The sequence below is a fragment of the Streptomyces kronopolitis genome, assembly GCF_050953795.1.
Classification (GTDB): domain Bacteria; phylum Actinomycetota; class Actinomycetes; order Streptomycetales; family Streptomycetaceae; genus Streptomyces; species Streptomyces kronopolitis_A.
Genome location: NZ_CP191850.1, coordinates 7632913 through 7748255 on the forward strand (window position 1 = coordinate 7632913; position 115343 = coordinate 7748255).

Sequence of the window (115343 nt, forward strand, 5' to 3'; positions counted from 1 at the left end):
TGCCGTCGTGGCCGGATCCGCCGTCAACCAGGACGGCGCATCCAACGGTCTGACGGCGCCCAACGGCCCCTCCCAGCAGCGGGTCATCCGGCAGGCACTCGCCAGCGCCGGCCTGACCCCCTCGGACGTGGACGCGGTCGAGGCACACGGCACGGGAACGGCCCTCGGTGACCCCATCGAGGCGCAGGCCCTGCTCGCCACCTACGGCCAGGACCGGGACGAGGACCGGCCGCTGTGGCTGGGCTCGGTCAAGTCGAACATCGGCCACACCCAGGCGGCCGCGGGCGTCGCCGGTGTCATCAAAATGGTGCTGGCACTCCAGCACGGCACGCTCCCGCGCACCCTGCACGTGGACGCGCCCACACCCCACGTGGACTGGTCGGAAGGCAACGTACGGCTGCTCACGGAGCCGGTCGCCTGGCCGCTCGACGCCGAGACGAGGGGCGGTGTCTGCCGGGCGGGCGTCTCCTCGTTCGGCATCAGCGGCACCAACGCCCATGTGGTCCTGGAAAGCGCCCCCGAACCGCCGGCCGTCACGGAGGCCCCCCGGGCCGCCGCGCCGGAACGCCCGGCCCTCACCCCCCTGGTGCTCTCGGCACGCACCGAAGCCGCCCTCCGCGCACAGGCGGCTCGCCTGCGCACGGCCTACGAGGACAACCCCGCACCGGACCTGGCGGACCTGGGCTTCTCCCTCGCCACGACCCGCTCCCTGCGCTTCGACCACCGCGCCGTGGTCCTGGCGGACGACCCGGCATCGGCGGTCCACCGCCTCACCGCACTCGCCGACGACCACCGGACCCCCGGCCCCGGAGTCATCCGTGGCGCCCGGGCAGAGGGCCCACTGGCCCTGCTGTTCACGGGCCAGGGCGCCCAGCGGCTCGGAATGGGCCGCGAACTGTACGCATCCTTCCCGGTGTTCGCCGATGCCTTCGACGCGGTGTGCGCGCACTTCGAGGGCGAATGGGAGTCGTCGCTTCGGGATGTGGTGTTCGGCGACGAGGCCGAACTGCTGAATCGGACGGGTTTCACCCAGCCGGCGTTGTTCGCCGTCGAGGTGGCGCTGTTCCGGTTGGTGGAGTCGTTCGGTGTGCGGCCGGACTTCCTGGTGGGGCACTCCATCGGTGAGTTGGTGGCCGCGCATGTGGCGGGGGTGTTGTCGCTGGCGGATGCGTGTCGTCTGGTGGCGGCGCGTGGTCGGTTGATGGGGGCGTTGCCGGCGGGTGGGGCGATGGTGTCGCTTCAGGCGTCGGAGGGTGAGGTGGTGCCGCTGCTGGAGGGGCTTGAGCAGCGGGTGAGCATCGCTGCGGTGAATGGTCCGCGGTCGGTGGTGGTGTCGGGTGAGGAGTCGGCGGTTGCCGAGATCGCCGGGCGCTTTGAGTCCGAGGGGCGGAAGGTGAAGCGGCTCCAGGTCAGCCATGCCTTCCATTCGCCGTTGATGGAGCCGATGCTGGAGGAGTTCCGGGCGGTCGCGGAGGGCGTGTCGTTCGCTGAGCCGCGTCTTCCGGTGGTCTCGAATGTGACCGGTGAGTTGGCCACGGCGGAGCAGCTGACGTCGCCCGACTACTGGGTGCGGCACGTACGGGACGCCGTCCGATTCGCTGACGGGGTGCGGTGGCTGGAGCAGCAGGGCGTGTCCCGGTTCCTGGAGATCGGGCCGGACGGCACCCTGACCGCCATGGCGCAGCTCTGCCTCTCGGCACCTGATCTGCTGCTCCCCGTCCTGCGCAAGGACCGCCCCGAGACGGAAGCCCTGCTGACCGCTGTCTCGCAGGCGTTCGTGCTCGGCACGGACGTGGACTGGGCTACGTGCTTCCCCGCCGCTCGGCGAGTGGATCTGCCCACGTACGCGTTCCAGCGCGAGCGCTACTGGCCGACGCCCGCACCTGCCGCCGACCCGACGGAGGGCTGGCGCTACCGGGTGGAGTGGAAGCCGCTGGTGGCGCCTTCTGGCGCGGTTCCTGCTGGTCGTTGGCTTGTGGTGGTGGCTCCGGGTGAGGTGTGGTCCGAGGCTGTGGTGGCGGGGCTCGCCGGGTGTGGTGTGACGGTTGAGCGGGTGGAGTGTGTCGCGGGGGAGGCGGATCGGGGCTCGCTGGCCGAGCGGGTGCGTGAGGTGGCCGGTGACGAGCCGGTCGCCGGGGTGCTGGTGGTAGGTGCGGCGGACACCGTGGGTACCGCGGTGCTCGTGCAGGCGTTGGGTGATGCGGGTGCCGCTGGGCGCGTGTGGGTGGTGACGCGGGGGGCTGTCGCCGTCGATGAGTCGGATGGTGGCCCGGATCCGGTGCAGGCGGCGGTCTGGGGCCTGGGCCGGGTGGCGGCGCTGGAGCTGCCGGACCGTTGGGGCGGTCTGGTGGATCTTCCGGAAGCCGTGGACCGTGGGGTCCTTGACCGGCTGGTCGGGGTTCTCGCGTCCGGTGGCGAGGATCAGGTGGCGGTGCGGGTGTCGGGGGTGTTCGGGCGGCGGCTGGTGCATGCGCCGGCTCCTGTCGCGGACGCTGCTGGTGGTTGGGAGCCGCGGGGGACGGTGTTGATCACGGGTGGTACGGGTGCGCTGGGTGGGCGTGTGGCGCGCTGGGTGGCTGAGCGTGGTGCGGAGCATGTGGTGTTGACCAGTCGCCGTGGTGTGGAGGCTCCTGGTGCGGTGGAGCTGGAGGCGGAGTTGTCCGGTCTCGGGGTGCGGGTGACGGTGGCGGCCTGCGATGTGGCCGATCGGGGCGCGGTGGAGGAGCTGCTGTCGGGTTGTTCGGTGGATGCTGTGGTGCATGCGGCGGGTGTGGTGGATTCCGTGCCTCTGAGCGATGCGGGTGCGGAGCATTTCGCGCAGGTGATGGGTGCGAAGGTGTCCGGTGCCGTGGTGTTGGACGAGGTGCTGGGTGACCGGGAGCTGGATGCCTTCGTGGTGTTCTCGTCGATTGCCGGTGTGTGGGGGAGTGGCGGCCAGTCTGCGTATGCGGCGGGTAATGCTTTCGTTGAGGGTGTGGTGGAGGCGCGTCGTGCGCGGGGCGTTGTTGGTTGTTCGGTGGCGTGGGGTCCGTGGTCCGGTGGTGGGATGGCCGGTGTGGAGGGTGCGGAGGAGCATCTGCTGCGGCGTGGGCTGAGGGCGTTGGATCCGGCTCTTGCGGTGTCGGCTTTGGAGTCGGCTGTCGGTGCGGGTGAGGGTTCGGTGGTTGTGGCGGATGTGGAGTGGGAGCGGTTTGCTCCGGCGTTCACGAGTGGCCGTCCGAGTCCGTTGCTGGAGGACCTGCCGGAGGTGCGGGCGGCGTTGGGTGCCGGTGGCGAGACTTCGGGCGCCGGTGTGGTGCGGGAGCGGTTGTCCGGGCTGTCGGTGGTGGAGCGGGAGCGGGCGCTGCTGGAGCTGGTGCGTACGCACGCCGCAGCGGTCCTCGGCTACCACAAGCCCGCTGACCTCGAAACCGGCGTCACCTTCCGGGACCTGGGCTTCGACTCGCTCACCGCGGTCGAGCTGCGCAACGGCCTGAACGTCGAGACCGGCCTTCGGCTCCCCGCCACTCTGGTCTTCGACTACCCGACGCCGAGCGACCTGGCAGGTTTCCTGGACGCTGAGTTGTTCGGGGCCGGGACGGACCTGGCGGCCGGTCTGCCGGTGCCGGCGTCCACCTCGGAGGACCCGGTGGTCATCGTCGGGATGAGCTGCCGCCTTCCCGGTGGCGTGGCCAGCCCCGAGGACCTGTGGCGGCTGGTGGCCGGGGCCGAGGACGCGATCTCCGGCTTCCCGACGGACCGTGGCTGGGACCTCGATTCCCTCTTCGGGAACGACGCCGACGAGGAAGGCGCGAGCCGCACGCGGGCGGGCGGATTCCTGCGCGACGCCGCACAGTTCGATCCGGCGTTCTTCGGTATCAGCCCCCGTGAAGCGGTCGCGATCGACCCGCAGCAGCGGCTGCTGCTGGAGACCTCCTGGGAAGCCCTCGAACGCTCCGGCGTCAGCCCCACATCGGTCAAGGGCAGCCGCACCGGTGTATTCGTCGGTGCCAGCGCTTCGGGCTACGGGGCAGGGCTGCGGGAGGCTCCGGAAGGACTCGGCGGCCACCTGCTCACCGGAAGCTCGGGCGCCGTCGTGTCGGGCCGGGTCTCGTATGCGCTGGGCCTGGAGGGGCCGGCGGTCACGGTGGACACGGCGTGTTCCTCGTCGTTGGTCGCCCTGCACCTGGCCGTGCAGTCGCTGCGCTCGGGTGAGTGCGACCTCGCCCTTGCCGGTGGTGTGACGGTCATGGGCAACCCCGGAGCCTTCGTCGAGTTCAGCCTCCAGGGCGGCCTTGCCGCCGACGGTCGGTGCAAGGCGTTCTCGGACGCCGCGGACGGCACCGGCTGGGCTGAGGGCGCGGGTGTGCTGGTCGTGGAGCGGCTGTCGGACGCTCGGCGTCATGGGCATCGGGTGCTGGCCGTGGTGGCGGGTTCTGCGGTGAATCAGGACGGTGCGTCGAATGGTCTGACGGCGCCGAACGGTCCCTCGCAGCAGCGGGTGATCCGCCAGGCGCTGGCCGGTGCGGGGCTCTCGCCGTCGGATGTCGACGTGGTCGAGGCGCATGGCACGGGTACGTCTCTGGGTGACCCGATCGAGGCCCAGGCGCTGCTGGCGACGTACGGTCAGGAGCGGGACGCGGACCGGCCGTTGTGGCTGGGTTCGGTGAAGTCGAACATCGGGCACACGCAGGCGGCCGCGGGTGCGGCCGGTGTCATCAAGATGGTGCTGGCGCTCCAGCACCGCGTCCTTCCGCAGACCCTCCATGCCGCTGAGCCTTCCTCGCACGTGGACTGGTCGGCGGGCAATGTGCGGCTGCTGACCGAAGCCGTCGGATGGCCGGAGAGCGGCCGTCCGGGGCGGGCGGCGGTCTCCGCCTTCGGTGTCAGTGGGACCAACGCGCATGTGGTGATCGAGCAGGCTCCGGCGGAGGAGGGTTCGGAAGCCGGGCCTTGGAATGTGCTCGGTGACGTGGTGCCGTGGGTGGTCTCGGCCCGGAGCCGGGAGGGGCTGCGGGCACAGGCACAGCGGTTGCTGGCGCATGTGGAGGCCCGGCCCGAACTCGCCGCGCCGGAGGTGGGGTTCGCCCTCGCCACGACACGTTCGGCGTTCGAGCACCGGGCCGTCGTCCTCGGCACCGAGCGCGCCGAACTCCTTGCCGGTCTCACCGCCGTGGCAGAGGGAACCGCCGCGGTCAACGCCGTAACGGGTGCGGTGGACACCGGAGGCCGGCTGGCGCTGCTCTTCACCGGGCAGGGTGCGCAGCGGCTCGGGATGGGCCGGGAGCTGTATGACGCGTTCCCCGTCTTCGCCGATGCCTTCGACGAGGTATGTGCGCGCTTCGACGGTGAGCTGGCGACTCCGCTGCGGGATGTGGTGTTCGGGGAGGACGCGGAGGCACTGAATCAAACCGCTTTCACTCAGCCGGCGTTGTTCGCCGTCGAGGTGGCGTTGTTCCGGTTGGTGGAGTCGTTCGGTGTCCGGCCGGACTATCTGGTGGGTCATTCCATCGGTGAGTTGGTGGCCGCGCACATTGCCGGTGTGCTGTCGCTGGAGGACGCGTGTCGTCTGGTGGCGGCCCGTGGTCGTCTGATGCAGGCCCTGCCGGCCGGCGGTGCGATGGTCGCGTTGCAGGCCACCGAGGATGAGGTGCTGCCGCTGCTGGACGGCCAGGAGCAGCGGGTGAGCATCGCCGCGGTGAATGGTCCGCGGTCGGTTGTGGTCTCCGGCGAGGAGTCCGGGGTGGCGGCCATCGCCGATCGCTTCGAGTGCGAGGGTCGGAAGGTGAAGCGGCTCCAGGTCAGTCATGCTTTCCATTCGCCGCTGATGGAGCCGATGCTCGACGAGTTCCGTCGCGTCGCCGAAAGCGTGTCGTACGCCGAGCCGCGCATCCCGGTGGTCTCGAACGTCACCGGAATGCTTGCCGCGCCGCAGGAGCTGACGTCCCCCGCCTACTGGGTGCGGCACGTCCGTGAGGCGGTCCGCTTCGCGGACGGGATCGGTTGGCTGGCGGAGCACGAGGTCACCCGGTTCCTGGAGATCGGACCGGACGGCACCCTCACCGCCATGGCGCAGGGCTGCCTCGACAGTGACGCGGACGCGGACCGGGTCCTCATCCCCACCCTGCGCGGCGACGACCGCGGTGAGATATCCGCACTCCTGACCGCCGCCGGACGCGCCTTCGCCCACGGCACCCCCATCAACTGGCCGGCCCTCTTCCCGACCACCACCATCGAGGGCAGCACCCCCACCCCGATCGACCTCCCCACCTACGCCTTCCAGCACCAGCCCTACTGGCTTGAGGTTCCGGCCGGCTCCGCGGATGCCTCGTCGATCGGTCTTGCCGCTGCCGGGCACCCGCTTCTCGGGGCGACGGTGTCCCTGGCCGGTGGCCATGAGGTGGTGCTGACCGGGCGGCTGTCGCCGCGTACGCAGCCGTGGCTCGCCGAGCACCGTATTGCCGGCGCGATCGTCGTCCCGAGCACCGCGCTCCTGGAGCTGGCAGTGCGTGCGGGGGACGAGGTCGGTTGCTCCCACATCAGGGAACTCGCCCTCGAGGCGCCGCTGGTGCTCGCCGAGGACGGTGCGGTGCAGTTGCAGCTCCGCATCGAGGACCCGGACGCCTCCGGGGACCGGGCGCTCGGTGTGTACGCGCGTCCCGAGGCGGCCTCGGCCGATGCGCCGTGGACGCGGCATGCGAGCGGTGTGCTGGCGGAGAGCGGATCGTCGGAGGCCTTCGACTTCGCCGCGTGGCCGCCGGCCGGCGCGGAGCCCGTGGACATCGATGACCTGTACGACGGTTTGACGGCGGCCGGGTTCGACTACGGTTCGACCTTCCGCGGTGTGCGGGCCGTGTGGCAGGGGGCCGACGGTGTCTACGCGGAGGCCGAGCTGCCGGAATCCGCCGCGGCCGCGGAATTCGCCCTCCATCCCGCGCTGTTGGACGCGGCACTGCATCCGCTCGGCCTCGGTCTGCTGGACGGTGTGGCGACGGAGGCCGTGCTCTTCGCCTGGAGCGGCGCCTCGCTACAGGCGACCGGCGCGACCGCGCTGCGGATCCGGCTGGCCCGTCGCGGGCCCGACGAGGTATCGCTCCAGGCCGCCGACGGCACCGGGCAGCCTGTGCTCGCGGTCGAGTCGATGCTGATGCGCAAGACCGGTGAACTGCGGGACGACCGGACGCCCTCGCTGCCGCCTTCGCTGCTGCGTGTCGACTGGGCACCGATCGCCGTGGAAGCGACCGGGGAGTCGGACGGCGACGACAGCGCGGCGGCGGATGCCGATGTGCCGCGGCTGACGGTAGTGGGGAGCGACCCGCTCGGCCTGGCCGGGACACTGGGCACGCGCGCTGCCGAAGCCTTGGAGACAGCGGCCGACACCACGACGGCCGCGACGACCGGCACCGTGCTCGTGACCGGTGTCGCCACACTCGCCGAGGCGCGTACCGTCCTCGGTGCCTTCGGCGAACGGCTGGGGCAGGAGTCGGCGCCGGCCCGCCTGGCGTTCGTCACCCGAGGCGCCCTCGCCCTCGGTGACGAGGCACCGGACGCGGCGGCCGCCGCCCTCTGGGAAGAGCTTCGCGTCGTCCAGGCCGACCACCCGGGCCGGATCGTGCTGGTGGACGTTGATGACGACCGCGACTCGCACCGCGTGCTGCCGGCCGCGCTCGCCACGGACGAGTCCGAGCTTGCCGTCCGCGGAGGTGAGGTGTCGGCCGCGCGCCTGGTCCGCTGCGCATCGAGCACCGCCACCGCCCTGGACCTGGAGTCCGGAGGAACGGTCCTGGTCACCGGCCCGTTCGCCGAACAGGTCGCCGCCGCCCTCGAAGCCCAGGGAGATGTCCGGACCGTCGTCCACCCGGACCAGGACACGGCCCTCGACGAGGCTCTCGACGAGGACGGTGCCGGAAGCCAGGAGGCAACGGCGGCAGCGGACACCGGTCAGGACCCCCACAACCTGCAGTCAGCCATCGCCGCGGTCCGAGCGACCGGGCGCCCGCTCAGCGCCCTCGTGCACACCGCCGACCTCGACCGGAGCCGCGATGTCGACACGGCTCGCACGCTCGATGAGCTGACCCGCCGCACCGGCGCGGACGGTGCTCCGCCCGCGCTCATCCTCCTCGGCATCGGCGGCCCGGCCGGCGCACCGTCGGGCGGGCAGCTGGCCGCGCTCGCGCGTCGCCGGGCCGGCGCCGGCCTGCCGGTCCTGGCGCTGCTCCCGCCGTCCGCCGCCGAGACGCCGGGGCTGTCCCCGGTGTCGGTGGAGGAGACCGCGGCGCTGCTGGGCGCCGCCCGGGCCACCGGACGGACGGTGCTGCGTCCCGCACGGGTGGACCGTGCCGCACTCCGCGGTTCCTCGGCCCCACTCCCGCCCCTCCTCAGCGCGCTGGCGCAGGGCTCCGGGCGACGGATCGCCACACGTGAACAGGCCACCGCGGCCTCCGGGCTGGCGCGCCGACTCGCGGGGAAGAGCGCGACCGAACGCGGCCGTGCGCTGCTCACCGTCGTCCGTACCCAGGTCGCGCACGTCCTCGGCTACGCCGGACCGGACGAGGTGGAGCCCTCCCGGAGCTTCACCGACCTCGGATTCACCTCCCTCACCGCCGTCGAGCTGCGCAACCAGCTCAGGGCGGCGACGGGGATGGCGCTGCCCGCCACGCTCGTCTTCGACTACCCGACCCCGGTGGCCCTCGCCCGCTACCTCGACGAGGAACTCACGGGTGAGACGGGCGACTTGGTGCCTGCGGCGTCCGCGGCGCCCGTCGACAACGACCCGATCGTCATCGTCGGGATGAGCTGCCGCTACCCGGGCGGTATCCGTACGCCCGAGGAGCTGTGGGAGCTGGTCGCGGCGGGTGGCGACGGGATCTCCCCGTTCCCCGCCGACCGGGGCTGGGACCTCGCCGGCCTCTACCACCCGGACCCGGACCACCCGGGCACCTGCTACACCCGCGAAGGCGGCTTCCTGCACGACGCCAGCCACTTCGACCCGGGCTTCTTCGGCATCAGCCCCCGTGAGGCGCTGTCGATGGACCCGCAGCAGCGCCTTCTCCTCGAAGCGTCGTGGGAGGCCCTGGAGCGCTCCGGAATCGACCCCGCGGCCGCCCGCGGCACCCTCACCGGCGTCTTCGCGGGCGTCACCTACCAGGACTACATCGGCATCCTCAGCGGCGCGCAGGAGAGCTTCGAGGGCTACGTCGGCACCGGGAACTCGCCCAGCGTGCTGTCCGGACGGATCGCCTACACCCTCGGTCTCGAAGGGCCGGCGGTCAGCGTCGACACCGCCTGCTCCTCGTCCCTGGTCGCCCTGCACCTGGCCGTCCAGTCGCTCCGTCAGGGCGAGTGTGATCTCGCGCTCGCGGGCGGTGTGACGGTGATGTCCACCCCCGGTTCGCTCATCGAGTTCAGCCGGCAGCGGGCGCTCGCCGAGGACGGCCGCTGCAAGCCGTTCTCGGCCGACGCCGACGGCGCGAGCTGGGCCGAGGGCGTGGGCATGGTGGCCGTCGAGCGGCTGTCCGACGCGCGGCGCAACGGGCATCCCGTCCTGGCCGTCATTCGCGGCAGCGCCCTCAACCAGGACGGCGCCTCCAACGGCCTGACCGCCCCCAACGGCCCCTCCCAGCAGCGCGTCATCCGCCGGGCACTGGCCGCCGGCGGCCTCAGCCCCCGGCAGGTCGACGCCGTCGAGGCGCACGGCACCGGAACCACCCTCGGCGACCCGATCGAGGCCCAGGCCCTGATCGCGGCCTACGGACAGGACCGCGACGAGGACCGGCCGCTGTGGCTCGGCTCGCTGAAGTCGAACATCGGCCACAGCCAGGCCGCCGCCGGCGTGGGCGGCGTCATCAAGATGGTGATGGCGCTGCGCAACGGTCTGCTGCCCCGGACGCTGCACGCCGAGGAGCCCAGCCCGCACGTCGACTGGACGGCAGGTCATGTACGGCTGCTCAACGAGGCCGTCACCTGGCCGGACGCGGACGAGCCGCGCCGGGCCGGCGTCTCCTCGTTCGGGATGAGCGGCACCAACGCCCACATCATCGTCGAGGAGGCACCCCGGCAGCAGGATCGGCCGGCCACCCCGGCGGTGTCCGCCCTGCCCGTCGTGCCGGTGCCCCTGTCGGCGCGCAGCGCGGAGGCGCTGCGCGACCAGGCCGCACGGCTGCGCTCCCAACTGCTCGCCGGGCCCGCCGCGTGCGACCTGCCCGGCCTCGGCTTCTCGCTCGCCACGACCCGCTCCGCCTTCGAGCACCGGGCCGTGCTCGTCGCGGCCGACCGGGACGACCTCGACCGCGGCCTGCGCGAGATCGCCGAGGGCGCGATGGTCTCCGACGTGCCCCGCGGTCTCGCCCGTGACGGCAGTGCCCGCCCCGTCCTGGTCTTCCCCGGCCAGGGCAGCCAGTGGGCCGGGATGGCACGCGAACTGCTCGACACGGCACCGGTGTTCGCCGACCGACTCGCCGCCTGCGAACGCGCCCTCGACCCCTTCGTCGACTGGTCGCTGACGGCCGTTCTGCGCGGCGACGCCGACGCGGCCGACCTCGAACGGGTCGACGTCATCCAGCCCGCGCTGTGGGCCGTCATGGTCTCGCTCGCCGAACTCTGGCGCTCCTACGGAGTCGAGCCCGACGCCGTCGTCGGCCACAGCCAGGGAGAGATCGCCGCCGCCTGCGTCGCCGGGGCGCTGACCCTGGACGACGGGGCGCGGGTGGTGGCCCTGCGCAGCCGGGCACTGACCGCCGTCACGGGAAGCGGCGGCATGATGTCCGTCCAGCTGCCCGCCGAAGCGGTCCGCGAGCGCATCGCACCGTGGGGCGAGCGGCTGTCCGTCGCCGCCGTGAACGGCCCCGCCTCCGTCGTGGTCTCCGGTGCCGCGGACGCCCTCGACGAGCTGTACGCCGCACTGACCGCGGACGGGGTGCGGGCCCGCAAGGTGTCCGTCGACTACGGCTCCCACTCGGCGCAGGTCGAGCCGGTACGGGAGCGGGTCCTCGACGCCCTCGACGGCATCCGCCCGGCCGAGGCCGCCATCCCGTTCTTCTCCACCGTCACCGGCCAGTGGCAGGACACCATCGGCCTCGACCCCGACTACTGGTACACCAACCTGCGGCAGACCGTCCGCTTCGAGGACGCCATCCACGGCCTGGTGGCCGCCGGACACCGGGCCTTCATCGAGGTCAGCCCGCACCCCGTGCTGACCGGCGGGATCCGCGACTGCGTGGACGCGCTCGGCACGGACGCCGCCGTGCTCGGCACCCTGCGCCGGGACGCGGGCGGCCTCGGCCGGCTGCTGACCTCCCTCGCCGAAGCCCATGCCCAGGGCGTGGAGGTCGACTGGACCGCGGTCTTCGCCGGCACCGGCGCCTCCCGTGTCGACCTGCCGACCTACGCCTTCCAGCGCGCGCGGTACTGGCCCCAGGCCCGTGAACTGGCCGCGGCGGACAACGCGGACGGGCCGGTGTCCGACGCCGTCGAGGCGAAGTTCTGGGAGAGCGTGGAGAAGGAAGACCTCCAGGCGCTGACCGACACGCTCCACCTGGACGGCAACCAGCCGCTGAGCGCCGTACTGCCCGCGCTCTCCTCGTGGCGCAGGAACAGCCGCGAGAAGTCCACCGTCGACAGCTGGCGCTACAATGTGCGCTGGTCCCCGCTCGCCGAGCGCACCGCCGCGGTCCTGCACGGCAGCTGGCTGCTTGTCGCGCCCGCCTCGCAGGGCGCCGCCGGCCGGGTCGCCGCCGTACAGGACGCCCTCACCGCACACGGAGCCCGGGTACGGCTCGTCGGCCTGACGCCCGAGGACGGCGGCAGCCGCGAACGGACCGCCGCACGGCTGCGCGAGGAACTCGGGGACGACGACCTCACCGGAGTCCTCTCGCTCCTCCCGCTCGACGAGCAGCCCCACCCCGGCCACCCGGCCGTGCCTCTCGGGCTGTCCGCGACCCTGTCCCTGGTCCAGGCGCTCGGCGACCTCGGCATCGGCGCCCCCCTGTGGTGCGGGACCCGCGGCGCGGTCGCCATCGGCCGCTCCGAGTCCGTCACCCACGCCCACCAGGCCCTGGTCTGGGGCATGGGCCGGGTCGCCGCGCTGGAGCACTCCGACCGCTGGGGCGGCCTGATCGACCTGCCCGAGACGCTCGACAAGCGGGCCGCCGACCGCCTCTGCGCCCTGCTCGCCGACCCGGACGGCGAGGACCAGATCGCCCTGCGCGGCTCCGGCGCCTACGGCCGCCGACTGGCCCGCGCCCCGCTGGCCGGCACCCCGCCCCAGCGCACCTGGCGGCCCCGCGGCACCGTCCTCGTCACCGGCGGCACCGGCGCCGTCGGCGGTCACATCGCCCGCTGGCTGGCCCGCGAAGGCGCCGAGCACCTGCTGCTCACCAGCCGCCGCGGAGCCGACGCCCCGGGCGCGGCCGAGCTCGAAGCCGAACTCACCGCGCTCGGCTCCCGCGTCACCTTCGCCGCCTGCGACGTCGCCGACCGCGACGCGCTGCGCGACCTGTTGGCGGCCGTCCCCGAGCAGTACCCGCTCGACGCGGTCATGCACGTCGCGGGCACCCTCGACGACGGTGTGATCGACTCCCTCGACCCCGGCCGCATGGACACCGTGCTGCGTGCCAAGGTCACCGCGGCGCTCAACCTCCACGAGCTGACCCGCGACCGGGACCTTTCCGCCTTCGTGCTCTTCTCCTCCACCTCCGGCACCATCAGCGGCCCGGGCCTGGGCAACTACGCCCCCGGTAACGCCTTCCTCGACGCGCTCGCCGACCGGCGGCGCGCCGAGGGGCTCCCCGCCACCGCCGTCGCCTGGGGCCACTGGTCCGGAGACGGCATGGGCGAGGGCGCCGTCGGCGACCGGCTCCGGCGCTATGGCGTCTACGACATGCAGCCCGAACTGGCCTGCGGCGCGCTCCGGCAGGCTCTCGACCACGACGAGGCCTACGTCTCCGTCACCGACCTCGGCTGGGACAAGTTCACCCCCGCCTTCACCGCCTCCCGGCCCAGCGCACTGCTGCGCGACCTCCCGGACGCCCAGCGCGTCCTGGAGACGGCACAGGAGAGCGACGACACCGGATCCGACGCCGCCAAGCTGCTCCAGCACCTCGCCGGCCTCGCCGGAGCCGAGCGCGCCGCCATGGTCCTGGACGTCGTCCGCAGCTATGTCGCCACCGTGCTCGGCTACGCCGGACCCTCCGCCGTCGACCCCGAACGGGCCTTCAGCGACCTCGGGTTCGACTCGCTCAGCGCCGTCGAACTGCGCAACGGCATGAACGGCATCACCGGACTGCGGCTGCCCGCGACCCTCGTCTTCGACTACCCCACCTGCGCGGTACTCGCCGACTTCCTGCTCACCGAACTGTCCGACACGGCCGCCCAGGACGGGCCCGTGTCGGCCCCGGCCGCCGTGACGGCTGGGCAGGTGGAGCACGACGAACCGGTGGTGATTGTGGGGATGAGTTGTCGGTTCCCGGGTGGGGTGGGGTCGCCGGAGGAGTTGTGGGGGTTGTTGGTTGAGGGTGGGGATGGTGTGGTGCCGTTCCCGGTGGATCGTGGGTGGGATGTTGAGGGTTTGTTTGACCCTGAGCCGGGTGTGCCGGGGAAGGTGTCGACGCGTGCGGGTGGGTTTTTGCCGGGGGTTGATGGTTTTGATCCTGGGTTTTTCGGGATTTCGCCGCGTGAGGCGGTGGCGATGGATCCGCAGCAGCGTTTGTTGTTGGAGGCGTCGTGGGAGGCGTTTGAGCGGGCGGGGATTGTTCCTGGTGTGTTGAGGGGTTCTCGTACGGGGGTGTTTGCGGGGACGAATGGTCAGGATTACACGGGGTTGTTGGTGGCGTCGGGTGAGGAGGATTTGGGGGGTTATATCGGTACGGGTAATGCGGCGAGTGTGGTGTCGGGGCGGTTGTCGTACACGTTTGGGCTTGAGGGTCCTGCGGTGACGGTGGATACGGCGTGTTCGGCGTCGTTGGTGGCGTTGCATTTGGCGGTGCAGTCGTTGCGTGCGGGTGAGTGTGATGTGGCGTTGGCGGGTGGTGTGACGGTGATGTCGACGCCGGGGTTGTTTGTGGATTTCAGTCGGCAGCGTGGGTTGGCTGCTGATGGTCGGTGTAAGGCGTTTTCGGATGCTGCGGATGGTGCGGGGTTTTCCGAGGGTGTGGGTGTGTTGGTGGTGGAGCGGTTGTCGGATGCGCGGCGTCTTGGGCATCGGGTGTTGGCTGTGGTGGCGGGTTCTGCGGTGAATCAGGATGGTGCGTCGAATGGTTTGACGGCGCCGAATGGTCCGTCGCAGCAGCGGGTGATCAGGCAGGCGTTGGCCGGTGCGGGGCTGTCGCCGTCGGATGTGGATGTGGTTGAGGCGCATGGGACGGGTACGTCGCTGGGTGATCCGATCGAGGCGCAGGCGCTGCTGGCGACCTACGGTCAGGACCGGAGCGGGGAGCAGCCGTTGTGGCTTGGTTCGGTGAAGTCGAACATCGGGCACACGCAGGCGGCTGCGGGTGTGGCGGGTGTGATCAAGATGGTGTTGGCGCTCCAGCACGGTGTGCTGCCGCGGACGCTGCACGTCGATGAGCCGTCCTCGCACGTGGATTGGTCGGCGGGCGATGTGCGGCTGCTGACGGAGTCGGTGCAGTGGCCCGAGACGGGCCGCCCGCGTCGGGCGGGTGTGTCGTCGTTCGGCATCAGCGGCACCAACGCCCACACGATCCTGGAGGAGGCTCCGCCCGAGGAAGCCGCCCCGGTCGAGGAGATCGACCCCGCGGACGAGGGACGGTCGGTAGCTCCGACCTCTCCCGCCCCCTGGGCGATCACCGGTAAGACCAGGGGCGCCCTCCGAGGGCAGGCCGCCCGGCTGCTCGCGCACCTGGAGGCCTTCCCGGCCCTGCGCACCGCCGACGTGGGACTGTCGCTGGCCACCACCCGGTCGGTCATGGAGCACCGCGCCGTCGTCCTCGGCACGGACCGCGGCGAGCTGCTCCGCGGCCTGGCCGCCGTGGCGGCCGACGAAGCCGCGCCGAACGCCGTCACCGGCACCGCAAAGGCGGACGGCCGGCTGGCACTGCTGTTCACGGGCCAGGGCGCACAACGTCTCGGAATGGGGCGCGAGTTGTACGACGCGTTCCCGGCCTTCGCGAACGCCTTTGACTCCGTCTGCGCCCACTTCGACAGCGAAATGGCGTCCCCGCTGCGGGGCGTGGTCTTCGGTGACGAGGCGGAGGGGACAGACGACTGGGATGCGGAAACGCTGAACCGGACCGGATTCACCCAGCCGGCGTTGTTTGCCATCGAGGTGGCGCTGTTCCGGCTGGTGGAGTCGTTCGGCGTGCGGCCGGACTATCTGGTGGGACATTCCATCGGAGAATTGGCTGCCGCACACGTGGCCGGAGTGCTGTCGCTCAAGGACGCCTGCCGTCTGGTCGCGGCCCGCGGCCGGCTGATGCAGGCCTTGCCCGCGGGCGGCGCGATGGTCGCGCTTCAGGCCGCCGAAGACGAGGTATTGCCGCTGCTGACCGGCCAGGAGCAGCGGGTGAGTATCGCCGCGGTCAACGGTCCCAAGTCGACCGTGATCGCCGGTGCGGAATCCGCGGTGGCGGAGATCGCCGGGCATTTCGAGTCCGAGGGCCGGAAGGTGAAGCGGCTCCAGGTGAGTCACGCCTTCCATTCCCCGCTGATGGAGCCGATGCTCGACGAATTCCGTACCGTCGCGGAAAGCGTGACGTACGAGGAGCCCCGTATCCCGGTCGTCTCGAATGTCACCGGCGAACTCGCCACGGCCGAAGAGCTGACCTCCCCCGATTACTGGGTGCGGCACGTGCGCGGTGCCGTCCGGTTCGCCGACGGAGTCCGGTGGCTGGCGGAGCACGAGGTCACCCGGTTCCTGGAGATCGGACCGGACGGCACGCTGACCGCCATGGCGCAGGGCTGCCTCGACGGCGACGCCGACGCGGACCACCTCCTCGTCCCCGCCCTGCGCAAGGACCGCCCGGAGGCGACCGGACTGCTCACCGCGCTCGCCCAGGTGTTCACCGCCGGGACGCCGCTGACCTGGGAGGCCGCCTTCACCGACGGCGACGCCCGGCGCATCGGGCTGCCGACCTACGCGTTCCAGCGGCACCGCTACTGGCCCAAGCCGCCCGTCCTGCCGACCGGCGACCTCAGCTCGGCCGGACTCGGCTCGGCGGACCACCCGCTGCTCGGCGCGGCCGTCGCGGTGGCCGGCTCGGACGCGTTCCTCTTCACCGGGCGGCTGTCGCTGCACACCCACCCGTGGCTCGGCGACCACGCGGTGACCGGGACCGTGCTGTTCCCCGGCACCGGCTTCCTCGAACTGGCCGTCCGTGCCGCCGACGAGGTGGGCTGCGACCGCGTGGACGAATTCACCATCGCCGCGCCGCTGGTCCTGCCCGAGCGCGGCGCGGTGCAGCTCCAGCTCGCGGTGGAGCCGCCGGACGAGTCCGGGCGGCGGACGCTGAACCTGTACTCGCGGCCGGAGGACGAGCTGACCGAGCAGCCGTGGGTGCTCAACGCCAGCGGCGTGGTGTCCACCGGAGCGGCCGCGGACCAGGGCGAGCAGTACGACTTCACGGTCTGGCCGCCGCGCGACGCGGAGGCCACCTCGGTCGACGACTTCTACGGCCGCTTCGCCGAGGCCGGCTTCGCCTACGGCCCCGTCTTCCGCGGGCTGCAGGCCGTCTGGCAGCGCGGTGACGAGATCTTCGCCGAGGTCGGACTGCCGGCCGAGCACGAGGGGCTGGCCGGCGCGTTCGGGCTGCATCCCGCGCTGCTCGACTCCGCGCTGCACGCGATGATGTTCGTGTCCATGGAGGATGTCGGCCGCGGCCGGCTGCCCTTCTCCTGGAACGGCGTCTCCCTGAAGGCCGCCGGCGCCGGCGCCCTGCGTGTCCGTCTGGTGCAGTCCGGACCCGAGGCGGTCTCCCTCGAACTGGCCGACCCGGCAGGAGGCGCGGTCGCCTCCATCGAGTCCTTGATACTCCGCCAGGTCTCAGGTGAGCAGGTCAGTGGCGGGGCAACCCACCACGACGCGCTGTTCCAGGTGGACTGGAACACCGTGCCGCTGCCCACCGCGCCCTCCGACGACGAGCAGTGGGCGGTCGTCGGGGACATGGCGCTGGCCGTGGCCCTGGACGGCACCGGCGTACGGGCGGAGGCAACGGACAGCCTGAGCGAGCTGGCCGACGAGGTGCCGCCCGTGGTACTCGTCAGCGCCACCAGGACGGACGACCCCTCCGACGCGGCCGCCGGGGCGCACACCGCCGCCCACGACGCCCTCGCGCTGCTCCAGACGTGGCTGGCCGACGACCGCTTCGCCGCCTCCCGGCTGGTCATCCTCACGCACGGCGCCGTGAGCACCTCGGACGCCGACCACCCCGACCCGGCGCAGGCCGCCGTCTGGGGCCTGGTGCGGGCCGCCGGGGTGGAGAACCCGGGCCGCTTCACGCTCCTCGACCTCGACGGCACCGCGGCCTCCACCGCGGCCGTGCCCGGCGCCCTCGCGAGCGGAGAGCCCGAGGCCGCCGTACGGGCGGGCGCGCTGCACGTACCGCGCCTGGCCCGGGTCGCCTCCACGGAGGCGCTGCGCCGGCCCGACACGGACGGAAACGGGGACGCCTGGCGGCTCGACATCGCCGACAAGGGCACCCTGGACAATCTGCTCCTGGCCGCATGCCCGGACGCGGCAGCCGAGTTGGAGCCCGGACAGGTCCGCATCGGGGTGCGTGCGGGCGGCGTCAACTTCCGCGATGTGCTCAACGCGCTGGGGATGTACCCCGGTGAGGCCGGCGCGCTCGGCAGTGAGGGCGCCGGGGTGGTGCTGGAGGTCGGTCCCGGAGTCACGGACCTGCAACCGGGCGACCGGGTGATGGGCATGTTCTTCGGCGCCTTCGGGCCCCTCGCGGTGGCCGACCGCCGACTGCTGGCCCGCATCCCCGAGGGCTGGTCGTTCGCACAGGCCGCCTCCGTTCCCGTCGTGTTCCTGACGGCGTACTACGCGCTGGTGGAACTCGGCGAGGTGCAGGCGGGCGAGTCGGTGCTGGTGCACTCCGCCGCGGGTGGTGTGGGGATGGCCGCCGTGCAGCTGGCCCGGCACCTGGGCGCCGAGGTGTTCGGCACCGCGAGCCCCGGCAAGTGGGGGACGCTGCGGGCCTCGGGTCTGGACGAGGCGCACATCGCGTCCTCTCGGGAGCTGGACTTCGAGCACTCCTTCCTCGCCGAGACCGGTGGCCGGGGTGTCGACCTGGTACTCGACTCCCTGGCACGGGAGTTCGTCGACGCCTCGCTGCGGCTGCTGCCGCGCGGCGGCCGGTTCCTGGAGATGGGCAAGACCGATGTCCGGGACCCGCGGGAGGTCGCGGCCGACCACGAGGGCGTGCGCTACCGGGCGTTCGACCTCTGGGAAGCCGGTCCCGACAGGATCGGGGAGATGCTGACGGCGCTCCTCGACCTCTTCGAGAAGGGCGCCCTGCAGCCCCTGCCGGTGACCGCCTGGGACGTACGCCGAGCGCCGGACGCCTTCCGGCACCTCAGCCAGGCCCGGCACATCGGCAAGGTCGTCCTGACCGTGCCGGCCCCCCTCGACCCGCAGGGCACGGCCCTGGTGACCGGAGGCACCGGCGGGCTGGGCGCGCTGGTGGCCCGGCACCTGGTGACCGAGCACGGCATCCGCCACCTCCTGCTGGCCAGCCGGCGCGGCGCGCAGGCGCCCGGCGTCGACGCACTGCGCGACGAACTCGCCGCCCTCGGCGCCGAGGTCACCGTCGCCGCCTGCGACAGCGCCGACCGCGAGGCCCTGCGCGAGCTGCTGGACTCCGTGCCCGCACAGCACCCGCTCACCGCGGTCGTGCACACGGCCGGCGTCCTCGACGACGGCATCCTGTCCTCGCTGACACCACAGCGCCTGGACACCGTGCTCGCGCCGAAGGTCGACGCGGTCAGCAACCTGCACGAGCTGACCCGGCACGAGGACCTGGCGGCGTTCGTCGTCTTCTCCTCGGTGGCGGGCACGTTCGGCAGCGCCGGACAGGCCAACTACGCGGCCGCGAACGCCTTCGTGGACGCGCTGGCCTGCCGGCGCGGCGGACTGGGGCTCCCCGCACAGTCGCTGGCGTGGGGCGCCTGGGCGCCCGGCGTCGGCATGACGGGCGAACTCAGCGAAGCCGACCTCCAGCGCATGGCCCGCGGCGGCATGCGCGCGCTCACCCCGGAACAGGGGCTCGGCCTGCTCGACACCGCACGGGACCTGGCCCGGCCCCTGCTGCTCCCGATGAACCTCGACACGGCGCCGCTGCGCGCCCACCCCGAGGCCGTACCGCCGCTGCTGCGCGGCCTGGTCCGGGCACCCGCCCGCCGCCAGACCGCGACCGCCGCCGCGGCGAAGGGAGCCGAAGCGGCGCAGGATCTCGCGGCACGACTGGCCGCACTGCCGCCGGCCAACCGCGAGCAGTATCTGCTCGACCTGGTCTGCACCCAGGTGGCGCTCGTCCTCGGACACGGATCCGCCGAGGACATCGAGCCCGACCAGGCCTTCAAGGAACTGGGCTTCGACTCGCTGACGGCGGTGGAACTCCGCAACCACCTCAACGCGGCGACGCAGCTCAGGCTGCCCGCCACCCTCGTCTTCGACTACCCGACACCCCTCGTCCTGGTCCGCCATGTCCTGGACGAGATCGACCTGCCCGAGGTCTCGGGTGCGCAGCCGATCCTCGGCGAGCTCACCCGGCTGGAGGCGGCGCTGGCCGGGGCCACGCTCGGAGACGGGGAACGGGCCGAGATCGCCGGCCGGCTGCGGGCACTGGCCGCGCACTGGCAGGGCGACAACAAGCAGGAGCAAGGCGCGGATCCGTACGCGGAAACCGATGAGGACGACGGCGAACTGGCATCGGCATCGACCGCCGGCGAACTGTTCGACCTCATCGACAAGGAACTGGGAACGTCGTGACCGGACGCGGGGAACCGCTCGGCTCTGTTCGAGGATGTGACGTTGGTGGCTGCTGACGACGAGAAGTACATGGAGTACCTGAAGCGGGTGACGACCGAGCTTCGGCAGACCCGTCGCCAGCTTCGCGAAGCCGAGGGCAGAGACCAGGAGCCCATCGCCATCGTCGCGATGAGCTGCCGCTACCCCGGCAGCGTGCGTACTCCGGAAGACCTGTGGCAGCTGGTCGCCGAAGGCGGGGACGCCGTCTCCGACTTCCCGGTCGACCGGGGCTGGGACGTCGACGCGGCCTACGACCCCGACCCGGACAAGCCGGGCTCGATCTATGTGCGCGAAGGCGGCTTCCTCCACGACGCGGGGTACTTCGACCCGGCGTTCTTCGGGATGAGCCCGCGGGAGGCACTGGCCACCGACCCCCAGCAGCGACTGCTGCTCGAAGTGGCCTGGGAGGCCTTCGAGCGCGCGGGCATCGACCCCACGTCGGTGCGCGGCTCGAACGGCGGCGTGTTCGTCGGCGCCGCCACCTCCGGGTACGGCGTCGGCGTCGCCGACCTCCCCGAAGGCGTCCAGGGCCTGCTCCTCGCCGGAAACGCCACCTCCGTGGCCTCCGGCCGGATCGCCTACACCCTCGGCCTCGAAGGCCCCGCCGTCACGGTCGACACGGCCTGCTCCTCCTCGCTGGTCGCCCTGCACTGGGCGTGCCACGCCCTGCGCCGTGGTGAATGCGATCTGGCGCTGGCCGGCGGTGTCGCCGTGATGTGCACCCCCGCGATGTTCTTCGAGTTCAGCCGGCAGCGCGGCCTGGCCGCCGACGGCCGCTGCAAGCCGTTCTCCGACGACGCGGACGGCACCGGCTGGTCGGAGGGCGCCGGCATGCTGCTCGTCGAGCGGCTCTCCGACGCCCGGAAGAACGGCCACCCGGTGCTGGCCGTCGTCCGGGGCACGGCCATCAACTCCGACGGCGCCTCCAACGGCCTGACCGCTCCCAACGGCCCCTCCCAGCAGCGGGTGATCCGCTCCGCGCTGTCCCGGGCGGGACTCGCACCGAGCGACGTCGACGCCGTAGACGCCCACGGCACGGGGACCTCGCTGGGCGACCCCATCGAGGCACAGGCCCTGCTCGCCACCTACGGCAGGGACCGCGCCGACCACGGACCGCTCCAGCTCGGTTCGCTCAAGTCCAACATCGGCCACACCCAGTCGGCCGCCGGCGTCGGCAGCGTCATCAAGATGGTCATGGCGATGCACCACGGGTCGCTGCCCAAGTCCCTCCACATCTCCGAGCCGTCCCGCCACATCGAGTGGTCCGCCGGCGAGGTCGAGGTACTGACCGAGGCGAAGCCCTGGCAGCACGAGGGGCGCCCGCGCCGCGCCGGCGTCTCCTCCTTCGGCATCAGCGGCACCAACGCCCACGCCATCCTGGAAGAGGCCCCGGAGGACGAGGAGGCCCCGGCACCTGACACCGACGGCGAGCCCGCCCGCACACTGCCTCTCGTCCCCTGGGTGGTCTCCGCCCGCAGCGCGGCCGCTCTTCGCGCACAGGCCGCACAACTGCTGACGCGGGTCAAGCAGGACGAGCTGGGCCTGACCGACGTCGGCCACTCCCTGACCACCAGCCGGACCGCGTTCGAACACCGCGCCGTGGTACTCGCCGGGGATCGGACTGCGGCCCTGCGCGGCCTGGAGGAACTGGCCACCACGGGCATCGAGGGACCGAACACCGACGTGGTGGGCGGCCGCACGATGCGCGGCGCCACCGCCTTCCTCTTCACCGGCCAGGGCGCCCAACAGGTCGGAATGGGACGGGAGTTGTATGCCGCGTTCCCGGCCTTCGCCGCGGCCTTCGACGAGACGTGCGCCCTCTTCGACACCCACCTGAAGCGGCCCCTGCGGGACATCGTCTTCGGCGAGGCCCCCGACGCCGACGTCCTCCACCGGACGGCCTTCACCCAGCCCGCGCTCTTCGCCGTGGAAGTGGCCCTCTACCGACTGATCGAGTCCTGGGGCGTCAAGCCGAAGTACCTGGTCGGCCACTCCATCGGCGAGCTGACGGCCGCGCATGTGGCGGGGGTGTTGTCGCTGGCGGATGCGTGCCGTTTGGTGGCGGCGCGTGGTCGGTTGATGGGGGCGTTGCCGGCGGGTGGGGCGATGGTGTCGCTTCAGGCGTCGGAGGGTGAGGTGGTGCCGCTGCTGGAGGGGCTTGAGCAGCGGGTGAGCATCGCTGCGGTGAATGGTCCGCGGTCGGTGGTGGTGTCGGGTGAGGAGTCGGCGGTTGCCGAGATCGCCGGGCGCTTTGAGTCCGAGGGTCGGAAGGTGAAGCGGCTCCAGGTCAGCCACGCTTTCCATTCGCCGTTGATGGAGCCGATGCTGGAGGAGTTCCGGGCGGTCGCGGAGGGCGTGTCGTTCGCTGAGCCGCGTCTTCCGGTGGTCTCGAATGTGACCGGTGAGTTGGCCACGGCGGAGCAGCTGACGTCGCCCGACTACTGGGTGCGGCACGTACGGGACGCCGTCCGATTCGCCGACGGGGTCCGCTGGCTCGCGCAGCACGGCGTGACCCGGCTCCTGGAAGTGGGCCCCGGAGGCACCCTGACCGCCATGGCACAGTCCTGCCTCGCGGACACGGGGGACGACGACACCGAGCGCGTGTACCTCGCCGCCCTGCGGGCGAACCGGCCCGAGACCACCTCGCTCATGTCGGCGATGGCCGGCGCCTTCGCGTCCGGCGCACCGCTCGACTGGTCGGCGTACTTCGCCGGCACCGGGGCGCGGCGGGTGGACCTGCCCACGTACGCGTTCCAGCGCGAGCGCTACTGGCTGGAGTCGACGGGCGCCACACCCGAGTCGCACGAGCAGTCCGCCGTGGACGGCTGGCGCTACCGGGTGGAGTGGAAGCCGCTGGTGGCGCCTTCGGGTGGGGCGCTGGGTGGTCGTTGGCTTGCGGTGGTGGCTCCGGGTGAAGTGTGGTCCGAGGCTGTGGTGGCGGGGCTCGCCGGGTGTGGTGTGACGGTTGAGCGGGTGGAGTGTGTCGCGGGGGAGGTGGACCGGGGCTCGCTGGCCGAGCGGGTGTGTGAGGTGGCCGGCGACGAGCCGGTCGCCGGAGTGCTCGTGGTGGGCTGCGCGGAGGTGGCGCGTAGTGCCGTGGTGGTGCAGGCGCTCGGGGACGCCGGAGTCGGCGGGCGTGTGTGGTGGGTGACGCGGGGGGCTGTCGCGGTGGGCCGGTCGGACGGTGGTCCGGATCCGGCGGGTGCGGCGGTGTGGGGCCTGGGCCGGGTGGCGGCTTTGGAGTTCCCGGACCGTTGGGGCGGTCTGGTCGACCTTCCCGAGACCCTGGACCGTAGGGCTCTTGATCGGCTCGTGGGCATTGTGGCCGATGGTGGCGAGGATCAGGTGGCGGTGCGGGTGTCGGGGGTGTTCGGGCGGCGGCTGGTGCATGCGCCGGCTCCTGTCGCGGACGCTGCTGGTGGTTGGGAGCCGCGGGGGACGGTGTTGATCACGGGTGGTACGGGTGCGCTGGGTGGTCGTGTGGCGCGCTGGGTGGCTGAGCGTGGTGCGGAGCATGTGGTGTTGACCAGTCGCCGTGGTGTGGAGGCTCCTGGTGCGGTGGAGCTGGAGGCGGAGTTGTCCGGTCTCGGGGTGCGGGTGACGGTGGCGGCCTGCGATGTGGCTGATCGGGGCGCGGTGGAGGAGCTGCTGTCGGGTTGTTCGGTGGATGCTGTGGTGCATGCGGCGGGTGTGGTGGATTCCGTGCCTCTGGGTGATGTGGATGCGGAGCATTTCGCGCAGGTGATGGGTGCGAAGGTGTCCGGTGCCGTGGTGTTGGACGAGGTGCTGGGTGACCGGGAGCTGGATGCCTTCGTGGTGTTCTCGTCGATTGCCGGTGTGTGGGGGAGTGGCGGCCAGTCTGCGTATGCGGCGGGGAATGCTTTCGTTGAGGGTGTGGTGGAGGCGCGTCGTGCGCGGGGCGTTGTTGGTTGTTCGGTGGCGTGGGGTCCGTGGTCCGGTGGTGGGATGGCCGGTGTGGAGGGTGCGGAGGAGCATCTGCTGCGGCGTGGGCTGAGGGCGTTGGATCCGGCTCTTGCGGTGTCGGCTTTGGAGTCGGTTGTCGGTGCGGGTGAGGGTTCGGTGGTTGTGGCGGATGTGGAGTGGGAGCGGTTTGCTCCGGCGTTCACGAGTGGCCGTCCGAGTCCGTTGCTGGAGGACCTGCCGGAGGTGCGGGCGGCGTTGGGTGCCGGTGGCGCGACTTCGGGCGCCGGTGTGGTGCGGGAGCGGTTGTCCGGGCTGTCGGTGGTGGAGCGGGAGCGGGCGCTGCTGGAGCTGGTGCGTACGCACGCCGCAGCGGTCCTCGGCTACCACAAGCCGGAGTTGCTCGAAGCACGCTCCGCCTTCCGGGACCTGGGCTTCGACTCGCTGACGGCTGTGGAGCTGCGCGGCCGGTTGAACACCGAAACCGGTCTGCGGCTGCCCGCCACCGTCGTCTTCGACTATCCGTCGCCGGTCGACCTGGCGCGTTTCCTGGGTGAGGAACTGTTCGGCACCGGCGCGGACGCGATCCCCGGTCTGCCGGTGGCGACTTCCGTCTCGGACGACCCGGTGGTCATCGTCGGGATGAGCTGCCGCCTTCCCGGTGGGGTCGTCAGCCCCGAGGACCTGTGGCGGCTGGTGGCCGGGGCCGAGGACGCGGTCACCGAGCTTCCCGATGACCGTGGCTGGGACCTCGATGCCCTCTACGACCCGACTCCGGGCCGGCCCGGGAAGAGCTACTCGCGCCACGGCGGATTCGTCAGCGGGGTCGACCGGTTCGATCCGGCGTTCTTCGGTATCAGCCCCCGTGAAGCGGTCGCGATCGACCCGCAGCAGCGGCTGCTGCTGGAGACCTCCTGGGAGGCGCTGGAGCGTACCGGCATCGATCCGCAGACGCTGCGGGGGAGCCGGGCCGGGGTCTTCGTCGGCTCCAACGGCCAGGACTACCCCGCCCTGCTCCTGAGCACTCGGGAAGGCCAGGACGGCTACCTCGGTACCGGGAACGCGGCAGCTGTGGTGTCGGGCCGGGTCTCGTATGCGCTGGGCCTGGAGGGGCCGGCGGTCACGGTGGACACGGCGTGTTCCTCGTCGTTGGTCGCCCTGCACCTGGCCGTGCAGTCGCTGCGCTCGGGTGAGTGTGACCTGGCGCTGGCCGGTGGTGTGACCGTGATGTCGACGCCGGGTGCGTTCATCGAATTCAGCCAGCAGCGTGGCCTTGCCGCCGATGGCCGGTGCAAGGCGTTCTCGGACGCCGCGGACGGCACCGGCTGGGGCGAGGGCGCGGGTGTGCTGGTCGTGGAGCGGCTGTCGGACGCTCGGCGTCATGGGCATCGGGTGCTGGCCGTGGTGGCGGGTTCTGCGGTGAATCAGGACGGTGCGTCGAATGGTCTGACGGCGCCGAACGGTCCCTCGCAGCAGCGGGTGATCCGCCAGGCGCTGGCCGGTGCGGGGCTCTCGCCGTCGGATGTCGACGTGGTCGAGGCGCATGGCACGGGTACGTCTCTGGGTGACCCGATCGAGGCCCAGGCGCTGCTGGCGACGTACGGCCAGGGACGTGAAGCGGACCGGCCGTTGTGGCTGGGTTCGGTGAAGTCGAACATCGGGCACACGCAGGCGGCCGCGGGCGCGGCCGGTGTCATCAAGATGGTGCTCGCGCTCCGGCACGGCGTGCTGCCGCAGACCCTGCATGCTGACCAGCCGTCGTCGCACGTGGACTGGACGGCGGGCGACGTGCGTCTGCTCACCGAGGCGGTGGCATGGCCGGGGGGAGAGCGGCCGCGTCGGGCCGGCGTCTCGGCATTCGGCGTGAGCGGGACCAATGCGCACGTGGTGATCGAGCAGGCTCCGGCGGAGGAGAGCGCGGAAGCCGGGCGGCCGGTTGGCGATGTGGGTGTGGTGCCGTGGGTGGTCTCGGCGCGGAGCCGGGAGGGGCTGCGGGCACAGGCACAGCGGTTGCTGGCGCATGTGGAGGCCCGGCCCGAACTCGCCGCGCCGGAGGTGGGGTTCGCCCTCGCCACGACGCGTTCGGCGTTCGAGCACCGGGCCGTCGTCCTCGGCACCGAGCGCAATGCGCTGGTGGACGGACTCAGGGCACTGGCGGCCGGGGACGAGGCCGCTTCCGTGGTGAGCGCGCTGGCTGCCCCCGAAGCGCGGCTGGCGCTGCTGTTCACCGGGCAGGGCGCGCAGCGGTTGGGGATGGGGCGTGAGTTGTATGACGCGTTCCCGGTGTTCGCCGATGCCTTCGACGAGGTGTGTGCGCGCTTCGACGGTGAGCTGGCGACTCCGCTGCGGGTTGTGGTGTTCGGGGAGGACGCGGAGGCGCTGAATCAAACCGCTTTCACTCAGCCGGCGTTGTTCGCCGTCGAGGTGGCGTTGTTCCGGTTGGTGGAGTCGTTCGGTGTCCGGCCGGACTATCTGGTGGGTCATTCCATCGGTGAGTTGGTGGCCGCGCACATTGCCGGTGTGCTGTCGCTGGAGGACGCGTGTCGTCTGGTGGCGGCTCGTGGTCGTCTGATGCAGGCCCTGCCGGCCGGTGGTGCGATGGTCGCCGTTCAGGCCACCGAGGATGAGGTGCTGCCGCTGCTGGACGGCCAGGAGCAGCGGGTGAGCATCGCCGCGGTGAACGGTCCGCGGTCGGTTGTGGTCTCCGGCGAGGAGTCCGGGGTGGCGGCCATCGCCGATCGCTTCGAGTGCGAGGGTCGGAAGGTGAAGCGGCTCCAGGTGAGTCATGCTTTCCATTCGCCGCTGATGGAGCCGATGCTCGACGAGTTCCGCACCGTCGCCGAAAGCGTGTCGTACGCCGAGCCCCGTATCCCGGTGGTCTCGAACGTCACCGGCACGCTCGCCAGGCCCCAGGAGTTGACGTCCCCCGCCTACTGGGTGCGGCACGTCCGTGAGGCGGTCCGCTTCGCCGACGGGATCGGTTGGCTGGCGGAGCACGAGGTCACCCGGTTCCTGGAGATCGGACCGGACGGCACCCTCACCGCCATGGCGCAGGGCTGCCTCGACGGAGACACCGACGCGGACCGGGTCCTCATCCCCACCCTGCGCGGCGACGACCGCGGTGAGATATCCGCACTCCTGACCGCCGCCGGACGCGCCTTCGCCCACGGCATCACCATCGACTGGCCGGCCCTCTTCCCGACCACCACCATCGAGGGCAGCACCCCCACCCCGATCGACCTTCCCACCTACGCCTTCCAACACCAGCGCTACTGGCCCCGGTTCACGGGCCTGCCCGCCGGGGATCTCGGGTCCGCCGGGCTGGTGTCCGCCCAGCACCCCTTGCTGGGTGCCGCCGTGTCCCTGGCCGGCAGCGCGGACGGTACGGACGGCTTCGAGGGCGCGTACGGCTCGGCCGAGAGCGACGCCGTGGTGTTCACGGGGCGGGTCTCCGTCACCGCGCAGCCCTGGCTCGCCGAGCACTGCGTCTCGGGCTCGGTCCTGCTGCCCGGTACCGCCTTCCTGGAGCTGGCCGTCCGCGCCGGCGACCAGGTCGGCTGCGCGCAGGTGGAGGAACTGACGCTGCAGGCGCCGCTGGTCCTGCCGGAGCGGGGCGCCGTACAGCTCCAGGTGGCCGTCGGGGCCGCGGACGAGGCCGGGCGCCGGACGCTGAGCGTCTACTCCCGGCCGCAGGACGCGCCGGCCGACCAGCCATGGGTACGCCATGCGGTCGGTGTCCTCGGGACGGACGGCGCGGCCCCCGGGGACGGTCTGTCCCAGTGGCCGCCCGCCGGTGCGGAGCCCGTCTCCGTCGAGGGGCTGTACGAGGGGCTGACGGCGGCGGGATTCGGCTATGGTCCGGTCTTCCGCGGTCTGCGTCAGGTATGGAGCCGTGGTGACGAACTGTTCGCCTCGGTCGAGCTTCCGGAAAGCTCCGTGCCCGAGGCGGCCGGCTTCGGGCTGCACCCGGCATTGCTGGACTCGGTGCTGCACGCCCTCGGACTCGTGGAGTCCGGCCGAACGGACGGGGACCGGACGGGCGAGAGCCGGGGCAGGCTGCCGTTCTCCTGGTCGGGCGCGACGCTGCACGCGTCCGGAGCGTCGGTGCTGCGCGCCCGGCTGACCGTGCGCGGTCCCGACTCGGTCGCACTGGAGCTGGCCGACGCCTCGGGCGGCCCCGTCGCGACGATCGACTCCCTGGTCCTGCGGCCGGTGTCGGCCGACGGCATCGCCCAGGCCAGGGCGGGCGGGCAGGACACCGCGCTGCACACGGTGGACTGGATCCCGCTGCCGGAGCCCGCCACGGCCGGCGCGCCCACCGCGCCCGCGATATCCGTCGACGCGGCTGTCGACGCGAGTGAGGGCGCCGCGGGCCGGCTCGACCTGTCCGCGATCGGCGCGGCCGTGTACCCGGACCTCGCCTCGCTTCCCCAGGACGGCGCGCCGTCCCACGTCCTGCTGCGGCTGGACGCCCCTGTCGGCGACCCGGCCGCCGCCGCACACACCGCGACCCATCGGGCGCTCACGCTGCTCCAGGCGTGGCTGTCCGAGGAGCGGTTCGCCGCGGCCCGGCTGGTCGTCGTCACCCAGGGCGCGGTCACCGTGGACGAACGGCTCCCGGACCCGGCGCTGGCCGCCGTGTGGGGACTCGTCCGGTCCGCGCGTTCGGAGCACCCGGACCGCTTCACCCTGGTCGATCTGGACGGGGCGAGCGAGTCCCTCGCCGCGCTGCCCGCCGCACTGAGCGGGGACGAGCCCGAACTGGCCGTCCGTGCGGGCCGGGTGTACGTCCCCCGGCTCAGCAGGCACGTACGGCCGGATGCGCTGTCGGTGCCCGAGCAGAGCGGGGCGTGGTGCCTGGACATCGCGGAGAAGGGCACGCTGGCGAACCTGCGTCTCGCCGAATCGCCCACGGCACAGGCGGAGTTGGGTACCGGACAGGTGCGGATCGCGGTGCGTGCCGCCGGTCTGAACTTCCGCGATGTGCTGAACGCACTCGGCATGTACCCGGGTGACGCCGTGGCGCTGGGGATCGAGGGCGCCGGTGTGGTCACCGAGGTGGGTCCGGGAGTGACCGGGTTCGCCCCCGGCGACCGGGTCATGGGGTTGTTCACCCAGTCCTTCGGTCCGCGCGCCGTGGCCGATGCGCGGACCCTCGCCCGGATCCCCGGGGGCTGGTCGTTCGCGCAGGCGGCGTCGGTTCCGGTGGTGTTCCTGACGGCCTACTACGCGCTGGTGGACCTGGGGGAGCTGCAGGCGGGCGAGTCGGTGCTGGTGCATGCCGCCGCGGGTGGTGTGGGGATGGCCGCGGTGCAGCTGGCCCGGCACCTGGGCGCGGAGGTGTTCGGCACCGCGAGCCCGGGGAAGTGGGGGACGCTGCGGGCCTCGGGCCTGGACGAGGCGCACATCGCGTCCTCGCGGGAGCTGGACTTCGAGCGGTCGTTCCTGGAGGCGACCGGTGGCCGGGGTGTGGATGTGGTGTTGGACTCCCTGGCGCGGGAGTTCGTTGACGCCTCGCTGCGGCTGCTGCCGCGTGGTGGCCGGTTCCTGGAGATGGGCAAGACCGATATCCGTGACCCGCGGGAGGTCGCGGCCGACCACGAGGGCGTGCGCTACCGGGCCTTCGACCTGTTCGACGCCGGTCCGGAGCGGATCGGGGAGATGCTGACGGCCCTCGTCGCGCTCTTCGAGCAGGGCGTGCTGCGGCCCCTGCCGCTCACCGCGTGGGACGTACGGAAGGCGCCCGAGGCCTTCCGCCACCTCAGCCAGGCCAAGAACGTCGGCAAGGTCGTACTGACCATGCCGGTTCCGCTCGATGCGGAGGGAACGGTCCTGGTCACGGGCGGTACCGGTGGGCTGGGCGCGCTGCTGGCCCGGCATCTGGTGACCGAGCACGGGGTCCGTCATCTGGTGCTGTCCAGCCGCCGGGGGCCGCAGGCTCCGGGCGCCGCCGCGCTGCGCGAGGACCTCGCCGCCCTCGGCGCCGAGGTCACCGTCGCCGCCTGCGACACCGCCGACCGCGAGGCCCTGCGCGAGCTGCTGGACTCCGTGCCCGCACAGCACCCGCTGAGCGCGGTCGTCCACACGGCAGGGGTGCTCGACGACGGCGTGCTGTCCTCGCTGACGCCCGAGCGGCTGGACGCCGTGCTCGTGCCGAAGGCGGACGCGGTGAGCGCACTGCACGAGCTGACCCGGGGCGAGGATCTGGCGGCGTTCGTCGTCTTCTCCTCCGTGGCGGGCACGTTCGGCGGCTCGGGGCAGGGCAACTACGCGGCCGCCAATGCCTTCCTGGACGCGTTCGCCCAGGCCAGGCACGGTGCGGGGCTGCCCGCCACGGCACTCGCCTGGGGCCCGTGGGCGCCCGGCGCGGGAATGACGGGCGAGCTGTCGGAGGCCGATCTGCGGCGCATGGCGCGTGGCGGCATGGTGCCGTTCACGGCCGAGCAGGGCATGGCGGCGTTCGACGCCGCGTTCCGTACCGCCGAAGCGGTGTACGCGCCCGTGCGGCTCGACCAGGCGGCGCTACGGGCACCGCAGTCCGCACCGCCGGCCCTGCTGCGCGGACTGGTGACCGGGTCCGCCCGGCGCTCGGCCGCGTCGGCGGCCGTCGGTGACGCCGCGGAGAGCCTGCGGACCGGGCTGGCCGCGCTGCCGGCCGCCGAGCGGGAACCCGCGGTGCTGGAACTCGTCCGGTCGCAGGCGGCCCTCGTCCTCGGGCATGCCGGACCCGAAGCGGTCGAGCCGGCCCGGGACTTCCGCGGTCTGGGCATCGACTCGCTGACCGCCGTCGAGCTGCGCAACCGGCTGGGCGCCGCGACCGGCCTGCGGCTGCCGGCGACGCTCGTCTTCGACTACCCGTCGCCGACGGCGCTGGCCCGCCATGTGTGCACCGAACTGTTCGGCGACGACCAGGCGGCCGCGACCCCGGTCGCCGTGACGGGGCGGCCGGTGACCGGCGAGGAGCAGCTCGCCGTGGTCGCCATGAGCTGCCGGTTCCCGGGCGGGGCGGGCAGCCCCGAGGAGTTCTGGCGGCTGCTCGCCGACGGCGTGGACGCGCTGTCGCCGCTGCCGGCCGACCGCGGCTGGCAGACCGGTGACGACGCGGCACGCGTCGAGGGCGGATTCCTCTACGACAGTGGCGACTTCGACGCGGACTTCTTCGGCATCTCGCCGCGGGAGGCGGTCACCATGGACCCGCAGCAGCGGCTGCTGCTGGAGATCTCGTGGGAGGCGCTGGAGCGGGCCGGCATCGACCCGGCGACGCTGCGCGGCAGCCGCACCGGGGTGTTCGCGGGCACGAACTACCAGGGCTATGGCTCGGCGGCCCACACGCTGCCCGAGGGCACGGAAGGGCAGCTGCTCACCGGCCACGCCACCAGCGTGACGTCCGGCCGGGTCTCCTACGCCCTCGGTCTCGAAGGTCCCGCCGTCACCGTCGACACGGCCTGTTCGTCGTCGCTGGTGGCGCTGCACCTGGCCGCGCAGGCGCTGCGGCTGGGTGAGTGCGATCTCGCCTTCGCGGGCGGGGTGACCGTGATGGCCACCCCCGGTGCCTTCGTGGAGTTCGGGAGGCAGGGCGGGCTGGCCGGCGACGGGCGGTGCAAGGCGTTCGCCGACGACGCGGACGGCACCGGCTGGGGCGAGGGCGCGGGCATCGTCCTCGTCGAGCGGCTCTCCGACGCGCGGCGCAACGGGCACCCGGTGCTCGCCGTGCTCCGTGGCTCGGCGGTCAACCAGGACGGCGCGTCGAACGGCCTGACCGCCCCCAACGGGCCCTCCCAGCAGCGGGTCATCCGGGCCGCGCTCGCCAACGCCGGGCTCGACGCCCATGAGGTGGACGCGGTCGAGGCGCACGGCACCGGAACGTCGCTGGGCGACCCGATCGAGGCTCAGGCGCTGCTCGCCACCTACGGCCAGGACCGGGCGGCCGACCGGCCGTTGTGGCTGGGCTCGGTGAAGTCCAACATCGGACACACCCAGGCCGCCGCCGGCATCGCCGGCGTGATCAAGATGGTGCTGGCCCTCCGGAAGGGTGTCCTGCCCCGCACGCTGCACGTCAACGAGCCGTCCTCGCACGTCGACTGGTCGGCGGGCGAGGTGCGGCTGCTGACCCGGGCCGTGGAGTGGCCGCGGCACGAACTGCCGCGCCGGGCCGGGGTGTCCTCGTTCGGGATCAGCGGCACCAACGCGCATGTGGTGCTCGAACAGTACGGAGCGGTTGAGGGTGAGCCCGAGGGTGCCACTCCGCTCGACGGCGCCGCGCCCGCCGAGGCGGTGCGGGCCGGGGACGACGGGACCGAGGACCCGGCGGGACCCGTGGTCTGGCCGCTGTCCGCCCGGTCCGGGGCCGCACTCCGTGACCAGGCGAAGCGGCTGCGCGCCCACCTCACCGACCACCCGGACCTGCCGGTGCGCGAGGTGGGGTACTCGCTCGCCACCACCCGGGCCGCCTTCGACCACCGGGCGGCGCTGGTCGCCGGGGACCGGAACGCGTTCCTCAAGGGCCTCGCCGCGCTGGCCCGCGGCGAGGACACGGCCGAGCTGGTGCGCGGCCGCGCGGACACCGGCGGGAAGCTCGCCTTCCTGTTCAGCGGCCAGGGATCCCAGCGCGCCGGTATGGGACGCGAGCTGCACGCGCGCTTCCCCGCCTACGCGGCGGCCTTCGACGAGGCCTGCGCGGAGTTCGACCGGCACCTGGAGAGGCCGCTGCGCGAGATCGTCTTCGCCGACGAGGGCACGCCCGAGGCCGCGCTGCTGGACCGCACGGCCTACACCCAGCCCGCGCTGTTCGCCGTGGAAACCGCGCTGCACGCACTCGTCACCTCGTGGGGCATCCGGCCCGACGTCCTGATCGGCCACTCCATCGGCGAGCTGACCGCCGCACATGTCGCCGGGGTGCTGACCCTGGAGGACGCGTGCCGGCTGGTCGCCGCCCGCGGCCGGCTGATGCAGGCACTGCCGGAAGGCGGCGCCATGATCGCCGTACAGGCCGCCGAGGAGGAGGTCCGGCCGCTGCTGGCGGGCCTGGCCGACCGGGCCGGGATCGCCGCGGTGAACGGACCGACGGCCGTCGTCGTCTCCGGTGCGCAGGACGCGGTCACCGAGATCGCCGCACAGCTGGCCGAGCGCGGGCGAAAGACTAGGCGTTTGCGGGTCAGCCATGCGTTTCACTCTCCACTGATGGACACGATGCTGGCGGAGTTCGGGGAGATCGCGCGGGGCGTGCGCTACGCACCGCCGCGCGTCCCCGTCATCTCCAACCTCACCGGGGAACCGGCGGCCGACGCCGACCTGACCTCGCCCGACTACTGGGTGCGGCACGTCCGCGAGGCCGTCCGCTTCTGCGACGGCGTCCGCCGGCTGGAGACCGACGGGGTACGGACCTACCTGGAACTGGGCCCCGACGGCGCCCTCGCCGCCATGGCGTGGGAGAGCCTGCGCGAGCCCGGCGAGGAGGCCGCCGCACTGCCCGTCCTGCGCCGCGAACGGCCCGAGGCGCGCAGCGCCCTGCTGGCCGCCGCGAGTCTGCACGTCCGCGGTCTCGGCACGGGACCCGCCGCGCTGTACGGCGAGGGGACACGCCGCGTCGAGCTGCCCACCTACGCCTTCCAGCGCCGCCGGTACTGGCTGGAGCCGGCCGGCCCGCAGGCCGGGGACGGGGCGGCACAGTCGCTCGACGACCAGTTCTGGGCCGCCGTGGAGCAGACCGACCCGGGCGAGCTGGCCGAGCGCCTCCACCTGGCGGGCGACGCCCCGCTGCGCGAGGTGCTGCCCGCGCTGTCCTCGTGGCGCCACCAGCAGCGTGAGCGCACCGTCGCCGACGGCTGGGAATACCGGGTCAGCTGGCGGCCGACCGCCGACGCCGCGGCTCCGGTGCTCTCCGGCACCTGGCTGCTCGCCCACCCCGCGGGCCATCGCGACCGCGCCTGGGAGACGGCGCTCACGGCCGGGCTCACCGCCCACGGGGCGGCCGCGGTCGTCCCGGTCGAGGTCGACTGCGCCCGCGCCGAGCGCAAGTCGCTCGCCGACCAACTGGCCACCCTGCTCGGCGAGTCGGGCCCCTTCGACGGGGTGCTGTCCCTGCTGGGCACCGACGAGGAACCGCACCGCGGCCGGCCCGCCACGCCCGGCGGACTCGCCGCGACCATGGCCCTCGTCCAGGCGCTCGACGACCTGGGCACCGGCGCGCCCCTGTGGTGCGCGACCACCGGGGCCGTCGCGGCACGCGAGGGCGAGGCCGTGCCGTCGCCCGTCCAGGCCGCCGTCTGGGGCCTGGGACGCGTCGCCGCGCTGGAGCAGCCGCAGGGCTGGGGCGGTCTGGTCGACCTGCCCGCCGAGCCCGACGAGCGGACCGTTGCGCGGCTGTGCGCGGTCCTGGAAGCCGGTCCGGGCGAGGACCAGGTCGCCGTACGCGGCTCGGGCGTGTTCGCCCGGCGGCTGGTCCGCGCCCGGACCCCTGACACCGCATCCGGCGCCGACGAGCCGTGGGCGTGCACCGGCACCGTGCTGATCACCGGCGGCACCGGCGCGCTCGGCGCACACGTGGCCCGCCGGCTGGCCGACCGGGGCGCCGCGCACCTGATCCTCGCGGGCCGGCGCGGCCCGCAGGCCGAGGGCGCGGCCGAGCTGCGGGCCGAACTCACCGCCCGGGGCACCCGGGTGACGCTCGCCGCCTGCGACGCCGCCGACCGCGACGCGCTCGCGCGGCTGCTGGCCGAACACCCCGTCGACGCGGTGTTCCACGCCGCGGGCGTGCTCGACGACGGGCTGCTCGCCGGACTCGACGGGGACCGCCTGGACGCCGTACTGCGCGCCAAGATGGCGGCCGCCGCGCATCTGCACGAGCTGACCGACGGCCTCACCGCGTTCGTGCTGTTCTCGTCCTTCGCCGGCACGGCGGGGGCAACCGGCCAGGCCAACTACGCCGCCGCCAACGCCTATCTGGACGCCCTCGCCGAACACCGGCACGCCCTGGGCCTGCCCGCCACCTCCGTCGCCTGGGGCCCGTGGGCCGGCGCCGGCATGGCGGCCGGCGGCGGGGGCGACGAGCAGCTGGCCGAGCGTCTCAGCCGCGGTGGCATGGGCACGCTCGACCCGCGGCTCGCGGTCGACGCGCTGGAGCGGGCCCTCACCCGCGGCGACACCACGCTGACCGTCGCCGACGTGGACTGGGCGCGCTTCGTCCCCGGCTTCACCTCGGTGCGGCCCAGCGCGCTCCTCGCCGACCTGCCGGAGGCCCGGCGCGCGGCCCCGGAGCGCGAGTCCGCGGACGGTGACGGGCCGGGCGGTCTGCGGGCGCTGCGCGCCCAGCTGGCCGGACGCAGCGAGACGGACCAGGAACGGGTCCTGGTCACGCTCGTGCGCACCCAGGTGGCCGGCGTCCTCGGGTACGACGCGGTGGACTCGATCGACCCGAAGCGGGCGTTCAGCGAGCTGGGCTTCGACTCGCTCATGGCCGTCGAGCTGCGCAACCGACTCGGTCTGGCCACCGGCACCCAGCTGCCCGCCACGCTGCTGTTCGACCACCCGACCGCCGCGGCCCTCGCCCGCCATCTGCGCACGCAGGTCGCGGCGGGTGACACGGCCGGGGCGCTGCCCGCGTTCGCCGAGCTGGACCGGCTGGAGGACGTGCTCGCCGAGGTGGCGCAGGACGATCCGCAGCGGGCCAGGATCGCCTCCCGCCTCCAGACGCTGCTCGCGAAGTGGAGCGAGCGGGCGGAGGCCGACACGGCGGCGGATGACGGCGCCGGGGTGAGCGACCGGATCAACTCCGCCACCGCGGACGAGATCTTCGACTTCATCGACAACGACCTCGGCATGTCATGACGCGCCGACCGCAGAACCCCCGGAACCGCCACGTGGATGAGGGTGCATGAACGAAGAGAAGCTCCTCGAGTACCTCAAGAAGGTCACCAGCGACCTCCACCAGACCCGCCAGCGCCTCCAGGAAGTGGAGGCCGGGCGCCAGGAACCGGTGGCGATCGTGGCGATGAGCTGCCGTTTTCCCGGTGGGGTGGGTTCGCCGGAGGAGTTCTGGCGGTTGCTGGCGGGTGGGGTGGATGCGATCGGTGAGTGGCCGGCGGACCGTGGTTGGGACGTGGAGGCGCTCTACGACCCCGAGCCGGGGGTCCCGGGGCGCAGCTATACCCGTGCCGGTGGTTTCCTGGACGATGTCGGTGGTTTCGACGCGGGCTTCTTCGGGATTTCGCCGCGGGAGGCGGTGGCGATGGATCCGCAGCAGCGGTTGCTGCTGGAGACGTCGTGGGAGGCGTTCGAGCGGGCCGGCATCGACCCGCAGTCCCTGCGCGGCAGCCGTACCGGCGTCTTCGCCGGCACCAACGGGCAGGACTACACCGCGCTGCTGCTCGGCGCCGCGGAAGGGCTGGAAGGCCACATCGGCACCGGCAACGCCGCCAGCGTGGTGTCCGGCCGGGTCTCCTACGCCCTGGGCCTGGAGGGGCCCGCGGTCACCGTCGACACCGCCTGCTCCTCCTCGCTGGTCGCCCTGCACCTCGCGGCGCAGGCCCTCCGCTCGGGCGAATGCGACCTCGCGCTGGCCGGCGGCGTCACCGTGATGTCCACGCCCGGCCTGTTCCTGGAGTTCAGCCGGCAGCGCGGACTGGCCGCCGACGGCCGCTGCAAGGCCTTCGCGGACGCGGCCGACGGCACCGCCTGGGGCGAGGGCGCGGGCATGCTCCTCGTCGAGCGGCTCTCCGACGCCCGCCGCAACGGGCACCCCGTGCTGGCCGTCCTGCGCGGCTCCGCCGTCAACCAGGACGGCGCCTCGAACGGCCTGACCGCCCCCAACGGCCCCTCCCAGCAGCGCGTCATCTGGCAGGCGCTGTCCGGCGCGGGCCTGGCCACCGCGGACGTCGACATGGTGGAGGCCCACGGCACCGGCACGACCCTCGGCGACCCCATCGAGGCCCAGGCACTGCTGGCGACCTACGGGCAGGACCGGGACGAGCGGCAACCCCTGTGGCTGGGCTCGGTGAAGTCCAACATCGGGCACACCCAGGCCGCGGCCGGCGCGGCCGGCGTCATCAAGGCCGTGCTCGCCCTCCAGGAAGGGCTGATGCCCTCGACCCTGCACCTCGACCAACCGTCGTCACACGTCGACTGGTCGGCGGGGAACGTCGCGCTGCTCGCCGAGGCCACCGCCTGGCCCGACCACGGACGGCCGCGCCGGGCCGCGGTCTCCTCCTTCGGTGTCAGCGGCACCAACGCCCACGTCATCATCGAACAGGCCCCGGACGGGGAGCCGGCCCCCGAGGCCGACGCCGCCCCCGACACCGCCGCCCGCGACCTCGCCTTCCCCCTCTCCGCGCGCACCGCGGAATCGCTGCGCACCCTCGCCGCGCGGCTGCACGAACGACTCTGCGGCCCGACCCCGCCGCCGCTGCCCGACCTCGCCTGGTCGCTGGCCACCACCCGCAGCACGTTCGAGCACCGGGCCACCGTGCTCGCCGCCGACCACGAGGAGCTGCGCCGCGGGCTGGACCTGCTCGCCCGCGACACCCCCGCCGCCGGAGTGGTACGCGGCACGAGCGGCGGGGACGGCCGCACCGCCTTCCTCTTCCCCGGCCAGGGCTCCCAGTGGGCCGGTATGGCCACCGAACTCCTCGACACCGACCCGGAGTTCCGCGCCCGCTTCACCGAATGCGCCCAGGCCGTGGAACGGTTCGCCGACTGGTCCCTCGACGAGGTGCTGCGCGGCGCGCCGGGCGCACCGTCCCTCGAACGCGTGGACGTCGTCCAGCCCGCCCTGTTCGCCGTGATGGTCGCCCTCGCCGGGCTCTGGCGCGCCCGGGGGGTGGAGCCCGACGCCGTCGTGGGACACAGCCAGGGCGAGATCGCCGCGGCCTGCGTCGCCGGGGCGCTGAGCCTGGAGGACGCCGCCCGCGTCGTCGTCCTGCGCAGCCGCGCGCTGACCGCGCTCGCGGGACGCGGCGGCATGATGTCCGTCCTGCTGCCGCTGACCGAGGTGGAGGAGCGCCTCGCCCCCTGGGGCGACGCCATCTCCGTGGCCGCCGTCAACGGCCCCCGCTCCGTCGTCGTCTCCGGCGCGGCCGACGCCCTCGACGAGCTGTTCGCCGCGCTGCAGGCCGACGGCGCCCAGGTCCGTCGGATTCCGGTCGACTACGCGTCCCATTCCGCACAGGTCGAGGAGATCCGCGAGCAACTGCTCGCCGACCTCGCACCGGTGCGCCCGCGCAGCGGCGCCACCCCGTTCTTCTCCACGGTCACCGGCGACTGGATCGACACCGGCCGGCTCGACGCCGAGTACTGGTACCGCAACCTGCGCCGGACCGTCCGCTTCGAACACGCCGTCCGCTCGCTGGCCGAACAGGACTACCGCGCCTACGTCGAGGCCTCCCCGCACCCCGTGGTGACGACCGCCGTGCGCGAGACCCTCGACGCACTCGACCTCACGGACACCGCCGTCGTCGGCACCCTGCGCAAGGGCGAGGGCGGCCCACGGCGGTTCCTCACCTCCCTCGCCGAACTCTCCGTCGCCGGCGGGCCCGTCACCTGGCGCTCCGTCCTCGACCCCGCCGGCACCGGCGCCGCCCGGCCGATCGCCCTGCCGACCTACCCCTTCCAGCGGCGCCGCTACTGGCCCGAGCCCGCCCCCGCACTGCGCGGCGGCCCCGGCGACGCCACCGACGCCCGCTTCTGGGAAGCCGTCGAGAGTGGCGACGCCGACACCCTCGGCGCGGCACTCGCCCTGGACCCGGCCACCCTCGACGCGCTGCTGCCCGCGCTCAACGACTACCGCCGGCGCCACCGCGAGGGTGCCCAGGCCGACTCGTGGCGCTACCGCATCACCTGGAAGCCCGTCCCCGCCGCCACCGCTCCCGCCACCCTCCGCGGCACCTGGCTGCTGCTCACCCCCGGCGACGCCACCCCGGCCGACGACCTGACGGCCGCGCTCGCCGCGGCCGGCGCGCACTCCCTCACCGTGCCCGTGGACGCCGAAGGGGACCGCGACGCACTGGCCGCGACGATCGGGGCGGCCCTGCGCGACCCGGCCGACCCGGACGCGCCGCTGCCCCCGGTCGCCGGAATCGTCTCCCTGCTCGCCCTGGACGAGGACGAACACGGAGCCCACCCCGGCCTGCCGCGCGGCTTCGCCGCCACCGTCGCCCTCGTGCAGGCCCTCGACGATCTCGGCATCGAGGCCCCGCTGTGGTTCGCCACCCGGGGCGCCGTGACCACCGATCCGCTGCGCGGCGTCACCGCACCCCGCCAGGCCCTGGTGTGGGGCTTCGGCCGCGTCGTCGCCCTGGAACAGCCGGAGCGCTGGGGCGGACTGCTCGACCTGCCCGAAACCCTGGACCCGGCCGCGGCCACCGCCGCGGTCCGGGCCCTCGCCGGCCTCGGCGACGAGGACCAGCTGGCGATCCGCCCGCACGGCATCCTCGCCCGGCGGCTGGTCCGCGCCGCCACCGGCGCACTCGACACCACCCGGCGCTGGACACCCCGGGGCACCGTCCTGGTCACCGGCGGCACCGGCGCCCTCGGACGGCACGTGGCCCGCTGGCTCGCCCGCAACGGCGCACCCCATCTGCTGCTCGTCAGCAGGCGCGGCGCCGACACCCCCGGCACTTCCGAACTCGCCGCGGAGCTGGCCGAGTTCGGCACCCGGACCGAGTTCGCCGCCTGCGACATCGCCGACCGGGACGCGCTCGCCGCCCTGCTCGACACCCTCCCCGCCGACCGGCCGCTGACCGCCGTCCTGCACACCGCGGCCGTCCTCGACGACGGGACCATCAACTCCCTCACCCCCGCCCAACTGGCCGGGGTGCTCCGGGTGAAGGCCGGCGGCGCCCGCAACCTCGACGAACTGACCCGGGCACACGACCTGTCGGCCTTCGTGCTGTTCTCCTCCACCGCGGGCACCATCGGCGCACCGGGCCACGCCAACTACGCCCCCGGCAACGCCTACCTCGACGCCCTGGCCCAGCAGCGCCGCGCCGCCGGGCACCGGGCCACCTCCATAGCCTGGGGCCCCTGGGCGGAGGCAGGTATGGCCGAGGGCACCGTGGGCGAGCGACTCCACCGGCACGGCGTCCGCGTCATGGACCCGCAGTCGGCCGTCGCCGCCCTGCAACGCGCCCTCGACCACGACGACACCACCCTGGCCGTCACCGACATCGACTGGGACACCTTCACCCACGCCTACACCACGGCCCGCACCCGGCCCCTGATCGCCGACCTCCCCGACGCGCAGCGGGCCCGCGCCGCCGCCGCACCGGCGACCGAGGAGACCACCGAAGGCCCCGCCCTCGCCCGGCAGCTCGCCGCCTTGGACGAGGCCGAGCAGCGCCAGGCCCTGTCGGAACTCGTCCGCGCCCACATCGCCGCCGTCCTCAACCACAGCGACCCCGACGAGATCGCCCCCCACCGTGCCTTCCGTGAACTGGGCTTCGACTCCCTCATGGCCGTCGAACTCCGCAACGCGCTCAGCACGGCCATCGGCACCCGCCTCCCGGCCACCCTCATCTTCGACCACCCGACCCCGGCGGCCCTGGCCACCCGACTGCGGACCGAACTGCATCTCGACGAGGAGCCCACCCCGGCCGCCCCGGCCCCCGCCCGGGCGGCCACCGCCCACGAGGACGACCCCATCGCCATCGTCGCGATGAGCTGCCGTTTTCCCGGCGGAGTGGCGTCCCCGGAGGAGTTCTGGCGGTTGCTGGCGGGTGGGGTGGATGCGATCGGTGAGTGGCCGGCGGACCGTGGTTGGGACCTGGAGGCGCTCTACGACCCCGAGCCGGGGCTACCCGGCCGCAGCTATACGCGTGCCGGTGGGTTCCTCGACGATGTCGGCGGCTTCGACGCGGGCTTCTTCGGTATCTCGCCGCGGGAGGCGGTGGCGATGGATCCGCAGCAGCGGTTGCTGCTGGAGACGTCGTGGGAGGCGTTCGAGCGGGCCGGCATCGACCCGGTCGCGCTGCGCGGCAGCCGCACCGGCGTCTTCGCCGGCACCAACTACCAGGACTACTCCTCCCGTTCCCTCGCCCCCGCACCGGACGCCGAGGCCCACCTCGGCACCGGCAACTCGGCGAGCGTCATGTCCGGCCGCCTCTCCTACACCTTCGGCCTGGAAGGCCCCGCGGTCACCGTCGACACCGCCTGCTCCTCCTCGCTGGTCGCCCTGCACCTCGCGGCGCAGGCCCTCCGCTCGGGCGAATGCGACCTCGCGCTGGCCGGCGGCGTCACCGTGATGTCCACCCCGGGACTCTTCCTGGACTTCAGCCGCCAGCAGGGACTGGCCCCCGACGGCCGCTGCAAGGCGTTCGCCGACCGGACCGACGGCACCGGCTTCTCCGAGGGCGTAGGCGTCGTACTGGTCGAGCGGCTCTCCGACGCACAGCGCAACGGCCACATGGTGCTGGCACTGCTCCGCGGCTCCGCCGTCAACCAGGATGGCGCCTCGAACGGCCTGACCGCCCCCAACGGCCCCTCCCAGCAACGGGTGATCCGCGAGGCCCTGACCGGCGCCGGCCTGTCCGGAACGGACGTCGACGCCGTCGAGGCCCACGGCACCGGCACCACCCTCGGCGACCCCATCGAGGCCCAGGCACTCCTGGCGACCTACGGCCAGGACCGGGAGACCGACCGGCCACTGTGGCTCGGCTCCGTCAAGTCCAACATCGGCCACACCCAGGCCGCCGCGGGCGTGGCGGGCCTGATCAAAATGGTGCTCGCACTCCAGCACGGCACTCTGCCGCCCACCCTGCACATCGACCGCCCCTCGACCCATGTCGACTGGTCGGAGGGGAACGTACGGCTGCTCACGGACACCGTGGAGTGGCCCGACACCGACCGGCCGCGCCGGGCGGGTGTCTCCTCCTTCGGCATCAGCGGCACCAATGTGCACGCCATCCTGGAACAGGCCCCGGCCACCCCCACCCCACCACCGGCCCGCACCCCGTCCGTGCCGGTCACCTGGACGCTCAGCGGCACCACCCGCGACGCCCTCCATGCGCAGGCCGGCCGACTGCACACACACCTCGCGGACCGACCCGACCTCGATCCGCGGGACGTGGGCCTCTCCCTGGCCACGACCCGCTCCACCTTCGAACACCGCGCCGCCCTCGTCGGCACCACCCGCGACGAGCTGCTGACCGCCCTGAGCGCGCTGGCGAACGGGGAGACCCCGGCACAGGTCCTCACCGGGGTGGTACGTGGTGAGGGCCGGACGGCCCTGCTGTTCACGGGCCAGGGTGCCCAACGCGTGGGAATGGGAAGGGAGTTGTACGAGTCCTTTCCCGTCTTCGCGGAGGCGTTTGATGCTGTCTGTGTGCACTTCGACGGGGAGTTGGACTCGCCGTTGCGGGAGGTGGTGTTCGGAGGCGACACCGACCTGCTGAATCGGACGGGTTTCACTCAGCCGGCGTTGTTCGCCGTCGAGGTGGCGTTGTTCCGGTTGGTGGAGTCGTTCGGTGTGCGGGCCGACTTCCTGGTGGGTCATTCCATCGGTGAGTTGGTGGCTGCGCACATTGCCGGTGTGCTGTCGCTGGAGGACGCGTGTCGTCTGGTGGCGGCTCGTGGTCGTCTGATGCAGGCGCTCCCGACCGGCGGCGCCATGGTCTCGATCCAGGCGTCGGAAGCAGAGGTGCTGCCGCTCCTGGAGGGTCACGAGCAGCGGGTCAGCATCGCCGCGGTGAACGGTCCGCGGTCGGTTGTGGTCTCCGGCGAGGAGTCCGCGGTGGCGGCCATCGCCGACCGTTTCGAGTCCGAGGGTCGGAAGGTGAAGCGGCTCCAGGTGAGTCATGCTTTCCACTCGCCGCTGATGGAGCCGATGCTCGACGAGTTCCGCACCGTCGCCGAGAGCCTGACGTTCGGGGAACCCCGTATCCCGGTGGTCTCGAACGTCACGGGCACGCTCGCCACGTCGCAGGAACTGACGTCCCCCGCCTACTGGGTGCGGCACGTCCGTGAGGCGGTCCGCTTCGCCGACGGCGTCCGGTGGTTGGAGGAGCAGGGCGTGACCCGGTTCCTGGAGATCGGGCCGGACGGCACGCTGACCGCGATGGCGCAGGCGTGCCTCGACGGTGAGCGGACGCTGATTCCGGCGCTGCGCAAGCACCGGCCCGAGGCGCTCGGCGTCATGGCCGCGGTCGGCGCGCTCCACACTTCGGGCGCCGGGCTCGACTGGGCCGCGCTGTTCGCCGGCGCCCGCCGCGTCGACCTGCCGACCTACGCCTTCCAGCGCCGGCGCTACTGGTGGGACGCGGTCGCCACGGCGGGCGATCTCGACGCCGTGGGGCTGCGCGCGGCCGGGCATCCGCTGCTCGGTGCCGCGGTCACCGTGGCCGGTGCGGAATCCGTGGTCTTCACGGGGCGGCTGTCCCTGGCCACCCATGCCTGGCTCGCCGATCACGCGGTGCTGGGTCGGGTGATCCTGCCCGCGACGGCCTATCTCGACCTGGCCGTCAGCGCCGGTGACCGGACCGGCTGCGACCATCTCGCCGAACTCACCCTGGAGGCACCGCTCGTCCTTCCGGAGCGTGGCGCGGTCCAGCTTCAGGTCGCGGTGAGCGCGCCCGACGACGCCGGGTGCCGGTCGTTCACCGTGCATTCCCGGCCCGTGGAGGAGGACGACGACGCGCCGTGGGCCCGGCACGCCCAGGGCACCTTGGCCACCGCCCCGCCGAACGAGCCGGAAGTTCCCGGAAGTTGGCCGCCCCAGGGCGCCGAGCCGGTCGGGGCGGGGGAGTGGTACGACGCCTTCGCCGAGGCCGGGTTCGCCTACGGGCCCGCGTTCCGGGGGCTCGGACGGGTCTGGCGGCGCGGTGAGGAGCTGTACGCCGAGGCCGCCCTGCCCGAGCCGTACCGCGCCGACGCCGCACGGTTCACGCTGCACCCGGCGCTGCTCGACGCGGCCGTGCAGACGCTGCTCGTCGGCGGCCGGGACGCGGCGGACGGCGGCGCGGGGGGCGGCGGTGCGATGCTGCCGTTCGCCTGGAGCGGGGTCACGTTCCATGCCGAGGGGGCCGATGCGCTGCGGGTCCGTCTGGCGCCAGCCGAGGGCCGGACGGATGCCTTCTCGGTGCTGGTCACGGATGTCTCCGGGCGGCCCGTCGCCTCCGCCGACGCGCTGACCCTGCGCACGGTGACTCCCGAGCAGCTGCCCGCCGCCCCGCAGGCCGGTCCGGAGGCGCCGCTGCGCGTCGACTGGCGGGCCGCCGACTCCGTGCCCGCACGGTCGGGCCCCGCACGGTGGGTCGTGCTCGGCAGCCCGGCCGGCGCCCCGGCCGGCGGTGCCACGGACGCCGGGATCACGGAGGCGCTGGACGGCGCGGGGGTGCACACCGAGTCGTACGCCGACCTCGACGCGCTGGCGGCCGCGGTGGGCACCGGGATGACGATGCCCGACACCGTGCTGCTGGAGTGCGCCGCCGAAACCGGTACGGCCGCCGCCCCCGACGTGCGGGGGCTGCTCGCCAGCACCCTCGCCACCTGTCGCCAGTGGCTCGCCGAGGAGCGGTTCGCCGGCTCCCGGCTGGTGCTGGTCACCCGGGGCGCCGTCGCCGCCGCGGCCGGCGAGGACGTCGGCGACCTCGCGGGCGCGGCGCTGTGCGGGCTGGTCCGCTCCGCGCAGCGGGAACACCCCGGGCGGCTGTGGCTGCTCGACCTCGACCACAGCGAGGCCTCCCGCGAAGCGCTCGCGGACGCGGTGGCCGCCGCCCCCGCGCAGGCGGTGCTGCGGGACGGCGAGCTGCGGCTGCCGCACCTCGCCCGCGTCGAGCCTCCCCGGGACCCGCAGTCCCCGTTCGACCCGGACGGCACGGTGCTGGTCACCGGCGCCACCGGTGCGCTGGGGCGGCTCGTGGCACGCCATCTGGTCACCCGGCACGGCGTGCGGCACCTGCTGCTGGCGAGCCGCCGCGGCCCCGCGGCCGAAGGGGCGGACCGGCTCCGCGCGGAGCTGGCGGCACAGGGGGCGGAAGTCTCCCTGGCGGCCTGCGACGTCGGCGAGCGGGCGGACGTGACGGCGCTGCTCGGTGCGGTCCCGGCAGAGCGCCCGCTGACCGCCGTCGTGCACCTCGCCGGGGTCGTCGACGACGGCGTGCTGACCGCCCTCGACGAGGAGCGGATCGACCGGACGCTGCGCCCCAAGGCCGACGCGGCCTGGCTGCTACACGAGCTGACGAAGGATCAGAAGCTGTCGGCGTTCGTGCTCTTCTCCTCCGCGGCCGGCACCTTCGGCTCGGCGGGGCAGGCCAACTACGCGGCCGCGAACGCCTTCCTGGACGGTCTGGCCGGACACCGGGCGGCCCACGGGCTGCCGGCCACCTCCCTGGCGTGGGGGCTGTGGGCCGAGGACGGCGGCATGACGACCGGGCTCGCCGACACCGACCGGCGGCGGATGGCCCGCGGCGGGATGCGGCCGCTCTCCGCCGACGACGGGCTCGCGCTGTTCGACGCCGCACTGGCCACCGGCGACCCCGCCCTGGTCACCGTGGGCCTGGGCCGGGGCGGACAGGCGGCACTGCTGGACGGTGCCACGCCCGGCCGCACCCGGCGCACGGTCTCCGCTTCCGCGGCGGACAAGGACGATCTGCTCGCCCGCCTGACCGCCGCCGGCCCCGGGGGACGGGACGCGCTGCTGCTCGATCTGGTCCGCCGCCAGGTCGCTGCGGTCCTCGGCCACGGCTCGCCCGACGACGTCGAACAGGACCGTGATTTCACCGAGTTGGGCTTCGACTCGCTGACCGCCGTGGAGCTGCGCAACCAGCTCGGTACCGTCACCGGTCTGCGGCTCCCGCCCACCCTCGTGTTCGACGTCGCCACCCCGCAGGACCTCGCCGCCCGGCTGGGCGAGGAGCTGACCGCGGGGGCCCTCCCGGGGGCCGGCGCCGGGGGATCCGACGACCGGCCGTCCGCGCCGGCGCGGGAGCAGGACACCCTCGGTGCCCTGTTCCGGGGCGCCTGCGAGTCGGAACGGGTGGAGGAGGGCTTCGCGCTGCTGCAGGCGGCCGCCCGGCTGCGGCCGACGTTCGACACGCCGCAGGACACCGGGGCGCACTGCACCCCCGTACGCCTCGCGCGTGGCGGCGACGCCCCGGACACGCCCGAGCCGGCGCTGATCTGCTTCAGCTCGTACGTGGCACTCGCCGGTGTCCACCAGTACGCCAGGTTCGCCTCCGCCCACCGCGGCACCCGCGACGTATGGGCGCTGCCCACCCCGGGCTTCGGCAGGGGAGAGCACCTGCCCGCCTCGTTCGACGCGGTCGTCCGGCTGCAGGCCGAGGCGGTGCTGCGGTGCGCGGACGGCGGACCGTTCGTGCTGCTGGGCTCGTCGTCCGGCGGCATCCTGGCCCTCGCCGTGGCACACCACCTGGAGAAGGCGGGGACCCCGCCGGTCGGGGTGGCGCTGCTGGACACCTATCTGCCGCGTGAGGACTCGCCGTTCACCCGGTTCGCCGGACAGATGATCGGCGGCATGTTCGCCCGCGAGTCCCTGTTCGCACACATGGATTCCGACCGGCTCACCGCGATGAGCTGGTACATCCACGTCGTCGGCGCCTGGTCGCCGGACCGGTTGTCCCGCCCGGTGCTGCTGGTGCGCTCCAGCGAGCCGCCGGTGAGCGCCGAGGAGGGGGAAGAGCTCGCGCCGGAGGAGTGGCAGGCCTCCTGGGACGGCGCGGACACGGTGACCGAGGTGCCGGGCAACCACTTCACGATGATGGAGGACCACGCGGCCTCCACCGCCAAGACCGTCGCCGCCTGGGTCGAGGCCCTGCCGGGGCCGCAGCCGCGAGGCGACACGCCGTGATGAGCGGCGGGCAGCGGCCTGCGACGGCCGGGCGGCCGCCCGGGGCCCCAGGGCCCAGGGCCCCGGGTCCATTGTCTGGGCGATTCACCAAACCCGGCCGGTGACCGTCGGCGGCGCGCCGCACAGCGGACACCATGGTCGGCAGGACCACGGGCCCACAAGACGAGGTCGCAGGGCCACGAGACGAGGGAGATGGACGATGAAGATCACGGTTGACCGGGACCGGTGTGTCGGCGCCGGGATGTGTGCGATGACCGCCGGTGAGGTCTTCGAGCAGCACGAGGACGACGGCCGTGTCGTGCTGCTGATGGCCGACCCGCCCGAGCGGTGCGCGGAGGACGTGGAAGAGGCGGAGCAGCTGTGCCCGTCCCGGGCCATCACGGTGGACCCCGCCGCTTCCTGACCGGTGCGGCGAGGTCCGTCACGGTGCTTTCAGGCGCGCCGGACCACCAGCGGCAGCCGCTCGGCGCCGAAGACGTTGCTGCCGTGGAACGACAACGGGGCGTCGGCGTCCACCCGCACGCTGCGGAAGCGGTCCAGCATCAGCTCCAGCACGATCCGGCTCTCCAGCCGGGCGAGCGGGGCCCCGATGCAGTAGTGGATGCCGTGACCGAACGCCGTCTGCCGGGAGTTGGAACGCTCCGGCACGAAGTCAGCGGGGTCGTCGAAGACCCGCTCATCATGGTTGGCGGACAGCAGCCACAGATGGATCATGGTGTTCGGCTCGATGACCTCTCCGGCGATCTCCACCTGCCGGGTCGGTACCCGTTCGATGCGGGTGAACGGCGGCCGGCAGCGCAGTGTCTCCTCGATCACCGCGGCTATCCCGGACCGGTCCGCGCGCAGCGCCTCCCAGCGCTCCGGCGCGCTGTCCAGGCACAGCAGGATGTTGCCGAGCAGCACCGAGGTCGTGATGTGGCCCGCCAGCAGCAGCAGCGTGGCGAAGCTGACGATCTCGTCGTCGGCCAGCCGTTGCCCGTCGACCTCCGCCTGGACCAGGGTCCCGATCAGATCGTCGTGGGGGGTGCGCCGGCGGGCGTCCACGAATTCCTGCAGGTACGCCGAGATCTCCTTTCCGGTCAGCTCCATGCGCCGCACGCTCTCCGGGTCCGACGCATCCGTGGCCAGCAACTGCTCGCCCCACGCCTGGAACTTGTCGTGGTCGCCGACCGGCACCCCCAGCATCGTGGCGATCACCATCACCGGCAGCGGATTGGCCACCGCCTCCACCAGATCGAAGCGGTCACCGTCGACCGCGTCGAGCAGTTCCCGGGTGAGGTTGGTGATCTGTGGGGCCAGTTCGGAGATCAGCCGGTTGGTGAACGCGCGGCTGACCAGGCGGCGCAGCTTGCCGTGCTGGGGAGGGTCGAGCAGCAGCAGGACACCGCTGGGTGTCTCACCGCCGCCGAGGCGCCCCACGGTGTCGGAGGAGTACAGCCCCGGATCCGCCATGATGCGCACCACGTCCGCATGTCTGAAGACATGCGCGTTCCCCGACTCGTCCCGCCACACCGGTCTCTCGTCGCGCATCCTGCGCATCCAGGCCAGCAGCGTCGCGCCGCCGTCCGGCTCCACCGTCGGAGGCTGCCCGACCTCCGGGCCGGGTGTCCGCAGCGGATGCGGCACGTTCGGGAGGACATACGACATTTTCTGCGGCACCGCTGATTCCCCTTTCGCGGCGGCCCGGTCGCATACCGCAGCACGCTTCCTGCCGCCGAAACCACTCCTCACGGATAAGACCGAAGCTCAGCACGGCAGCGCGGCAGCGGACAGGAATGCGGCGCAATTCTAGGGATTTCCGAAGCCCGGACGGGGCAGTGCGCAGGCCCGCTCCCGACGGGCTCCGACAGGCCGGCGACCGGCCCACCCCGGGCATCCGGGAGGCGGCAGGGAGCCCGGCGGCCATTGTCTGGAGGAATCCCCAGACCCTGACGGCGCGGTACCGCAAGGCACCTCCGCAGACCACAGGATAAGCATCGACACCATCCACGCTCTGGCCGTGAATGCGGGCCTGGCGGTCATATCGAGGCCACCCAAAACGTGCGCGACCGAGAGGGGACCCGCATGCGCGTGCTGTTCGCCGGACTGTCCGAGAAGTCGCACCTGTATTCCATGGTGCCGCTGGCTTGGGCGCTGACCGCGGCAGGACACGACGTACGCATGGCGAACGCACCGGCACTCACCGACATCGTCACCGGCACCGGCCTGGTCGCCGCCCCCGTCGGCCGCGACCACGAACTCCACCAGGCCATGAAACTGGCCCCCGAATCCCAGGACCAGGATGTCGCCAACTGGAGCCGGCTGGGGCCGGGAGAGGTGGACTGGCCCGCCCTCCGCAGCCGCTACGAGATCAGCGTCCCCTACGGCTTCGCGCTCTACAACGAGCCGGTCATCGAGGAGATGACCGCCCTGGCCAAGAGCTGGCAGCCGCACCTGGTCATCCGTGACCCGCTCTGCTACGCCGGTGCCCTCGCCGCCCGCGCCTGCGACGCCGTGCACGTCCGGCTGCTCTGGTGCGCAGACGTCTACGGCAGGGCACGGCAGACCTATCTCGACCTGATGCACCAGGCCCCGCCCGAGGAGCGGGTCGACCCGCTCGCCGACTGGCTCGACGAGCGGGGCGCCCCCTTCGGCGTCACCTGCGACGAAGAGCTGATCAACGGGCAGTACACCCTCGACACCCTCCCGCCCAGCCTGCGGCCGGAGACCACGCTGCGGTCCCTGTCCATGCGCTACGTGCCCTACAACGGCGACGCGGTGTGGTGGCAGTGGCTGCGCGAGGCACCCAAGCGGCCGCGGGTCTGTCTGACCCTCGGCACGAGCAACACCGAGGCCTACGGCGGCGACTACGTCTCCGTCCCCGACATCCTCGGAGCGCTGTCCGCGCTCGACATCGAGGTGGTCGCCGCGCTCCTCCCGCAGCAGCGGGCGGAACTCGCCGACATCTCTGACGTCCCCGCCAATGTGCGCGCCGTCGACGGCGTGGCGCTGCACACCCTGCTGCCCAGTTGCACGGCCGTCATCCACCACGGCGGCTGGGGAACCTACGCCACCGCCCTGATCAACGCCGTACCGCAACTCGCCCTGTCCACCAACGTCGCCGACCAGGAGTGGCGGGGCCGGTCCCTGGAGCGCGCCGGCGCGGGGATCTTCGCCCACCACAGCGAGGTCACCACCGACCTGGTGCTCCGTCACACCCTCCAGCTCCTCGACGACCCGGGCTTCGCCACCGCCGCGCAGCGACTGCGCGACGAATCCGCGGCGATGCCCAGCCCGCGCGACATGGTCGCCACACTGGAGCAACTGGTCGCGGAGCGCTGACCGGGCCGCGTCGGCCGGCGACCGGCAGGCCCTTCCCCTGACACCACTCGCCCCTGGATGGAAACCGTGAAGGCTCTTGTGCTCTCGGGAGGCGCTGGTACGCGCCTGCGGCCCATAACCCACACCTCCGCCAAACAACTCGTCCCGGTCGCCAACAAGCCGATCCTCTTCTACGTGCTGGAGGCCATCGCCGAGACCGGCATCACCGAGGTCGGCATGATCGTCGGTGACACCGGGCCGGAGATCCGCGCGGCGGTCGGCGACGGCTCGCAGTTCGGCCTGCGGGTGACCTACATACCGCAGAGCGCCCCGCTCGGCCTCGCCCACGCCGTCGTCATCGCCCGCGACTTCCTGGGCGACGACGACTTCCTGATGTATCTGGGCGACAACTTCATCTCCGGCGGCATCACCGACCTCGTCGAAGGCTTCCGCAAGGAGCGCCCCGACGCGCAGCTCGTGCTCAGCAGGGTCCCCGACCCCACCGCCTTCGGCGTGGCCGAACTGGACGCCACGGGCAGGGTCACCGGCCTGGAGGAAAAGCCGCAGCACCCCAAGAGCGACCTGGCGCTGGTCGGCGTCTACCTCTTCACCCCCGCCGTGCACGAGGCGGTACGGGCCATACAGCCGTCCGCGCGCGGCGAACTGGAGATCACCGACGCCGTGCAGTGGATGGTCGAGGCGGGCCAGGACATCCGCTCCGGCGAGCTGTCCGGCTACTGGCGCGACACCGGCAGCGTCGTCGACATGCTGGAGGTCAACCGCATGCTGCTGGAGAGCCAGGAACGCTGCATCGAGGGCTTTGTGGACAGCGCGAGCGAGGTCCTCGGCCGGGTGCGCATCGGCCCCGGCGCCACGATCCGTGCCTCACGCATCGTCGGGCCCGCGGTGATCGGCGCCGGTACCGTCGTCACCGACTCCTACATCGGCCCGTCCACCTCCATCGCGGAGGACTGCCGCATCCACGACAGTGAACTCGCCTCCTCGATCGTGCTGCGCGGCTCGTCGTTCGAGAGCGTGCGCCGGGTCGAGGCCTCCCTCGTCGGACGCAACGCCCACGTGGCGCTCGCCCCGCAGCGCCCGGTGGCCCACCGGCTGGTCCTCGGCGATCATGCCAAGGTCCACATCCAGTCCTGACACCGCCCGCGCGGCGGGCCGATCCATCCCACCCGCACCGATCAACGGAAGGGGGTAGGCGCTCCACCGGCCTGGCTCCCAGGCCCCGCGCCACAACCTCGATGAGCCCCACGAGAATCCTGGTGACCGGCGGCGCCGGCTTCATCGGTTCGCACTTCGTCCGCACGCTCCTGGGACCCTTCGGGCCGGGCGACGTCCAGATCACCGTACTCGACAGCCTCACCTACGCGGCGAGCCCGGCCAACCTCGATGAGGTCCGCCACCTCGACAGCTTCCGCTTCTTCGCCGGCGACATCTGCGACGAGGCGCTGGTCGGCGAACTGATCGCCGGCCACGACCAGGTCGTCCACTTCGCGGCCGAGTCCCACGTCGACCGCTCCATACGCAGTTCCGCGGAGTTCGTGCGTACCAACGTCCTGGGCACTCAGGTCCTGCTCGACGCCGCCCTGCGGCACGGCATCGACACCTTCGTCCACGTCTCGACCGACGAGGTCTACGGCTCGATCGCCACGGGCGCCTGCTCGGAGACCCACCCGGTCAGCCCCAACTCGCCGTACGCGGCCTCCAAGGCCTCCAGCGATCTGATCGCCCTGGCCTACCACCGCACCCACGGTCTCGACGTCCGGGTCACGCGCTGCTCCAACAACTACGGGCACCGCCAGTTCCCGGAGAAGGTCATCCCGTTGTTCGTCACCAATCTCCTGGACGGCAAGAAGGTCCCGCTGTACGGCGACGGCCTGCACGTCCGCGACTGGCTGCACATCGACGACCACGTCCAGGGCATCGAGCTGGTCCGCACCGGCGGCCGCCCCGGCGAGGTCTACAACATCGGCGGCGGCACCGAGCTGAGCAACCGCGAGCTGACCGACCTGCTGCTGGAGACCTGCGGGGCCTCGCCCGACATGATCGAGTACGTCGACGACCGCAAGGGGCACGACCGGCGCTACTCGGTGGACTGGCGCAAGATCCAGACCGAGCTGGGCTACAAGCCGGCCAAGGACTTCGCCGACGGCCTGGCCGAGGTGGTCGCCTGGTACCGCGACCACCGCGACTGGTGGGAGCCGCTCAAGGAGCGCGCCACGCGGCTCGCCGGGACGTGCTGATGGTCCGGTGCCCGACGCCGGAAGAGGACCGGGACGCGGACGGCCCGGTCCGCCGGGTGGTCGTGCTGGGCGCGAGCGGCTTCATCGGCCGGCAGGTGTCCGCCGCGGTCCGGGCGGCCGGCGGCGAACCCCTGCTGGTGGCCCGCCGCCCTTTCACCACCGACCCCGCGCACTGCGTGCCGCTCGACCTGATCGGCGACGGGCCCGACCCCCTCAGCCGCCTCCTCGACACCGAGCGGCCCGATGCCGTGGTCAATGCCGCCGGCGCCGTGTGGTCCCGCGCGCCGGAGACCATGCGCCAGGCCAACCACACCCTGGTCGAAACCGTGCTCGCGGCGCTCGCCGCTGCCTCGTGGCGCCCCCGCCTGGTCCACCTCGGGTCGGTGTTCGAGTACGCCCCGCCACCGCCCGGCACCCCCCTGGACGAGCGGGCACCGACCCGGCCGACCACCCCGTACGGACAGTCGAAACTGGACGGCACCGCGGCGGTCCTGGCGGCGTCGGGGGAGGGGCGGGTGGACGCGGTGGTGCTGCGGCTGTCGAACGTGATCGGAGCCGGCACCTCACCGAGCAGCCTGCTGGGACAGGTCGCCGCACAGCTGCACGCCGCGGACGCCGGACAGGAGGCCGTGGTACGGGTCAGCCCGCTGCGGGCGAGCCGCGACTTCGTGGACGTCCGCGACACCGCGGACGCGGTACTGGCCGCGGCGTCACTGCCGGTCGGCGGGCAGGTCATCAACATCGGGCGCGGCGAGGCGGTGCCGGTACGCATCATGGTGGAGCGGCTCATCGCGGCCAGCGGACGGCCCGCCCGGATCCTCGAAGGGGCCGGGGCTGCCGTGCGGACCGACACCGGACTTGACTGGATGCAGGTGGCGACCGGCACCGCCCAACGGCTGCTCGGCTGGTCGGCGCGCCACGACCTCGACAGCTCGGCCCGGGAGCTGTGGCGGGCGGCCACCGCGCGGCCCGCCGCCCGCACGGACCCGTCGCCGGCCCAGCATTAGCAGAAACCCTAGGCCGCCGTCCCTACGGTGGCAGCAGGGGGAGCCGGCTGCTGTCGGACACCCCTGGTCCCGCCCCGTACAGCAGTGAGCAGAGGTGTGGAAGTGTCAGGGTCCCGAACGGTATCCCCGCGGCATGTGGCCGTCTTCGTCTTCGCCGACTTCGGGCACGTCAACCCGACGCTCGGCCTGACCCGTGAACTCGTCGCCCGCGGCCACCGGGTGACCTATGTCGTCGACCACCGCTACGCCGAACTGGTCGAGCGGGCCGGTGCCCGGGTTGTGGGCTACACCTCCCGGCGCGGCGCGTTCGGCAAGGTGCCCGACCCGAGCGCCGCACGCCTGGCCGCCGAGGGCTACGAGCTGCTGGTCGAGACCATGGACACGGTCTGCCCGCTCGCCGTGGCCGCCCTCGCCTCCGACGCACCCGACGCCGTGCTCTACGACTTCGAGTCGTTCGCGGCCGCCCGGATGACCGCGCGCATCCTGGGCTGCACCACCACCGTGCAGCTCAGTCCCAGCCATGCGTCGAACGAGACCTTCTCCATGCGGGCCCAGATGTTCGACCCCGAGGACCCCTCGATGCGCCAGGGCGGCGACGCGCTGATGCGCTTCACCCGCGACCACGGCCTCGCACCGGACGAGCTGGGCCGCTTCCTGGCGGAGTGGGACGACCACAACCTGGTCTTCCAGCCGCGGGAGTTCCAGATCGAGGGCGCGAGCTTCGACGACCGCTTCGCCTTCGTCGGCCCCTCGGTCGCTGAGGACGCCGCTGTGCCGTGGTCACCACCCGGCGACGGCCGGCGACTGGCACTGATCTCGCTCGGCACCGAGTCCAACCGCCAGCGCGACTTCTTCCGCACCTGCCTGGAGGCCTTCGACGGCGACCAGTGGCACGTGGTGATGACCCTCGGCCGCGGCCGCGACCTCGCCGCCCTCGGGCCCGTACCGCCGCACGTCGAACTCCACGAGTGGCTGCCGCACCCCGTGGTCCTGCCGCACGCCGATCTGCTGGTCTGCCACGCGGGAATGGGCAGCGTCATGGAAGCCCTGTACTTCGGCACGCCCCTGGTCGCAGTGCCACAGACCTTCGAACTCGCACTGACCGCAAGGCGGTTGGACGACCTGAAGCTGGGCCGGTGGATCGACCGCGACCAGCTGACCGCGCAGACCCTCGCCGCGGCCGTGCGGGAGATCGTGACCGACCCCGGGACACCGGAGCGGATGGCGCGGATGCGTGCGCACGTCCGCGGGGCCGGGGGCGCGGTCCGGGCCGCCGACCTGCTGGAACAGTGGGCGGACGACCGGACCCCGTCCGTGACCGGGGTCTGATTCGTCCGGGCCGTCCCGTCCCGCGCCCGGACCGCAGGCGCCCGGCACGCGCTGAGCGTGCCGGGCGCCTGTCGCCAGCCGGGCCCCGTCAGGTGCGGCGGGTGACGAACTCGGTGATGCTGCGGATGCTGTGGTCGATCATCTCGTCGCTCAGCCCGGGGAAGACCCCGATCCAGAAGGTCCGCTCGGCCATGATGTCGCTGTTGGTCAGCGGCCCGCTCACCCGGAACGGGCTGTTCAGATAGGCCGGGTGGCGGGTGAGGTTGCCGGCGAAGAAACGGCGGGTGGCCACCCGCCGCGACTCCAGGTGGTCGATCAGCTCCGCCGTCGAGAACGGCGCGCCGTCCTGCACCGTCAGCACGAAACCGAACCAGCTCGGATCGCTGTCCGGGGTGGGCTCCGGCAGCAGCAGGTGCGGCAGCCCGTCCAGCCCCGCGCGCAGCCGTGCCCAGTTGTGCCGCCGGGCGGCGCCGAACTCCTCGATCTTCCCGAACTGGTTGAGGCCGAGCGAGGCCTGCAGATCCGTCGACTTCAGGTTGTAGCCGATGTGGGAGAAAATGTACTTGTGGTCGTAGCCCCTCGGCAGGGTGCCCATCTGCTGCTCGAAGCGCTTGAAGCAGCGGTTGTCCTCGCCGGGCTCACACCAGCAGTCCCGCCCCCAGTCCCGCAGTGACTCCACGATGCGGGCGAGCACCATGTTGTCGGTCAGCACGCAGCCGCCCTCACCCATGGTGATGTGGTGGGCCGGGTAGAAGCTCTCCGTGGCCAGGTCCCCGAACGTTCCGGTCAGCCGGCCCCGGAAGGTGCTGCCGAGGGCGTCGCAGTTGTCCTCGATGAGGAACAGCCCGCGGTCGCTGGCGATCTTGGCGACCTCCTCGACGGCGAAGGGATTGCCGAGCGCATGGGCGATCATGATGGCCCGGGTGCGCGGGCCGATGGCCTCCGCGATCCGCTCCGGGGAGGCGTTGTAGGTGCCGAGTTCGACATCGATGAAGACCGGCACCAGGCCGTTCTGCAGGATCGGATTGACCGTCGTGGGAAAGCCCGCCGCCACGGTCACGACCTCGTCGCCCGGCAGCAGCCGCAGGTCCTCCAGCTGGTGTGAGGTCAGCGCACTGAGCGCCAGCAGGTTGGCCGAGGAACCCGAGTTGGTCAGATGCGCCTTGCGCAACCCGAAGTACCGGGCCAGCGCCCGCTCGAACCGGCGGGAACTGGTACCGGCCGCGATCCGCAGATCCAGGGCCGCCTCGACGAGGGCGACCCGGTCCTCCTCGTCGAGGACGGCGCCCGACGCCGCCACCGGTGTCACCCCGGGCACGAACCCGGACGCGACATTGTCCTGGTGGTACTTGCGTACCTGATCCAGAATGTCGCTCTTGCTGTACCCCATCGGCTGCCGCCTCCTGTGAGTGTCCTGCGGGATGTTCGTCGCGTTGCCGCGGGGGTGCGATCCGCGGGGTCGCGGCGCGGGGCACGACAGGCCGACGGCGTGTCCCCCACGCGGTACACCGGGTCCCGTCACCGGTCGGCTGATCGGGGTCATCAGCTCAGCACGCCGGGCCCGGAAGGTGCCAGTAGGGCCCGTGAAGTCTAGGGAGTGCCATAGAGGGTGTGCGGCACCCCGCCACAGGCGCCCCGGGCGGGGCCGACACTAGGGAATGTCCCACATCGCCGCTGACCATACTGGGGCCGGACAGGGGGACGGCGCTTCTCCACGGTCGGAGCGACGGAAGGTGTTCTCCCTCCCGAAGGTGCATGACGTTCCGGTGAGGCCTTTCGCGAGGGCGGTCTCGACAGAGCGGACGGGATGATCCCGGCGCGCCCGGAGCCAGGTGCTCGGGCAGCCCGGACGGCCTGCGCCTGCCCGGGGCAAGGACCTGTTTCCGAAGTGGTGGGAGCGCGAAAGACGTGAGTGCCAAGATGCGCACCGAACTGATCCGCCCGGTGCACGAGTTGCTCACCGAGCACGCCGTCCGGTTCGCCGACAAGACCGCCTTCTCCGATGCGCGGCGCGGCGTGACCTACGCGGAACTCGCACGCCGTACCGCACGGCTGGCCGGGCACCTGGCGGATCTGGGCCTGGAGCGCGGCGGCCGGGCGGCCGTCTACCTGGGCAATTGCGTGGAGATGGCGGAGAGCTGCCTGGCGGCCTCCCGGGCGGGCGCCGTCGGGGTGCCGCTCAACCCCCAGTCCTCCGACGCCGAGCTGGCCTATCTGCTCGACGACAGCGACGCCCAGGTGATCATCACCGGCCCGGCCCAGGCCGACCAGGTGCTGCGGATGCTGCCGCGGCGCCCCGCCCTGCGCGTCGTGGTCACCGGCGACAGCGCGGGCCCCGCGGGCACCGTGCACTACGAGACCCTCACCGGCACCGAACCGGCCACCCCGGCGCGTGACGACCTCGGCCTGGACGAGCCGGCCTGGATGCTCTACACCTCAGGAACCACCGGCCGGCCCAAGGGCGTGCTGTCGACCCAGCGCCGGTCCCTGTGGGCCACTGCGTCGTGCACCGCACCGGTGCTGGGCCTGTCCGCCGCCGACCGGGTGCTCTGGCCGCTGCCGCTGTTCCACCTGGTGTCGCACAATGTGTGCCTGCTGGGCGTCGTGGCCGTCGGCGCCACGGCGCACCTCATGCAGGGGCTGGCGGCCGACGAGGTCCTGGAAACCCTGCAGGCCGAGCGCAGCACCTTCCTCGTCGGCGTACCGACGCTCTTCCACCACATGGTCGAGGCGGCCCGGGACGGCGATTTCGCCGCTCCTGACCTGCGGCTGTGCCTGGTGGCCGGCTCCGCCTGCCCGGTCCGGCTGCACCACGCCTTCCAGGAGAGCTTCAAGATCTCCCTGCTCGCCAGCTACGGCAGCACCGAGACCGGCGGCGCGATCACCACGAACCTCCCCGACGGCCCGCAGGTGGAGGGTTCCTGCGGGCTGCCGCTGCCCGGCCTCGCACTGCGGCTGACCGACCCGCACACCGGGGACGAGGTCGCCACCGGCGAAGAGGGAGAGGTGTGGGTCGACAGCCCCGCCCTCATGCTCGGATACCACCAGCAGCCCGAGGCCACGGCCGCCGTGCTGTCCGACGGGTGGTACCGCACCGGCGACCTCGGCCGCCTCGACGACGCCGGCTATTTGACCCTCACCGGCCGGGTCAAGGAACTGATCATCCGCGGCGGCGAGAACATCCATCCCGGAGAGGTCGAAGAGGTCCTCCAGCAGATCCCCGGTGTGGCGGAGGCCGCGGTCGCCGGCACCCCGCACGAGGTCCTCGGCGAGGTCCCCGTGGCCTACCTCGTACCGGGCCCCGACGGCATCGACCCCGCCCTCGTCCTCGCCACCTGCCAGGAGCAGCTGTCCGCCTACAAGGTGCCCGACGCGCTCCACGAGATCGCCGCAGTCCCGCGCACCCCGGCCGGGAAGATCGCCCGGCAGGAACTGGCGAAGCTGCCGGCCCGGCTGCTGGCGGTCAACCCCCTGGCGCAACTGCGCACCGAGGCGCTCTCCCCGGCGCACAGCTCCGCCGACCGGGCCGCCGAACTGCTCACCCGCCGGCTGAACGGCTCCCAGGGCAACCGTGCACTGCTGACGATGGTCCGCTCGGCCGTCGCCGACGTCCTCGGCCTGGGCGCCGCGGACGACGTCGCACCGGACAAGGCGTTCAAGGAACTGGGCTTCACCTCGCTGGCCGCGGTCCAGCTGCGCGACCGGCTGCGTTCCCTCACCGGCAAACGACTGTCGGCCGCGATCGCCTTCGACTACCCCACCCCCGCCGCGCTCGCGGGACATCTGCACGTCGAGCTGCTGGACGCACCGCAGGAGGAGGCCGCGCGGGCCCCGTCGCCCGCGGATCCGGACGAGCCCATCGCGATCGTCGCGATGGGCTGCCGCTACCCGGGCGGCAGCGACTCCCCGGAAGCCCTGTGGCGGCTGGTCGCCGAGGGGACCGACGCGGTGGGTCCGCTGCCGGCGGACCGCGGCTGGGACCTGGATCGGCTCCTGGGCCGGGACCCGGCCGCCGCCGGCCGGTCCGACGCCCACGAAGGCGCGTTCCTGGCCGACGCCGACCGCTTCGACGCCGCCTTCTTCGGCATCTCCCCGCGCGAGGCACTGGCCATGGACCCCCAGCAGCGGCTGCTGCTGGAGACGGCCTGGGAGACCTTCGAACGCGCGGGTCTCGACGCGGCGTCCCTCAAGGGCAGCCGCACCGGGGTGTTCGCCGGGGTGATGCACGGCGGCTACGGCCCCGGACCGCACGACCGGTCGGCACAGAACCTGGAGGGGCACCTCGCCAACGGCAGCGCCATCAGCATCGCGTCCGGCCGGATCGCCTACAGCTTCGGTCTGGAGGGCCCCGCCCTCACCGTCGACACCGCCTGTTCGTCCTCGCTGGTGGCGATCCACCTGGCCGCCCAGTCGCTGCGGCAGGGGGAGTGCTCGCTCGCGCTGGCCGGCGGGGTGACGGTGATGACCGCGCCGACCGCGCTGGTCGAATTCAGCCGCCAGGGCGCGCTGTCCGCCGACGGACGCTGCAAGGCGTACTCCTCGGCGGCCAACGGAACCGGCTTCTCCGAGGGCGTGGGCCTGGTGCTGCTGGAGCGGCTGTCGGACGCCCGCCGGCTGGGGCATCCGGTACTCGCCGTCGTACGGGGCAGCGCGGTGAACCAGGACGGCGCGAGCAACGGCCTCACGGCACCCAGCGGGCCGGCCCAACAACGGGTGATCCGCCAGGCGTTGGACCGGGCGGGCCTGACCCCCGACGAGGTGGACGCCGTCGAGGGCCACGGGACGGGCACCACCCTGGGCGACCCGATCGAGGCGCAGGCGCTGCTGGCGACCTACGGCCACGGGCGGGCGCCGGAGCGGCCCCTGTGGCTGGGCTCGCTGAAGTCGAACATCGGCCACACCCAGGCGGCGGCCGGCGTGGCCGGCGTGATCAAGATGGTGCAGGCCCTCGGCCGGGGCGTACTGCCGCAAACCCTGCACATCGACGAACCCTCACCCCATGTGGACTGGTCCGCCGGAGGGGTACGGCTGCTCACCGAGCCCGTCAGCTGGCCGGCGACGGGCCGGCCCCGGCGCGCCGCGGTCTCCTCGTTCGGTGCCAGCGGCACCAACGCGCACCTCATCCTGGAGCAGGCACCGGACGCCCCCGTGGAGAGCGGCACGACACCACGGCCGGCCACGGAGACCGGTGTGCTCCCCTGGGTGATCTCCGGCCGCGGGCCGCAGGGACTGGCCGGACAGGCCGCACGGCTCCGGGAGTTCACCGAAGCACAGACCGCGACCGGAGCCGAACCGGCTCCTGCGACGGCGGTCGGAGTGGGTCTCGGACTGCTCGCCCGCAGCGCCCTGGACCACCGTGCCGTGGTCGTCGCCGACGGCGCGGGGCTGTCGGCCGGGCTGGACGCCCTGGCACGGGGTGAGGCCGGCGCCGGGGTGGTGCGCGCAACCGCGCGCCCGGGCGGCACCGTCTTCGTCTTCCCCGGCCAGGGCTCCCAATGGGCCGGTATGGCGCGGGAGTTGGTAGCCACCTCGGAAGTCTTCCGCAACCGGCTGGCCGAGTGCGAGGAGGCCCTGTCGGCCTACGTCGACTGGTCGCTGACGGACGTGCTGGAGGGGGCCGAGGGTGCACCCGGGCTGGAGCGGGCGGACGTGGTGCAGCCGGTGCTGTTCGCCGTCATGGTCTCGCTCGCGGAGCTGTGGCGCTCGTTCGGTGTGCGGCCCGACGCGGTGGTCGGGCACTCCCAGGGCGAGATCGCGGCGGCCTGCGTGGCCGGGGCGCTGACCCTGGACGACGCGGCACGGGTCGTCGCGCTGCGCAGCCAGGCGATCGCCCGGGTGGCGGGCACCGGCGGCATGGCGTCGGTGGGCATGCCCGCGGACGAGGTGCGGTCCCACCTGGAGCGCTGGCACGGTCAGATCGGCGTCGCCGCGGTGAACGGCCCCTCCTCCACCGTGATCTCCGGTGACGCGGAGGCCGTCGAGCAGGCGAGGGCGGTACTGGAGGGCGAAGGGGCACGGGTGCGCCGGGTCCCGGTCGATTTCGCCGGACACTCCGTGGCGACCGAGCAACTCAAGGACGAGCTGCTGGAGTTGCTGGCTCCGGTGTCACCGCAACAGTGCGAGGTGGCGTTCTACTCCTCGGTGACCGGCGGACAGGTCGACGGACCGGAGCTGACCGCGGCCTACTGGTACCGCAATCTGCGGCAGACCGTGGAGTTCGAGGCCGTCACCCGCGTCCTGCTGGCCGACGGGTACGAGATCTTCGTGGAGGCCAGCGCGCACCCCGTCCTGGCGGTCGGCCTGCAGGAGACCTTCGAGTCCGCCGGGTCCTCCGCCGCGGCCGTGCCGTCACTGCGTACCGACGACGGCGGCTGGGACCGCTTCCTGCTGTCGCTGGGCGCGGCATGGGCACACGGCGCCTCCGTGGACTGGCGACCGGCGTTCCCCGCCGACGCGGCACCCCGCCTCGACCTGCCCACCTACGCCTTCCAGCGCGACAGGTTCTGGCTCGCGCCCCCCGACGGCGCGGGCGATGTCTCCGCCCTGGGGCTGACGGAGGCGCAGCACCCGCTGCTGGGCGCGACCGTGGAACTCCCCGAATCCGAAGCCCTGCTCCTCACCGGCCGGCTGTCGGCCCGCACCCACGACTGGCTCACCGACCACCGCATCGCGGGCAGCACCGTGCTACCCGGCCCGGCCTTCGTCGAGCTGGCGCTGCGCGCCGGTGACGAGGCGGGCTGCGACCGGCTGGCGGAGCTGTCCCTGGACGCACCGCTGGTGGTTCCCGCGCAGGGCGCCGTCCAGCTCAGGGCCACCGTCGGCGCCCCCGACGACTCCGGCCACCGGCCCCTCGCGATCCACTCGCGACGCGACGACGAGGGCACCGGCAGGCCGTGGACCCGCCACGCCACCGGCTCCCTGACGTCGGACGGGACCACACCTGCCTGGGACCTGGAGGTGTGGCCCCCGGCGGAGGCGACCCCCGTGTCGACGGACGAGGTGGCCGCCGCCCTGGCCGGCGCCGGCTACCACCACGGCCCCGCCTTCCGCTGCCTGCGGGCCGTGTGGCGGCGCGGCGACGACCTCTTCGCCGAGGTCGCCCTGCCCGAGGACCGCACGGCCCGGGCCACGGCGTTCGGCCTGCACCCCGCCCTGCTGGATTGCGCACTGCACCCCGTGTGGGCGGGCCGACTCACCGGCGACGATCAGCAGGCGCGACAGCCCGCCCGGTGGCAGGGCGTGACCCTGCACGCCGCCGGCGCCGCGGTCCTGCGGGTACGCCTCACCCCCACCGCCTCCGGGGGCCTGACGGTCGCCGCCGCCGACGCGACCGGCCGGCCCGTGCTGAGCGTCGAGTCCCTCGACACCCGGCCGGTGTCCTCCCGCGCCATCAGGGGCGCCGCCGCGGCCCAGCAGGACAGCCTCTTCCAGATGGAATGGACCGAGATACCGGCCGCATCCCTCGCGGCGGAGACCCCCTCGGCCTGGGCCGTCGTCGGCGAGGACCCGCTGCGCGCGCGATCCGGCCTGATGAGTGCCGGACAGTACGCCGAGACCTACCCGGACCTGGACACCCTCGCCAAGGAGATCGACGGCGGCGCCGCCGTACCGGACTGCGTGGTGATGACCTCCGCCCCCGCGGCCGACCACACCACCACCGACCCGGCCGACGCGGTCCACCACGGCGTCCGGCAGGCGCTGGCCCGGGCACAGAACTGGCTGACCGGACCCGCCTTCGCCGCCTCGAAGCTGATCCTGCTCACGCAAGGCGCGGTGGCCGCCTGGGACGACGACGCCGCACCGGACCTCTCGACGGCCGCCGTCCGGGGGCTGATCCGGTCCGCGCAGACCGAGTACCCCGGCCGCTTCACCCTCGTCGACACCGACGCGAGCAAGCCCGCCTGGCGCACCCTGCTCAAGGTCATCGGTTCCCAGGAGCCGCAACTCGCCCTGCGCAAACGCGCATTGCGCGTCCCGCGTCTGACCCGGCTCGCCGCCCCCCGGCACAGCGCCCCGCTGCTCACCGACACCCACGGCACCGTCCTGGTCGCGGGCGGCACCGGCCTGCTCGGCGCCGCGCTCGCCCGCCACCTCGTCACCGAACACGGGGTACGCGACCTCCTGCTCACCAGCCGCCGCGGCCCCGACGCCCCCGGCGCGACCGAGCTGGAGGCCGAACTGACCGCCCTGGGTGCCCGCGTGACCATCGCGGCCTGCGATGTGGCCGACCGCGAGGCACTCGCCGGCCTGCTGGCGACGGTGCCCGCCGACCGTCCCCTCAAGGCCGTGGTGCACACCGCGGTGGTGACGGACGACGGCATCGTGCTGTCCCTGACCCCGGAACGGCTGGACGCCGTGCTGCGGTCCAAGGTCGACGCCGCGCTCGCCCTGCACGACGCGACCAAGGACCTCGACCTCTCCGCGTTCGTGATGTTCTCGTCCATCGCGGGGATCCTCGGCGGTGCCGGGCAGGGCAACTACGCCGCGGCCAACGTCTTCCTGGACGCCCTCGCCCGGCACCGCCGCGCGCAAGGCATCCCGGCTTCTTCCCTGGCCTGGGGCCTGTGGGCCGGCAGGGACATCACCACCGCGGGCACTTCGCGGCTGCCGGTGCGCCCGCTCCCGCTCGCCGAGGGCCTGGAGCTCTTCGACGCGCTCTGCGGGCTGGACCACCCCAACCCCGTCGCGGCACGGCTGGACACCGCCGAACTCCGCCGCCAGGCCGCGGCCGGCAACCTGCCGTCGGCCCTGCGCGCCACGGTGCCCGGTCCGTCGCGGCCCGCCGCGCGGAACGCGCCCGCGGAAGCCTCCGAACTCAAGCACCGCCTCGCCGCGATGACCGACGCCGAACGGGACGCGACCCTCCTCGACCTCGTGCGCCGGCTGGTGGCCACGGGACTGGGACACGCCTCCGCCGACGCGATCGGCGCGCAGCAGGAATTCAAGGATCTCGGCTTCGACTCCCTGACGGCGCTGACCGTCCGCAACGAGTTGAACGCGGCGACAAAGCTCACCCTGCCGCCCGCGGTGATATTCGACTTCGCCGACCCCGGCGCCCTGGCCCAGCACCTCAAGCGAGAGCTTCTCGAATGCTGACCGGGCCCGCCAGCACGCACAGAGGAGAATGTTCATGAAGGTGGAAGACGTCTACATCGACTCGCTGGGAGCATTCCTTCCGGAATGGGCGAGCGCGGAGCAGGCGGTCGCCGACGGCATCCTGGACCCGGAGATTCCGCGGAGCAACCTACTGACCGGTGCCCACATCGGCGGGGACATTCCGGCGATGGACATGGCGGTCTCCGCCGCCCGGACGGCCTTTGAGCGTTCGAAGCTGGACATCGAGACGATCAGCTCGCACATCCACAGCTCGGTCAATTACCAGGGCCCGGTCGGCTGTTATCCGCCGGGCTACATCATGCGGGAGCTGGGCCTCGAAAACGTTCCTGCGCAAAACCTCCAGCAGGGCTGCAACGGCATGCTGGGGGCGCTGGAGGTGGCCATCGGCCAGCTGACCGGCGCCGCGGAGGCCGAAGCGGTCCTGCTGACCTCGGGCGAGAATTTCACCGCTCCGGGAGCCGACCGCTGGAACGACGGCTTCGGCCAGTCCTACTTCTTCTCCGACGGCGCCATGGCGGTCCTGCTCAGCGCCGACGAGGGATTCGCGCAGGTGCGCTCCCTCAACGCGGGGGTGCTGCACGCACTGGAGAAATGGCACCGCGGCAACGGCGGAATGCTGGACCGCGAGGAGCCGGTCCCCACGATGCCGGAGCGGGCCGAGCAGTTCAACGAAACCGAAATGCCGCTGTCCGAGGCCCTGGAGAAGATCACACTCTTCAACCTCGACATCATTCACCGCTCCCTGGTCGACGCGGATCTGAACGCCTCCGACCTCGCCAAGGTCATCCCGATCAACATGGACGGCCGCATGGTCGAATTCGCCACCATGATGCCGCTCGGCCTTCCCATGTCGCGTTCGAGCTTCGATTACGGGCGGTCGGTCGGGCACGTCGGCGGGGCCGATGTCTTCATTTCCCTGGAACATCTGGTGCGCACCGGCGAAGTGACCGCTGGTGATAACGTCCTGCTGGTGTCCCAGGGGCCCGGGTGGATCTGCACGGCGAGTGTGGTGAAGATCCTGGATCTGCCCCCGTGGTCCGTCTGACACCCGATGTGACGGGTGCGTGAGTGACGCCGCGGGACGCCCCTGGGGAGCGTGTGCGGTGTGTGTGCTGATGGTTGAGATGAGGGGAGCCCGAGGTGGCTACGGGTACGGTTGTGCGCTTCGACGACGTGCGGGGCTACGGCTTCATCGCCCCGGACGCCGGCGGTGAGGACGTCTTCGTGCACGCCAACGACTTGTGCGACGAGAAGCATCTGTTCCGCAGCGGACTGCGGGTGGAGTACACCACCGAAGTGGGGGACCGCGGACTGAAGGCCGGCGAGGTGCAGCTGCTCGAACCGGCGCGCACGACCACCGTGCGACGGCCGGCTCCCGGCGCGGTGACCGCGGAGCGGTCCGCCGCAGCCGAGTCGGACGAGGAGCTGGTGTGCGAGATCCTGACCGCCGCCGAATTCCGCGGTGAACTGACCGAGGCCCTGCTCGACGCGGCCCCGACCCTGACGGCGGCGCAGCTCGTACAGGTTCGCAAGCGCATCATGGAACTCGTCCGGTCACACCACTGGATCGACTCCTGACCCACCGCCCCGCACGGTCCACTCGCGCCGGCCAGCTCACCGGTACGGTCAGGGGTGCGACTCCCGACGGAGCGGACACGTCACATGGAGGAGGCGGTCACGGCAGGGCACGCATCGCCCCTGCCGTGACCGCCTCCTCTCGTGGCGCGGGCGCCACGAACCGGTAGCCGGGAGGGAATCCGGGCCGGCCGTCATGAGCGTCCATTCGAAGGTGACCGCTCCTGCCTCCACGGCCTCCGGACCCGGACCGCGAAGCCGATCCGCCGGACCGTGTCTAGGCCCCCGCCTTGCGGAAGATCCGGGCGCCGAGGAAGACCGCGACCGTGGCGAGTACCGCCGCGACCAGGGCGCCCCGGATCATCGTGGTGCTGCTGTACTGGCCGAGGAACGCCGCCCGGACCGCCTCCACCAGGTAGCGCAGCGGTACGAACTTCGACACCAGGTCGAGCCAGCCGGGAGCGAGTGCCATCGGCAGCAGGATGCCGGAGAGCAGCATGACCGGCAGGTTGATGGTGTTGACCACGGGGGCGAACTCCTCCGGCGAGTTCAGCCGCATGGCCAGCGCGTAGGACAGCGAAGCCAGTGCCACCGTGAGCACGGCGACGAACAGGAAGCCGATGAGGACGCCGAGCACCGGGGCGCGCAGTCCCATCGCCACCCCCGCGAGTACGAGCAGCAGCGACTGGGCCAGCATCTGCACCACGTCGCGCAGGACCCGGCCCATGAGCAGGGCCAGCCGGCTGACCGGCGTGACCTGCATCCGCTCGATCACCCCGTGCTGCTTCTCGATGAGAATGCCGATGCCGGCGAAGGCGGCGCTGAACATACCGAGTTGCACCAGCAGGCCCGGCACCAACGTCTGCCAGGCGTCACCGCCGGTGCCGAGCTGTACGTGCGTCAGCAGGGGGCCGAAGAAGAACAGCACGAGCAGCGGCATGAGGACGCCCACCACCAGGCCGATCTTGGCGCGCAGGGTCTGCCGCAGATAGCGGCCGAGGATCAGGCGGGTGTCGGCGGCCAGGTCGGCCAGGCCGGAACTCTTCCTGGCCGCATGGCGTCGGGGCGGTACCGCCACGGGCTCGGATGCGGTCGGCACCGAGGGCGCGGCGGGGGACGAGTGCGGCAAGTCAACCTCCGTGGGGAGCGCTTCGGTCAGACAGCGACAGGAGCTTCGGGAGCGGGAGTGTGATGGCCCGTGATGGCGAGGAAGGCCTCGCGCAGGCTGGATGTTTCCGAACCGGTGTACCGCAGCTTCAGCTCCTGCGGGGTGCCCTCGGCGGCGACCAGGCCGTCGTCGACGACGACGAGCCGGTCGGAGAGGACGTCCGCCTCGTCGAGGTAGTGGGTGGTGAGGAAGACCGTGGTGCCCTCGGCGCGGATGCGGTGCACCAGATCCCAGACGTCGGAGCGGCTGCCGGGGTCGAGTCCGGTCGTCGGCTCGTCGAGGAACAGCAGCTCGGGCCGGTGGGTCAGGCCCAGGGCGATGTCGAGGCGGCGCCGCTGGCCCCCGGAGAGCGCGCGGGTGGGCCGGTCGAGGAGGTCGGCCAGGTCGAGGTCCTCGGCGAGCTCCCGCGCCCGGTTCTTGGCGTGGGACTTGCCGAGCTTGTACAGCCGGCCCTGGGTGACCAGTTCCTCGCGCACGCTGATGGCCGGGTCGACCCCGCTGACCTGGGCAACATAGCCGATGCGCCGGCGCACCCCGGCGGGATCGCTCGCCAGGTCGTGCCCGGCGACGGTGGCGGTTCCCCCGGTGGGCGGCAGCAGTGTGGTGAGCATGCGCATCGTGGTGGTCTTGCCGGCACCGTTGGGGCCGAGGAAGCCGAGGATCTCCCCGGGAGCCACGGTGAGGTCGATGCCCCGCACCGCCTCGACCGGGCCCTTTTTGGTCGCGTACGTGCGGGCGAGCCCCTTGGCGCTGATGATGGGGGCGGTCATGGCGGCCTCCTGCCTCGCGGATGCGAATCTCGTCCGTCGTCCACCGCGCACTCGAATGATTTGCTCGCGTGAGCATATTCTGACATGGCTGAGCAAACACTTCGAGCCCTGTCGCGCCGAGCACGAACTACCCGGCAAATCCCTAGCGTTTGCCCCCGCGGGAAACTGGCGCGGGGGCGGCACTCAGCCTGGCTGCCGGGCCGGGAGCGGCTGGTCCGCGCACACGGTCTCCCACATGGCCCGCATGGACTCCCCGACGGTGTACCGGGGGCGCCAGCCCAGGAGCCGTCCGGCACGCGCGATGTCGACCTGGATCCAGTCGGCGCCCCTGCTGTGCACCTCACCGCGCTGCTCGCGGATCGTCTCCGGGGGCAGCCCGGCGGCCGCGACCAGCTCGCCCACCAGCTCCCGTACGCTCCTCGCCCGGCCGGAGCCGATGTTGACCAAAGGGTCGGCGCGGGTGATCCGGGCCGCCCGGACCACGGCGTCCACCGCGTCCCGGACATCGACATAGTCACGCCGGGCGTCGGCGATGGTCAGCTCGATGCCCGTGGCCGCGTCGGCGCCGCGGAGCCGGACCGCCAGCGACCCGAAGAAGCTCTCCAGGGCGGGGTGCGGCCCCAGGGTGTTGGCCACCCGCAGGACCACGGCGTCGAGGGCGTCGTCCCGGACGGCGTCGAGCACCTTCCGGGAGGCGACGAGCTTCGCCTTCGGGTAGGGGTTCTCCGGAGCGGGCTCAGTCTCCTCGTCCATGGACGTCCCGAAGGGGACCGGGCCGTACTCGTGGATGGTGCCGAGGTGGACCAGCCGGGGCGGGTCGGGCAGCCGCACCAGCGCGCCGATCAGCCGCTCCACCAACTGCACGTTGGTGTAGTGGAGTTCCTCACCCCAGCCCAGCGTGGCATTGACCACGACATCGACGTTCTCGCGGGACAGCACCCGGGCCAGCTCCTCGCTGGGCGTGCCCGCGACATCGAGGGCCAGGAACCGGTGCGCGGCCACCTGCGGCACATAGCGGCGCGCGATCGCGACGACCTCGCCGCCCTCGGCCGCGAAGGCCGCACACAGGTGCCGGCCCACACAACCGGTCGCCCCCAGCACCGCCACACGCACGGGACCGGGGGACGGCGTGATCGGTGCCGCGGCACCCTTCCGTTCACTCACCGAGCCGGATTCCTCCCCGGTCGGCGGCCGGCACGGCCGGCAGGCAGTCGGCGTACTGCGGCAGCATGCCCTTGGCCTCCGCCTCCGCCAGACTGGGCGCCACGGTGTCCCGCGCGGACAGCTGGAACTTCACCTCGGGCGGCCAGGGCAGCCCGATCGCGGGGTCGAGCGGATCGATCGCTTGCTCCAGCTCGGCCTGGTAGGCGCTGCTCACGAGGTACGACATGACCGTGTCGTCCTCAAGGGCGAGAAACGCATGGGCGAGCCCGTCGGGGATGTACACGGCGCGGAAGGACTCCGAGTCCATCTTGACGAGGTCCCACTCACCGAAGGTGGGGGAGCCCACCCGGATGTCCACGACGGCGTCCAGCGCCTGCCCCCGCGCGCAGTAGACGTACTTGGCCTGGCCCGGGGGAGTGGCCGTGAAATGCAGACCGCGCAGCACGCCCCGGGCCGACCGGCTGTGGTTGGTCTGTGCCACGGGGAACCGGTGGCCGACCGCAGCGAGGAACGCCTCGTCCTGCAACGGTGAGACGAACAGCCCGCGGTGGTCCGAGTGGATGTCGGGCGTGAACTCGAATCCGCCGGCGACAGCGAGTTCTCGGGTACGCATCGCGCTCACCTGCCCGTCGCGTCGTGTACGGACGGTGCCGCGGGGCACGCCCGGGGCCGCCGCGGCCGGTTCGGTTCGGTGCTGCGCCTGATGTCACTCACGTTTTCGCGCTCCCACCACGTTCGGAAACTGGTCTGTGCCTTGCGCAGGCGGGTGCGGCTCGTCGCGGCACCGCGCACGGTCCGTGTGTTCCGGCCGGAGGGACGGGCCGGACCCGGCTGTGGCTGCCTCAGTATGGGCGGGGCCCATGTGGAAGATTCCCTAGTGCCGGATCCGGACCGTCCTCGCCGGGCGGAGCGGCACGGTCAGACGACGGAGAGTTCGGGCAGCGGGAACACCAGCTTGCCGCCGCCGGCCACGAAGTCGCGCTCCCGCTCGATGAAGCCGTCCCGGTAGATCCAGGGCAGGACCAGCAGCTGGTCGGGGCGGCGGGACTTGGCCTCCTCCTCGGACACGATGGGGATCTTCGTGCCGGGGGTGAAGCAGCCGGACTTCTCCACGTTGGGCTCGCCGATGCACGGCAGGTCGTCCTCGGTGAGCCCGCAGAACTGCAGGATGACGTTGCCCTTGGTCGAAGCGCCGTACCCGAGGGTCACCTTGCCCGCCTTGCGCGACTCGTCGAGGAAGTCACGCAGGCCGTCGCGGTAGCCGTGGACCCGCTTGGCGAATGCCTCGAACGGGGCCATGGTGTCCAGCCCGAGCGCTGTCTCCCGGGCGCGGACGGCGGCCAGCCCGGCCTCGTCGACGGGGTAGCGGCCGGGGCGCTTGGCGAGGGTCACGCAGAGGCTGCCGCCGTAGACCTCGGTGAGTTCGGCCTTGAGGACCGTGAACCCGACGCGCTCGGCCATCCACTCGATCTGACTCAGCGCGTAGTACTCCAGGTGCTCGTGGCACACCACGTCGTAGGCGGTGCCCTCGATCATCGCGGGCAGGTAGCTCTGCTCCATCACCCAGACGCCGTCGTCGGCGAGGACGTCGTACACGTCCTGCATGAACGCCATCGGCCGCGGCAGGTCGTAGAACATCGCGATGGAGGTGACGGCCTTGGCGCGGCGGGCACCGAACCGGTCGGTGAACAGGTCGCGGGAGAAGAAGTCGGGGATCAGCTCGACGTCCGGCGGGTAGTGCTCGCGGAACTTCCGTCCGGTCGGATCGATGCCGACCCGCGCCGGGCCGGGCGCGGGGTAGCCGCGCAGCAGGGTGGAGTCGTTGCTGCCGATGTCCAGGACGAGGTCGTCGGGGCCCAGGTCGACCAGGTCGGTGATCGCCGCGACCTTGCCGTGCAGATGCTGCACCATGAACGGGCGTATCCCGGAGCGATAGCCGTAGTTCTCGTTGTACATCAGCCCGAAGTCGGCGGTGTGGCGTAGCTGGACGAGGCCGCAGCCGTCGGGTGAGCACTTGAGGAGTTCGAGGGGGACCGCCGGGACGTCCTCGTCCCGGGTGTGGGGAAAGACGCCGGTGAGAGCCTGCGGGCCCAGGTCGAGGACGGGCAGCAGGTTGCGGTTGCCGCAGATACGGCAGTCTTCGATGATCATGGATTCTCCAGGTCGCGTTCCACCATCGGCTGGACCGGATCGGAACCGGCGTCGTGATCCCACGCCACGCGCGGCGAGCCCCGCCAGGTAACTGCCGGTGACCCTAATCCCGAAGTCCCGGGTCCACGCGGTTCCGGGACGCATTCTGGAAAATGCTCCAGAACCCGCATGCCGAGGCCACCTCCGGGACCTGCCGGTGGCAGGCTCTGCGCCCCGGGCCCGGCCTCGCCACCGCACCACTCCCGCGAGGGGTCGCCGCGTCTGCTTGCGTGTGCTAGTTTTTGCTTAGCTATGCAACTCATCGTTGGGTGCTCGTTGCGGAGGTCAGTTCGCCGGTCCCGGGGCCGATCGGGCTCCGGTGGCGCAGACTCTTCGAAGAGTGGTCCGATCCCGCACGGACGGGCAGCAACAGACGACTCAAGGAGCAGCGATGGCTGCACTGCGTGACGAGACCGAGTTGACACCAGACAGCAACCAACGCGAGCAGCGCGCAGCCCGCCGTCAGTTCGCGGTGACCCTGCTCTGCGATGTCGCCCTTCCCGTGGGGCTCTACTACGTGCTGCGCAGCGCGGGCTGCAGCGAACTGGCGGCGCTGCTGATCAGCGCCGCCGCGCCGGCGCTCAGCACCGGCTACTCCATCGTCAAACAGCGCAAGGTCGACAGCATCGGCCTGTTCGTCATCGCCATCCTCGTGCTCGCCGGCCTCGGCTCCCTCATCTCCGGCAGCCCCCGCCTGGCCCTGGCCAGAGGAGGCTGGTTCACCGGGCTGATCGCCCTGTGGATCCTCGGCTCGCTGTTCACCTCCCGCCCCTTCACCTACCGCGCGCTGAAGACGCTGCTCCCGGGCAAATCCGAGGCGCTGGAAGGGTATTGGCGTACCGATCCGCAGTTCCGGCGCATCTGGCGCGGCCTGACCGTGCTCTGGGGCTGCGGGCTGCTCGTCGACGCGGCGCTGCGCGTGATCATGGCCTACACGCTGTCCGTCGACACGGTGCCGGCGCTCGACGGCGCGCTGTACTTCGTGACCTACCTCGTGCTCCAAGTGATCACGCACATCATCCTGCACCGGACCGGGGTGTTCCAGCTGCTCTTCCCCGGGCGGGGACGGCGGCCGGGCAGGTCCAGGGCCGCAGCGGGGCCGAAGGACGACCGGGCGGCCTGAGCGCAGCCGCGACACGGTTTCCGGCAGCCGGATGGGCGCGCACGCAGCGGAACGACGCGGGGCGCGCCCACCCGGCTGCGTGCCGGTCACGCCGGCTTCCCACGGCGCCTCGCGGGCAGTCCGACAGCCGTCCGGAGGCGGCCGTCGCAGTGCGCCCCACAAGCCCAGGAGAACTTCTAGTTATTCCGGAACGACCTTGCCGGGTGTGCACAGCGCGTGACCAGAATGCCGTCGATCGGTTCACCGCCAGGGGAGAAGTTGATGCTGACGCACGTGCCGCTTCCGCAACGTCAAGACCTCACCTCGCGCGGCACCTTTCTCGCGTACCCGCGCCTCCCGTGGCCGCTCAGGGCAGTGAACGGACTGCTCGGGCCGCTGGCGCCGCGACTGTGGCCGCTGGAACCCGAAGCGCTCAAGCGCAAGGCGGCCGGCAAGGCCAAGGTGCCGGCCGCCGCCGCGGACAGCGCCTTCGAGGAGCCGCTGGCCCTGTTGTGCCACTCGCTCACCGAGGAAGTCCGGCTCAGCGCGAACGGCCGCTTCATGCTGCACAGCCAGCTGGTCAAGAACCTGTCGACCCGGATGCGCCTGGCGGAACTGTCCGCACGGCGCCCGGAGATCTTCGAAGCACCGGTACCCGCACCGCTGTTCATCACCGGCGCACCGCGCACCGGCACGACCTTCCTGCAACGGCTCATCGCCCGGGACCCGCTCTCCCGCTCCCTCCCGCTGTGGGAATCGACCCACCCCCTGCCCGACGGCGATCTGACCGCCGCGCGAAAGGACCCCGACCCCCGCATCCAGGCCAGCCGGGTCGAGGTCGGGATGACGAACCGGATCCTGCCCGAACAGGCCGCGATGCACGAGCTGGTGCACGACGAGGCCGAAGAGGACAACCTGCTGCTGTCGGTGAGCCACTGCTCACCCATGTACGAGGACATCGGGCTGGTCCCCGCGTACACCCGGTGGTACACCACCACCGATCACACCGAGGGCTACCGCTACTTCAAACGGATGCTGCAGTTCCTCCAGTGGAGCCGCCCGGCCGGTGACCGCTGGGTGCTGAAGTCCCCCGGCCACGCCGAAATGCTGCTCCCGCTCTTCGGCGCCTTCGATGACGCCACCGTGGTGCAGACCCACCGGGACCCGGTCACCTCGGTGATTTCCTTCAGCAACATGGTCGCCTACGGAGCCAGGGTCTACTTCGCCCACCCCGACCCCCACCTCATCGGGAAGTTCGCCGCCGACATCATCGAGCGTTCCCTGCGCGCCTCGCTGCGGGACCGCGCCGGCCGTGAACACCAGGTGGTGGACGTGCTCTTCCGCCCACTCGTCGAGGACCCGATCCGTGAGGTCCGCCGGGTGTACGAGGTGGCCGGCCGCGAACTGGACGACAGCACCGAGCAGGTGATGCGCGCGTACGCCACGGCCGAGAATCACCGCAGCGGCCGTCACCGCTACGCCGCCGAGGACTTCGCCCTGAACGTCCCCGAACTCAGGGAACGTTTCGCCTTCTACTACGACCGCTTCGACGTACCGCAGGAGAAGCGCTGACATGTACGACGACGATCTCAGATGCGGATGTGCCGGCGCCACGGTCTGGTTCACCGGACTGCCGGGCGCCGGCAAGACCACCGTCGCGCAGGCTCTCGCCGGCGCCCTGCGCGCACGGCGCCACCGGGTGGAGATCCTCGACGGCGACCCCCGGCACGCGACGCTCCCCACCGGACCCGCCCGCGACGACCCCGACCGGCACACGGAGCGCACCGGCCTCGCCGCCGAGGTCCTGGCCCGCAACGGCTTCCTCACCCTGGTGTCCGCCGCAGCTCCCGGCGCGGCCGGCCGCGCCGCCGTCCGCCGCCGCCACGAGGCGACCGGCACCCCCTACGTGGAAATCCACCTGGACGCACCGCAGTCGGTCTGCGCGAAGCGCCGCCCCGCCGCCGGGGAAGCCGGCCCCACCGCGCCCACGCCACCACCGGACGCGTCATACGAGCCACCGGCCGACCCCGACCTGCGCCTGATCACCCACCACATGTCGGTCACCCAGACCGCGGCCGCCGTGTACGCCCTCCTCGCCGACAAGGGCGTGGTGCGGTCTCGCTGCGCCGGCCCCCACCGAGGCGGACTCGGCTAACTCGCCACGCCACCGTGAGCGTGAGCGCGGCGAACAGGAAATAGACACCCCCTCCTCGCACCCTCGATCCTTATGCTGACGGCATGATCGAAGTACCTCTGTCAGCACTGAAGTCGCGATGGTGCAAACGGGCACCCGGGCCGTGGAGACCCTGCGCGACACCACCCCCTTCGCCCGGGCGATGGAGAGGCTCGGCTACCACCGGATCTGGTACGCCGAGCATCACCACTCACCCGCCATCGGCGCCTTCCCACCGGTCGTAGCAAGCAGGTCGCCCAACCGCTCCTCGTCCGCGGCGAAGCGCATGAATCCTCGCCAGTCATCGAGCTCGATCCCAGGCAGGCGTACCTGTTGGCCGGTCCAGGACGAGGTCATCATCCAGTTGATCACAACGTGGTGAAATGCAGGTGAGGAAAGGGAAGTTGGGCCCCTACTCTCCTGTGCATGAAGACGTCTGTGTATCCGCCCAAGCCCGTGCCCGGAGACCGGATCGCGGTGATCTCGCCGTCCTCCGGCCTGCCGGGAATTCTTCCGCTCCCCTACGAGCTGGGGCTCCGGCGGCTGCGGGAGGATTTCGGGCTGGAACCCGTGGAGTATCCGGCCACCCGGCGGATGGGGTCCACACCTCGGGAGCGGGCCGACGACATTCACGCCGCGTTCGCCGATCCGACCGTCAAGGCGGTGATGGCCAGTATCGGCGGCAGCGATCAGATCACCGTGCTGCCGCTGCTGGACCGGGAGTTGATCCGGGCCCACCCCAAGCCGTTCTTCGGGACCAGCGACAACACCAATCTGCTGATGTTCCTGCGCAATCTCGGCATGGTCGGCTATCACGGAGCCTGCCTGATGACCGAGATCGGCCGCCCGTACGCCCTCCACCCGATGGCCGCGGACTCGGTGCGCGTGGCCCTGTTCACGTCCGGCCCCTACGAACTGCGGGCCGCCGAGCGCTTCAGGGACACCGACCGCGACTGGGCGGACCCCGAGACCTTCCGCGTCGAGCCGGAGTCGGAGCCCGCCGACGGGTGGATCTGGCACCGGCCCGAGCGGGTCGTCGAGGGTCCGTCCTGGGGCGGCAACATCGAGATCCTGTCCTGGCTGCTGATGGCCGACCGGGAGATCGACCGCGATCCGGCCGCGTACGAGGGCGGCGTCCTGTTCCTCGAAACCTCCGAAGAGCTGCCCGCCGCGGAGGACGTCTTCCACATCCTGCGCAGCATGGGCGAGCGCGGCCTGCTCGCCCGCTTCCCCGCCCTGCTGATGGGACGCGCCAAGGCCTGGTCCTTCGACCGGCCGAACGGCCCGGAGGCCAAGCGCCGTTACGCCGTCGAGCAGCGCGAGGCGGTCCTGCGCGCGTTGGCGGCGTACGCCCCGCACACGATGGCGGTCTTCGACGTGGACCTCGGCCACACCGATCCCCAGGTGGTGATCCCCTACGGCGGCACGGTGCGGGTGGACGGGCCGGGCCGTCGGATCACGGTGACGTACTGAGTGTGAGGATGACGTGACCGCTTCGGAGGCCGCCTGAACGTCGGCGGCCATCCGGAGCGGTGGGGCCGGTGGGTCGTCAGAGCTGGGGCTGTGGGTCCCCGGCAGCCGCGTCGCGGGAGAGGGCCACCACCCGCTCCAGCGTCGGATCACTGATGATCGTGGCGAGCTGAGCCATGAACACCTCCTCCCGGCCGGAGTCCAGCACATCGCGGCAGACACCGGCGACCATCGCGAGCAGCGACAGCGAATCACCGCCCATCCGGTGGAAGTCGGCCTGCCCGTCGAGCCGGCAGCGCTCCACACCCAGGGTGCGCGCCCAGACCCGGGCCACCGCCTCCTCCACCGGATCCACCGGCGCGGCCGCACCCCCGAGGACCGGCGCCCCGGCCGCCGGGTCCGAGGCGAACGGGTCCGGCAGCGCCTTCTCGTCGACCTTCCCGCTGACCGTGTACGGCAGCTCCGACACGAGGAGCACCGCGGCGGGCACCATGTACCCGGGGAGCCGCTCGGTGGCGAAGGCCGTCAGCTCCTGCGCCGTCACGTCCCCGTGGGACAGCACGTACGCGAACAGCGACTTGCCGGGCCGCCCGGGCCTGGCCCGCGCCACCACCACGACCCGGTCGGCCGCCGGATGGTCCTCCAGGCACTGCGCCACCTCTGCCGGCTCCACCCGGTGGCCCCGCACCTTGACCTGGTTGTCGATGCGCCCGATGAACTCCAGCCCACCCGAGGGCAGGACCCGCGCCAGATCACCCGTGCGGTAGACCCGGGTGCCGTCCGCGAGGACGGGGAAACGCTCGCGGTCCAAGTCGGGCCGTCCGCGATAGCCGCGGGCCAGCTGCACCCCGCCGAGATACATCTCGCCCACCTCACCGGGCGCGACGAACCGCCGCTGCGCGTCGAGCAGGAACACCTGGGTGTTGTCGGCCGGCATCCCGATCGGCACCACGGCCCGCCCGCGGTCCTCCTCCGGCCGGAAGGTGTACGCCGTGCACCCGATGGTCGCCTCGGTCGGCCCGTACTCGTTGACGATCCGGCAGCCGGCCCCGAACATCTCCTGGGCCCGCGCCGCGACCTCCACCCGCAGCTGTTCGCCGATCACGATGACGGTGCGGAAGCCGGCCGGGTGCACGTCCAGCTGTCCGATCAGGTCCAGGTGGGAGGGCGTGAGGTTCAGCGTATTGGCGCCCGAGTGCTCCAGCAGACGCCGCAGCGAGAGGTGATGGGGCTCGTCGCGCAGCAGGATCACTTCGCCGCCGGCCAGCAGCGGCAGGAACACGGACGTGCCCGAGACGTCGAAGGATGGCGAGGTGAGGAGCGGCAGGCGGGTGTCGCCGTCCACCCCGAATTCCCGGGTCGCCCAGTGGACGTAGTGCTGAAGGTTGCGGTGCTCGATCTGAACGCCCTTGGGGCGGCCCGTCGAGCCCGAGGTGTAGATGATGTACGCCAGGTCGTCCGGCGCCACCTCGGCGTCCAGGAAACCGCCGTCGCCGGGGCCCTCCCGCCCGGCCGCCGCCATCAGCTCGTCCAGCACCAGCGGCACGCACCCCTCCGGCAGGCACGCGCGTTGCGCGTACTGCCGCTCCACCAGGCAGAAGGCGGCCCCCGCGTCCGTGAGCAGCCCCGCCAGACGGGCGTCGGGATGCTGAGCGTCCACCGGCAGATAGCAGGCCCCGGCCCGCAGCACCCCCCACAGCCCCGCCACACCCGCCACCGACCGGTCGGCGAGCAGGGCGACGACGTTGCCCCGGCCGGCGCCGCGCCGCGCCAGCTCGGCGGCCACGGCGTCCGCGCGGCGGCTCAGCTCGGCATAGGTGACCGGCCCCTCCTGCCCGCTGAGCGCCACCCGGTCGGGGGTTCGCCGGACCTGCTCACGGAACAGCTGCACCACCGAAGCGTCCGTCGGCAGCGCCCGCGCGGTGTCGTTGCCCGTCCAGTGGCGGTGCGCACGGGGCGACAGCGCCTCCTCCACACGATCGAGCAGCACCTCGGCGCGCTCCGCGACACCGGGGCCGGCCTGCCACGCCAAGGTGATCTCGGTGTGGCCCTCGCTCTCCATCATCTCGATCGACGGCGGGCTGCCCGGGCCGGTACCGCCCAGCGTGTACAGCGTCCTGGCCCGGAAGCCGGCGCTGCTGAAATCCTCCAGGCCGAAGGCGCCCAGATGTGTCACGAAGCCGAGTGCGGAGAACCGGCCCTTGCGGACGGCAGCCCGGTCGACCGCCGCCGACATCAGGCGCAGCACCGGCAACGGCGCCTGCAGCAGGCGGGGCTCGGTGCGCAGCGCCAGCTCCTCCTTCGCGGACAGCGCGGTGAGCATCCGGTGATGCGTCTCCTCCCACCCGTCCCCGGGGCCGACGTCCAGCACCAGCGCCTGGGACAGCCAGGCCGTGGACCGGACCGCCGTGTCATGGCGGCGCAGATCGACCGGCACGAAGAACTGGCCCCTGCCGTCCGGCCCGTAGGCCGCGGCCAGCGCGGTGGTCACCTTGGCCGTGATCGCCGGGTGGCTGCCCTCGACGGTCCGGCGCCGCCAGAGCAACCCGCCCCGTCTTCGCGGCAGTTGCCCCAGGGGGGAGGGCCACTCCAGCTTCCCCACACCCTGCGGGATCGGCGGCAGCCCGTCCGGAAGGTCGAGCTGCTGCAGAAACTCGTCACTGTTCAGGCGGTCGGGCGCGCCCAGCGGCTGCTGGCCGCGCAGCACCCGGAACACGTCGACGGCCCAGGGCAGCAGGCCCCGGGCGTCGGTCACGGCGTGGCAGGCCCGGAAGATCACGGTGGCCGGATCGCCGGGAACGAGCAGCACCTCGCAGGTCGGCCCGGACGGACTGAGCGGCTTGCGCAGCGCGGGGGAGTCCAGGAGCCGCCCGTCGAACGGGCCGGGCAGGACGTGCACCAGGGGGGCGGTCCCGCTGTCCACCCACTGGCGGCCCTCCCGTCGCAGCCGGGTACCCGGGCACGCCGCCGAGGCGACCGCCACCGCCGCGCCCAGCTCCTTCGCGTCCAGCGCCCCGTCACCCTCGATGACGTGCTGGATGGTGTTCCGGCCACCCATGCCCACGTACAGCCACTCCTCGGCCGAGAGGGGTCTGGTGTAGAGCCGACGCTCGGAAGGGTCACGCATTCCTGGCCTCCGCGGAGAAAGCCGGCTCTCTGTCCTGCCGGTACGGCGCATATCATGCGCCGCCGGTGACTAGGGGGGACCTTAGTGTTCCCGAATCGGGGAACTGTGGAACCGGGGGGCCCGCGAAACCCCGCCACTACGGACCCCGCGAACCCCCGCCCCGCACCCGCCCGGCTCCCCCCCCCGGCCTCACACGACCGTCTGCAGCGTGAGCCCCGTGGAGCCCGCGAAGCTGACGTCTCCGTTGTAGTTGCCGGTGACGGTGTAGATCCCCTTGGGCAGCGGATTGAAGGTCGCCGAGGCACTTCCGTTGACCAGCGCCACGGTCTGGGGAGTGCGCCCCGGGATGGCGAGGGTGACGGTTCCGCCGGGCGTCCCCGCCCCGGGGGCCACGGGAACCACGGTCGCGGTGACCGTCACCCGGTCACCCGTCGACGCGGGGTTCGGTGTGGAGACCACGGTCGTGAGGGTGGCGGCCTTGTTGACGGTCTGGGTGTCCGTTCCGCTCGACGTGGTGAAGCTGACCTCCCCGCCGTAGGTGGCCGTGACCGTGAACGGGCTCCCCGTAGTGGTGGTGTAGGTGTGGGTGACGGTCGCGACACCGCCGGAGAGCGTCGCCGCGACGGAGCTGGTGCCGTCGCCGAAGCTGAAGGTGACCTTGCCGGTCGGGGTGCCGCCCGCGGACGAGACGGTCGCCCGGAGCGTGACCGACTGGCCGACGACCGAGGGGTCCGGGGACGTGGTCACCGTGGTGGTCGTCGGGTTCTGGTTGACGGTGTGGGTGGCGGCGCCGCTGGACGTGGTGAAGCTGGTATCGCCGTTGTACCTGGCGGTGAGGGGGAACGGGCTGCCCGTCTTGGTGGTGTAGGTGTGGCTGACCGTGGCGATGCCGCCGGAGAGGGGCACGGTGGAGGAGCTGGTGCCGTCGCCGAAGGTGAAGGTGACAGTGCCGGTGGGAGTACCGGCCCCCGGGGCGAGCGCGGAGACGGCCGCGGTGACGGTGACCGCCTGGCCGGCCGCCGACGGGTCGGGTGTGGAGGACACGGCGGTGGCCGTCGCCGCCTTGTTGACGGTCTGGGTGTCGCTGCCACTGGAGGTGGTGAAGTTGGTCCCCCCGTTGTAGGTCGCGGTGAGGGGATAGGCGGTCGTCGAGGCGGCGGCGTAGGTGTGGGTGACGGTGGCGGTGCCGCCGGAGAGGGTGGCGGTGGTGGAGCCGGTGCCGTCCCCGAAGGAGAAGGTGACGGTGCCGGTGGGGGTGCCTGCTCCGGGGGCGACGGGGGCCACCGTCGCGGTGAGGGTGACCGGTTGGCCGGCGACGCTGGGATCGGGGGAGGAGACCAGCGCCGTGGTGGTGGCGGCCTTGTTGACGGTCTGGGTGTCCGAGCCGCTGGACGAGGTGTAGTTGGCGTCCCCGTTGTAGGTGGCGGCGAGGGGATAGGGGGTGGCCGACGTGGTGGTGTAGGTGTGGGTGACGGTGGCGGTGCCGCCGGAGAGGGTGGCGGTGGTGGAGCCGGTGCCGTCGCCGAACGAGAAGGTGACGGTGCCGGTGGGGGTGCCTGCTCCGGGGGCGACGGGGGCCACCGTCGCGGTGAGGGTGACGGACTGGCCCGCGACCGTGGGATCGGGGGAGGAGACCAGCGCCGTCGTGGTGGCCGCCTTGTTGACGGTCTGGGTGTTCGAGCCGTTGGACGGCGTGTAGTTGGCGTCGCCGTTGTAGGTGGCGGTGAGGGTGACGGGACCGCTGGAGGTGCTGGCGCGGGTGACGGTCGCCTGGCCGCCGGCCACCGGCGCGGTGACCGAGGGCGAGCCGTCGCCGAAGGAGAAGGTGACGGTGCCGGTCGGGGTGCCGGTCCCCGGTGCGACGGACGCCACCGTGGCGGTCACCGTCGTCGTCTGCCCGACGACCGTGGGATCGGGGGAGGAGACCACGGCCGTGGTGGTGGCGGCCTTGTTGACGGTCTGGGTGTCCGTCCCGCTGGACGGTGTGTAGTTGGCGTCGCCGTTGTAGGTGGCGGTGAGCGGGTAGGGGCTGCCGGCGGTGGCGGTGTAGGTGTGGGCGACGGTGGCCAGACCGCCGGCCACGGGAGCCGTGACCGGGGCCGTTCCGTCGCCGAAGTCGAAGGTGACCGTGCCCGTCGGGGTCCCGGAACCCGGGGCGGCGGACGCCACCGAGGCGGTGATCGTCATGGCCTGGCCGACGACCGTGGGATCGGGGGAGGAGACCACGGCCGTGGTGGTGGCGGCCTTGTTGACGGTCTGGGTGTCCGTCCCGCTCGACGACAGGAAACTCACGTCGCCGTCGTAGAGCGCGGTCACCGTGAGCGGCCCGCTCGCGCTCGTATAGGTGTGCGTGACCCTGGCCACGCCGCCGGACACGGGCGCCGACGTGGTCGGCGTGCCGTCGCCGAAGTCGAAGGTGACGGTGCCGGTCGGCACCCCGGCTCCCGGCGCGAGCGCCGCCACGGTCGCGGTGAGGGTCACCGGTTGGCCGGTCACCGACGGGTCCGGCGCGCTGGTCACCGTCGTGAGGGTCGACGCCGGGGCGACGGTGTGGAGGTCGGTGCCCGAGGAGGAGCTGAAGTTGGAGTCCCCGCTGTAGCGCGCGCTGACCGTGTAGGGGCTGCCCGCGGCACTCACATAGGTGTGGGTGACGGTCGCCACGCCGCCGGAGACCGGAGCGGTGATGGTCGCCGTGCCGTCGCCGAAGTCGAACGCCACCGTGCCGGTGGGCACTCCGGCGCCGGGCGGGGTCGGTGTCACGGTCGCGGTGAACGTCACCGGCTGGCCCGTCACCGTGGGGTCGGGGGAGGAGTCCACGGTGGTCGAGGTGGTGGCGGCGCCGGCCGACACGGTGTGCGGCGCGGTGACGGTGGCGGGGGCGAAGTCGGCGTCCCCGCTGTACGTCGCGGTGACCGCGTAGGGGGTGGCGGACGCGGTCGGGTAGGTGTGGGCGATGGTGGCGACCCCGGCGGAGACCGGCGCGGTGACCGGGGCGGTGCCGTCGCCGAAGTCGAAGGTGACGGTCCCGGTGGGGTCGCCGGCGCCCGGCGGGACGGCGGTGACCCGCGCGGTGAAGGTGACCTCCTGCCCGGCCACCGAAGGGTCGGGGGAGGAGACCAGGCTCAGGCCGGTGGTGCCCTGGCCGACGGTCTGGGTATCGGTGCCGGACGACGGGTTGAAGTCGGGGTCGCCGTTGTAGTCGGCGGTGATCGGGTACGGGCTGCCGGCGGTCCCGGCCCAGGCGTGCGTGACGGTGGCCGTGCCCGCCGAGACGGCGGCGGAGACGGCGGGGGTGCCGTCGCCGAAGGTGAAGGTGACGGTGCCGGTGGGGGAGCCGGCGCCCGGCGCGACCGCGGCCACGGTCGCGGTGAGCGTCACCGGCTGTCCCGGCACCGACGGGTCGGGGGAGGAGGCCACCGCGGTGGTGGTCGCGGCCGCGGTGACGGTCTTGGTGCCGGTGGCCTTGGAGGGCGTGAATCCCGCGTCCCCGCTGTAGGTGGCGGTGAGGGTGTAGGGGCTGCCGGAGGTGCTCGACCAGACGTGGCTGGCGGTAGCCGTGCCGTCCGTGACGGGCGCGGTGACGGGCGTGGTGCCGTCGCCGAAATCGAAGGTGACGGTGCCGGTGGGGGTGCCGGCTCCCGGCGCCTCCGCGGTGACCGTCGCGGTGACGGTCACCGGCTGGCCGGACACCGAGGGATCCGGCGAGGAGCTGACCACCGTCGTCGACACCGCGGGCAGCACGGTGTGGACCTCGGCCGCCACCGAGGCGAGGAAATCGGCGTCGCCGCTGTAGGTGGCGGTGACGGTGAACGGGCTGCCCGCCGCGGACGGGTAGGCGTGCACGGCGGTCGCCACACCGTCCGTCACGGGAGCGACGACCGGCGTGGTGCCGTCGCCGAAGTCGTAGGTCACCGTCCCGGTCGGCGTGCCGTCCCCGCCGCCGTCCGGTGCCACCCGTGCGAAGAACGTCACCGGCTGCCCGGTCACCGACGGCTCCGGGAGTCCGCTGACGGTGACAGCGGTGGTGGCCGGGGTGACGCTCTGGCTTCCGCTGCCGGTGGAGGGGGCGAAGTCGCCGTCGCCGCTGTAGGTGACGGTGAGGGTGTAGGGGCTGCCGGAGGTGCCCGGCCAGGCGTGGGTGGTGCTCGCCGTGCCGCCCGTGAGGGAGGCGGTGACGGCGGGGCTGCCGTCGCCGAAGTCGAAGGTGACGGTGCCCGTGGGGACGCCGTCCCCGGGCGCGTTGGCCGCGACGCCGGCCATGACGGTCACCACCTGGCCCGAGACCGACGGATCGGGCGAGGAGACGACGACGGTGGTGGTCCCGGCCACGGCGACGGTGTGGGTGCCCGTCCCGGTCGCGGGGCTGAAGTCGGCGTCCCCGCTGTAGGCGGCGGTCACCGTGTACGGGCTGCCGGCGGTGCCGGTCCAGGTGTGGGCCGCCGTCGCCACGCCGCCTGAGACCGGGGCGGTGACGGTCGCGCTGCCGTCGCCGAAGTCGAACGTGACGGTGCCGGTGGGGTTTCCGGCCCCGGGCGCCGCCGCCGCGACCGTCGCGGTCACCGTCACCGGCTGGCCCGTCACCGACGGATCGGGCGAGGCGGTGACCGTCGTGACGGACGGGGCCTGACCGACGGTCTGGGTGACGCCGCCGCCGGACGCGGTGAAGTCGGTGTCCCCGCTGTAGGCGGCGGTCACCGTGTACGGGCTGCCGGACGTGCCGGTGAAGGCGTGCTGCGCGGTGGCCACCCCGTCGACGACGGGCATCGCGACCGGCACCGTCCCGTCGCCGAAGTCGAACGTCACCGTGCCCGTCGGTGAACCGCCGCCCGCCACCGGCTTCACCGACGCGGTGAACGTGACCGGCTGGCCCACGACGGATGGGATCGGCGCGGCGGCCACCGTGGTGGTCGTGGCGTCCTGCAGCACCGTCTCGGTGGCGGTGACCACCGCGGAGGAGAAGTCATCGCTGCCGTTGTAGGTGGCGGTGATCGTGTACGGGCTGCCGGTCACGGAGGCGTAGGTGTGCGTGAGATGGAGCGCCCCGCCGGCCAGGGAATCCGTCACGGGAGCCGTGCCGTCGCCGAAGTCGACGGTGACCGTGCCGGTGGGTACTCCGGCCCCCGGCGGCACCGGGGTGGCCGTCGCGGTGAAGGTCACCGGCTCGCCCGCCACCGTGGGGTTGGGGCCGGTGCTGACCGCGAGGGTGACCGCGGACTGCAGCACGGTCTGGGTGGTGGTGCCCGTGGAGGCGGCGAAGTCGGCGTCGCCGCTGTACGCGGCGGTGAGCGTGAACGGGCTGTTGACGGTGGTGGTGTAGGCGTGGGTGACCGTCGCCAGACCCGCCACGGCGGGGGTGGTGACGGGCGGGGTGCCGTCCCCGAAGTCGAAGGTGACCGTGCCGGTCGGTGTGCCCGTCCCCGGGGAGACGGCCGCGAGGGACGCGGTGACGGTCACCGGCTGCCCGGCCGTGGACGGGTCCGGCGAGGAGAAGACGGCGGTGGTCGTCGTCGCCGCGTTCACGCTCTGGGTGGCGGTGTCGGTCGAACCGGTGAAGCCGGCATCGCCGTTGTAGGTGGCGGTGACGGTGTACGGGCTGCCGGACGTGCCGGTGTAGGCGTGGACGGCGGTCGCGATCCCGTCGGTGAGGGGTGCCCGGAGGGTCGGGCTCCCGTCGCCGAAGTCGAGGGTGACCGAACCCGTCGGGGTGCCGGCGCCCGCGTCGACCGCGGCGACGGTCGCGGTGAAGGTGACCGGCCCACCGGTCACGGAGGGGTCGGGCGAGGAGGTCAGCGTCGTCGAGGAGACGGCCTCGGAGACCGTCTGGGTGTCGAGGCCGGCCGAACCCGCGAAGTTGGTGTCGCCGTGGTAAACGGCGGTGACCGAGGCGGGTTGGGCCGCGGCGGTGTAGGTGTGGGTCGCCGTCGCCGTGCCTCCCGCCAGCGGGGCGGTGACCGGCGCGCTGTCGTCACCGAAGTCGAAGGTGACGGTGCCGGTGGGGGTGCCCGAGGCGGGCGGAACGGCCACGACCACCGCGGTGAAGGTCACCGACTCGCCGACGGTGGACGGGTCGGGCGCCGAACTCACCGTCGTCGACGTGGTCGACACGCTGCTGTCCACGCGCTGGGCGGCAGTCCCCAAGGAGGCCACGAAGTCGGGGTCCCCGCTGTACGAGGCGGTGACGGTGTAGGGGCTGCCCGCGGTGCTGGAGTAGGCGTGCACCGCCGTGGCCAGGCCGCCGGAGACCGGGGCGGTGACGGTCGCGCTGCCGTCGCCGAAGTCGAAGGTGACCGTGCCGGTCGGGTCACCGGCACCCGGGGGCACCGGCCGCACCCGCGCGATCAGCGTCACGCTCTGGCCCACCGCGGCGGGCTCCGCCGACGAGGTCACCACGGTGGTGGTCGCGGCCGGCGCGACGGTGTGCGAGATGGTGTCGTCGGACGGCGCGAAGTCGGCGTCCCCGCTGTAGTGTGCCGTGATCGGGTACGGGCTGCCGGCCGCGCTGGTGTAGGCGTGGATGACGGTGGCCGTGCCGTTCTCCAACTGCGCGGTGAGGACCGGCGAGCCGTCGCCGAAGTCGAAGACGGCCTGCCCCGTGGGGATGCCCGCTCCGGGTGCCTGGGGTGTCACGGTGACCGTCACCGCTTCGCCCGTCACGGACGGATCGGGCGCCGCGGTGACCGTGGTGAGCGTCGTGGCCGGCTCGACGCTGTGCAGGTCGGTGCCGGAGGAGGGCAGGAAGTTGGTGTCCCCGCTGTAGGTGAGGGTGACCGGATAGGGGCTGGCCGCCGCGCTGGTGTAGGCGTGGGTGGTGGCGGCGGCCCCGTCGGTGAGGGGCAGGGTGACGGGTGGGGTGCCGTCGCCGAAGTCGAAGGTGACCGTTCCGGTCGGGGTGCCCGCGGCGGGCGGGACGGCCGAGACCACCGCGGCGAAGGTCACCGCCTGGCCGGTCACCGAGGGGGAGGGATTGGCACTCAGCGCCGTGCTCGACACGGCCTGGGTGACCACCTGCGTGTCCGCCCCCGCCGAGGGGTTGAAGTTGCCGTCGCCGCCGTAGGCGGCCGTGACCGTGTACGGGCTGTCCGCCACACCGGAGTTGGTGTGGGTGACCGTCGCCGTGCCGCCCTCGACCGGTGCCGTGACCGGCGGGCTGCCGTCGCCGAAGTCGAAGGTCACCGTCCCCGTCGGGGCACCGGTCGCCGGCGCCTCCGGGGTGATCTTCGCGACGAATGTCGTCGACTGCCCGATGGTGGACGGGTCGGGTGCCGAGTCCAGGCTGAGGGTGGTGTCGGCGGACTGGACGGTCTGGTCGTCGGTGCCCGTGGAGGGGGTGACGTTGGTGTCGCCGTTGTAGGTGGCGGTGACGGTGTAGGGGCTGCCGGCGGTGTCGGTGTAGGTGTGGGTGGTGGCGGTGCTGCCGGCGGTGAGGAGCGCGGTGGTGGTGGGGCTGCCGTCGCCGAAGTCGAAGGTGACGGTGCCGGTGGGGGTGCCCGATCCGGGCGGGAGTGTGGCGACCGTGGCGGTGAAGGTGACCTGCTGGCCGACGGCGGAGGGGTCGGGGACGGAGGTCACGGTGGTGGCGGAGGAGGCCTGTCCCACGGTCTGCAGGGCGGTGCTCGTGGCGGCGCTGATGTCGGCGTCGCCGCTGTAGGTGACGGTGACGGTGTAGGGGGTGGCGGCGGTGTCGGTGTAGGTGTGGGTGGCGTCGGCGGTGCCGTCGGTGAGGGGCAGGGTGACGGGTGGGGTGCCGTCGCCGAAGTCGAAGGTGACGGTGCCGGTGGGGGTGCCCGATCCGGGCGGGAGTGTGGTGACCGTGGCGGTGAAGGTGACCTCTTGGCCGACGGTGGAGGAGCCGGGGGCGGAACTCACCGCGAGAGCCGAGGAGGCCTGTCCCACGGTCTGGCTGCCCGTGCCCGTGGAGGCGCTGAAACTGTCGTCGCCGTGGTAGGTGGCGGTGATCGTGTACGGGCTGCCGGCGGCGCCGAAGGCGTGGGTGGCGTCGGCGGTGCCGTCGGTCAGGGGCAGGGTGACGGGTGGGGTGCCGTCGCCGAAGTCGAAGGTGACCGTGCCGGTCGGGGCGCCCGCGCCGGGTGGGAGGGAGGTGACCGACGCGGTGACGGTGACCGGCTGCCCGGCCACGGAGGAGGTCGGTGAAACGCTCACCGCGGTGGCGGTCGCCGCCTGTTGGACGGTCTGGGAGTCGGTGCCCGTGGACGTGGTGAAGTTGTCGTCGCCGTCGTACGTGGCGGTGACCGGGTAGGGGCTCTCGGCGGCCGTCGCGTAGGCATGGGTCACCGACGCCGCGCCGCCCGACACCGGCAGGGTGACCTGGGGGGCGCCGTCGCCGAAGTCGAAGGTCACAGTGCCGGTCGGCACCCCGGCCCCCGGAGCGGTGGGAGCGACCCGCGCGACAAAGGTGACCAGCTGTCCGGCCTGCGACGGGTCGGGGGTGGAGGTCAGCGTGGTGGTGGTCGGCGACGCCGCGACGACCTGGGTGTCCGCGCCGGAGGACGCGGTGAAGAAGAGGTCGCCGCTGTAGGCGGCGGTGACGGCGTAGGGCGTGCCCGACGGCCCGGTGTAGGCGTGGCTGACCGTGGCCGTGCCGTCCGTGACGGCCGCCGTCACGGGGGCGGTGTCGTCGCCGAAGTCGAAGGTGACGGTGCCGGTCGGGGTGCCCGTCGTCGGCGGGACGGCCGTCACGGCGGCGGTGAAGGTGACCGGCTGGCCGACGAGCGCGGGGTCGGGGTCGGAGGTGACCTCCGTCGTCGAGGGCGCCATGTAGTCGAACGCGGCGGGCACCGTCATACTGCCCCCGGGAGTGGTGACGGTGATATCGGCGGGACCGGGTGCCCCCGCGGGCGTCACCGCGACGAGGAGGGTGTCGGAGTACGCGCGGAAGGACGCCGCGGGCAGCCCGCCGATGGTGACGCCGGTGACGCCCGCCAGACCCGTGCCGGTCAGGACGATGGTGCTGCCGCCGGCGATCGGCCCGGTGGCCGGGCTGACCCCCGTGACCGACGGGGCGGCCGCATAGGTGTAGAGCAGACGGTTGCTCACCCCGCCGATGCCGGCGACGTACACCGGGACGCTGCCCGGCCCCGTGACCGGGGGAGCGGTCACCAGCAGCTGCGCGTCGGAGACCACCAGGGGGAACGCCACGGCGTCGCCGAAGTGCACCAGCAGCGCGGTGCTCAGATTGGCGCCGCGGAGCGTGACGACGTTGCCGCCGCCGACCGGCCCCGCGGCCGGGATCACTCCCGACAGGCTGGGCCAGTACTGGTAGTAGAAGGAGCCGACGCGGGCGGTGCCCCCGGGGGTGGTGACCGTGACCGGAGCCGACCCGCTGCCCGAGGGGGTCACCGCCACGATGGTCCGGTCGTCGAGGACGGCGAAGCTCGCGGCCGGACGCGGGCCGAAGTACACGGCGGTGGCATGGCTGAAGTGGCTGCCGATGATCGTCACCAGGGTCCCGCCGGCGTAGGAACCCTGGTTCGGGAACACCCCGGAGAACTGGTTGAGGCCATCGGTCGCGCCACGGGCATCGCGGGCGCCCGGCACGGCCGCGGCGAGGGAGAACGAGTGGCCGGGAGCGCCGACCATCCGACCGGTGACCGGATCGATGACGGCGACGCACTGCCCGTCGCCGTCCCTGACGAGGAGGAGCCCGCCCGGGCCGTAGGGGGTCAGCATGAAACTGCCCCGATACGTGCGACGTGTGCAAAGGCCGCACCGGCGGGGGAAGTTCCCGCGCGCGGCACCGGCAGCGGGGGGACGTACACAGGGCTGACGGGACGGACAGCGTGCATAACGGCTCCAGACCAGCTCGCGCGCCTGCCGCAGCACGCCGCGGACGCACGCGTGTCGACAGGGCCGGTACCTGCTCGTCCTCCACGAAGGAGCGCTGGGGCGCAGCGTCGGCACGCTGAGGATCCGAAACGGGCCACACGCCTTCACTCCCCCGGGAAGCATGGGCGGCCCACCGGAATCGGACGGTCTCAGTAACCCATCACGGTGAGGCCGGGGCAACGTTCCGGGACCCGGCTCACCCGAAAGGCCGAGCCTGAACCCGGGGCCGTTTCACGCCCCTTGGGGCGGCGGCGGCCACCGCGGCGAAGGCCTACACCCAGTGCGGCACGGCGCGCCCCGCCGGCGACATCTCCACCCCGAATTCGAGGATCGCCGAGATCGCCTGGGCGATGTCGGCCGGGGACTCCACCGGCACGACCGGGAACGGGAAACGGAGCAGGTTCCTGGGCAGCGACGGTCCCAGGACGAGCCCGAGCCGGGTGCCGTGCGCGACCATCTCACCGGTGAGTGCGTCGAGTTCGGCCGGCCGCACCACGTTCCGCACGAAGAGCTCGCCGACCTCGTCCGCCGTCCGCACGGTCCTCGCCTCCAGCGCGGAGCACAGCGGCACCGCCGGCGCGGTGAACGGCAGCCCGCGCACCAGCCGCCGCATCTCGGCCTGCGCCTGCCCGCCGAGCGGACTGTGCACCGTGACGCGGCTGCTCGCGCTGATCCGCACGGCGCCCCGCGGGGCCTCGGCGGCCAGCCGCGCCAGCGCCGCGCCGTCCCCGGTCAAGAGCACCACCCGGTACGTCCCGCTGGTGTCCCGGCCCAGGAAGCCGCCGCACCGCACGGCACCACCCACCGCGCCGCGGTACCACTCGGGGTCCGCGCCGGCCGGCAGGAAGGCCAGCGCGAGCGCCCCCGCACGATCCGGGCCCTCGGCGCCGCCGGTGCCGGCCAGCGTCCGGATCAGCGCCTCGCGCGGCAGCGCGCCCGCCAGCGCGGACGCCACCATCGTCCCGATGCCCAGACCGCCCAGCACACCGGGCCGGATCTTGTGCACCGCGAGCACGTCGTGGATCCCGAGCATCGCCGTCGCCAGCGCCAGTCGGCCGATCAGGGCACGCTCGTGCGGCCCGGCCCGGGAACGGTCCCGGCCGAGCAGCCGCCCGGCGTCCACGCCCGTCCACTCGGCGACCTTGCGGTACCGGTGGCGCAGCACCGGAGAACTGTCGTGGAACGCGGCCGGCCCGGCCGGGTCGAAGGCATCGAGATCGGTACCGCAGAGGAACGCGAGACCCGCGTGCGTCATCGCCGGACGGCCGTGCGGGCCAGCGCCGGCACCAGGACCGCGGCCGCGACCAGATGCATGCACAGCAGCGCCACCTTGGCCCCGGTCGTCACCCCGCTCTGCAACGGCGCGATCAGCGACAGGGCCAGCACCACGACCGCGATGACCGTCCACACCCGGCGCGCCCGCGGGGTGAGGCGCTCCAGCAGCGCGAGCAGCGCCCAGGCGGCCAGTCCGGCGACGAGGCCGGCGACGACGACCGTGGCCGGTCCGATGTGCTGGAGCGCGGCGCCGGGCTTCATCCGCACATCGAGCTTCACGTCCAGGAGCACCGCGGCGATCACCCACACCACGAGCGTGGCGGCGGCGGTCCCGAGGACGGCCAGAATCCGGGCGGACCGTGGTGATCTCGTGGTCATGATGAACCAACCTCCTGAAGGCGGACGTACAGGACCTGGCACGGCGGCGCAGCGGGGGCCGAACCGCTGTCGTTCCTCGGGCAGCTCACGCTGCACCGTGAGGCTAGGCCCGCGGCGCGGTGCAGCGCCACCGGTCCGGTTCCCCCGCCCCCGAGAACCGGGGAAACGCCCAGACTTCCGCCGTATCGGGCCGGTAGACCTTGTGCTGGTGGTCCGGCCCCACTGGATAGTGGCCGCAGTAAGTGCTTCCCGATCCGCTCGGGACGAGGGTGCCGGCCGCGGCGCGGCCGGGCCGGTCCACAGGAAAGGACGGATCACCACGATGAGTTCCCCCCTTGCGGACGACGGCCTGTGGTGCCGGCGGTTCCACCCGGCCCCGGACGCGGGCCGGCGCCTGGTGTGCTTCCCGCACGCCGGCGGTTCCGCGAGCTTCTACCACCCCGTCTCGGCCGCGCTCAGCCCCGGCGTGGACGTGCTCGCCGTGCAGTACCCGGGACGGCAGGACCGCCGCCACGAGCCGGCCGTCGACGACATCGGGCTCCTGGCGGACCGGATCGCCGAGGCGCTGGGCGCCTGGACCGACCGGCCGCTGACCTTCTTCGGCCACAGCATGGGCGCGCTGGTGGCCTTCGAGGTGGCACGGCGGCTGGAGCGCGACGGGGACGGCCCCGTGCGGCTGTTCGCCTCGGGCCGCCGGGCGCCGTCCGCCTACCGTGACGAGCAGGTCCACCGGCGCGACGACGACGGCATCGTCGCCGAGCTGCGGGCGCTGAGCGGCACCGACTCCCGGGTCCTCGACGACGAGGAGATGCTGCGGATGGTGCTGCCCGCGCTGCGCAGCGACTACAAGGCCGTGGAGACCTACCGCAGCGAGCCCGGGGCCGTCGTGCGCTGCCCCGTCACCGTGCTGGTCGGCGACGACGACCCCAAGACGTCCCTCGCCGAGGCCCGGTCCTGGGACGCGCACACCGCCGGCGCGTGCGACCTGCAGGTCTTCCCCGGCGGGCACTTCTACCTGGCCGACCGACCGAAAGAGGTGATGGACGTGCTCCGCGACCACTTCACCTCCACCGCCCTTCCCCACCATGCGTAGGTGCCGCCCCGCTGCCCCCGACCGAGCCCCCCTGGAGCCCTGACAGCCATGCCTGAACCGCTACTCACCGCGTCGGCCACGCCCGCACCGCGCACCGGGCGACGGCCCAGGGTCGGTCACATCGACTTCCTCAACTGCCTGCCGCTGTTCTGGGGGCTGGCCAAAAGCGGCAGCCTGCTCGACATGGACCTGCGCAAGGACAGCCCGGACGGGCTGAACGACGCACTCGTCGCGGGCACCCTGGACATGGGCCCGATCAGCCTCCTGGAATTCCTCAAGCACGCCGACGAACTGGTGGCGCTGCCGGGCATCGCCGTGGGCAGCGACGGTCCCGTGGAGTCCTGCCTCATCGTCAGCCAGGTCCCGCTGGCGGAGCTGGACGGCGCACCCGTCGCCCTCGGCTCCACCAGCCGGACCTCGGTCCGCCTCGCCGAGCTGCTGCTCGCCGAGTCGGTCGGGGTCCGGCCCGAATACTTCGTCTGCCCTCCCGACCTCACGGCGATGATGCAGCGGGCGCGGGCGGCCGTCGTCATCGGTGACGCCGCGCTGCGCGCCTCCCTGCACGACGCGCCCCGGCTCGGCCTCCAGGTGCACGACCTGGGCCGGATGTGGCGCGAGTGGACCGGACTGCCCTTCGTCTTCGCCGTCTTCGCCGCCCGCAAGGACTTCCTCGCCAGGGAGCCCGAGACCGTGCGCCGCGTCCACGCCGACCTGCTGGCCTCCCGCGATCTGTCCCTCGCCGAGGTCAAGGAGGTCTGCGAACAGGCCGCCCGGTGGGAGGCGTTCGACGCCCGGACGCTGGAGCACTACTACACCACCGCCCTCGACTTCAGCCTCGGCGAGCGCCAGCTCGCCGGAATCGCGGAATTCGCCCGCCGGGTCGGCGGCGGACAGGCCGGCTTCCCGCCGGATGTCCACGTCGAGCTCCTGGGCGCCGAAGCGATCAGCACGTGACATGACCGGCAACGAGCCCGAAAACACCCCCGGAAAGGCCGTCGACATGCCCCGACCGTCCGAAGCCACCGACCGTGGCCTGCAGTCCGTACTGGACCGTGCCGCCGAGGGCGGCAGGGTGACCCCCGAAGAGGCGCTGGACCTCTACCGCCACGCCCCGCTGCATGCGCTGGGCTCGGCGGCCGACACCATCCGCCGCCGTCGCTACGCGGGCACCGAGCACATTGCCACGTACATCATCGAGCGCAACATCAACTACACCAATGTGTGTGTGACGGCGTGCAAGTTCTGCGCCTTCTACGCCGCGCCGAAGGACACCGACAAGGGCTGGACCCGCGATCTCGACGACATCCTGCGCCGCTGCGCGGAGACCGTCGAACTCGGCGGCACCCAGATCATGTTCCAGGGCGGCCACCACCCGGACTACGGCGTCGAGTACTACGAAGAGCACTTCTCCGCGATCAAGAAGGCGTACCCCGAGCTGGTCATCCACTCGCTCGGCGCCTCCGAGGTCGAGCACATGGCACGGATCTCGCAGGTGTCCGTCGAGGAGGCGATCTCGCGGATCCACGCCGCGGGGCTCGACTCCTTCGCGGGCGCCGGCGCCGAGCTGCTGCCGGCCCGGGCCCGTACGGCCATCGCGCCGCTGAAGGAGTCCGGCGAGCGCTGGCTGGAGATCATGGAGGTGGCGCACGGGCTCGGTGTGGAGTCGACCTCGACGATGCTGATGGGCACCGGTGAGACCAACGCCGAGCGCATCGAGCACATCCGGATGATCCGCGACGTCCAGGATCGCACCGGCGGTTTCCGCGCCTTCATCCCGTACACCTACCAGCCCGAGAACAACAAGCTGAAGGGCCAGACCCAGGCGACGGTCTTCGAGTACCTGCGGATGCTCGCCATCGCCCGGATCTTCCTGGACAACGTTCCGCACATCCAGGGCTCGTGGCTGACCGTCGGCAAGGAGGCCGGTCAGCTCGCCCTGCACTACGGTGCGGACGACCTCGGCTCGGTGATGCTGGAGGAGAACGTGGTCTCCTCCGCCGGTGCCAAGCACCGCTCCAACCGCATGGAGCTGCTCCAGCTGATCCGCTCGGCCGACCGGGTCCCGGCCCAGCGCGCCACCACCTACGAGCACCTCGTCGTGCACGACGACCCGGCGAACGACCCGGTCGACGACCACGTCGTCTCCCACCTGTCCTCCACCGCCCTCGACGGCCCGGACCAGGCGCGCAGCCACCCCGAGCTGAAGGTGATCGGGGCGAGCTGACCGCCTCCTGACGCGGGCCGCGCAGGACCGCGGCCCCTCCCGCACGGTGACCGGATCGGAGTGCCGATCCGGTCACCGTCGTGCTGTCCCGGGCCGGGCGCACGGCGCGGGGAAGGTCCGCAGCGTCCTCCCGGCCGAGCCGGAGGACCGGCGCACGCCGACGGGCCGGTTCCCGAAGCGGGTGTCTTCGGGAACCGGCCCGTCGCGCTGCGTGTCCTGCGGCCCGCCGGCCGGGGTCAGGCCGACTCGGCCTCCGGGCCGTAGACCTCCACCTCGTCCTTGACGCGCCGTACGTGGATGCACTCGCCCGGGCACTCCTTGGCCGAGTCCGCGACATCCCGGATCAGATCCAGCGGCAGCGGCACGGTCGCCCGGGGCGCCTGGCGCAGCTCGTCGTCCTCACCCTTCACATAGGCGAGGCCGTCGATGTCCAGCTCGAAGACCTCCGGCGCGTACTCCACGCAGATGCCGTCTCCGGTGCACAGGTCCTGGTCGATCCAGACCTCGAGTTCGTCGTTGTTCACGTTCACGTTGGTGGACATACCGCCTGCCTGCCGATCGTGGTCTTGGTCTGTGGTTTCGGGCGCTCGGGCCGACGGGCTTCAGACCCGCATGGGCTGCGGCGACTCGCGGCGCTCGGGGTCCGGGCCGGGGTACTCGCGGATCGTCTCATACCGGGTGTTGCGCTCGACGGGGCGGAAGCCGGCGTCGCGGATCAGGTCGAGGATGTCCTCACGGGTCAGCTTGTCCGGTGTGCCGTAGTTGTCCGCGTCATGGGTGATCTTGTACTCGACCACCGAACCGTCCATGTCGTCCGCGCCGTGGTTCAGGGCCAGTTGCGCGGTCGAGACGCCGTGCATGACCCAGAAGACCTTGACGTGCGGGACGTTGTCGAACAGCAGCCGGGAGACCGCGAAGGTCTTCAGGGCCTCGGCGCCCGACGCCATGGTGGTCCGGGCCTGGAGCTTGTTGCGGACCTTGCCGTCCTGCATGTCCACGAAGTCATGCTGGTAGCGCAGCGGGATGAAGACCTGGAAGCCGCCGGTCTCGTCCTGCAGCTCCCGCAGTCGCAGCACGTGGTCGACGCGGTGGCGGGGCTCCTCGATGTGCCCGTAGAGCATCGTCGAGGGGGTCTTCAGGCCCTTCTCGTGGGCCAGGCGGTGGATGCGCGACCAGTCCTCCCAGTGGGTGCGGTGGTCGACGATGTGCTGCCGCACCTCCCAGTCGAAGATCTCCGCGCCGCCGCCGGTCAGCGACTCCAGACCGGCGTCGATCAGCTCGTCGAGGATCTCCGAGGCGCTCAGCCCCGAGATGGTCTCGAAGTGGTGGATCTCGGTGGCGGTGAAGGCCTTCAGGGAGACGTCCGGGAGGGCTTCCTTGAGGGCCTTGAGGGAGCGCGGGTAGTAGCGCCACGGCAGGGTCGGGTGCAGACCGTTGACGATGTGCAGCTCGGTGAGGTTCTCGCCCTCCATCGCCTTGGCCAGGCGGACGGCCTCCTCGATCCGCATCGTGTACGCGTCCTGCTCACCCGGCTTGCGCTGGAAGGAGCAGTAGGCGCACGAGGCGGTGCACACATTCGTCATGTTCAGATGGCGGTTCACATTGAAGTGGACGACATCGCCGTTCTTGCGCGTCCGTACCTCATGGGCCAGCCCGCCCAGCCAGGCCAGGTCGTCGCACCCGTAGAGCGCGATCCCGTCCTCACGGGACAGCCGCTCTCCCGCATAGACCTTCTCCTCCAGCTCACGCTTGAGTCCTGCGTCCATCCCCAACTACCTTCCTGAGTGCTTGACTTGGCAAAGAGTGCGCTTGGTCGCTGCGGGCATCGTCGTCAGTAGATTCCTTCGGGCGCGGCCCGGGAGACCTGCAGCGGCTGGACGTTCGCCACCCCGTCGCAGGGCCAGTCGGCCGAGGTGCGGTACCGCGCGGCCTGGTCGCGTTCGAGGATGTGGGGCAGGAAGAGATCCTCGTGCAACACCGTGAGCCTGACCTGGCCCACCTCTCCGTAGCCCACCGTCCGCGCCGGATCGTTCCTGTCGACGACGGCCATGGTGACCTGCGGGTAGTGCGGGACGTACGGAAGGACGTCGCCGTTCTGCTCCGCGGGCAGGCCCATGGCGCACCCGAAGGTGTTGCCGTAGGCCGTCCCGATCCGGCCGCCGTCGAGCGCCGCGGCGAACTCCCGGTACATCGCTGGCACGATCTGCGTGCCGCCGAGTCCGACGCCGTCGAGCCGCCCGACGAGTTCCGGCCGCCGCCGCACCAGCACCTGGAACAGCGCGGGTGTGGTCTCCAGGTAGTCGATCCGGCGGCTGCTCATGAGGTCCGTGATCTGGTCGACGACATGATCGACATAGTGGTTGACCTCGGCCAGCCGGCAGCCCCGGATGAGCTGCTTGATCCAGCGCGGGTCGAGGTCGACGCCGTAGACCACCGACGCGTGGAGATGCGCGATCTGCGCGGCGCCCTCGCCCACCACATGCGGCCCGCCCGGGGTGGCGTACACCCAGCTGCGGCCCGCTGCGAAACCGGCCGTGACCAGGCCGAACCGGCGCCAGAGGGAGTGGTGGTCGAGCATCGGCCCGGTGTAGAAGACATGGCACGGCCTGCCGGTGGTGCCGCCCGAGTCGAAGACCCGGCCCGACAGCGGACGCGGCACGGCCTGCGGTACCAGATCGACGGGGTCGAGGTCCCGCAGCTCGGCGAGGGTGAAATGGCCGAACGCCGACAGCTCGGCGTAGCGCGTGATGTCGAACGGGTCGAAGTCCAGCGTGTCACGGCGCTTGAGCCAGTAGGGGCTCCCGGTGTCCGGAGCGAAGTGACGGCGTACGACATGCCGGGTCCACGCGTCGAGATCCATGGACAGCCAGCGCCCCATGGCGGAGGTGTCCAGTGGTGCGGTGGTCGGCAGCATCGCCGTTCCTTTCCTGCCGGGAAGGCCGCAGTCGCGCGCGGATCGTGCGGGAGCCGGGCTGCCGCCCGCGTCGTGCGGCCGGACCGGCACCGGGGTGACGGTCCGGTGCGGCAACACCGGCGGCCCCTCTCATACTCGCCGAGGCCACTCTGGGGAATTCCCCATACCCACAACGGCTTTCCTGGGAGGGACGGCGCCGGAGTTCCGGGCCGGCAGCCCGAGACAACCCCGGCGGAGGGGACCCATGGCCCAGCGGCTGACGCTCGCCCACTCACCGTGCCCGAACGACACCTTCACCTTCCATGCCTGGTCCCACGGCCTGGTCCCGGGAGCCCCGGGACTCACGGTGACCCTCGCGGACATCGACGTCACCAACGGCCTCGCCGAACGCGGCGCCGGGGACCTGCTGAAGATCTCCTACGCGGCCCTGCCCTACGTGCTCGACGAGTACGCGCTGCTGCCCTGCGGCGGTGCGCTGGGCCACGGGTGCGGGCCGCTGGTACTCACCCGGCCCGAGGACGGCCCGGCCGGCCCGGAGCGGCTGGCGGGGCGCAGCGTCGCGGTGCCCGGCGTGCGCTCGACCGCGTATCTGCTGTTCCGCCTGTGGGCGGCGCGGGCGGTGCCGGGCGGAGTGGGGGACATCGTGGTGATGCCCTTCCACGAGATCATGCCCGCGGTCCGGGACGGCGTGGTCGACGCGGGCCTGGTCATCCACGAGGCCCGCTTCACCTATCAGCGCTACGGGCTGCACCGCCTCGCCGACATGGGCGAGGAGTGGGAGTCCGACAGCGGCCGCCCGATCCCGCTCGGCGCGATCGTCGCCCGGCGGGACCTGGGGGAGGAGCAGCTGCGGGCGGTGGCCCGCGCCGTCGCCGACTCCGTCCGCCTCGCCTGGCAGGACCCCGCGGCGTCCCGGCCCTACGTCCTGGAACATGCCCAGGAGATGGCGCCGGACGTGATCGAGCAGCACATCGGGCTGTATGTGAACGACTACACCGAGGCCCTCGGCGAGGACGGCTACGCGGCCGTGCGGGAGCTGCTCGGCCGCGCCGCCGCCGAGGACCTCGTGCCGTCCGTCGCTCCGGGCGCGCTGGACTTCCCGGGCGCCGGCTAGACGCTGACCGGCCGCGGGGCCGGGGCCGCCCGAAGTGAGCGGTCAGCGGGAAACGAAACGGTCCACCAGCAGCGCGAGGCGGTCGGACACCCGCTCCGCGGGCAGCCGCCCGGCGCGGGTGAGGGTGACCAGCCCGTGCAGCGCCGCCCAGAACGCCTCGACGAACAGCCCGGGTTCATCGGGCTGCGCGTGCTCGGCGAGAGGGTCCCGCAACGCCGCGAACGCGTCCTGCAGCGGCGCCGGCGTGCTCTCCTCGGCGAAGGGGAGACCGTTGTCGAGGCTGAACATCGCGTCGTACAGCGCGGGGTTGTCCGTGGCGAAGCCGGTGTAGGCACGAGCCAGCGCGGCCACCCTCGCACGGCCGGCGGGCCCCTTCGCCGCGGCGGCGCGCAGCGCGTAGGTCAGCTCGGCGAACCCCTCCAGCGCGACGGCCCCCAGGATCTCCTTCTTGCCCCGGAAGTGGCTGTAGAGCACGGGCTGGCTGTACTCGATCCGGTCGGCGAGCCGGCGGGTGGTGACCGCGTCCCAACCGTCGCTCTCGGCGAGTTCGCGGGCGGTGGAGACGATCAGCTGGTGGCGGTGGGCCCGCTCGCGTTCCTTGCGTTCACGTACCGACATGCGCTGATTCTAGCACTGCTAGACAATCGAGCGGTGGCATGTCTAGCATTGACTCAATACCTAGCGACGCTAGGTCCGGTCCTTGGGAGGGGACATGCACAACGCACTGGGTGTCACCGCGGTCGTCGTGGTCGGGCTGATGGTGGGCGTGGAGTTCGCGGTGGCGGTGTTCGTCAACCCGATCCTCGACCGGCTTCCGAACGACGGAGGGGTTCAGGCCCGCAGTGACGGCGCGCGCGTCCTCGGCCGGATCATGCCGTTCTGGTACATCGGTTCCGTCGTTCTCGGGTCGCTCTGGGCCGCGGTGGGGTGGGGTGGTGCCGGTGCCCCGCTCGTCGCAGCGGGCACCGCGCTGCTCGTGCTGAGCGTGCTGATGTCGGTCCTGCTGCTGGTGCCGATCAACAAGCGGGTGGCGACCTGGTCGCACGAGGGCGTACCCGCGGACTGGAAGCAGCAGGTGGGCCGGTGGGACCGGCTGCACTACGGGCGCGTGGGCATCATCGTGTGCGCCTTCGCGCTGTTCGCCGTCGCACTCGCCTGAACGCTTCGGCAGCGCTTCGGGCACGCTTCGGGAACCAGGGCGCCGGCCGGGAGGCGGTGCCCGGACCGCCGGCCCCGCCGGTCCGGGCACCGCCTCCCGGCCTGCCGTTCGCTACCCGTCGACGGTGACCCGGACGGCCTGCGCGCGGACCGCGTCGACGAGTTCCATCATGGCGACCGCGTCCTGCCGCCACCGGGTCTCCGCGGGGGAGGCCGCGGCGCCGCCGGCGGCCACGGCCGCCGCGAACCCCGTCAGCGACCGGTCCAGCTGATCGGCCGCCGGGAGCGTGAACTTCTCGACGTGGTCCTGTTCCTCCAGCACCAACTCCGGCCGGTACCCCGCCGGCGGGGTGAACGCCCGGTCCACGAAGACCCGCGCCCCCGCGCCCCACAGGGAGTACGACGACCCGTAGGTGTGCTCGAAGCCGAACTCGACGCTCGCCGGCACACCGGACGGCGACACCAGCAGCGCCTGGCCCGACAGATCCAGCCCGTCGGACCGCCGCACCCGCGCCGTGGCGCCCGCCACCCGCAGCCCGGGACCCAGCAGCATCGCGGCGGCCCGCAGCGGATAGACCCCCGCGTCCAGCAGCGCACCGCCGCCGAGTTCGGGCACGTACCGGATGTCCTGCTCGGGCAGCGGCGGGAAGCAGAACGCGCCGCGGAACGCGCGCAGCCCCCCGAGCCGCCCCTGGGCGATCATCGCCGCGACCGCCTCGTGCTGCGGATGGTGCAGGAACATGAAGTTCTCCCGCAGCACCAGATCACGGTCCTCGGCCAGCTCCACCACGCTGCGGGCCTCGGCCGCCGTCGTGGCGATCGGCTTCTCGACCAGGACGTGCTTGCCCGCGTGCAGCGCCCGGGCCGCCCACTCGCCGTGCAGCGACGGCGGCAGGGAGATGTAGACGGCGTCGATGTCCTCGCGCTCCAGGAGCCCTTCCATGGTGGCCGCGGCGCAGCCGAAGCGGTCGGCGAACCGCCGGGTCCGCTCCGGGCTGCGGCCGGCCACCGCGACGAGAGCGGTCTGCGGGCAGCCGGTCATCGCCGGGAGCACCCGCCGCCCTCCGAAGGACGAGGTGCCCAGCGCGCCGAAGCGCACCGGCCCCGCGCCGCCGGACTCGGGGGCCGGCCCGGCGGGCGCGGACAGCTGGTGTGGGGGAGTGGTGCGCTGAGCGGGCACGGAGTCATCCAATGGAGGTCCTCGGGGGCGGAGGCGGGGCCGTCTGCCCCACCCCGGTGAACGGTGGGCGGCCCTTCGGCCACGAAACGCCGGCCCTGCCGCGACGGCCGGGCCCCGGGGGGAGTCAGCCCCAGGTCACCGGCAGTTCGAACACGCCGTAGTGCATCGCGGTCTCCCGCAGCGGCACCTGGTCCGCGGGCACCGCGAGCCGCAGATCCGGGAAGCGGTCGAACAGCTTCTGGAAGCCGATGCGCAGCGACGCCCTCGCGAGGTGCTGGCCCAGGCACTGGTGGATCCCGAAGCCGAACGCCAGATGCCGGCGCGAGGGGCGGTCGATGTCGAACTCGTCGGCGTTCTCGAAGTACCGCGGATCACGGTTGGCCGACGGCAGCGAGAGCACCACCGTCTGCCCGGCCTTGATGGTCCGGCCGCCGATCTCCACGTCCTCCAGCGCCACCCGGCTCGCCCCGAAGTGAGAGATCGTCAGATAGCGCAGCAGCTCCTCGACGGTGTTCTCCATCAGCTCCGGCCGCTCGCGCACCTTCGCCAGCTGCTCGGGGTGCTCCAACAGTGCGAAGGTACCCAGCGCGAACATGTTGGGAGTGGTGTCGAGCGCCCCGCCGATCGCGATCCAGGCGATGTTGAACATCTCCTGTTCGGTCAGCTCGCCGGTCGCGATGAGCTGTCCGAGCAGGTCGTCCCCCGGCTCGCCCGCGAAGCGCTCGGCCATCATCCGCTCGAGCGTCGCGTTCAGCTCGGTGTTGTGGTGGATGAACTCCTCAAGCGTGTAGTCGATCCGCATGATGACCGAGAAGTGCTCGGCCAGAGCTGTCAGATCGCTCTCCGAGACCCCCATGATGGAGCAGGTCGACCGGGCGGGGATCTTCTCCGCGAAGACCTTCACCAGGTCCACCGGAGGCTCCATCTCGGCCATCTCGTCGAGCACACCGTCGATGATCCGCTCCAGCGTGGGCTCGTACTGCTGGATCTTGCGCACGGTGAAGAACCCGGTCAGCAGCCGCCGGTAGCGGGTGTGCTCGGGAGCGTCCATCCGCACGAAGTTGCCCGGCGCCGACGGCTCGGGGGCGTACTCCTCGACGGGGAACGGCGGCGAGTGCACCAGCGCCAGCAGCTCGCTGCGGTGGCTGAAGCGGGCGTCGGTCATGATCTGGCGGATGTGATCGTGCCGGGTGATCAGCCAGCCGTCCTTCTCGCGCGGCGACAGCTCGAAGGCCACCGGGCTGATCGGGTTCTCCTCGCGCAGCTGCGCGTACTCGGCCGCCGGATCGAAAGGGCAGGTGCGCTTGTACGGGATCACCGGCGCTTTCGGCTCGTAAACCATGACTCCTCCGTTGCTGTTGGTGGCCACTGGGGCGCCGCGTGCGGAGCCCGTGTGCGGCGTGCGGCCGCACCGGGTACGACGGGCGGCCGTCGCAGACCGAAGACAGTGGTCCGGTTCGGGAAGCGGGACAGCTCGCCGGCGTGCACCACGGGGCGGGCGGCGGCCGGACGGGCGTACGGTCGAGGGCGGGTCCGCACTACGCCGTGCGTGGGTGGCGCCCCGGGGCCGTGGTGGATCCCATGGCGACTCCCCTTTCGGTGTGGCCCGAGCCCGATGACAGCCACAGCCCAGCACGGACCGGTCACAGGGAGCCAGTCCGGTGGGGGAACTCTAGGGAATTGCCGGTCGGGGACGGCGCGCGCGAGGACACCGTGCGGGTGCCGTCCGGGCGGGTGCGGCGGGCGTGTGCCGGCGCCCCGGAGAAAGCCTCCCGGCGGAGGGAGCGAACATCCGCGACAAGGCGCCGCACGGCCACCACGAGGCGCCGTACGCCCCCTGTCGGCCGTCGCAATGAAGGAACGCGCCACTTGCCCTACTGGGGAGGATTGCCGTGCTTGCGCGGCGGCAGATCGGCCTGCTTGGTCTGCAGCATCGCGAAGGAACGGATCAACACCGCCCGCGTCTCGACCGGGTCGATGACATCGTCCACCAGCCCGCGCTCGGCGGCGTAATACGGGTGCATCAGCTCGGACCGGTACTCCTTGACCATCCGGGAGCGCATCGCCTCGGGATCGTCGGCTTCCGCGATCTCCTTGCGGAAGATGACATTGGCAGCCCCCTCGGCGCCCATCACCGCGATCTCGTTCGTCGGCCAGGCGAAGGACAGGTCCGCGCCCACCGAGCGGGAGTCCATGACGATGTAGGCGCCGCCGTAGGCCTTCCGCAGGATCAGCTGGATACGGGGGACGGTGGCATTGCAGTACGCGTACAGCAGTTTGGCGCCGTGGCGGATGATGCCGCCGTGCTCCTGACCGACGCCGGGCAGGAACCCGGGCACGTCCAGCAGCGTCAGCAGCGGGATGTTGAACGCGTCGCAGTGCTGGACGAAGCGGGCCGCCTTTTCCGAGGCGTGCACGTCCAGCACACCGGCCAGCGACCGCGGCTGGTTCGCGACGACGCCGACGACCTCCCCGCCGAGCCGGACCAGGGCGCACACCACGTTCGTCGCCCAGCGCTCCTGGACCTCCAGGAACTCGCCGTCATCGGCGAGCTCCTCGATGACCTCGCACACGTCGTACGGCTTCTTGCCGTCCGCCGGGACCAGGTCCAGCAGCCGGTCGCAGCGGCGGTCGACCGGGTCGGCGGTGGGCTCGGCGGGCGGCCGCTCCCGGTTGTTGCCGGGCAGCAGCGACAGCAGATAGCGCACGTCGTCGAGGCAGCTGGGCTCGTCGTCGTACGCGAAGTGGGCGACGCCGGAGAGCTCGGAGTGCACATCGGCGCCGCCGAGCCCGTTCTGGGTGATCTTCTCGCCGGTCACGGCCCGGACCACATCGGGGCCGGTGATGAACATCTGGGAGGTGTCCCGGACCATGAAGACGAAGTCGGTGAGGGCGGGGGAGTAGGCGGCGCCGCCCGCGCACGGGCCGAGCATCACCGAGATCTGCGGGATGACGCCCGAGGCGCGGGTGTTGCGGTGGAAGATGCCGCCGTAGCCGGCCAGCGCCACCACCCCCTCCTGGATGCGGGCGCCGGCGCCGTCGTTGAGGGAGACCAGCGGGGCGCCGGCCGACAGCGCCATGTCCATGATCTTGTGGATCTTGGCGGCGTGGGACTCGCCCAGCGCACCCCCGAAGATCCGGAAGTCGTGGGCGTAGACGAACACCGTCCGGCCGTGCACCCGCCCCCACCCGGTGACCACCCCGTCCGTGTAGGGCCGGCGGGCCTCCAGTCCGAACCCGCTGGCACGGTGCCGGCGCAGCGGCTCGACCTCGGTGAAGGAACCCTCGTCCAGCAGCAGCGCGATCCGCTCCCGCGCGGTCAGCTTGCCCTTGTCGTGCTGCACCCGCGTCGCACGCTCCCCGGGCCCGCTGCGGGCCTGCTCGTGCAGGGCGTGGAGTTCGGCCACCCGCCCCCGGGCATCGTGCGGTTCACGCTCGGCGGGGCTCTTCTCGTGGTAGGTCATCGGCAGCGAATCCACCTCTCCACATCGGCGCTTGCCCGCGGGTCCCCGGGCGCGGCTACGGATTCCGGGGCCGTGCGGCGGGTGACGGCACCGAGGCCGGACCGCGGAACTCCAGCGTGCCGTCCCGTCTCCAGCGGCCCAGCCGGCCCGAGGCCAGCACCGGGGCGGTGTCCTCCGCCAGGCAGGCCCCGTCGGCGCTGCGGATGCTGCCGTAGGGCAACGCGGGCCCCGTGGCGTGGACTTCACCGGTCTGCCCGTTCGGCACGGGGCAGCCGGCCGGGTCCACCACCTGCACATGGACACCCGGCACCGGGCGGCTGGCCCCCGGATGCTCCGGCCACGGGTTGTCGGGGCTGAACTCCCGGACCGTCCACGGCAGCGTGCCGTCCGCCGCGGCGAACTCCACCCACAGCGGCGCCCGCGGCAGCACCTCGAAATGCCGGTCGATCACCGTGCGCGGACAAGCGCCGCCGATCAGCACCGTCAGCCGCGGGGACACCGGGTGGGAGGCCAGGGAGAGCGGCTGCAGCAGCCGTCCGTACTCCTCCGGGCCGAACACCGCGGCGGCCCGGCGCCGGGGCGCCGGCGAACAGGTGAAACCGCCGTAGCGGGACGGCACATGCAGCGTGCCCCCGCAGGCGAACGCCCACCACATCGCGGGCAGCGTCGTCGGGCGGACCGGCGAATGGTGCACGATCACCCCGTCGTGCGCGCTGCCGGCCCGCCGGATCCGGGCGGACAGCGCCAGCTGCCAGGCGCGGTGGTCGGTCAGATAGCCGCCGACCCCCTGGCAGTCCCTGTCGGAGACCAGCAGATAGGCGGCCTCGGTGTGCCCGGAGCGCGGCAGCGCCGGGTCCGGTGGCTGGGCGGCGATCTTCGTCCAGGTGGCCGGGTCGTCCAGCACCCACGACTTGCAGCGGTAGCTCCACACCGGCCGCGTGGTGGTGCTGCACAGCACCGTCCGGGCCCCGCTGACCTCGGTGATCCGGTCCAGCTGCGCACCACGGGAGGACGCGGGGACGGGCACGCACACCCCGCCGGCCTTCAGCACCGCGAGCTGGGCCACGACCGCCTGCCGGTGGTCGCCGCAGTGCACGATCACCGGGTCGCCCAGCTGCACCCCGCCGCGCACCAGCTCCGAAGCCAGCTGCCCGGCCCGTGCTTCGGCCTCGCCGTAGGACAGATGGTGCTGCCCCTCCTGGACGGCTCTGGCCATCGGGAACCTGCGGGCGATGCTGCTGAACATGCCGTCGAGGGTCAGCGGCAGGGTCTGCGGCAGCCGCCGCCGGTAGGGCCGGTGCTCCACCTGCCCGAGCCTGCTGTCGTCGGACAGTGTCTGCTGAGCGACCACGTCGTCCCCCTTTCGTGCCGGCAACCACAAAAGAACGTCCGAGTGACGTGCACGCCGCATTCCCGGTGCGCAGTCGTGGCTCGAACCGGCGCCCTGCCCGCACAGCGGAGGCCGGGAAAGGAGCTTGTGTCGGCCGCGGCACCACCGGACGGGCCGGCGCAGCCCGGGCCACACCGCCCTCCGCACCTCGCGGCAGCGGCGCCCACGTCAGCGGCGTCCACTCCCACCAGGCGAACCATCGGCCGATCGACAGCTTCGCCGCACGTTTTGCCGCCGGACAAGGCTGTTTGCGGGGAACTAGGAGAATTGCTGGTTGTCCGGAGGCGGCGGGCGGGGGCGACGGGCGACCGCCGGATCAGCGATCTCGACCACCGGATCGGCGATCTCGACCACCGGGGCCAGGGTGGCGCCAGGGATGCCGGACCACGCCGAGGACGCTCATGGCCGATGACACGCACTCCTCACCTGACCCCGCCACCGCCTCCCCGCACGCCGCGCCCGCGTCCTTCTCCTCCGCCCCACCGCCGCACGCGCCCGCGCCCACCTGGCATGGGAGGCGGGCGGCCGGCCGCTCGACGCGACCTGGCTGGAGCTGTACGCCCGGGGCGCGGCCCGAACGCCCCGCGCGAAGGTCGTCATGGCCCCGCCGTCCCCCCCGCCGCCCGGCTGCGCGACCTCACCGTGCCCACGCTCGTGCTCCTGGCCGGGCGGAGCAAGGTGCACGACATCGCACGCGTGCGGGCCGGGGCCGAGCGGCTGTTGCCCGACGTCGAGTGCGCGGTCATCGACGACGCCTCGCACCACGGCCTCCCGATGGCGAACGCGGACCAGGTCAACCGCCGGCTCCAGGCCTTCTTCGGGGCGGCGCCCTGATCGAGGCGGCGGCCGACCCATAGCCGGGCCGTAGCCGACCGACGCGAGCCACAGCCCGAGCGCCGTCCCGCCCACCCCCTCACTCTTCCCGCGCCCCCGAACGCCCCGGAAGCCCGCCCACACGCCGTAGAGCAACCGGCATCGCATCAACTAGCCTCCTACACCGTCCAGTTGGCCCATCTGGTCCAGTGGTTACGGGAGGACGCGGTGACCTCACTCATGCGCAGGACGACAACATGCGGGCGCATCACGGCAGGAGCCGCGGTCGGCACTCTGCTGCTGCTGAGCCCCGCCCCCTTCGCGGCAGCGACACCGGCGCCCCGCGTGCCGGCCGGTGCCTCCGTACCCGCGACGGCCGGCCTCACCTGCGGGACCGCTGTCAACCCGAACGCCCTCTCCCACCCCGAGACCCTCACCGTCACCCGCACCGGCAACGCCACCGTGGCACTGCGCGACGGCCGGCGAGGCGGCCATCTCTACCTCTGGGCACGGATCACCGGTGCGCGCCGCGGCGACACCGTCCGCCTCGACTGGTCGGACCCCGGCCTGGGCGGCCGCCGACACCAGTGCTCCGCCACCGTCCACTCCGGTTCCGACCAGCACACCGTGGCGGCCGCGTACGCACAAAGCGGCGCCGGCCACCGCCAGTTCCGCGCCTGCGGCCACCACGGCGGCGTCACGCGGTGCACGAGGTGGGCTCCGTAGGTTCGGCCAGGTAATTCTTGCCGGTCAGGTCACCTCCGGAGGGCCGAGTGCCGGGCTGCGGAGCCCCCTTTTCGCGCGCCAGAGGCAACGTCCGCACAAACTCCCGCTCATCACCGGCCAGTTCATCGGCGACGTATGTCCCGGTCGTGATCCACCACCACCGACGAGGAGGAGCCGGCCCCGTCGTCCGTGCTCGGCGCAGGCACCAACTGTCCTGCCCACGTTGCCGGTTCGCACGCGCAGGCGGTGCACGCGATCGGGCGCCGGGGCCGGGGGCCGGGGACATTTTGGTACGGCGCAGCACTTTGGAACGCCGTACCAAATGTGCCACCATCGAGGCATGACGACGCGAGCACGCCGACCACAGCGGCGCAACCAGGTGCTCTCCCGGGAGCAGATCATCGACACCGCGGTCGCGATGCTCGACGCGGGCGGCGAGAGCGCGCTGACCATCCGGGCGCTGACCGAACGGCTCTCCACCGGTTCCGGGGCGATCTACCACCACGTGGGCACCCGTGACGAGCTGCTCGACACGGCGACGGAAACCGTGATCGGTGCGGCACTGGCGACCCGGCCCGCCGGGGCCGCGGCCACGCCCGCGGAGGAGATCCGTGCCGTCGCGCTGGCGCTGTTCGACGCGATTGCCGCACACCGGTGGCTCGCCACGCGGCTGACCCTCCAGATCATCCGGAATCCGGTCGGCCCGGTGACGGTGGGGATCCTTGAGCGGATCGGCGGGCAGATGGGCGCCCTGGGCGTGCCGCGAGTCTCCTGGTTCGCCGCGGCCTCGACGCTCCTGCACTACATCCTCGGCGCCGTCAGCCAGAACGCCCGCATCGAGGGAGACACCTCAGAGGTCGACCCCGGCGGGGAGCGCGACGAGTTCCTTGCGGCGGCGTTGACGGGATGGCAGGAGCTCGACCCGGACGCTTATCCGTTCCTGCACGCCGTTGTCGGCCAGATGAGAGAGCACGACGACCGCGAACAGTTCCTCACCGGCATCGCCGTCATCCTCGACGGCCTCACCCCGCTGCGCCGACCCGGCCGGTCCGGGTGAGTGGCCCCTCGCTCGTTCCTCGAAAGGACCCCTCTCATGCATGACGTGGTGATCGCGGGCAGTGGCCCGGTCGGTCTGTTCCTGGCCGGCGAACTGGCCCTGTCCGGCTGCTCGGTTCTGGTCCTGGAGCGGGACCCGGAACCCACCTCGCCCCTGAAGGCGTTACCGCTCGGGCTGCGGGGTCTGAACGCCGGGTCGGCCGAGACGCTCTACCGCCGCGGCCTCCTGGAAGCGATGACGCAGGCTTCGGGAGTCGACCCGCAGGAGGTGGGCGCGGATCCGGAAGCGGTCGTGGCGCCCGACCCCCGTGGGCTGAGCCACTTCGCGGGCCTGACGCTCGCCGCGGCCGCCATCGACACCACCGCCCTCCCGCCCCGGCTGCCCAGCCCGGCGATGGAGGGGTTCATGACGACCCTGGAAGCGGCCGGATCGGTACTGTGCGAGCGGGCCACCGCGCTCGGAGTCGAGATCATCCGGAACGCTCCCGTCACGGCCGTGGCGCAGGACGCCGAATCCGTCCTGGTCACGGCGGGCGGCCAGGACTACCAGGGGCGCTGGCTGGTGGGCTGCGACGGCGGGCGCAGCGCCGTACGCCGGCTCGCCGGCTTCGCATTCGTCGGCACCGAGCCGCTGGTCACCGGCTACGCCGCCAAGGTCACCTTCGCCGACCCCGAGCAGCTGCCGCTCGGGTTCAATCCGACGCCGCACGGCATGTATCTGCGCACGCCCTTCGAAGGGCACCTGGGCATGATGGACTTCGACGGCGGCGCCTTCGACCGCTCCCGGCCGCTGACCCCCGACCACCTCCAGACAGTCCTGCGCCGCATCACCGGCACCGACGTGACACTGACCGAGGTCCATCTGGCCTCCAGCTTCACCGACCGTGCCCGGCAGACGACGACGTATCGCGAGGGCAGGGTGCTGCTCGCCGGCGACGCGGCACACATCCACTCGCCCCTGGGCGGCCAGGGCCTGAACCTCGGCATCGGTGACGCCGTCAACCTCGGCTGGAAGCTGGCCGCCACCGTGCGCGGCTGGGCCCCCGAGGACCTGCTCGACACCTACACCAGCGAGCGGCACCCCATCGGCGCCGCCGTGCTCGACTGGTCCCGCGCCCAGGTCGCGACCATGAAGCCGGGCCCCAACGCCCCCGCGCTGCGTCGACTCGTCCACGACCTGATGCGCACCACCGACGGGTCAACGCACGTGTACCGCAACACGTCGGGGCTGTTCCACCGCTACGACCTGGGCAGCGAAAAGCCCTTCATCGGCTGCAGCGCCCCGGACTTCCGCTTCGAGGACGGCACCCGCCTCGGCGAGCTGCTGCAACAGGGGCGGGGAGTCGTGCTGGACTTCAGCGCCGACCGTGCGCTGCAGGTCGCGGCCAAGGGGTAGGAAAGCCGGATCCACTACGCGGCCGGCCCGGCGCGCAACGACCTCGGGCTGGGCGCCGCGCTGATGCGGCCCGACGGCGTCGTCGCCTGGACGAGCGAGCCCACCCCGGACCGTGACGCGTTCGAGCGGGCCGCCGCCCGGTGGTTCGGCGCGCCGCAGCACTAGAACGAACGGCTGCCAAGCGGCCCGGTCCGGACGCGGTGCTCGGACATCGGACGGGCCCCGCGAAGGCGTCCACGCCGGTCTCCGGCCTCAAACCCGGTGACTCCGTGGCCCCGTGCATTCACGCCGAGTTCCGGCCGTGCGGGGTCTCACGGTTTCGGCCGCGCCGGAAAAGGATCTGCGGCCGAGGGCGGCCCGCATCGCGGAATATCCGGTTCCGCGGAGAAGTGCGCCGGGGCATGAGTACGATCACCGCCGTTGAATCCTGCACCTCCACCCAGGTGTTGTCTCGATCATTGCTTGATTCGCCGGTGCAACTTGATGATCCGTTCGTCCCTGCCAGCATGTGGCGGCGCGGGCCGACTTTCGGCCCGCCGGCTCCAGCCCTCTGCGGACCGGCCCCGGAGGGGGAGCCGAGACGAACAGAGGAGTGGACCATGTCGCGTCCCACCCGACGCCAGGTGCTGTACGGCAGCGCCGCGGCCCTGACCGGAGCCGCACTCACCGCACCGATCGCCCTCGCCGGCACCGCCGCCGCCCGTCCCGCCGAGGGCCACGGGCACTCGGCGGGCGACAGCCACCCGGCGCATGACGGGCACTCCGACCCTGACATGCCGGAGCCCTTCGACGAGATGTACCAGGGCCGCCACATAGAGGGCTGGCCTGCGGACGCAGAGGGTGCGCGAAAGGGAAGCGCACACAAGGCGAAGGCGCGGAAGGCGAACGCGCGGAACGGAGGTCACATGAGCGGCGGAGCCCACGCGGAGCATCCCGCCGACCACGGCGGCATGCACGACGGCATGGACTTCGTCGTCCGCATCGACAACGACGACCTCCATGTGATGCGGAACGCGGACGGCACCTGGATCAGCCTGGTGAACCACTACCAGACGTTCTCCACGCCCCAGGCCCTTGCCCGCGCCGCCGTCCGTGAACTCCAGGGCGCCGACCTGGTGCCCGTCATCACCGGTTGACGCACGACCAGACCGTCCCCCCACCGAGGAGTCCTCGACATGGCAGTCCGGAAGAATCAGGCGGACCTCACCGCCACCGAAAAGCGGAACTTCGTCGACGCGGTGCTGGAGCTCAAGCGCAGCGGCCGCTACGACGAGTTCATCAGCACCCACAACGCCTTCATCATCGGTGACACCGACGAAGGAGAGCGCACCGGCCACCGTTCGCCGTCGTTCCTGCCCTGGCACCGGCGATTCCTGCTCCAGTTCGAGCAGGCCCTGCAGAGCGTCACGCCGTCGGTCATGCTCCCGTACTGGGACTGGACCGTGGACCGCTCACCCCGCAGCTCCCTGTGGGCCGACGACTTCCTCGGCGGCGACGGGCGCAGCGGCGACGGCCGGGTGACCTCGGGGCCGTTCTCCTTCGGCAGCGGGAAGTGGCCGATGAACATACGGGTGGACGGCCGGACGTTCCTGCGCCGCTCCCTCGGCACCGGAGTCCGCGACCTGCCGACCCGGGCCGAGGTCGACCGGGTGCTCGCCATGAGCGTCTACGATGCCGCCCCCTGGAACAGCTCCTCCGACGGCTTCCGTAACAACATCGAGGGCTGGCGCGGCCCGAACCTGCACAACCGGGTGCACGTCTGGGTCGGCGGTCAGATGACCACCGGCGCCTCACCCAACGACCCGGTCTTCTGGCTGCACCACTGCTTCATCGACAAGCTCTGGGCGGACTGGCGGCGGATGCACCCCACGTCGCCCTACGTCCCGAACGGGGACACCCCCGACGTCGTCGACCTCCACGACACGATGAAGCCGTGGAACGACATCACACCGGCCGACCTGCTGGACCACACCAAGTTCTACACTTATGCATGACAGGTCTATGACAGTGTTCCGTGTCGCATCCGATTCCCCAAAGGGCTTCTGACCGCGGCTCGGACCCCCTTGGCGTGGGCGGATCCTCGACATCCGCCCACGCCGATCGGGCGGGCTCGGGGGACGGGTCCGCCCGGGGCGCGCAGAACGAGGGCCTGTCGACCCGAGGCCACCGGGCGCGCAAACCGCCCGACGCCGGGCGTGCGCTTCACCGCGACGCCGGGTGTGTTTCGGCTAGGGTGTGCGCCGGAGGTGATCCTGTGGCCAACGAGCAGGACAAGCTGTTTGCCTCGGTTGACGCGCTGCTGGACCACGTGGCGGACCAGGATGCTCTGCCGGACCCGGGGGAGCGGAGGCGGCTGCGTGAGGCGGGCGGCCTGAGCCAGGATCAGGTGGCGCGTGCCTTGTCCGTACGGCGGGAGACCGTGACGAGCTGGGAGGTCGGCAGGACCGAGCCGCGGCCGCCCAAGCGCGGAGCGTACGCCCGGCTGTTGGAGGGCCTCGCCACCCGCTACCCGGCCGAGCCCACTACGGCCGGCCGCCCCGCGCCGACGTCGCCGAACGCCTCCGCCCCGACCGTGCCGCAGACCGCCACCCCCGCCGCACCGGCGACCGTCCTCCCCGCCCCGGCGCAGGAGCCGGCCCCGGCGGCCCCGGCCGAGGCGCACCCAAAAACCTCCCCACCGAATGCCGCCCGGTCGAAGAACTCCCTCCCGAGGAACTTCCCGAAGAACCCCGCGCCGGGGACGACCGCACCGAGGAAGCCGGCCGACGCTCCGTCCGAGTCCGACCCCCGCTTCGCCCACGGCCCGCTGGGAGTGCTCGACGACGACGGATCGCTGCACTGCGTCGGCGGCCTGGTCCTCGACTGTCCGGCCAGGACCCTCCCGGAGCTGGTCGCCTGGACGCTGACCGAGGCGAAGCTCGGCGCGCCGCGGCTGCACCGCTCCGGCAAGGACGCCGACCCGCTGATCGTGCTGACCGCCGCGGCCGCCGAACTCCTCGGCCTCCCGCCGGAGTTGGAGGACCGCCGCGGACTTCGCCTGCCCGACGACCACCCGGTGATCAAACAACTGACGCGCGCGGAATGGCAGTTGACCCGGCGCGGCTTCGGCCCCTGGGCGCGGGTCTACCGTCCCACGGAGGGCGGCAGGCGCCGGTGCGTGCAGCTGGCCGTCCTGCCCTGGGGCGCGCTCGACGAGCGTTCCTGGGGCGCCACGGGAACGCTGCCGCCGGCCGACGTCGCCGCGGTCCTCGGCTCCTACGCCCAGCGCGTCATCACGCCGCGCGGTTCGACCGCCGTGTGCGGCCTGGAGCTGATGACCGCACTGCGCCCGCCGACCCGCGCCGTCAGGAACGAGTCCGGATCCTGGGTGTCCGGCCCGGTTCCGGGCTCGCTCACGGAAGCGGTGGATCCGGCGCCGCCCGAGGCCCCGATGGAACACCCCGTCGTCGCCGCCCGCTACCCCCGTTTCCACGAGCGCACCCCCGACCAGGTCGTCGACGAGGAGGCCTACGACTGGTTCCGCCCGCTCACCGACGAGGAGTGCACCGCGGGCTATACCCACGCGGTCGGCCTCGACGTCAACATGGCGTTCGCCGCGGCCGCCAACCGCCTCCTCGTCGGCCTCGGCCCCGCCACGCAGGAGCAGCACCCCGACTTCGACCCGAAGCTGCCCGGCTCGTGGCTCGTGGACCTTTCCCACCTCGACCTCGACCCCCGTCTCCCGTCCCCGTTCACCCCCAAGGGCGTACGCCCCGACGGGCCGGCCTGGTACTCGACCTCCACCGTCGCCTACGCCGTGGAACTCGGCGCCCGGGTCCGGCCGACGGAGGCGTACGTCCGCCACGACAGCGGCGCCTACCTCGACCCCTGGTACACCAGGCTGCGCGACGCCTATATGGCCACCATGGCCGACCTCGGCGTCACCGCCGGCATGGCCGACGCGGACTTCCTCGCCGCCATGGCTCACCACAAGGACGTCGACCCGGGCCGGGCCGCGGTCCTGTCCGCCGTCAAGTCCAGCGTCAAGGGCGGCATCGGCAAGCTCCGCGAACGTCCGCAGAGCGCGCGGCACAAGCACGGCGAGCGCTGGCCGGCCCTGGAACGTCCGACGTGGAGCCCGCACATCCGGGCGGAGCTGATCGGCAAGGCACGTACCAACATGCATCGCAAGATGACGAAGCTCGCCGCCGCCGGCCTGTTCCCCGTCGCGGTGCTCTCCGACTGCGCCGTGTACCTCTCCCACGGCCCGTCGCCGCTCGACTTTCTGCCGTACACGCCGGAGGGCAAGCCGGTGCCGGGCGGCTTCCGCCTCGGGGTGTCGCCCGGCATGGTCAAGCACGAGGGCACCCAGGACTTCCTGTGGCTGGCGTCGATGATCGAGGACGAGCAGCTCAATCCCGCCCGGCACATCAAGGGCACCGACGCCGCCGCCGACGGGGAGTAGACCAGCACGATGGGCATCATCCAGGACAGCCTCGACAAGGCAGCGGAACACACCACCACCCGCCCCATCCCCAAGTCGGGCCCGGCGCAGATGCGGTTCCTGGTCAAGGCGGAGAAGGGCTCCACCAGAGCCGTTGCCGCGCTGCTCGGCATCTCGCAGCGTACGGTCGAGCGCTACGTCAAGACCCAGCTCAAGCGGCCCCGCCCCGACCTCGCCGCGCGCATGGAGCGCGAGGTCCGCAAGCGGTGGCAGCCGCGGGTCCGCGAACGGGCGAGGAAGCGGGCGGCGACCACCGACGGCATCGTCATCGAGACCCGGGCCCGCTTCGGCTTCACCGCCGCCCCGGGCTCCACCGACGACGGCCGCATCCGCCTCATCACCCAGGCCCTGCCCCCGGCCTACGCGGCCCGGCTCTTCGACGCCCGGGCCGCCGGCGCCGCCGAACAGGAACTCCAGAACATCGCCGCCGAGGGCCTCCAGGAGATCTACTTCAAGGACCGCGGCCGCCGCGCCGACGGCCTCCAGGTCGAGTTCACCGACATCGACTACGTGGAGCTCGACTACTAGTCAGCACTCGATGGCTGATCGTCCCTCTCGCCGGAGTGAGCCGAGGCGCGAGAGCTGTCACCAAGGCAGGCGTGCTGTCACCAGGGCCACCGGGCGGCGAGTGCTGAGCAGAGTTCTGGACCGCGGTGCAGTCTCAGCTGTCCAGCCCGGCTTCCCACTTGCGCCGGCGCAGCATGTGGTCGCTGAAGAGGTGTCGGCTCCGGTCGAGCAGTTCACCCACCTCCGCGTCGCCGTGCCGCACGTCCGGCGACGCATGCCAGCGCTGCACTGATTGCGCGGCCCAGGTGCGCAGCTTCATATCCGGGTCCTCGAACAGCCCGACCGCCGCCCGTAGCGCCACGATGCCGCCGCGCGCGTCGAGCAGCCGGAACGCGCCGACGCGGATGTGCCGCGGCCACTCGGAGCCAGTGCGCTCCAATAGCCAGTCGGCGGGCAGTTCCTTGACCGAGGGCAGCAGGGCGGCGGCGGTCTCGCGGACGACCCCGGCGGCAGGGTCGTCGAGGAGCGGCCGCAACTGCTTCGCATCCGCGCAGTCCAGCGCCCGCAACCCTGCCACCGCTCGCGCCCGCACCCTGGCCGCCGGGTGCATGAGCAGCGGCCGCAGCAGCCCGGCGTCCGCGCGGCTCCCGCACTCGGCCAGCCCGATGACCGCACCGGGCGGCAACTCGGGGTCGTTCCCTGCCGTGCACCGCTCCCGGTACCAGGCCGCCGGGTCACCACCCTGCTGTCGTACGACATACCGGGCACAGGCACGCACGAGTGCGGAACGGTCACTGAGAAACGGCTCCGCATGCTCTGACTGTCCCGCCCGTCTCAGCGCGGTGACGCCGGCCGAACGGGTGCGCGGGTTGCGGGCGGACAGCAGCGGAGGCAGCACACCCTCGTAGGCATCCTCATCCCCCAGAGCCGTGAGCGCCGCTGTGGCACACAGGTCCTGGACCACGGTGTCCTGGTCGCCGGCGGCCGCGCGGGCCAGCTCAGCGGGCCGGAGCAGTCGGCCCTCGATGGCCAGCCGGTACGCGAACCGCCGGACGATGCGGTCGGGGTCGGCGAAGAGAACAGTGAGCTGCCCGTGGGATGCCTGGCGCAGGATCTGGCCGAGCACATCGACGCCGAAGGCACCTCTGTCGCGGCGGCCGACGCGGAGGATGAGCGGCGCGAGGTCGAGGGCAGAGTCCACGTTCAGGGCCTCGCGCAGCAGCTGCCGGGCGTGATCGCGCACTGGGCCGACCCAATCGGCGCAGCGGATCACGACCAACGGCAGCAGACCGGGGTATCGGACCGACTGACGCACCGCCTCCTGACGGATCCGCCCGTTGCGGTGGCAGAGGGCGAGTGCGAGCCGAGACTCGCCGAGCTGAGTCAGGTCGGCGCGCAGTGGGGCGGAGCGCTCCCACCCCGGCAGGAACTGCGGGCGGTGCCAGGCCACCTCACGCACTCCTGCGTCCAGCGCGAGCCAGTCAGCGGGGTCAGCGACATCAAGCGTGCTGTGAAGCGGCGCACCTCCCGCGAGCCGCGTCGCTGCCGCTGTCCCGTCCTCGATGTCCTCAAGCATTCCCGCCCCTCCATCAGTCGTACCAGGTGATCGTAGGGGGCGGGTTCGCGTACGGCGCGCGAAATATGGCCCGTGATCGCCGAGGGCCGCCGCTTGGCACGCTGCCCACCAGAAGCCGAACGCGGTGGGTGACATCGCCCTTGCTGCGCTTGCCGCTGGTGACAGGTAGCGCGCCGCATCGGTGACAACCACCATGCTTTGTCCTACCGAAGCCGTAGGCCGGCGGATGCCGATGGTGACAACCATCGTGCTTCGGCACACCGGAGTGAGCCGAGGCACGAGAGCTGTCACCTGGGCAGTCTTTGGTCACCTGCGAAGTGCGGTGGC

The 115343-nt window shown here is 72.5% G+C and carries 49 protein-coding genes and 1 pseudogene (1 of these 50 running past the window's edge); 29 read left to right on the forward strand and 21 right to left on the reverse strand.

Annotated elements, in window-relative coordinates; genetic code table 11:
• From ACQP17_RS33490 to ACQP17_RS33505, 4 genes are all read left to right on the forward strand, one after another.
• Window positions 1-19924, forward strand: the 3' portion of a protein-coding gene (locus tag ACQP17_RS33490; RefSeq protein ID WP_433859677.1) for a type I polyketide synthase. It extends 5447 nt beyond the left edge of the window; the window shows 19924 of its 25371 coding nt (coding positions 5448-25371); its start codon lies beyond the left edge, outside the window; the stop codon is at window positions 19922-19924.
• 45 nt (window positions 19925-19969) lie between these two features.
• Window positions 19970-35710, forward strand: a complete 15741-nt coding sequence (locus ACQP17_RS33495) for a type I polyketide synthase (protein WP_433859678.1) — start codon at window positions 19970-19972, stop codon at window positions 35708-35710.
• A 46-nt stretch (window positions 35711-35756) separates the two neighbouring features.
• A complete protein-coding gene (locus tag ACQP17_RS33500; RefSeq protein ID WP_433859679.1) occupies window positions 35757-46676 on the forward strand; it encodes a type I polyketide synthase in 10920 nt (3639 codons plus the stop codon).
• A 199-nt stretch (window positions 46677-46875) separates the two neighbouring features.
• Window positions 46876-47079, forward strand: a complete 204-nt coding sequence (locus ACQP17_RS33505; protein ID WP_433859680.1) for a ferredoxin — start codon at window positions 46876-46878, stop codon at window positions 47077-47079.
• A 29-nt stretch (window positions 47080-47108) separates the two neighbouring features.
• Here ACQP17_RS33505 and ACQP17_RS33510 read toward each other — a convergent pair whose 3' ends face one another.
• Window positions 47109-48335: a cytochrome P450 gene (locus ACQP17_RS33510; protein ID WP_433859681.1), complete on the reverse strand. Its 1227-nt coding sequence runs from the start codon at window positions 48333-48335 to the stop codon at window positions 47109-47111.
• Window positions 48336-48740: 405 nt separating this feature from the next.
• Between ACQP17_RS33510 and ACQP17_RS33515 the strand changes: the two genes are divergently transcribed.
• The 5 genes from ACQP17_RS33515 (at window position 48741) to ACQP17_RS33535 (ending at window position 54570) form a co-directional block, all read left to right on the forward strand.
• Complete coding sequence (locus ACQP17_RS33515; protein ID WP_433859682.1) at window positions 48741-49997, forward strand: activator-dependent family glycosyltransferase; 1257 nt, start codon at window positions 48741-48743, stop codon at window positions 49995-49997.
• A gap of 66 nt (window positions 49998-50063) precedes the next feature.
• Window positions 50064-51131 (forward strand): glucose-1-phosphate thymidylyltransferase, encoded by a 1068-nt coding sequence (locus ACQP17_RS33520; protein ID WP_433859683.1) that lies wholly within the window; start codon window positions 50064-50066, stop codon window positions 51129-51131.
• Between the two features lie 101 nt (window positions 51132-51232).
• Entirely contained in the window at window positions 51233-52234 is a 1002-nt protein-coding gene (gene rfbB, locus ACQP17_RS33525; RefSeq protein WP_433859684.1) for a dTDP-glucose 4,6-dehydratase, read from the forward strand.
• Window positions 52234-53241, forward strand: coding sequence for an NAD-dependent epimerase/dehydratase family protein (locus ACQP17_RS33530; RefSeq protein ID WP_433859685.1), 1008 nt, complete (start codon window positions 52234-52236; stop codon window positions 53239-53241). Before rfbB ends, ACQP17_RS33530 begins: the two co-directional genes overlap by 1 nt.
• A 102-nt stretch (window positions 53242-53343) precedes the next feature.
• Complete coding sequence (locus tag ACQP17_RS33535) at window positions 53344-54570, forward strand: macrolide family glycosyltransferase (protein WP_433859686.1); 1227 nt, start codon at window positions 53344-53346, stop codon at window positions 54568-54570.
• A gap of 88 nt (window positions 54571-54658) precedes the next feature.
• Here ACQP17_RS33535 and rfbH read toward each other — a convergent pair whose 3' ends face one another.
• Window positions 54659-55960, reverse strand: coding sequence for a lipopolysaccharide biosynthesis protein RfbH (rfbH, locus tag ACQP17_RS33540; protein ID WP_433859687.1), 1302 nt, complete (start codon window positions 55958-55960; stop codon window positions 54659-54661).
• A gap of 530 nt (window positions 55961-56490) precedes the next feature.
• On the opposite strand from rfbH, the gene ACQP17_RS33545 reads away from it, so the two are divergent.
• The 3 genes from ACQP17_RS33545 (at window position 56491) to ACQP17_RS33555 (ending at window position 65265) form a co-directional block, all read left to right on the forward strand.
• The gene (locus ACQP17_RS33545; protein ID WP_433860077.1) at window positions 56491-63666 is read left to right on the forward strand and encodes a type I polyketide synthase; all 7176 of its coding nucleotides are present in this window, start codon (window positions 56491-56493) and stop codon (window positions 63664-63666) included.
• A gap of 34 nt (window positions 63667-63700) precedes the next feature.
• A complete protein-coding gene (locus ACQP17_RS33550) occupies window positions 63701-64732 on the forward strand; it encodes a ketoacyl-ACP synthase III family protein (RefSeq protein WP_433859688.1) in 1032 nt (343 codons plus the stop codon).
• 95 nt (window positions 64733-64827) lie between these two features.
• Window positions 64828-65265, forward strand: coding sequence for a cold-shock protein (locus tag ACQP17_RS33555; RefSeq protein WP_433859689.1), 438 nt, complete (start codon window positions 64828-64830; stop codon window positions 65263-65265).
• A gap of 274 nt (window positions 65266-65539) precedes the next feature.
• Here ACQP17_RS33555 and ACQP17_RS33560 read toward each other — a convergent pair whose 3' ends face one another.
• The 5 genes from ACQP17_RS33560 to ACQP17_RS33580 form a co-directional block, all read right to left on the reverse strand.
• Window positions 65540-66295, reverse strand: a complete 756-nt coding sequence (locus ACQP17_RS33560) for an ABC transporter permease (protein WP_433860078.1) — start codon at window positions 66293-66295, stop codon at window positions 65540-65542.
• Between the two features lie 122 nt (window positions 66296-66417).
• Window positions 66418-67200, reverse strand: a complete 783-nt coding sequence (locus tag ACQP17_RS33565) for an ABC transporter ATP-binding protein (protein ID WP_433859690.1) — start codon at window positions 67198-67200, stop codon at window positions 66418-66420.
• 183 nt (window positions 67201-67383) lie between these two features.
• Window positions 67384-68364, reverse strand: coding sequence for an NAD-dependent epimerase/dehydratase family protein (locus tag ACQP17_RS33570; protein ID WP_433859691.1), 981 nt, complete (start codon window positions 68362-68364; stop codon window positions 67384-67386).
• On the reverse strand, window positions 68357-68977 hold the full coding sequence (locus tag ACQP17_RS33575; RefSeq protein ID WP_433859692.1) for a dTDP-4-dehydrorhamnose 3,5-epimerase family protein: 621 nt from the start codon (window positions 68975-68977) through the stop codon (window positions 68357-68359). The genes ACQP17_RS33570 and ACQP17_RS33575 overlap by 8 nt, the downstream gene beginning before the upstream one ends.
• A gap of 305 nt (window positions 68978-69282) precedes the next feature.
• On the reverse strand, window positions 69283-70515 hold the full coding sequence (locus tag ACQP17_RS33580) for a class I SAM-dependent methyltransferase (RefSeq protein WP_433859693.1): 1233 nt from the start codon (window positions 70513-70515) through the stop codon (window positions 69283-69285).
• A gap of 430 nt (window positions 70516-70945) precedes the next feature.
• Between ACQP17_RS33580 and ACQP17_RS33585 the strand changes: the two genes are divergently transcribed.
• The 3 genes from ACQP17_RS33585 (at window position 70946) to ACQP17_RS33595 (ending at window position 73811) form a co-directional block, all read left to right on the forward strand.
• A complete protein-coding gene (locus ACQP17_RS33585; protein WP_433859694.1) occupies window positions 70946-71677 on the forward strand; it encodes a VC0807 family protein in 732 nt (243 codons plus the stop codon).
• A 261-nt stretch (window positions 71678-71938) separates the two neighbouring features.
• The gene (locus ACQP17_RS33590) at window positions 71939-73228 is read left to right on the forward strand and encodes a sulfotransferase family protein (RefSeq protein ID WP_433859695.1); all 1290 of its coding nucleotides are present in this window, start codon (window positions 71939-71941) and stop codon (window positions 73226-73228) included.
• A gap of 1 nt (window position 73229) precedes the next feature.
• Window positions 73230-73811: an adenylyl-sulfate kinase gene (locus ACQP17_RS33595; RefSeq protein WP_433859696.1), complete on the forward strand. Its 582-nt coding sequence runs from the start codon at window positions 73230-73232 to the stop codon at window positions 73809-73811.
• A gap of 222 nt (window positions 73812-74033) precedes the next feature.
• On the opposite strand, the gene ACQP17_RS33600 is transcribed toward ACQP17_RS33595, so the two are convergent.
• Window positions 74034-74201, reverse strand: a complete 168-nt coding sequence (locus ACQP17_RS33600; RefSeq protein WP_433860091.1) for a hypothetical protein — start codon at window positions 74199-74201, stop codon at window positions 74034-74036.
• 54 nt (window positions 74202-74255) lie between these two features.
• On the opposite strand from ACQP17_RS33600, the gene ACQP17_RS33605 reads away from it, so the two are divergent.
• Window positions 74256-75302, forward strand: a complete 1047-nt coding sequence (locus tag ACQP17_RS33605; protein ID WP_433859697.1) for a S66 family peptidase — start codon at window positions 74256-74258, stop codon at window positions 75300-75302.
• 76 nt (window positions 75303-75378) lie between these two features.
• On the opposite strand, the gene ACQP17_RS33610 is transcribed toward ACQP17_RS33605, so the two are convergent.
• The 4 genes from ACQP17_RS33610 to ACQP17_RS33625 form a co-directional block, all read right to left on the reverse strand.
• Entirely contained in the window at window positions 75379-78426 is a 3048-nt protein-coding gene (locus tag ACQP17_RS33610) for an amino acid adenylation domain-containing protein (RefSeq protein WP_433859698.1), read from the reverse strand.
• 189 nt (window positions 78427-78615) lie between these two features.
• Window positions 78616-88113 (reverse strand): Ig-like domain repeat protein, encoded by a 9498-nt coding sequence (locus ACQP17_RS33615; protein WP_433859699.1) that lies wholly within the window; start codon window positions 88111-88113, stop codon window positions 78616-78618.
• Between the two features lie 427 nt (window positions 88114-88540).
• A complete protein-coding gene (locus ACQP17_RS33620) occupies window positions 88541-89524 on the reverse strand; it encodes an ACP S-malonyltransferase (protein WP_433859700.1) in 984 nt (327 codons plus the stop codon).
• Window positions 89521-89922: a DUF6069 family protein gene (locus tag ACQP17_RS33625; RefSeq protein WP_433859701.1), complete on the reverse strand. Its 402-nt coding sequence runs from the start codon at window positions 89920-89922 to the stop codon at window positions 89521-89523. The genes ACQP17_RS33620 and ACQP17_RS33625 overlap by 4 nt, the downstream gene beginning before the upstream one ends.
• A 322-nt stretch (window positions 89923-90244) precedes the next feature.
• Between ACQP17_RS33625 and ACQP17_RS33630 the strand changes: the two genes are divergently transcribed.
• From ACQP17_RS33630 to mqnC, 3 genes are read left to right on the forward strand one after another with little or no spacing between them, the layout of a single operon-like run.
• Window positions 90245-91015: a thioesterase II family protein gene (locus tag ACQP17_RS33630; protein WP_364885137.1), complete on the forward strand. Its 771-nt coding sequence runs from the start codon at window positions 90245-90247 to the stop codon at window positions 91013-91015.
• Window positions 91016-91063: 48 nt separating this feature from the next.
• Window positions 91064-91969, forward strand: coding sequence for a menaquinone biosynthetic enzyme MqnA/MqnD family protein (locus ACQP17_RS33635; RefSeq protein WP_433859702.1), 906 nt, complete (start codon window positions 91064-91066; stop codon window positions 91967-91969).
• A gap of 46 nt (window positions 91970-92015) precedes the next feature.
• A complete protein-coding gene (gene mqnC / locus ACQP17_RS33640) occupies window positions 92016-93239 on the forward strand; it encodes a cyclic dehypoxanthinyl futalosine synthase (protein WP_433860079.1) in 1224 nt (407 codons plus the stop codon).
• A 236-nt stretch (window positions 93240-93475) separates the two neighbouring features.
• Here the strand turns inward: mqnC and ACQP17_RS33645 are convergent, their stop codons facing one another.
• From ACQP17_RS33645 to ACQP17_RS33655, 3 genes are all read right to left on the reverse strand, one after another.
• Entirely contained in the window at window positions 93476-93781 is a 306-nt protein-coding gene (locus tag ACQP17_RS33645; protein WP_093488136.1) for a ferredoxin, read from the reverse strand.
• Between the two features lie 60 nt (window positions 93782-93841).
• Complete coding sequence (mqnE, locus tag ACQP17_RS33650; protein WP_433859703.1) at window positions 93842-95005, reverse strand: aminofutalosine synthase MqnE; 1164 nt, start codon at window positions 95003-95005, stop codon at window positions 93842-93844.
• 65 nt (window positions 95006-95070) lie between these two features.
• Window positions 95071-96153 carry an arylcarboxylate reductase gene (locus tag ACQP17_RS33655; RefSeq protein ID WP_433859704.1) on the reverse strand — a complete coding sequence of 361 codons (1083 nt, stop codon included), beginning with the start codon at window positions 96151-96153 and terminating at the stop codon, window positions 95071-95073.
• Between the two features lie 244 nt (window positions 96154-96397).
• Between ACQP17_RS33655 and ACQP17_RS33660 the strand changes: the two genes are divergently transcribed.
• Window positions 96398-97267 carry a 1,4-dihydroxy-6-naphthoate synthase gene (locus ACQP17_RS33660; RefSeq protein WP_433859705.1) on the forward strand — a complete coding sequence of 290 codons (870 nt, stop codon included), beginning with the start codon at window positions 96398-96400 and terminating at the stop codon, window positions 97265-97267.
• Between the two features lie 42 nt (window positions 97268-97309).
• Here ACQP17_RS33660 and ACQP17_RS33665 read toward each other — a convergent pair whose 3' ends face one another.
• Window positions 97310-97885: a TetR/AcrR family transcriptional regulator gene (locus ACQP17_RS33665; protein ID WP_433859706.1), complete on the reverse strand. Its 576-nt coding sequence runs from the start codon at window positions 97883-97885 to the stop codon at window positions 97310-97312.
• A 94-nt stretch (window positions 97886-97979) separates the two neighbouring features.
• Between ACQP17_RS33665 and ACQP17_RS33670 the strand changes: the two genes are divergently transcribed.
• Window positions 97980-98426 (forward strand): anthrone oxygenase family protein, encoded by a 447-nt coding sequence (locus ACQP17_RS33670; protein ID WP_433859707.1) that lies wholly within the window; start codon window positions 97980-97982, stop codon window positions 98424-98426.
• Between the two features lie 111 nt (window positions 98427-98537).
• Here ACQP17_RS33670 and ACQP17_RS33675 read toward each other — a convergent pair whose 3' ends face one another.
• The 4 genes from ACQP17_RS33675 to ACQP17_RS33690 all read right to left on the reverse strand — a co-directional run bounded on the left by ACQP17_RS33675 (window position 98538) and on the right by ACQP17_RS33690 (window position 104420).
• Window positions 98538-99605, reverse strand: coding sequence for a Gfo/Idh/MocA family protein (locus ACQP17_RS33675; RefSeq protein ID WP_433859708.1), 1068 nt, complete (start codon window positions 99603-99605; stop codon window positions 98538-98540).
• A 124-nt stretch (window positions 99606-99729) separates the two neighbouring features.
• Window positions 99730-100947, reverse strand: coding sequence for a cytochrome P450 (locus ACQP17_RS33680; RefSeq protein WP_433859709.1), 1218 nt, complete (start codon window positions 100945-100947; stop codon window positions 99730-99732).
• A 532-nt stretch (window positions 100948-101479) separates the two neighbouring features.
• Window positions 101480-103069 (reverse strand): acyl-CoA carboxylase subunit beta, encoded by a 1590-nt coding sequence (locus ACQP17_RS33685; protein WP_433859710.1) that lies wholly within the window; start codon window positions 103067-103069, stop codon window positions 101480-101482.
• A 55-nt stretch (window positions 103070-103124) separates the two neighbouring features.
• Window positions 103125-104420, reverse strand: coding sequence for an AMP-binding protein (locus ACQP17_RS33690; protein ID WP_433859711.1), 1296 nt, complete (start codon window positions 104418-104420; stop codon window positions 103125-103127).
• 681 nt (window positions 104421-105101) lie between these two features.
• Between ACQP17_RS33690 and ACQP17_RS33695 the strand changes: the two genes are divergently transcribed.
• From ACQP17_RS33695 to tpg, 8 genes and pseudogenes are all read left to right on the forward strand, one after another.
• Window positions 105102-105293 (forward strand): hypothetical protein, encoded by a 192-nt coding sequence (locus ACQP17_RS33695; protein ID WP_433859712.1) that lies wholly within the window; start codon window positions 105102-105104, stop codon window positions 105291-105293.
• A gap of 207 nt (window positions 105294-105500) precedes the next feature.
• Window positions 105501-105998, forward strand: a complete 498-nt coding sequence (locus tag ACQP17_RS33700; protein ID WP_433859713.1) for a hypothetical protein — start codon at window positions 105501-105503, stop codon at window positions 105996-105998.
• A 340-nt stretch (window positions 105999-106338) separates the two neighbouring features.
• Window positions 106339-107055, forward strand: a complete 717-nt coding sequence (locus tag ACQP17_RS33705) for a TetR/AcrR family transcriptional regulator (protein WP_433859714.1) — start codon at window positions 106339-106341, stop codon at window positions 107053-107055.
• Between the two features lie 36 nt (window positions 107056-107091).
• Window positions 107092-108615 (forward strand): annotated as a pseudogene (locus ACQP17_RS33710) (FAD-dependent monooxygenase).
• 434 nt (window positions 108616-109049) lie between these two features.
• Window positions 109050-109586: a tyrosinase family oxidase copper chaperone gene (locus ACQP17_RS33715; RefSeq protein ID WP_433859715.1), complete on the forward strand. Its 537-nt coding sequence runs from the start codon at window positions 109050-109052 to the stop codon at window positions 109584-109586.
• Window positions 109587-109625: 39 nt separating this feature from the next.
• Window positions 109626-110444 carry a tyrosinase MelC2 gene (gene melC2 / locus ACQP17_RS33720; RefSeq protein WP_433859716.1) on the forward strand — a complete coding sequence of 273 codons (819 nt, stop codon included), beginning with the start codon at window positions 109626-109628 and terminating at the stop codon, window positions 110442-110444.
• A 260-nt stretch (window positions 110445-110704) separates the two neighbouring features.
• Window positions 110705-112894: a telomere-associated protein Tap gene (gene tap / locus ACQP17_RS33725; RefSeq protein WP_433859717.1), complete on the forward strand. Its 2190-nt coding sequence runs from the start codon at window positions 110705-110707 to the stop codon at window positions 112892-112894.
• A gap of 9 nt (window positions 112895-112903) precedes the next feature.
• A complete protein-coding gene (gene tpg, locus ACQP17_RS33730) occupies window positions 112904-113461 on the forward strand; it encodes a telomere-protecting terminal protein Tpg (RefSeq protein ID WP_433859718.1) in 558 nt (185 codons plus the stop codon).
• Window positions 113462-113594: 133 nt separating this feature from the next.
• Here tpg and ACQP17_RS33735 read toward each other — a convergent pair whose 3' ends face one another.
• On the reverse strand, window positions 113595-115016 hold the full coding sequence (locus tag ACQP17_RS33735; RefSeq protein WP_433859719.1) for a hypothetical protein: 1422 nt from the start codon (window positions 115014-115016) through the stop codon (window positions 113595-113597).
• Window positions 115017-115343 lie beyond the last annotated feature (327 nt).

What these genes read in the sequence shown, in the direction of transcription:
- ACQP17_RS33500 (WP_433859679.1), top strand. Translation starts at nt 35,757, where the DNA reads ATGAACGAAGAGAAGCTCCTCGAGTACCTCAAGAAGGTCACCAGCGAC.
- ACQP17_RS33505 (WP_433859680.1), top strand. Translation starts at nt 46,876, where the DNA reads ATGAAGATCACGGTTGACCGGGACCGGTGTGTCGGCGCCGGGATGTGT.
- ACQP17_RS33515 (WP_433859682.1), top strand. Translation starts at nt 48,741, where the DNA reads ATGCGCGTGCTGTTCGCCGGACTGTCCGAGAAGTCGCACCTGTATTCC.
- rfbB (WP_433859684.1), top strand. Translation starts at nt 51,233, where the DNA reads ATGAGCCCCACGAGAATCCTGGTGACCGGCGGCGCCGGCTTCATCGGT.
- ACQP17_RS33530 (WP_433859685.1), top strand. Translation starts at nt 52,234, where the DNA reads ATGGTCCGGTGCCCGACGCCGGAAGAGGACCGGGACGCGGACGGCCCG.
- rfbH (WP_433859687.1), bottom strand. Translation starts at nt 55,960, where the DNA reads ATGGGGTACAGCAAGAGCGACATTCTGGATCAGGTACGCAAGTACCAC.
- ACQP17_RS33545 (WP_433860077.1), top strand. Translation starts at nt 56,491, where the DNA reads ATGCGCACCGAACTGATCCGCCCGGTGCACGAGTTGCTCACCGAGCAC.
- ACQP17_RS33550 (WP_433859688.1), top strand. Translation starts at nt 63,701, where the DNA reads ATGAAGGTGGAAGACGTCTACATCGACTCGCTGGGAGCATTCCTTCCG.
- ACQP17_RS33565 (WP_433859690.1), bottom strand. Translation starts at nt 67,200, where the DNA reads ATGACCGCCCCCATCATCAGCGCCAAGGGGCTCGCCCGCACGTACGCG.
- ACQP17_RS33575 (WP_433859692.1), bottom strand. Translation starts at nt 68,977, where the DNA reads ATGCGTACCCGAGAACTCGCTGTCGCCGGCGGATTCGAGTTCACGCCC.
- ACQP17_RS33580 (WP_433859693.1), bottom strand. Translation starts at nt 70,515, where the DNA reads ATGATCATCGAAGACTGCCGTATCTGCGGCAACCGCAACCTGCTGCCC.
- ACQP17_RS33585 (WP_433859694.1), top strand. Translation starts at nt 70,946, where the DNA reads ATGGCTGCACTGCGTGACGAGACCGAGTTGACACCAGACAGCAACCAA.
- ACQP17_RS33590 (WP_433859695.1), top strand. Translation starts at nt 71,939, where the DNA reads ATGCTGACGCACGTGCCGCTTCCGCAACGTCAAGACCTCACCTCGCGC.
- ACQP17_RS33595 (WP_433859696.1), top strand. Translation starts at nt 73,230, where the DNA reads ATGTACGACGACGATCTCAGATGCGGATGTGCCGGCGCCACGGTCTGG.
- ACQP17_RS33605 (WP_433859697.1), top strand. Translation starts at nt 74,256, where the DNA reads ATGAAGACGTCTGTGTATCCGCCCAAGCCCGTGCCCGGAGACCGGATC.
- ACQP17_RS33610 (WP_433859698.1), bottom strand. Translation starts at nt 78,426, where the DNA reads ATGCGTGACCCTTCCGAGCGTCGGCTCTACACCAGACCCCTCTCGGCC.
- ACQP17_RS33615 (WP_433859699.1), bottom strand. Translation starts at nt 88,113, where the DNA reads ATGCTGACCCCCTACGGCCCGGGCGGGCTCCTCCTCGTCAGGGACGGC.
- ACQP17_RS33620 (WP_433859700.1), bottom strand. Translation starts at nt 89,524, where the DNA reads ATGACGCACGCGGGTCTCGCGTTCCTCTGCGGTACCGATCTCGATGCC.
- ACQP17_RS33625 (WP_433859701.1), bottom strand. Translation starts at nt 89,922, where the DNA reads ATGACCACGAGATCACCACGGTCCGCCCGGATTCTGGCCGTCCTCGGG.
- ACQP17_RS33630 (WP_364885137.1), top strand. Translation starts at nt 90,245, where the DNA reads ATGAGTTCCCCCCTTGCGGACGACGGCCTGTGGTGCCGGCGGTTCCAC.
- ACQP17_RS33635 (WP_433859702.1), top strand. Translation starts at nt 91,064, where the DNA reads ATGCCTGAACCGCTACTCACCGCGTCGGCCACGCCCGCACCGCGCACC.
- mqnC (WP_433860079.1), top strand. Translation starts at nt 92,016, where the DNA reads ATGCCCCGACCGTCCGAAGCCACCGACCGTGGCCTGCAGTCCGTACTG.
- ACQP17_RS33645 (WP_093488136.1), bottom strand. Translation starts at nt 93,781, where the DNA reads ATGTCCACCAACGTGAACGTGAACAACGACGAACTCGAGGTCTGGATC.
- mqnE (WP_433859703.1), bottom strand. Translation starts at nt 95,005, where the DNA reads ATGGACGCAGGACTCAAGCGTGAGCTGGAGGAGAAGGTCTATGCGGGA.
- ACQP17_RS33655 (WP_433859704.1), bottom strand. Translation starts at nt 96,153, where the DNA reads ATGCTGCCGACCACCGCACCACTGGACACCTCCGCCATGGGGCGCTGG.
- ACQP17_RS33660 (WP_433859705.1), top strand. Translation starts at nt 96,398, where the DNA reads ATGGCCCAGCGGCTGACGCTCGCCCACTCACCGTGCCCGAACGACACC.
- ACQP17_RS33665 (WP_433859706.1), bottom strand. Translation starts at nt 97,885, where the DNA reads ATGTCGGTACGTGAACGCAAGGAACGCGAGCGGGCCCACCGCCACCAG.
- ACQP17_RS33670 (WP_433859707.1), top strand. Translation starts at nt 97,980, where the DNA reads ATGCACAACGCACTGGGTGTCACCGCGGTCGTCGTGGTCGGGCTGATG.
- ACQP17_RS33680 (WP_433859709.1), bottom strand. Translation starts at nt 100,947, where the DNA reads ATGGTTTACGAGCCGAAAGCGCCGGTGATCCCGTACAAGCGCACCTGC.
- ACQP17_RS33685 (WP_433859710.1), bottom strand. Translation starts at nt 103,069, where the DNA reads ATGACCTACCACGAGAAGAGCCCCGCCGAGCGTGAACCGCACGATGCC.
- ACQP17_RS33705 (WP_433859714.1), top strand. Translation starts at nt 106,339, where the DNA reads ATGACGACGCGAGCACGCCGACCACAGCGGCGCAACCAGGTGCTCTCC.
- ACQP17_RS33715 (WP_433859715.1), top strand. Translation starts at nt 109,050, where the DNA reads ATGTCGCGTCCCACCCGACGCCAGGTGCTGTACGGCAGCGCCGCGGCC.
- melC2 (WP_433859716.1), top strand. Translation starts at nt 109,626, where the DNA reads ATGGCAGTCCGGAAGAATCAGGCGGACCTCACCGCCACCGAAAAGCGG.
- tpg (WP_433859718.1), top strand. Translation starts at nt 112,904, where the DNA reads ATGGGCATCATCCAGGACAGCCTCGACAAGGCAGCGGAACACACCACC.
- ACQP17_RS33735 (WP_433859719.1), bottom strand. Translation starts at nt 115,016, where the DNA reads ATGCTTGAGGACATCGAGGACGGGACAGCGGCAGCGACGCGGCTCGCG.